Source organism: Agrobacterium sp. 10MFCol1.1, from assembly GCF_000381165.1.
Lineage (GTDB): Bacteria > Pseudomonadota > Alphaproteobacteria > Rhizobiales > Rhizobiaceae > Agrobacterium > Agrobacterium tumefaciens.
The window spans coordinates 1-112,147 of the sequence record NZ_KB906072.1; the positions used below are offsets into that span (position 1 = coordinate 1).

Consider the following 112,147-nt stretch of genomic DNA (forward strand, 5'->3'; position numbering starts at 1 on the left):
TAAATAATGAAATCAGTAGTTTGAAAATGGTTACGGAGGTAAATCATACTCCCTTAGCAGGGGAGCGCCTTCGACCACTCGGCCACCTCTCCGGTGCGGCCTGATTATTGCTTTAAAAAAATGAATGCAAGGGTTTTTCGCCAAGAAGCCGAAAAACCTGTTGGCCGAACACCCGCCAGCGAAACTTTGCGGGCCATTGGGGAACTTCTTCTCTTCCGGCACGTTCTGGCTTCGGTAACAAAAAGAGGTGTTCTAATGGCTCAGACCAAACTGAATGTTGTCGAAGATACGATCGAAAACCAGATTGCGGAGTTGCGTTCGCAGATTTCGTCTCTCTCCAAGTCCGTTTCCGCTCGTGCGGAAGGCGTTGGTGAAGATGCATCCGAATTTCTGGATGAGGCTCGTGGCCGCGTTCGCAAGGCGGCAAGCAATGTGCGCGCCCAGGGCCAGAACGTTGTGGAAGCAGTCAAGGAAAACCCCGGCACTGCAACCTCGCTGCTGACGATCGTCGGCGCACTCGGCTTTGCGATCGGTTATGCGGTCGGCGCTGGTACTCAGCAGAGTTCTTCGAACAGCAGCCTTTATCGCTGGCGCTGATTGCCGCACTACAGGCTAGAATTCAGGCAAGGCGGGATACGTTCCGCCTTGCCTGTTCGCATTTATTTCAGAGAATTGACGAACGGGGGGCGGAAATGGTGTTCAGCAGCGATCTTGAAGAAGCATTGTCGGATTTCGCGAGAGATCACGGCATTGACAGGGATGAGGCTATCCAGCGCATCGTCCGCGCGGCACTCATCAATAACGGTTATCTCGCTTCCGGCGAAGAAGGCATTCCGCCGGAAAAGCTGAACGCCAGCAACGATGACTAAGACTCAATATCCGGATTTGGATGGCGCAGGCGCTGAGCCGCCCTTGTAGCGGCTGGAGAGCGCACGCAGTGTATTGGAAAACTCCGTGACATCGGCGCCAACAGCCACGAAAGATGCGCCGAGTTCCAGATAACGGCGATTGAAGGTCTCGTTGAAGGTGAGAATGCCGGCAGCTTTGCCGGCCGCGACGATCTTGACGATCGCTGCCTCTATTACAGCCTGCACTTCCGGCTCGTCCAGCCTGCCGAGATAGCCCATATCCGCAGCAAGATCGGCCGGGCCGATGAAGATGCCGTCCACACCTTCCACCGCAAGAATATTGTCGAGATCATTGATCGCGGCGCGCGTTTCGGCCTGCACCAGCAGGCACACGCTGTCGGACGCGCTGTCGGCATAATCGGTTATGGTGTTGAAGGCTGAGGCGCGGGCAACCGCCGCCCCCATGCCGCGAATGCCGCGCGGCGGATAGTGCATCGCACTGACCAAATCTTCAGCCTGCGCCGCCGAATCGACCATGGGCACCAGAAGCGTGCGGGCGCCTGCGTCCAGCAGCTGCTTGATCATCCAGCTTTCGCCAACGGGCACACGCACCACCGGTTCGGCGGGCGATGTGGCGAGAGCGCGCAATTGGTCGATGATGCTGCGAAGATCGTTCGGGCCGTGCTCACCATCGATGACCAGCCAGTCGAAACCCGCTGTTCCGGCAATTTCCGCCGTGATGGCCTCACCCATATCGAGCCAGAGGCCGATTTGCGGCCTGCCAGCGTGGATGGCTGTTTTGAAACGATTTTCGGGAGCGGGCATGATGTCCTCAGGAAAGCAGTAATTTCAGATCGGCGGACGGGTCCGCCAGGATGGCGCGATCCGGCTCAGCGCCGGTATCGAGCAGTTTTTTGCCGGAAACATAGGCCTTGGCATCGTTGACGGCGTCGACCGCCACGAATCGCCCGTCGCGGAAATACCAGACCGACCAGCTGCCTTCGCGCGCGCCGGGCCGCAGCACCGTCTCGTCATAACCGAGGTTGAAGCCGGCGATCTGCAGCTTCACCTCGTATTGATCAGACCAGAACCAGGGTTTGGCATCATAGGCGACTTCAGCGCCTGCCAGTACATGAGCGGCGGCCTCGGCCTGATCAACCGCGTTCTGGACTGACTCGAGACGCACAAGCTGGCCCCGCCACGGCAGCAACGCGCAATCGCCCACCGCGTGGATATCCTTGTCCGAGCTGCGGGTGTGTTCATCCACCACGATGCCATTGCCGACATCGAGGCCCGATTCGCGGGCAAGGCGATCGTTCGGGGTTACGCCAATGCCGACGATGACGAAATCCACGTCAAGCACCGAACCATCGGAAAGCTCGGCAGCGGCCACCCGGCCATCCATGCCGACAAGCCGCACGAGGCCGGTCTTTTCGCGGATGGAGACGCCGTGCTCCTGATGGATGCCGCGCATGATATCGGCGGTTTCCTTTGCCGCCACGCGCTGGAGAATGCGGTCGGCCATTTCGATCAGCGTGACCTCGAGACCGAGCTTGCGGGCGACGGCTGCCGCTTCCAGACCGATATAACCACCGCCAATAACCAGCAGCCTGCGGCCGGGTTTCATTTCCTCAAACAGCCGGTCAGCATCGCGCTTGTCGCGAACGGTCAGAACACCTTCGAGATCGCCACCGATGCTGGCGGGCAGCTCGCGGGGTGCAGCACCGGTCGCCAGTACCAGCTTGTCGTAGGAAAGCGTGCTGCCATCCTGCATGCGAACGGATTTGGCAGCGCGGTCTATCTCCTCCACGAAGGTGGAGAGCCGGATATCGACATTGTTTTCCGCGTACCACTCCTCAGGCCGAAACATCAGCCGGTCGAAGCTCATCTCGCCTAAAAGGTATTTTTTCGAAAGTGGCGGCCGTTGATAAGGATAGGCATCCTCCGAGCCGATGATGGTGATGGGGCGCTCATCCTTCAGCGCCCTGAGCTTTGCCGCCAGCGCGAAAGCGGCCTGCCCCGCCCCGACGATTACCAGCCTTCCCGCCACATTCCACTCCCAGAACAATCGCCAATGGGCAGATTTGCCGCACCCTGCGAAGCCATATTGCGGGATCAGGCGTAACGCCAAGTACGGCCCGCGTCAACCGTACAGCGCCACCAGCCCGGTGCAAGCATGACACATTATCACCCCAGACTGCGACACCCTTGCAACCGGAAGGAGCCGGATGCATTTCCTCAAGGGAAACATCGGCTTCCGACAGGCGGTCTGGCCCATGTCGAGACGCAGAACAGACAATTGCGCGGATTTCCTTCACGCACTGGCAAGGAAGCCGCGTTAAAATCGGCATCAGGAAAAGGCAATCCGGGAGGTTGTCATGGCTTTACATATTGATCACCGTCAAAGCGTCCCGCAGGACGAGCAATACGAGAAGTTTCAGATCGACCGGCCCGGAAAGATCACCTTCATCGGGCATCACCTCAGCGCCAAGGATACCATGCGCTGCTTGGTGCGCAGCATCTCGCTTTATGGCGCAGAGATCGAGGTCAGCCCGCATCTGGAGATGCCCACCAACTTCTATCTGGAAATTCTCGGCATTCGCGATGAGATCGGCTGCAACCTGATCCGCAGGGAAGAGGAAAAGGTCACCATCGGATTCAACATGTTGATTGACGCAGAATTCCTGCACCATGTGCGCAGGCTGAGTTTCGAGACCAGCGTCTGAGCCGCATCGACCGATTAGCGGCCGAGTTTTTCTCTCACGGCACGACGGTGGAAAAAACTGTTCCAAAACAGCCATCCGGCAACCGGGCGCGACTTGCGTCCGGTTTTTTTGCACCTATTGTGTGCAGGGTTTTCAAACAGGTACTGGAAATCTCAGCCAATGTCCGCTTTCTCACGTCTTACGCCGCTAGCCGTCTCTCTTCCTTCAACCGTTCCCTTCGTCGGCCCGGAAGCCATCGAGCGGGGCCGCGGCCTGAAGGTGGAAGCGCGGATAGGCGCCAATGAAAGCGGGTTCGGTCCTGCCCCATCCGTGCTTATGGCCATGCGGGATGCTGCGGCCGAGACCTGGATGTATAGCGATCCGGAAAATTTCGAACTGAAGGAAGCACTCGCCATCCACCACGGCGTTTCGCGTGGCAATATCGCCATTGGCGGCGGTGTCGATGGTTTGCTGGGTGAGATCGCCAGGCTGATCGTTGAGCCGGGAACGCCGGTGGTCACCTCGCTCGGCGGTTATCCTACCTTCAATTACCATGTGAACGGCTTTGGCGGAAAACTCGTGACCACGCCATACGTCGACGATCACGAGAACCTCGACGGGCTTCTCGATCTCGTCATCCGGGAAAATGCACCGCTGGTCTATTTCGCCAATCCCGACAATCCGATGGGAAGCTGGTGGGAGGCAAGCGAGGTCGTGGCCTTTGCCCGTGCGCTGCCGGAAACCTGCCTGCTCATTCTGGACGAGGCCTATTGCGAGACCGCACCTGCCAGCGCCGTGCCAAGCATCGACGCCCTTATCGGCCAGCCGAACATCCTGCGCATGCGGACTTTCTCGAAAGCCTATGGGCTTGCCGGCGCCCGCGTGGGTTATGCCATCGGCACGCTCGGCAATGTCGAAGCCTTCGACAAGATCCGCAATCATTTCGGCATGGCACGCGTTTCGGTCGCCGGCGCATTGGCGGCGCTGAAGGATCAGGCCTATCTGCATGACGTCGTTGGAAAAATTGCGGTGGCTCGAGATCGCATTTCCGCGATTGCCCGCAGTAACGGCCTCTCGCCACTGCCGTCGGCAACCAATTTCGTCACCATCGATTGCCAGCGCGACGGCACTTACGCCCGCGCCATCGTCGACGGCTTGATGGAACATGGCGTGTTCATCCGCATGCCGGGCGTGGCGCCGCTCAACCGCTGCATTCGTGTGAGTGTGGGACCTGATGACAAGCTTGATCTTTTTGAACGGGCATTGCCGAAGGTCATCAAGGCGCTGGGTTGAGGTTTCGCTTGCCTTCTCCTCATTCCTGTTCTTGTCACGAGGAATCGAGCCGGCCCAAGTCCTTGGGCTGAAAGGGATCTCTCGCCACACGGACGTGTGCCGGCTGGATCCCCGTGGCAGGCAAAGGGATGAGGGTGGCGAGCCAGGCGGCATATGGTGCGATCGACCATTGCGTGCATCGATTCAACATCCTCTGACAAACCCCTGTTCGCGAATCGTTTTCCATCAACCGACATCGCCAGACATAAGAAAACCGCGCCGGCCTTGTTCCTGCCGGTCGCGGTTTGATGTGTCAGCGCAAAAGCTCCTTTTCAAAGCCCTCGCCGCATTCCCCTTCGGGTTTACTTTCGTTTGTACCGGTCATCGGGACTGGAGGGAACCGGACCGGAAATTCTGTCGCGGATAAGGTGCGTCAGTGCATCGTCATCCAGTCGCGTGCGGCACGCAACGCTTCGGCCAGTTCCGCCTTGGTCATGTTGCGAGCAAGATCTGCTCGGAGCGAAGCGGCTCTTTCCGATCCGCGGATCGCGGCGATGTTGAGCCATTTGTGGGCCGCGACCAGATCCACCTTGCATCCCCGGCCGGTCGCATAGACCAGGCCGAGATTGCAAAGGGTGTCGGCGCGGGTTTCGCCACCGGCAACTGCCATTTCGATATCGCGAATTTCAAAGCGTGCCATCGTTTTAATCCCTGTCTTCTCGCCTGTTTCATCAAGTGCCTTCTTGTCGAGGCTAACCTTTGGAACTGCCGTCTTTTGCGGCTTTTTTGTTCTTCCGGCCGGCAGGTTTTCCCTGCGCTTTTGATGACCCCAATATGTCATGAGGCTTTCAACGGGCGCTTAAAAGGCATGATTAATGGGCCGCAAACAAACTGCAAACGATTGGTAAAATTGGGTTTTTGTTAAATATCACGAGGTGCGGAAATTAAGGACTTTCGAGCGAATTTTACGAAAACTTTAGAATTGGATTTCAACCCTTCATTCACCACGATCCAAACAACGGTTTTTCGAATTGCCCCTCTCCCGCTCTCCTGACCGACGCAAATGCCGTCTCGCAGCTGGAATTTTCTGTTTCCTTTTACGTGAACGTCAAATACTATCCGCATGCCCGTGCGGAGGACGAAACGGGCAAAGAAAGCGCGACATGGACGGAGGAGTTTTTATGAAGCGTGTAATGATGATTGCCGCAGGCCTACTGATCGGCAGCAACCTTGCTTTTGCTGCTGAGCCCATTGAAGGCAACTGGAAGACGGCGAGCGGCGAGACAGCCGTAATCGGCCCCTGCGGCGCAGCTTTCTGCGTGACGCTGAAGACAGGCAAACATGCGGGAAAACAGATCGGCAAGCTTTCCGGCAAGGGAAACAGCTATTCGGGCGATATTACCGATCCCGCCAATGACAAGACCTATAGCGGCTCCGGCACCGTTTCCGGCAATTCGCTGAGTATGAAGGGCTGCGTGCTGAAAATCCTGTGCAAATCCCAGACCTGGACGCGGTTGTGAGATAAGATGCGGCGGACAGGCTTGTAACAGCCTGTCCGTCGTCGCAGACGGACGTCGTGTGTAACGCATATATCCGTTGATGTATTGTCGCGGCCCGAACGAACACTCTTAAGAGCGACGCATGCCTGCCACCCTTTCCATAATCCTGATTTCGGGTACGTCCCATGTCGGCAAAAGCACCCTAGCCGGCCTGTTAAGCGAAAAGCTCCACTGCGAGGCAATTTCAACCGACAGCCTGGCACGCCACCCCGGGAGGCCATGGCCGGGCATACCCGCGCCTGTGGAGGAATATTACAGGCAGCTGTCGGCAGAAACGATCCATTGGTTTCTGAAGGTGCATCACCAGAATATCTGGCCGCTTGTGCGCGGGCTGATCGACAGCAAGACAGGCACCGGCAATATCGTCGTCTTCGAGGGCGCAGCCTTGCGGCCGGAATTTATAGCGCCCCTGCTGGGCAGAACGGTTGCCGGGGTCTTTCTTCACGCACAGAATGACTTTCTCTCCGACAGAATGCGCGCGCATGCGGGATATAAAGATGCGACGGCGGGCCAGCGCCGGATCGTGGACGCCTTCATTGAGCGGTCCTTGCGCGAAAATACCGAAATGCTGGCATCCGCGCGACACCATCACGTCCCGATCGTCGACATCGCCAATCCCCAAGCATTCGATGGCCTCGTCAACGAACTTACAGCCCGTGCGGTAGCCTCTCCGGCGTGATGCAAAAGCAGGCAATTTGAGGCCGCTGAAGCCAGCCACCGCCCTAATTCACACTGGAAGTATCCCGTTAATCTCCCTGAACACCATATGAACCGGGGTCTCAGGGTGCGTTCAGTCCGAGTGTGGCAAAACTCTGTCCATGAACTCCAATAAAGGGGAATGGACATGACAAAGTTGATCAGCCGGCTGGCAATCTTCGCGTTTCTCATGGCGATCTTCGCCATGTCCTTCGCCTCGCTCGTCGTTAATCCCAACCGCAGCTTTCAGCGGGTGAATGCGGGTGCGGCGCTTGCCTGCCAGCACAGCCCGGCACCGGCCGCCAATTGCCCCGTCGTGCTGTGAGGACCGGCCGATGACGACGAGCTTTTCCAACGGCCTGTTTTCCGCACTGAGACTGGTGCTGATGGCATCGATCTTTCTAGGCCCGGTGGCGGGGCTTGCAGTTTACAAGGCAGATCCCCGCCCGGCATCAAAGGGCGCCGGTTTCGTGCTGCTGATGAGCCTGCAACGCGGCGCGCTCGGCTGAGATTTCACCGCCCGCCCTTTGCCGCAGCCATTTTTCCGTTTCTTTTCAGTTTCTTCGTATTTCTGTCGCTTGCCTGTCGAAATAGGCCTCCTATAATGGGCCATGACAATAGCAAAACGAACGATTCCGCCCTTCTCCTTCATCAGCCCCGAGCCTTTCGCGCCGCAGACGTTCACGGACCCGAAAGAAGCTGTCGAGGCTTTGACCGCGCTTTACGAACGCAATACGGCGTTCCTCATCAACTCCTTCACCGAACTTGCCAAGGGTGCGCCGATTACCGGCCGCTACCGCGCCTGTTATCCGCAGGTCAGCCTCGAGACATCCACTTTCGGTCATGTCGATTCGCGCCTTTCCTATGGCCATGTCACCTCCCCCGGCGTATACACGACGACGATCACCAGGCCGGAGCTTTTCCGCCACTACCTGAAAGAGCAGCTGGGGCTTCTGATCAAGAACCACGGCGTTCCGGTGACGGTTGCCGAATCGGCCACGCCCATTCCGCTGCATTTCGCCTTTGGCGAAGGCGCTTATGTCGAGGCGGCGGCGGCATCCTCGCTGTCCGACGTGCCGTTGCGCGATCTTTTCGACACCCCCGATCTCAACAACACCGACGATCTCATCGCCAATGGCGAATATGATCAGGTGCCCGGCGAACCCGCGCCGCTTGCGCCGTTCACCGCACAGCGTATCGATTATTCGCTGGCCCGCCTCAGCCATTATACGGCAACGAGCGCCAGCCATTTCCAGAACTTCGTGCTGTTCACCAACTACCAGTTCTATATCGACGAATTCGCCGCATGGGCGCGGCAGTTGATGAAGAATGGTGGCGAAGGCTACACGGCCTTCGTGGAGCCGGGCAACATCATCACCCCCGCCGGTTCCGACAGGCCGGATACGGATGCGGTGCTTGGCCGCCTGCCGCAGATGCCAGCCTATCACTTGAAGAAAAAGGGCCATGCCGGCATTACGCTGGTCAATATCGGTGTCGGCCCTTCCAACGCCAAGACGATCACCGACCATATCGCCGTGCTGCGCCCGCATGCCTGGCTGATGGTTGGCCATTGCGCCGGCCTGCGCAACAGCCAGCGCCTTGGCGATTATGTGCTGGCACACGCCTATGTGCGTGAGGACCACGTTCTGGACGACGACCTGCCGGTCTGGGTGCCGATCCCGGCTCTGGCGGAAGTGCAGCTGGCGCTGGAAGGTGCGGTTGCGGAAGTCACCGGTTACGAGGGCTTCGAGCTGAAGCGCATCATGCGCACCGGCACCGTCGCCACGATCGACAACCGCAACTGGGAGCTTCGCGACCAAGCGGGCCCGGTCAAGCGCCTGTCGCAATCGCGCGCCATCGCACTCGACATGGAATCGGCCACCATCGCGGCCAACGGCTTCCGGTTCCGCGTGCCCTACGGCACCCTCCTCTGCGTCTCCGACAAGCCGCTGCACGGCGAATTGAAGCTGCCGGGCATGGCGACGGAGTTCTACCGCACGCAGGTTGCCCAGCATCTGCAGATCGGCATCCGCGCCGTGCAGAAACTCGCCGCCATGCCAACGGAAACGCTGCATTCGCGCAAGCTCAGAAGCTTCTACGAGACGGCGTTCCAGTAAATTTGCGCATCCATGTCCTCAAGGTGGTGATGTTGCTCAGACACCTTGAGGCGCTGCAAAGGCTGGAAACCTCTCCGTCGTCACCCTCGGGCTTGACCCGAGGATCCACCAGCGATCGACTATGGATCCTCGGGTCAAGCCCGAGGGTGACGTTGAATTTGGGCCGAGCAAAATAATCCGCTACGCGCGCTGGGGACGCACCTACATCCGTCTCAAACCACCTTCACCGTCCCCTCCACACGCACGGGAAAATTCACCGACCGGGCGATGAAGCATTTGTCGTGGGCATCGTGGTGCAGCTCATCAGCCCGCGCAAGATCACCCTTCGAGATGGTGATGACCGGTTTCAACACCACCTCGCTGAATTGCCCCGCTCCATCCTTTTCCATAACCAGCGTGCCGTCGGCATTGTCGACATAGTCTTCAACGATGATGCCGTTGACGGAGCAGAAATGCAGGTACCATAGCTTGTGGCAGGCCGAGAGCGAGGCAACCAGCAGGTCTTCCGGGTTCCAGCGGGAGGCATCGCCGCGAAAGGCGGGATCTGAAGAGCCGGCGATATCCGCTTTTCCGGACGTGGAAATCGTGTAGTCGCGTTCATAGTCACGGTAGCCCGAGGTACCCTTGCCGCGATTGCCGGTCCACTTCACCTGAACGGCATAGTGATGTTCCTGTCCTGCCATTTCATTTCTCCCTTAGAGTTTTTTGTCGCATTTCCCGCACGTAAAACAACTACGCGCTTTTATTGGAAATGCTCTGGTGTATCGCGCAGGTGATCGAGCCCCTTGCGCAGAGTTTCGATGATCTGGTCCACCTCCGAGCGGCTGATCGTCAGCGCCGGTGAGGCCAGCATGCGGTCGCCGGTGGCACGCATGACGAGGCCGTTTGCCAGGCAATGGTTGCGCACGGCGGTGCCGATGTCATCCGGCTTGGCAAAACGCCTGCGGGTCGCCTTGTCGGCCGCAAGCTGCAGGCCACCCATGAGGCCGACATTCACTGCCTCACCCACCAACTCGTGGTCGGTGAGGCTTTTCCAGCCTTGCGAAAAATAAGGGCCGATATCATCCCGCACCCGTTCCACCAGCCCCTCATCCTCGATGATACGAATATTTTCCAGAGCAGCAGCGGCGCAGACGGGGTGGCCGGAATAGGTGAAGCCATGGTTGAAATCACCGACCTCGGACAACATCACCTCCGCCACCCGGTCAGACACAATGACCCCGCCAATCGGCAGATAACCGGATGACAGGCCCTTGGCGACGGGCGCGAGGTCCGGCTCCACGCCGAAATGCTGGTAGCCGAACCAGGAACCGAGGCGGCCGAAACCGCAGATCACCTCGTCGGACACCAGCAGAATGTTGCGCGCCTTGCAGATGCGGGCGATTTCCGGCCAGTAGGTTTCCGGTGGCACAATGACCCCACCGGCGCCCTGAATGGGTTCCGCCACGAAAGCCGCGACATTCTCTTCACCGAGCTCGTCTATCTTCGCTTCCAGTTCGCGGGCCACCTTCAGGCCGAATTCCGCGGGTGAGAGATCGCCGCCTTCCGCATACCAATAGGGTTGGCCGATATGGGCGATACCCTCGATCGGCAGATTGCCCTGCTCGTGCATCCACTTCATGCCGCCGAGCGAAGCGCCGGCGACCGTAGAGCCGTGATAGCCGTTGCGGCGAGCGATCACCTTGGTCTTCGTTGGATGGCCGAGCGCCTTCCAGTAGACCCGTGCCATGCGAAACCAGGTGTCGGTGGCTTCCGAACCGGAATTGGTGAAGAACACATGGTTCATCTTCGGCCCGGCACGGGAAGCGATCTTCTGAGCCAGAAGTGTGGCTGATGGTGTCGTAGTGCCGAAAAAGGCGTTGTAATAGGGCAGTTCGTTCATCTGGCGCTGCACGACATCGGCGATCTCGCGGCGTCCGTAACCGATATTGACGCACCATAGTCCGGCAAAGGCGTCGAGATACTTCTTGCCGGTGCTGTCATAGATGAAGACGCCTTCCGCACGCTCGATGATGCGGGTGCCGCTCGCGTTCAGCTTACCCATATCGGAAAAGGGGTGCAGGTGATGGGCGGCATCGATAGCGGCAAGGTTGGACACCGGCTTGGAGACTTCATTCATGACAGATCGCACTCCCGCAAAGACGACGGCGCCTTCCGGAGCCGCACCCAACCGAACATGGCCGGGCGGCTTCGATTTGGCAAGACTGGCGTTTTTTGGGGGATCGAGACGATGACTCGGCCTTGCCGCTTGTTTCTACTCCCCGCCGGGGAGAAGAAATGCGCCGCTGCCTTTAAGCAGGTTCGATTCCAGCGTTATGGAGGTGGTGCGCTACGCCAAGACCCCTCGCCCCACCAGCACCTTCAATTCGCCGGCATGGACTTCAAGTGCCACGTCGCGCTCCATCGGCAGCAATTCGCCATCGATGACGCAGCGCACGTCATGGCGCTTCTTGGGGAAATGAAGTTCCACACCCGTGACGGTGGTGGCCGTTACCGCAGCGTTTTCCTTCAGCTTGCCGCGCAGGATGTCGAAAGCGAGCCTTGCCACGCCCGAGGGGCGCAGGGGATCGGTGAGATAGAAGCCGAGATGGCCGCCCGAGACATTATCCGCGACCAGAAGCGAGTTCTGCCCGAATTCATTGTTGGAGACGGAAATTGCTGACACCTTGCGGCGCTGCGTTTTGCCATTAACCGTATATTCCACCTCGAAGACCGGCGGATTGAGAATGACGCTGATGGCGGCGCGGACGCTTGCCTTGATCTTGCCAAGGCGGGAGGCGAAGGCGAGATTGTTGCGATAGCGCACCATGCGCGAATGCAGGCCTGCGGAAAACTGGTGGACGAAAAGACGGCCGTTGGCGCTGGCGATATCGACATTGGCGATCTCGCCATTCGCCAGTGTCTCCAGGACGTGGCGGATATCGAGCGGCAGCTTCAGCGAGCGGGCGAACAGGTTCATGGTGCCGGCCGGTACGATACCGAGCGCGATGCCGTGTTTCCAGGCGATACCGGCAGCGGCCGAAATCGTTCCATCACCACCGCCGGCAATGATGCCTTCGATATCAGGCTCATCGGCGGCGCGTTCCATCTCCTCGACGACTTCCTTGCCGGAGACCACGCGGCAGTCGATTGTGTGGCCGGCGCGGGAAAAGACCTCGCGGGCGTGGTCGCAGTAGGCATCCATATCCGTGGTGCGGAAGGTGCCGCCGTCACGATTGAAAATTGCAATGAGCTTCATATTTCCAACCTGATCCTGTGAGGCAGCCGCGCGTAAATGCTTGGGGTTATATAGGGTTCCAAACACCATCGCGTGAAGATGCTCTTTTGCCGAGAATCGCTCTACCGCAATGCATCATTTCATGTTAGATATCACTTAAGGTCATTTTCATGACCGCGCATCTCCAGTCAGGGCAGGCCGTTCCCATACGGTCTTGCCCTTTTTTCTGTGGGGTCCTCCCCCTTTTCAGGTCGCAATGAGCCATTCGAATTTGTCGGAAGCCCGCCTGGAGGCGGAGAGTGAAACCGTTGTTGCGGCAAGGCCTGCCGTGGCACTGACGCCGTTTGCCGTCGCACTCATCGAACTGGCGCTTGCCGCCGGCGGTTTCGGCATCGGCACCGGCGAATTCGCCATCATGGGCCTGCTGCCTGACGTCGCAACGACCTATGGCGTCACGGTGCCCCAGGCAGGTTACGTCATCACGGCCTATGCGCTGGGTGTCGTCATCGGCGCGCCCATCATCGCGGTGCTGGCTGCGCGCATGACGCGGCGCACCCTGCTTCTCGGCCTCATGGGACTTTTCGCACTAGGCAATATCTTAAGCGCAGTCGCACCTGATTTCCTGAGCTTCACCGTGCTGCGCTTCATCACCGGCCTGCCGCACGGCGCCTATTTCGGCGTTGCAGCGCTGGTGGCCGCCTCCATGGCGCCAATCCACAAACGTGCCCGCGCCGTTGGCCGCGTCATGCTTGGCCTCACCATCGCCACGCTGCTTGGAACGCCGCTTGCCACTTTCTTCGGGCAGATGCTTTCCTGGCGCGCGGCCTTCATGCTGGTCGGCGGCATCGGGCTGTTGACAGTCGCGCTGCTGTGGCTGTTCCAGCCGCGCGACCGGGTAGAGGAAGGTGCCAGCGTTTGGCGTGAACTCGGGGCTTTCCGCCGCGTGCAGGTGTGGCTGACGCTCGCCATCGCGTCGGTCGGTTTCGGCGGCATGTTCTCGGTTTTCAGCTATATCGCCAAGACCAGCACCGATGTCGCGATGATGCCGGTTTCCACCGTCTCCATGGTGCTCGCCCTCTTCGGCATCGGCATGAATGTCGGCAATGTGGTCGGCTCGCGGCTGGCCGATATCTCGCTCAACGGCACGATCGGCGGCATGCTCGCCTTTAACGTGGTGGTCATGGCCGTGTTCGGCATGACGGCGCATGACCCGTTCATGATGTGTCTCTGCGTCTTCCTGATCGGCTGCGGTTTTGCCGCCTGCCCCGCCGTGCAGACGCGGCTGATGGATGTGGCAGCGGATGCGCAGACGCTTGCGGCTGCCTCCAACCACTCCGCCTTCAACATCGCCAACGCGCTCGGCGCATGGCTTGGCGGCATGGTCATCGCCATGGGCTATGGATATGCCTCCACCGGTTATGTGGGCGCTGTTCTTTCGCTTCTCGGGCTTGGCGTTTTCCTTGTGTCCGTCACCGTCGAACGGCGCGCAAAAGCCGGCTGAAAGCCGGTTTTTCAGCGGCCGGAACACCCGTTCAGGCACCTGCAATAAACCTTACGGAAATTTCACGATCGGCTCGCTTGACTCTTTTTGGTTTCGGGCGCAACACGGCGTTACGCGCAGGCCGTGACCCGGCACAGCGCGGATTTTAACGGAGCATCATTTGATGTCTAGCGACAGTAGTAGTCGATTGCCTTTGCCGAAAGCGGCGAACGGGAACTGATCCGGCACCTGTCGGCTCACCACCGCGTTCGTCGTAATCGGCGAATCGACGGAAAGGTGAGCAATCATGAACTTCCACACCCTCTCCCAGAGAGCCAGCAAGGCCGCACGTCTTCTCCGCAGCGGAAATGCCGGTTCCACCACCATTGCAGAACGCGTCGAGCACCTCAACACACTCGATACGCATGAGGCAGTCGCCGCCCTGCTCGCCATGCCGCAGGCAAAGGCCGTCGCCATTCTCGACCGGCCGGAACTGCATGACGCAGCCGCCATCATTGCCGGTATTCCGCTTGACCAGGCCGCCCGCTTCGTCAACCTGATGTCTGACGACCGCGTTGCCGACGTCATGGCGGAAATGGACGAAGAGCCGCGCGCAAAGCTGTTTTCCCGGCTGGATCGCACGACCGCGCTCTCCATCAAACATCTGATGGGTTATCCGCCGCGCACCGCCGGCTCGATCATGACCACGGAATTCGTCAGCGTGCCGGATAACTGGACGGTGGAACAGACCCTTTCGCACATCCGCGTCGTCGAGCGGTCGCGTGAAACGGTCTATGCCATCTATGTGCTGGCGCAGGACGGAACGCTGTCCACCGTCGTGACGCTGCGTCGCCTTCTGACCGGCGAGGCCGGCGCCTCCATTCTCTCCGTCGCATCGAAGGAAGGCATCGTCTGTGCCAGCCCCTTGATGTCGCAGGAGGATGTTGCCCGGCTCATCCGCAAACACGACCTTCTGGCGCTTCCCGTCGTTGACGATCATTCGCACATTCTCGGCATCGTCACGGTCGACGACGTGATCGACACCATGATCGCCGACACCACGGAAGACGCCCACAAGTTCGGTGGTATGGAAGCACTCGGCAAGCCCTATATGGCAATGGGTTTTCCGGACATGATCCGCAAGCGCGCAGGCTGGCTGGCTGCCCTGTTCCTGGGTGAAATGCTGACGGCAAGCGCCATGCAGCATTTTGAAGGCGAGCTGGAAAAAGCCGTCGTGCTGACGCTGTTCATTCCGCTTATCATGTCATCAGGCGGCAACTCCGGTTCGCAGGCCACCTCGCTCATCATCCGGGCGCTGGCGCTCGGCGAACTGAAGCTTTCGGACTGGTGGCGGGTGCTGCTGCGGGAAATCCCGACGGGCCTGACGCTCGGCTGCATTCTCGGCGCCATCGGCTTCCTGCGTCTGACCATCTGGCAGCAGGCAGGCTTTTATGATTATGGCGACCACTGGCTGCTGGTGGGCGCCACCGTCTTTGCCGCACTCGTCGGCATCGTCACCTTCGGCTCGCTGGCCGGCTCCATGCTGCCATTCCTGCTGCAGCGTCTGCGGCTGGATCCAGCCAGCGCATCTGCGCCGTTCGTCGCCACGCTGGTGGATGTCAGCGGCCTCGTCATCTACTTCTCGGTGGCGCTGGTGATCCTCAGCGGCACGCTGCTCTGAAACACAAAAGGCCCGCTCGAAAGAGCGGGCCTTTTCATTTGCAGAGTTTTTGACAGGGCAAGCACCCCTCAACCGCCGGCGCTGATAACGCCCGTTCCGAGAAGTCCCAAAAGAATGACGCCGATGACCACCCGGTACCAGACGAAGGGCATGTAGCTCTTGGTGGAGACCAGCTTGAGGAAGACAACGATCACGGCGTAACCGACGACGAAGGCGATCAGGGTTGCAAGCCCCGTCTGGCCCCAGCCTACAGGGTTCTCCTCGCCGATGCTTTTGAACAGCTGGTAGAAACCGGAACCGAACACGGCGGGAACGGCGAGCAGGAAGGAATATCGTGCGGCCGCCTCGCGCGTGTAGCCTAAGAGCAGGCCGGCGCTGATGGTGCCGCCCGAGCGCGAGACGCCGGGGATGAGCGCCATGGCCTGCGCGAAACCGAACAGGATGCCATCACGCCAGATTAGCTGGTTCAGCTTGTAGCGCTTCTTGCCGATCCTGTCGGCGACGCCGAGAATGATGCCGAAGACAATCAGCATTACGGCGGTGATATAGAGATTGCGCAGCGAATGCTCGATGGCATCCTTGAAGAACAGGCCGAGCAGCACGATCGGCACCGAGCCGACGATGATCAGCCAGCCAAGCCGCGCATCGGACTTGTCATAGGGTCCGAGGCGAAGGTTCTGCCGGAGCCAGGCGGCGGCGATCCGCATGATATCGGACCAGAAATAGACCAGCACCGCCGCTTCCGTGCCGATCTGCGTAATCGCCGTGAAGGCGGCGCCCGGATCCGCACCGGAGGGCAGAAACTCCCCGGCTATCCTCAGATGCGCGCTTGAAGAAACCGGAAGAAATTCCGTAAGTCCTTGCAAAAGGCCGAGAAATCCGGCCTCCAACCAACCGATGCTCATGTGATTTGATGTCCCTGCTGCGAATCGAATTCGCAGCATTATGCATCAAACCGGGCAAATCCGTGTTGCATCGCACCATGAAAAAGAAGTGCGGGAGGGCTTGGTTTTACCCGTTATTTTTCAGGCTGCTTTCTCCGCAGGCTCAGGATGAAGGGTGTATTTCGCGCCGTTCTTGCACACAACATGGGCGTCGCCCCAGCTTTTCAGCGCCGAGATCACAGGCTTCATGGTTTCGCCAAGTGGCGTCAGCGCATAGTCCACGCGCGGCGGCACCACCGGGAAGACGGTGCGCGAAATCAGGCCCGCCTCTTCCAGTTCCCGCAACTGCTTGGTGAGCATGCGCTGGGTGACGCTTGGGATGTGGCGGCGCAACTCGTTGAAGCGCAGGGTGCCCTCGTTGATGAGGTGATAGAGGATCACGCCTTTCCATTTGCCGTCGAGAAAACTCAAGGCAGACTCCACCGGGCAGCCCGGAAAATTGCCGGTAAGCTTGGCGCGCGGTCGCGACATCACAGTATCCTTTTTGTATGTATCATCACAAAATGTGCATTCTTGCGATCGATGTTCATATGTATCAAGTAAGAGGCACGCAGACAAGCAAAGGAGACTGTTCATGCGCGCCATCGGTTACAAGACGAGCCAGCCCATCACCGCAACGGATGCCCTTATCGACCTCGACCTGCCGCAGCCCGAGGCGACGGGGCATGATATTCTGGTGGAGGTGAAGGCCGTTTCGGTCAATCCTGTTGACACCAAGGTTCGCCGCAACCAGGCGCCGGAAAACGGTGCTGCCCGCGTGCTGGGCTTCGATGCGGCGGGCGTGGTGAAAGCCGTCGGCGACAAGGTATCGCTGTTCAAGCCCGGCGACGAAGTGTTTTACGCTGGTGTCATCAACCGCCCCGGCTCCAACAGCGAATTCCATCTGGTCGATGAGCGCATCGTTGGCGCCAAACCGAAGTCGCTGAATTTCGAGGAAGCAGCTGCACTGCCGCTGACCGCGATCACGGCCTACGAGACGCTGTTCGACCGGCTGCGGGTGACAGAGCCCGTTCCGGGTGCGGCAAATGCCGTTCTGGTGATCGGTGGCGCCGGCGGCGTCGGCTCGATTGCCATCCAGCTTCTGCGCGCACTGACCGATCTCACCGTCATTGCCACGGCTTCGCGGCCGGAAACGATGCAATGGGCCAAAGACCTCGGCGCGCATCATGTCGTCGATCACAGCAAGCCGATTGCCCCGCAGGTGGAAGCGCTTGGCCTTGGTGCACCGGGCTTCGTATTCTCGACCACCCATAGCGACATTCACGCCCCAGACAGCGTGGCGACCATTGCGCCGCAGGGCCGTTTTGCGCTGATCGACGATCCGGCCGGCGGTTTCGACGCCATGGCGTTCAAGCGCAAATGCGTTTCAATCCATTGGGAAATGATGTTTGCACGCGCGGTTTTCCAGACGCCTGACATGATCGAACAGCACAAGCTGCTCAATCACGTTGCGGAACTGGTCGATGCCGGCAAGATCAAGACGACGTTGACCGAGGTTTTCGGCACCATCAACGCCGCAAACCTCATCAAGGCCCACGCCTTGATTGAAAGCAACACGGCCAAGGGCAAGATCGTGCTTTCGGGCTTTTGATCTTCACGTCACACGAAGTGGGAGGTGCGCGCCTGATAAAGCGCGCCCTTCCCGGTCAATCGTCTTCCGGATCTTCCGGGCATGGCCATGCGGCAGGCGTCGTCAGGCCGCTCGGCAGTTTTGTCTTGGCGTCGCCACAGGCGATGTCGATCTGTTTCTGCTCAAGGCCGGTGGCGGCGGAAAGATCGACCCCCTCTATGCGGGTCAACAGCAGGAAGGCGTTGGCAAAATCCACCGCGCCGCCGAGCTTTGCGCCCTGGAAGCTGGCACGCGACAGATTGGTCAGCGAAAACTTCGAGCCGGACAGGCTGGCATCTTCAAACTCGGCACGCCCGAGTTCAGCCTTGGTAAAATCCGCGCCGTCCAGTTTGGCCTTGTTGAAATTGGTCCGCTGCATTTCCGCATTGATGAATTTTGCGCTGGTGGCGTCGGCGGCGGAAAAGTCGCTGCGGTAGGCTTCCACCTTCGTCAGGTTGGCGCCCTGCAGGTTCGCCTCTCCAAGAGCCGTCCGGATGAGTTTCGCCTTTTCAAGATTGGCGCCCTTCAGCGAGGAGCCGCGCAAATCCGTATAAGTGAAATCCGTGCCGTAAAGCATCGCCGAATCGAGGTTGCTGCCGCCCAGCATCAGGAGGCGCTTGTTGCATTCGCGCCAGTCGATGCCGGCCATGGCGTCGGCGCGGCAGCTGGCGGCCATCAGCGGGCTGCCACTGAGCGAAACGGCAACTACCATACCTGCCGCCAGACCGGCGACGATCCTTGTATTCCGCACGATATTCAGCCTCTGAAAGCCGGACATTCCATCACTCCTGCCGCCGGGCGACGGCCCAAACGCAACATATGCACATTCAAGGCGTTACCGCATTCCTGACCCACAATCCATGGACCATGCAAAGCTACAACACCCCAACATCCTATATGTAAGAAATCGAAGGGCAATCCACAAATACTAGGGGGGACGAGACTTTCGACGCCTCGCGCACGCGACGTCATCCTTTCGCTTGTCGCGAGGATCCAACCACGTATCGTGAAATCAATCGGTTGCAGATGCCCGGGGCAAGCCGGGGGAAGACGAAGGTTGCCGGCAGACCAGCACCGCGATCACATATTGGCGTAAACCGGCCCTTCGCCACCCTGCGGCGGCACCCAGTTGATGTTCTGGTTCGGATCCTTGATATCGCAGGTCTTACAGTGCACGCAGTTCTGCGCGTTGATCACGTAGACCTCCTCGCCGTCCTTCTTCACCCACTCATAAACGCCGGCAGGACAATAACGTGTCGAGGGACCGGCATAGACGTCGTGTTCGGAACGCTTCTGCAAGTCCATATCCTTCACCTGAAGATGCACCGGCTGGTCTTCCTCATGGTTGGTGGAGGACAGGAACACCGATGACAGCCGGTCGAAGGTCAAAACGCCGTCCGGTTTCGGATAGGCGATCGGCTTGTGTTTGGAGGCCGGCTCAAGGCTCTGCGCATCCGTCTTGCCGTGTTTCAGCGTGCCGAAAACGGAGAAACCGAACAGCTGGTTGGTCCACATGTCGAGACCGCCAAGGCCGACGCCAACAAGCGTGCCGAACTTCGACCACAGCGGCTTGACGTTGCGCACACGCTTCAGGTCCTTGCCGATATCGCCGTCACGCCATTCCGCCTCGATCTCGGCCACTTCATCATGGGCGCGACCGGCGGAAATAGCCGCGGCGATCTTTTCCGCCGCCAGCATGCCCGACAACACCGCATTGTGGCTGCCCTTGATGCGGGGCACATTGACGAAACCGGCCGAACAGCCGATCAGCGCGCCGCCGGGGAAAGTCAACTTCGGCACCGACTGGTAACCGCCCTCGGTAATCGCGCGCGCGCCATAGGAAATGCGCTTGCCGCCCTCGAAAGTGTCGCGGATGGCCGGATGCGTCTTGAAGCGCTGGAATTCCTCGAAAGGATAAAGATAGGGGTTCTTGTAATTGAGATGCACCACGAAGCCGACGGCAACGAGATTGTCCTCCAGATGATAGAGGAACGAGCCGCCGCCGGTCTTGAAACCGAGCGGCCAGCCGAAGGAGTGCTGCACGAGGCCCTGTTTGTGGTGTTGCGGCTTGACCTGCCAGAGTTCCTTGATGCCGATGCCGAATTTCTGCGGTTCGCGATCTTTCGAAAGGTCAAACCTGGAAATCAGCTGCTTGGCGAGCGAACCGCGCACGCCTTCGCCGATCAGCACATATTTGCCATGCAGCTCCATGCCGCGCGTGAAGGCGGGACCGGGTTCACCGTTCTTCTCGATGCCCATATCGCCGGTGGCGACACCGATCACCGCGCCTTCTTCATTATAAAGCACTTCGGTGGCGGCAAAGCCCGGATAGATCTCGACGCCGAGCGCTTCCGCCTTTTCCGCCAGCCAGCGACAGACCAGCCCAAGCGAGACGATGTAATTGCCGTGATTGTTCATGAGCGGCGGCATCATGAAGTTTGGCAGACGGATGGAGCCCGCAGGGCCTAAGAACATGAACTGGTCGTCCTTGACCTCGGTCTTGAAGGGATGCCCCTCTTCCTCACGCCAGCCGGGCAGAAGCCGGTCGATGCCGATGGGATCAACCACGGCACCTGAGAGAATATGCGCGCCGACTTCAGCACCCTTTTCCAGAACGACGACCGAAAGCTCCGGCTCGACCTGCTTCAGACGGATCGCGGCGGCAAGGCCCGCAGGACCCGCACCGACGATCACAACGTCGAATTCCATCGCTTCGCGTTCCGGCAGTTCCATCGGTTCCGTCATCTTGTCCTCTCACCTCGCCGGTCCCATCCGGCTGTTGTTATATACGCTTCCGGCATTCGCACCGTGTTGCCTGCACTGGCCGAAAAGCCAGTCTGCGACAACACATTCGCCCTAGCCTGTCTTCGCAAAGCACGACGCCTTTGTCGAGCTTCCATAGCGGCAAAACATGTCGCACGCCACTCAATTGTCAGACAACCTGATGAGTATTTTATTACTTTTACGTTCAGGTAAATTTGAGAATAAAACAACACGTATCGGCGTCAAGCGCAACTAGCAGACAGCGATAGCCTCTGGATTGCATGTCCCAGTCTCTTCTTCTCGTTTTACATCCCTACGCTGCAAGAGGAACCGAGGCGCAGAGAGCATAAGTCTCTACCTCAGTCGCACCTTCAAGGCATCGCAAACTGCTTGATCATAAGCAATTATTCCTGATGCAATTGACTCCAAATCCGTCTGGACTGCGGTCAATGTGTCCGTTCGCTGTACTTTGAACTTGTGAGCGACATCACCTCTCTTCGCGCCGAATGAATGCATGGCATTCATGAGAACAATGTCCACCGACGCAGGATCAACGCCGACAGGAACAAATACCCTGCCCTGGTCTTTATCGATGATGCCATTATTGGACGTGATTACCGCACGGTATCTAGAAAATGCCTCCTTAGAAAACTCCTCAATATTAGAAACCAATTCCGTTGACAGCTTAGACTTACTTTTCACCGACACCTCATCGACGAGTTTTGACGAAATCAGCGCCACCAATGTCTTAGTTATGATACCCTCGCTGGCGAATGTTGTTCTTGCACTTAGCGCTGCAGCCAACCCCAAATCTTCAATATACTGCTCCAGCGCAGCATGGCACAACAATATATACGATTGCAACTTAAGGTGCTGCAGCTCTGTTTCGCAGCCGAGCTTATTGATCCCGCCCGTTATTTTCCGAGCTGCTCGCAGGGACTTCTTTAAGTTAGAATAATACTGTGTCGGTGACTTCATTTTATATCCGGCACCGCTATAGAAATCCCAGTGGTGTCAAGCACCGCCTGATACCAAGCTGCAAATCTATTTCTGGTTGATTCGGGCGACTTGGTCGTTGTTTCTACAGCCTTGATAAAAGCCGGCGTAGAGGTAGATATCAGTTCATAAGCAGCTTTCAGTTGGCCCGGATTGTCGGCAACCCAATTTCGCAAAGCAGCGTTAGACAAAGACCCGACTAGGACATCGAATACCGCACGATTAAACCTAGTTTCGTAAACCCCGCCTGCATACTTCCGGCAGAAGTGGCGTTCGCCGAATTCCGTGAATCCTGCAACAATCGCGTCATTCATCCCTTGAAGCAAGCGCTCTGCTTCGAGAGCGGCGTTATCGTTGTCTGCAAATTCGACATTCTTAATTTTACAGAATTCATCAAGAAAGGCCTTGAGGTCCCCAGAGTACTGAACCTGCTGGTCGCTGAAGGACAAGTATCTTATCGCCAGCTCAACATCTGACATTCGCGCGTCGGGCTGGCGCTTATGCAAGAGATGATGAAGTGGCCCAATATTTTCCGTCCAAGCTATGATGAATTTTAGGAAGTCTCCTGGGAGTAAAGACATCCTCAACTCCATTGGAGACAACTTGACGCTTCCAGAGTTCAACCTGTAAAATATTTCATATAGAACAGACTCATTCTCCCAACCTCTTAACACGGTAGTGCGTAGAGGTTCGTTTCTAAGACGGTCGCCCCAATCATCGAGAGACTCTAGATCACTCCAACTCTTTCCGTTCAAAACGGTTAGGATACGCAATCCCCTTAGCTTAAATGTACGACCATCAGCAAACTGACCGTCAATAAACTCCTTGATGGTCGTCAATCGCTGCTTACCGTCGAGCACAAGGAAAGAGTTCTTCTGGCCGGCCTTAGAGGCTAGCAAAATTTGCGGAATTGGAATTCCTAGCAGGAGCGACTCGATGAACTGCGATTTCGATTTGCCCTGCCAAACATTTCGCCGTTGGTACGCCGGGTCTAGTTGAAGCTGCTTGCCTATCAACTCGTAGATGGTACTGACGGTCCAATCACTCGGAGCAATTAGAAGCCTTTCAAAATCCTGCGGAGAGACCTTGATATCGTCTTCGTTTTCTAGAGCATCATCAATTTCAAACTGGTCGCGGTCCTCCCAGTCTATGTTTACGCTGTTCGCTGGCACTGTTTGTCCCCATATAAATCAGTTCGCAATTCAAACCACTCGGTAAAACGCTATAGATTCTGAATGGCAGGATCAAGCGCGAGCGGCGATGACTATTTTCACTATTGGTGCACAACAATGAATGTAATGGAAGCTTCGCCGGCCGATTAAAGATCACGTAGATCAAAGTCCAAGCTGGGCCAACGCCGCCTACCTGCACCCCCGTTCAAACCGCCCATTCCTCATCCGTCGTAAACACAATCGTCAGCCATCGATCCGTCCCCTCGCCGCCGAGTGCATCGCCGATCTCGTCGCGGATCGCGTCCCATTCTTCGAGACGCCGGGGTGGCCAGTTTTTCGGGACGATGAAGAAGAGTTCGATCTGGCGGCCTCGCCCCACGCGGGCGACATAGGAATAGTGCGAGGCGAAGCCGAATTTTTCGACGGCTTCGGCCGCTACCCTGTCCACATGCTGCTTGAATTCAAACGGCGTCACCAAAAGGATGTCGGCGAGCGCCTGCTTCACATTGCCGAGCGGCATGGGAATAATGATGAGGCAGACCAGCGCCAGAACGGCGGGGTCGATATAGGGCGCGATCCACTGATGCGCCGTTCCCGTCAGCCCGTAGCCGATGGCGAAGGCGAGGAACAGGGCCGCGCTCAGGAGCGCGCTCATCAGCCAGCTTTTGGCGTCCAGCGCCACGAAGGCCGATTTCAGTCTGCGGTTCTGGCGTTTGACGAACCATGCCATGACGAGCGAAACGGCAAAGCTGACGAAGGTGACGATGATGGCGTAATCGAACTCGATCGATCTGCCGCCGTCCATCAGGCTGTCGATGGCGTTGATCAGGGCATAGATCGCAGCGCCCATCAAAAGCGTGCCGTTGAGGCCGAGGACCATCGGCTCCAGATGCCAGAAGCCCATGGTGAAACGCTCTGCCAGCCGGCTACCGGGCCGTGGGGCGGCGGAAGCCGCGATCAGCCGCGCCACCAGCAGCGCCAGCACCGTCATAAAGGCATCCGTCAGGGCATAAACGCCATCGAACACCACCGCGAAAGAGCCGGAAAACAGGCCTGCGCCAATGCCGAACGCGGCCAGAAGAACCGTGATGGCAATTGAGAATTTCAGCAGAGATTGTTCGGTCATGACGCGTATTTAACCTTCAAAAGCGGGCGCCGCCTTCCTATAAACAGCACAGATGGAGCGGGATAGCGAAAACTGTGGACGGTTTTCGCCTGTAGTTACGCTTCGATTCTTTGATCCGCTGCAAACAAGACAGGACAAAACCCATGGATTTCGGCATTTCCGGCAAACGCGCCCTCGTTCTCGCCTCCTCTCGCGGCCTTGGGCTGGGCATCGCCACGGCGCTGGCAAACGAAGGCGTGAATGTTCTTCTCGTTGGCAGAAGCAGCGAAAAGCTGGACGCGAACTGCAAGACGATCAATGCACTCGGCAAGGGCAAGGCCGACTGGGTGCGGGGCGATCTTGGCGATGACAATTTCGTCGAGGCCATGGTTCAGGCCGTGAACGACAAGCTCGGCGGCATTGACATTCTCGTCAACAACACCGGTGGCCCGACGCCGGGTCTTGCGCAGGAGATCACGACCGAGAAGCTGGAGAGCTTCTTCCAGTCGATGGTGCTGCGCGTCATCACGCTCACCAATGAGCTGCTGCCGCAGATGAAGGAACAGGGCTTTGGCCGCATCCTGACCGTTGCCTCCTCCGGCGTGTTCGAACCCATCCCCAATCTGGCGCTCTCCAACACGCTGCGTGGGGCGCTGGTGGGCTGGAGCAAGACATTGTCGAGCGAAGTGGCCGGTTTCGGCATCACCTCCAACCTTCTTCTGCCCGGCCGCATCCATACCGACCGCATCGACGAGCTGGATGGCGCCAATGCCAAGCGCCTGGGTAAAAGCATGGAGGAAATCCGCGAGGCTTCGGTCAAGAGCATTCCGGCAGGCAGGCTTGGCACGGTGGAAGAATTCGCCGCCGCCGGGGCTTTCCTCTGCTCGGTTCCGGCAAGCTACATCACCGGCACAATGCTGCGGGTGGATGGCGGCGCGGCGAAATCGAACTGACGCCGGTGCGACGCCGGAGCGGTCAAGAGGCCGCTCCGTAGACTACGAAGCGGTTTCTGCCGGTATTCTTGGCTTCGTAGAGTGCCGTGTCGGCGCGGCGCAGCACATCGCTCGCGCTCTCGCCGGGATCGGCAAAGGCAATGCCGGCCGAACAGCTGTAACGGAAATCCGGCACATCGCTCAGCGGCGATGCCTTGGTCAACGTCGCCAGCAGCTTCTGCATGGTGCTTTCCGCGCTCAGCATTCGCGACCCGCTGAGAACGAGCAAAAACTCCTCACCGCCGATCCGCCCCACCAGATCGTCCCGGCCGATCGCGGCGGAAAGCCGGGTGGCGAAATCCTTGAGGACGAGATCGCCGCAGGCATGCCCGAAACGGTCGTTCACCGCCTTGAAATGGTCGATATCCATGATGATCACCGCAAGCGCCTGCGCCTTGTTGGGGCCAAGCATCTGGTTGAGGATATCCATGGCATAGCGGCGGTTGCCGAGGCCCGTGAGTTCGTCGCTCAGCGCCGATTTCAGCGCCCTGTCGCGCTCCTGCCGCAGATCGCGCAACTGGATGCCAAGCTCGGAAACATCGGTCACGACACACAACATCCAGCCGCCCGGCAGCGTCGTTTCCGTCGTCAGCATCCAGCGTCCATCATTCAGGCTGGTTTCGATGGTGCGGTAAGGCAACTTGCCGCGCCTTGTCCGCGCCGAGCGCAACCACAGTTCGAAATCGGTGGTTTCGACCGCCGTTCCTGTCGAGCTGCGATACCCGCCGCGCATCAGCTCCATCCAGCTCGGAAAACCGTCCGGAGCCATGCCCAGCGCCTCGCGGAAGGCCGCATTGGCAAAGCGCAACTCATCGCTGCCATCGAAAAGGGCATAACCCTGCTGCGATGACGCCATGAGGTTCATAAGCTGGGAATGGAAAATTTCCACGTCGCCGCGAATGAGGACCTCCGGCCCGGGCGGCACATCTTGGAGGGCGGAACATGCCTGCTTGCGGGACATCTGGACTTCCGGGTTACAACGCGACAGCTACAATTAAGAAAGCTCCCTGAGGATATAGCCTTTATCTATACTTTGCGATTGCGAAAAAATATTTAATTTGCATCGCAAAACTGTATTTATAACGGAAAATTACTTTATTCTAATGTTTTAATAAACTGAGAACTGGCGCTTGCCATTCTGCCGGGCCTGTGCAATCAACCGCCCTCCTCTGACATCGGGATGCCAAATGCGTCCCTTATTCTCACGCCGGGCCGCCTTTGGGCCGGGCGAGCATTTCTATCGGCGACAAGGATATGGCGATGACGCAAAAGCGGGCACTGGGCCTCGATTTCGGCACGACCAACACGGTCATGGCTCTTTCCGACGGCGGCGGCGAAAGCCGCTCCATGCAGTTTACCAGCAGCGCGGGCACGGATGACAGTATGCGCACCGCGCTCTCCTTCATGAAGGATTCGGGCCTTGGTGCGGCTGCCCTGCACGTGGAAGCGGGCCACGCTGCCATCAGGCAATTCATCGACAATGCGGGCGATTGCCGCTTCCTGCAGTCGATCAAGACATTTGCGGCCTCGCCGCTCTTTCAGGGCACGTTGATCTTCGCCAAGCGCCAGAGCTTCGAGGATTTGATGGACGTGTTCCTGCGCAAGCTGAAAACCTATGCGGGCGCAGAGTGGCCAAGCGACGTCTCGACCGTCATCGCCGGTCGCCCCGTGCGTTTCGCCGGCAGCAATCCGGATGAGACGCTGGCGCTCTCCCGGTACAACGAAGCGCTGACGCGTGCCGGTTTTCCGGAAATCCACTATGTCTACGAGCCGGTGGCGGCCGCCTATTATTTCGCCCAGAGCCTGAAGAAGGACGCCAATGTGCTGGTGGCGGATTTCGGCGGTGGCACCACCGACTATTCGCTGATCCGCTTCGAGAGCCATGCCGGCAAGCTCTCCGCCACCCCCATCGGCCATTCCGGCGTCGGTGTCGCCGGTGACCATTTCGACTTCCGCATGATCGACAATCTGGTTTCGCCGGAAATCGGCAAGGGCAGCAAGTTCAAGAGCTTTGACAAGGTGCTGGACGTGCCTTCCGGCTACTACGTGAATTTCGGTCGCTGGAACCAGCTGTCGATCTTCAAGACCTCGAAGGAATTCACCGATCTGAAATCGCTGGTGCGCTCGGCGCTGGAGCCGGAGAAGCTCGAACTCTTCATCGATCTCGTGGAGCATGACGAGGGTTATCCGCTTTATCAGTCGATTTCCGCCACCAAGATGGCGCTGTCCTCGGCCGAAGAAGCGGAATTCAACTTCGCGCCGCTCGGCAAAGCCGGCCGCAAAATGGTCAAGCGCAGCGACTTCAACAACTGGATCGCCGACGACCTCGCCAAGATCGAGGGCGCGCTGGACGAGGTTCTGGAGAAGACGCAAGTCGCGCCTGAGGCAATCGACAAGGTGTTCCTCACCGGCGGCACCTCCTTCGTGCCGGCGGTGCGCGAGCTTTTCACCCGTCGTTTCGACGCGGACCGGATCGAAACCGGCGGCGAGTTGCTCTCGATTGCCCATGGTTTGGCCATGATCGGCGAAAGCGGTGACATTCAGCGCTGGACAGCGTGATTTACGGGTTCCCCGGGCGGGGAACATGGGATAATTTCACCCCATGATCGCCGCTCACGACCTCTCCCCGGCCGAACTCGCCGCGCTTCTGCATTTCCATGCGGATGCGGGCGTGGACTGGTTGCTGGAAGACGGACCTGTTGACCGTTTCGCCGAATTTGCCGCCTCCCGCCCTGCCCGACCGGCAGCGCGTCAGGAAAGTTCTGCGCCCGCACACCAGATGGACAGCGGCACGGAGCGTCGTGCCGATGCTCCGCAGCGGCAGACGGCAGGTCGCAGCGCGCCGACGAGAGGCGCGCCGCCTGCTCCGGCACTTCAGCAGAATGTTGCCATGCCGGACGAACAGGCCGTGGCTGCTGCCCGTTTTGCGGCTGAAAGCGCAAGGTCGCTTTCCGAACTGAAAATCGCGCTTGAGGGTTTCAGCGGCTGCAACCTCAAGAACAGCGCCCGCAACACGGTATTCACCGAAGGCGACCCTGCTTGCGCCGTCATGGTCATCGGCCCGATGCCGGATGCGGATGACGACCGCGAGGGCCAGCTTTTTGCCGGCAAGACCGGGCTGCTGCTCGACCGTATGCTGGCCGCTATCGGCCTTGACCGCGCACGCATCATGCTCGGCAATGTCGTGCCCTGGCGTCCACCGGGCAACCGCCCGCCGACTCAGGCCGAAATGGATATCTGCCGCCCCTTCATCGAGCGCCAGATCGCACTTGCGGAGCCGAAACACCTGTTGCTTCTTGGCAACTTGACCGCACGTTTCTTTTTCGGCGGCACCGGAACGATCCATACGCTGCGCGGACAGTGGCGTGATGTCGCAGCCGGGCACCTGGTTTTACCGGCGCTGGCGAGCCTGCATCCGCAGGAACTTCTAAACGCACCTGCCAGCAAGTCATTGGCATGGCAGGATTTATTGGCGTTTCAGGCAAAAATCTCCGAAGGCTGATTGCCTGATTCTTACTCAGAGTAAACGAAGTATGAAAAAAGCCATGCGTATTACGCATAACAGCGGCGCGCTGACCCGGCTTGCCGAATCCATGCTGCACTGCGATAAGCCAGCCTGTGTCTTGGGAGGAATTCGGTTTAAGGAACCAAGGCAATGACCACTCGCTTCCGTCCGGTACATTCCGGCTTTGAAACGCTCCGACTGGCGGGCCTCGGCCCTCGCTCCAGTCAGGGTTACCATCGTTTCGGCGCTGCCGCTAACGAACAGATGACCGCACGTGCTGCCATGCAGCAGGTTCGCGTCACACGTCCTGCAGCTGTCTTTGCGGATTTCCGCGAGCGCTGAGAGCACTCAGGCCGGTGTAAAACCGGTCCATGTCTTTGATTGCGCGCTGGCGTCTTTCTTCGGGAAGGCGCCTTTTGCATTTGCGGGACTAGGCGCCGAAACGACAACGGCTCTGGCGCCGACGATGCCGCATGTTTGCGACCTCCGCCAAATTTGGTGCGTTACCCCTGCGGCGTGGAGGCCTTGCGTGCCGCGCGTCTCGCCAGGCCCAGCTGGTGCTCGCGGAAAATGATGAAGATGCCGGCGAAAATCACGATTGCCGTGCCGATCAGCATGGTGAGCGTTGGAATGTCTCCGAACAGGATATAGGAGACCGCTATCCCGAAAACGATGGAGCTGTATTCGAAGGGCGCGATAGTGGAGACCTCCGCGTGGCGATAGCTCTCCGTCAGGAAGATCTGTGCGACGCCGCCACAAATGCCGCTGGTGATCAACAGCACGGCCTGCTTGGTATCCAGAGCGCTCCAGCCGAAGGGCACGCTGACGAGCGAAAGCAAGGTGGCCGTGAGCGAGAAATAGAGAACGATGGTCGGCGTCTTTTCCGTTTCCACCAGTTGCCGCACCTGGATCATTGCGAGACCGCCAAGCGCTGCCCCGCAGAGCACGGCAATCGCGCCCAGCCCCTCGCCCGCGGCAAAACCGCCTTCACGCAACAGGGTCATCTTCGGCCACAGGATAACCAGCACGCCCATCATGCCAACGAAAACCGCGCTCCAGCGGTAGATGCGCACCTTCTCGCGCAGGATGAAGGCGGCGAACACGACGGCCAGCAGCGGTGAGGCATAACCGATGGCGATGAATTCCGGCAACGGCAGCAGCGTCAGCCCGTAAAACCCGCAGGCCATGGAGAGAATGCCGAGAAACCCGCGCTTGAAATGGCCGATGAGATTGTTGGTGTGCAGCGCGCTCGTCAGCGCATGCAGCCAGGCAAGATAAACGACGATGGGGATGATGGCGAAAGCGGAGCGGAAGAAAGTGATCTGACCGGCCGGCACATCGGGACCGGAGGCCTTGATACAAGTCTGCATCACCAGAAAAAAGCCAACCGAAATCAGCTTCAGGCTTATCCCCCGAAAGGGATTTGTCGGTTCGGCGTTCATCGGCAGTTACTCATATCGGCTGCGCAAACACGCCATCGGGAGATTGTTCATGCGGGGGAGGACGACGCGGGGGAATTGGATTTGCCCAAGGCTAGAGCATTCCCGAAGCGCTTTACAACAAAAAATGTTATTTACCCATGAATTCCGTTGATCTGGTGAGGCGCAGGATTGCTTTCCCCGGCTTGTGGCCTCCTCACCCCCATTGTTCAGGCCTTCAGCCCTGATGGCGACGTGAGAATCAGGCCAAAAGCGACACGCGCTAAAATTTGAAGAAAATAAAATACAATTTCAGCAATCGTTCAACATTTGCTGGCATGGTCCGCAGGTCCGGCAGCGGCAGGATCGTCTGCAGGGCCGGCAAAGCCTTCCATGGCAGGACAGAACGTCCTCACGATGCGCACATGATTGTGACGAATACTCTACCTATTTTACATCCGGGCCTTATGACGACATGATGCCCGGAGGACAACGACAAAGTTATTCAGGAACAGTCATGCGAACAGACACGGGCCAGATCGTTCACCTGGCAGATTACCGCCCCACCGATTTCGTTCTGGAGCGGGTGGATCTCACCTTCGAACTCGACCCCAAGAATACCAAGGTCGAAGCCCGTCTGATCTTTCATCGCCGAGAGGGCGTCGATGTGTCAGCGCCGCTCGTTCTCGATGGCGACGAGTTGACGCTTTCGGGCCTGCTGCTTGATCAGGTGGACATTCCCGCAAGCCAATATGACGCGACGCCCGATAGCCTGACGATCCGCGATCTGCCTGCGGCGACGCCCTTCGAGATCTGTGTCACCAATTACATCAACCCGCAGGTCAATACGCAGCTGATGGGGCTTTACCGCACCAACGGCGTTTATTGCACCCAGTGCGAGGCTGAAGGTTTCCGCCGCATCACCTATTTCCCAGACCGGCCCGATGTTCTGGCACCTTATACGGTGACGATCATCGCCGCGAAGGAGGGCAATCCGCTGCTGTTGTCGAACGGCAACTTCCTCGGCGGCGGCAATTACGATGAAGGCCGCCACTTTGCAGCCTGGTTCGATCCGCACCCGAAACCCAGCTATCTCTTTGCGCTTGTCGCCGGCGATCTCGGCGTGGTGGAAGACACGTTCACCACCCTTTCCGGCCGCGAAGTGGCGCTGAAGATCTATGTCGAGCATGGCAAGGAGCCGCGCGCGGCCTATGCCATGGATGCGCTGAAGCGCTCGATGAAGTGGGATGAGGAACGCTTCGGCCGTGAATACGACCTCGATATTTTCATGATCGTCGCCGTGTCCGATTTCAACATGGGCGCGATGGAGAACAAGGGTCTCAACGTCTTCAACGACAAATTCGTGCTGGCCGACCCGGAAACTGCGTCCGATGCGGACTACGCCAATATCGAGCGCATCATCGCGCATGAATATTTCCACAACTGGACCGGCAACCGCATTACCTGCCGCGACTGGTTTCAGCTGTGCCTGAAAGAAGGCCTGACGGTCTATCGTGACCAGGAATTTTCCGCCGACATGCGCTCGCGCCCGGTCAAGCGCATCGCCGATGTGCGTCACCTGAAATCGGAGCAGTTTCCAGAGGATTCCGGTCCGCTGGCCCATCCACCACGCCCCGATACCTATCGCGAAATCAACAACTTCTACACGACGACCGTTTATGAAAAGGGCGCCGAAGTCACCCGCATGATCGCCACGATCCTTGGGGAAGACGACTTCAAGAAAGGCATGGACCTTTATTTCGAACGTCATGACGGCGAAGCGGCGACTGTTGAGGATTTCGTCAAGAGTTTTGCCGATGCCAGCGGCCGCGACCTGTCGCAGTTTTCGCTGTGGTACACCGAGGCCGGCACGCCGCTCGTCTCCGTTTCCTCCGCCTACGATGCCGCCAAGGCGACCTTCAGGCTGACGCTGGAACAGACCGTCGCACCAACGCCCGGCCAACCGGTGAAGCAACCGCGTCATATTCCGCTTTCGCTGGCGCTGATTCTCGACAATGGCCAGATCGCCGAGCCGCAGGCTGTCACGGGCGGAGAATACCGCGACGGCGTGCTGCATCTGACCGAACGCAACCAGACATTCTCCTTCTCCGGCATTTCATCGCGCCCAGTGCTGTCGCTCAACCGCAGCTTCTCGGCGCCGATCAACCTGCATTTCGAACAGAGTGCTGCCGATCTGGTGCAGGTCGCCCGGCACGAGACGGATATGTTTGCCCGTTTCCAGGCGCTTACCGATCTCGCTTTGCCGGCGCTGATTGCCGCCACCAGGGCCGTGCAGAACGGCAAAGAAGTACGCTCGGACGCCGACCTTATCGCAACGTTGATCGAAATCGTCGGCGACGCTTCGCTTGAACCCGCTTTCCGGGCACAGGCGCTGGCGCTGCCGAGCGAAACGGACATCGCTCGCGAACTGGGCGGCAATACCGACCCGGACGCCATCCACAAGGCCCGCAACGCGACGATCAAGGCCATTGCCACTGCCGGTATCGAGACGCTCCGCGGGCTCGCCGACAGCGACGGCAATGGTGAAGCCTACAGCCCCGATGCTGACAGCGCTGGACGGCGTTCGCTTCGCAACGGCGCGTTGAGCTTCCTTGCTTTTGCCGAGGGAACGCCTGACAGGGCGGCAAAGGCCTATGCCAGCGCCACCAACATGACCGATCTTGCGCATGCGCTTGGTGTGCTGACCCAACGTTTCCCCGACAGCGCGGAGACAAAGGAGGCGCTTGCCGCCTTCGAAGCCCGCTTTGCCGACAATGCGCTGGTTCTCGACAAATGGTTCTCGCTGCAGGCCGCCATTCCCGGCGACGGCGCGCTGGAACGTATCAAGGCGCTGATGACGTCGAAACACTTCATCGCCTCCAATCCCAACCGGGTGCGGTCGCTGGTGGGCACGCTCGCCTTCTCCAACCCGACCGGTTTCCACCGCGCCGATGGTGCCGCCTATCGGTTCCTCGCCGAGCAGATCATAGCCATCGACAAGCGTAACCCGCAGCTTGCCGCGCGCATTCTCACCTCCATGCGCTCCTGGCGATCGCTGGAAGCAAGCCGCGCCGAACACGCCAAGGCAGCACTTTCGACGATCGCCGAAGCAAAAGGTCTTTCGACGGATGTCAGCGATATCGTCGGGCGTATTCTGAAAGGATAATACCCGGCGAACATTCGCCAACTCCCCTATTCCGGACAATGCCTGTGCGCCGTCTTGATTTCCGTCAAGGCGGCGCAACGCATTGCGCGACACAATCGTCAGCGACAGGCCGGAACGCGGCCGCAAGCGGAAAGGGACTTCAAATGACGGATATTTCCAACACCAGCAATTCGTTCCAGCGTTTCATCACCGAAGCCCCGGCCCATCAGGCTGTATGGCTTCAGGCCGTTCAGGGGCTGGGTGCGGCGTCCACGCTGGATGCCAAGACGCAATGCCTGGTCTATATCGGCATTCTCGCCGCACTGCGGCTGGAAGGCGGCGTGGCATTTCATGTGCTGGAAGCCAAAGCGCATGGCGCAAGCCGTGACGACATCATCAGCGCGGTGCTGACCGGGCTTCCCGCCGCCGGAAACGGCGTTCTCGGCGCACTTGGACCTGCTCTTGAGGCTTTCGACAAGGCTTGAGAACCACCGGACGTAACACACCGGAACGTCCCAGACCGACTATCGGGGTGTCGGTTTTTCCAATGCCTGGCGCCGCTGTGAAGACCGTAACGCGCTGTCCCGAAAAAATACGGAGTCGGTTCAAGGGGTTAAAATTCTTTTAACTTTTGCCTCTGGACACGGCGAATCGCATTTGATTCACTATGCATATTCGAGCGGCGGCGCTTCGAATCAGTGGGGATATCTTGAAGGCGGGACAATGACGAACGTGCGGCGGGCGACTGCGGGCGATGAGCGGCCGTATGCCAAATTTTCTGATCTTGCGGCCTGGGGCGAAAGGCTTTCCAGCGACCTGATGGGTTTGATGAACGGCTCCGACCGCCCGATGCCGCAGGTCGAGACCCTGCTGAAGCGCCTCATTCCCATTCTCATTCTTGCATTTCTCGTCGTCATCGCGGCGTCACGCATGCTGGGCATCGTTGCCGAATATAGCCGCATGGAAGAGGCAGCCCGCCACTCTACCGCACTGACAGCGCTGACGGCCAAAGCAGCCCTTATCAACAACGGTATTGTCTTTGCCTCGCAAGAGCGCACCCGCGCAGAGGCGAGCCTTGCCGCAGCGCTGCCTTCGGGCAGCCTTGCTGATGGCACCATGGTGCTTCTGTCGGGCAGCAACGGCCGGATTTTCGCCGGCGCCGGCAAGGGCGCCACGCTTTACATCGGCACCTCCCTGCCGGCTTTGCTTCCCGAAATCGCCATTGTTCAGCGTTTTCCCGGCGCGCCCGGCACCATCGAAACCAATATCGACAACCAGCCGCATTATGCGACGATGATCCCCTTCGGCGACGATGGCGGCATGGTCATCGCGGCGCGCTCGCTTGAGCCGATCCGTTCTTTCTGGCGCAGCGAAATCGCCATGAACGTGACGCTGTTTGCCGGAATCTCCTCGATCCTTCTCGTCGTGCTCTACGCCTATTACATGCAGGTCAAACGCGCCCGCGATGCCGACGACATCTTCGCCGAATCGAACCTGCGGGTGGAGACGGCGCTGTCACGTGGCCGCTGCGGCCTGTGGGACTTCGATCTTTCCACGCGGCGCATGTTCTGGTCGGGCTCGCTCTACGAAATCCTCGGCAGACCGCCGAAGGCCGCACCGCTGTCCTTTTCGGATGCGGCGCGCATGATGCATTCCGAAGATGGAAACCTCTACGAGCTTGCTCGTGCTGTCGGCTGCGGTGATCTGCGCCAGATCGACCAGATCTTCCGCATGCGCCACGCGAAAGGCCACTATGTCTGGCTGCGTGCCCGTGCCCAGGTCATCCGCACCAATAACGGCCCGCGCGTCATCGGCATCGCCATGGACGTGACCGAGCAGCACCGCCTTGCGCAACGTTATGCCGAGGCAGACCAGCGCCTTGCAGACGCCATCGAATCCACCTCGGAAGCCTTCGTGCTGTGGGACAAGAATGACCGTCTCGTCATGTGCAACACCCATTACCAGAAGGCTTACGGCCTGCCGGACAGCGTTCTGGTAGCGGGCACCGAAAAGAGCGCCGTGCAGGCGGCTGCGGCACGCCCGGTTGTGGAGCGGCGCGTTGCGGACCCCGATCAGTCTGGCCTTTCGCGCATGACGGAAGTGCAGCTTGCCGATGATCGCTGGCTACAGATCAATGAACGCCGCACCCGTGACGGCGGCCTCGTCTCCGTCGGCACCGACATTACGCTTCTGAAGCGCCATCAGGAGCGCCTGCGTGACTCCGAACGCCGGCTGATGGCCACCATCGGCGATCTTTCCGCCTCGCAGCATAAGCTGGAGCGGCAGAAGACGGAGCTTTCAGACGCCAACGCCAATTATCTCGCCGAAAAAGAGCGCGCCCAGGCGGCAAACCTCGCAAAGTCCGAATTCCTCGCCAATATGAGCCATGAACTGCGCACGCCGCTCAACGCCATTCTCGGCTTTTCCGACATCCTGCAAAACGAGATGTTCGGGCCGGTTGGCTCGCCGAAATATTCCGAATATGCCCGGGATATCCACGACAGCGGCAAGCACCTCCTAAATGTCATCAACGACATTCTGGATATGTCCAAGATCGAAGCGGGCCATATGCGGATCAACCGCGAGACAATCGATCTCGCGCCGCTTATCGAGGAAACCCTGCGGCTGACCGCCATCCAGGCGGAACAGAAGAACATCACCGTGCAGCAGAAGGTCTGCGCCGGGCTGACGATGCAGGGCGACCGCCGCGCCATGAAGCAGATCATGCTCAACCTTCTGTCCAATGCCGTGAAGTTCACCGGTAATGGCGGCCGCGTAGCGCTGCGCACCCATGTGCATCAGGCCGCCATGATCCTCACCATCGCCGATACCGGCATCGGCATTCCCGCCGAGGCGCTCGACAAGATTGGCCAGCCCTTCGAGCAGGTGCAGAGCCAATACGCCAAAAGCCAGGGCGGCTCGGGCCTCGGGCTCGCCATCTCGCGCTCGCTCGTCAGGCTGCATGGCGGCACGATGAAAATCCGCTCCTGCGAAGGCAGGGGCACGGTGGTAACGATTATCATCCCGCATGCGGCAGGGTGCTGTGGCACGGTGCATTGAGGAATATCGGGCTGTGCCCCTTGCGTTGCAGTAAGTGACGGCAGAACGCGCGATACCCACCATCACCCGCCATTTTTCACCGTTGCCACAAACGCCTTCCTGACAACCTTCGCCAGCCGCTTCACCTCGCCCTCCAGCGTGGAAATATCCGGGCAATCCCCGGCCCGGCAAACCAGATCGATAAGACCGGCAGGCGCTTCCTTCGGATTGAAAGCACCGTCGATGCACAGCCGCACGATCTGCGATATCTCGGTGTAAAGCGCCGTCGCCGCCATGCAGTCGTCGAAGAATTGCTGCTCCATCACCGGGGCGGCCAGCACCTGCAATGCCTCTGCCGTGTTGCGACCCGGTTCGTGCGGCTGGAGACCCCTGGCGGGACCGACCAAAGCCAGATATTGGGCGATGAATTCGAGGTCGATCAGCCCACCATTGATGAGCTTGAAATCCCAGATGTTTTCCGGCGGCTTTTCCTGTTCAATGAGACTTCGCATTTCCAGCACATCGGCTGAGACTTTCGCCACATCGCGCTTCTGGGACAGTACCGAGGCGATGATGCCGCGCGCATCTTCCATCAGCGAGGCTTCGCCACAGATCAGGCGAGCGCGGGAAAGCGCCATATGTTCCCAGGTCCAGGCTTCCTCGCGCTGGTATTTCTCAAAGGCGGAAATGCGCGTCGCCACCGGTCCCTTGTTGCCGGAGGGGCGAAGCCGCATGTCCACCTCGTAAAGCACGCCTTCGGCCGTGGGCGCCGATAGTGCGGCAATCAGCCTTTGGGTGACGCGAGTGAAGTAACGCACCACATCGAGCGGTTTTGCGCCGGTCGATTCATGGGCGGCATCGTCGTAATCGTAGAGGAGAATGAGGTCGACATCCGAACCCGCGGTCAGCTCGAAGGAGCCGAGCTTGCCCATGCCCATCACGGCCACGCGCCCGCCCGGATATGGCCCATGTGCCGTCTCCATCTCCGAGAGAACGGCGTTCAGGGCCGCTTCAATTACCAGATCGGCAAGATGGGTAAAGGCGCGGGCGGCGATCTCGCCACGGATCGCGCCTGTCAACAGCCGCACGCCGATGAGAAAGCGCTGCTCGGCGGCGAAAATACGGAGCCGGTCGAGAATATCCTCGTAGTGGCGGGCATTAGAGAGGAAATTGCCCATGCGCTGGGCAAGATATTCGCGCGTCGGCACGTCGCTCATCAGCGCCGGGTCCAGCATGCCGTCAAAAACATGCGGCCGGGCGGCGATGATTTCGGCAAGGCGCGGGGCCGACGACATGATCGTCACCAGCAGCGACAGCAGCGCCTGATTGTTGCCGAGCAGCGAGAAGAGCTGGATGCCCGCCGGTAGCCCGGAGAGGAAATTATCAAAGCGCAGCAGCGCCTCATCCGCCCGCTTGCTTTCGCCAAAGGCGCGCAGCAGATCCGGCGTCAGCTCCGTCAGCCGCTCGCGTGCCTCGACGGATTGAGTCGCCCGGTACCGGCCATTGTGCCAGGTGCGGATGACGCGGGAAATATCCTCCGGCCGCTGAAAACCAAGTGCTGAGAGGGTTTTCAGCGTATCTGGATCGTCCTTCTGCCCAGTGAAGACCAGATTGCCTGCCTCACCGGAGAGTTTGGTCTCCTGTTCGAACAGCGCCGAATAACGGCGCTCCACCAGCCGCAGCACCTTTTCCAGCTTCTCGGAAAACGCCTTGGTATCTTCAAAACCGAGCATGAAGGCAATGCGCTTCAGTTCGGTTTCGGTGTCGGGCAGCACGTGGGTCTGCTCGTCGCGCACCATCTGAATGCGGTGTTCCACTTCGCGCAGGAACCAGTAGGCTTCAGTCAGGCTGTCGCGCGTTTCGGCATCGATCCATTTCGCTTCGGTGAGCGCCGCCAGCGCCTCCTGCGTCGCGCGGACCCTGAGCGCCGGCATACGGCCGCCGGCGATCAGCTGCTGCGTCTGCGCGAAGAACTCGATCTCGCGGATGCCGCCGCGTCCGAGCTTGACGTTATGGCCCTTAACCGCAATCGCGCCATGGCCCTTATGCGCATGAATCTGCCGCTTGATGGAGTGAATATCGGCAATCGCCGCGTAATCGAGATATTTGCGGAAGATGAAAGGTGTCAGTTCGCGCAGGAAATTGTCGCCGGCCTTCAGATCGCCCGCCACCGGCCGCGCCTTGATATAGGCGGCGCGTTCCCAGTTCTGGCCCCTGCCCTCGTAATAAAGCAGCGCCGCTTCCACGGGAATGGCGAGCGGTGTCGAGCCGGGGTCTGGCCGGAGCCTCAAATCGGTGCGGAAGACGTAACCGTCTGCCGTGCGTTCCTGCATGATACGCACGAGGCGGCGCATCATGCGGCCGAAATTCTCTGTCGCAGCATAGGGATCATCGATAATGCCAGCAGAGGGTTCAAAGAACACCACTGCGTCGATGTCCGAGGAATAGTTCAGTTCGCGCGCGCCGAGCTTGCCCATGCCAAGCACGATCAGGCCGGAACCTTCGCTTGGCGCGGCCACGTTCTTTAGTTTGAGCTTGCCGGTCTCATGGCCGACAAGCAGCAGGTGGTCGATGGCGGCCGACAGCGAAGCATCCGCCATGTCGCTCAGCCAGCGCGTGGTATCGCGGGCGGTGAAGATGCGCGCCAGATCGGCAAGCGCTGCGACGAAGGAAAGCCGACGCTTGGCGATCCTCAAGCGCGACATCACCTCGTTTTCGACGGGCACGCCGCCCTCTTGCCCCGGCTTCCAGCAATCGCGCGCTTCACGGACGAGAGCGGCCAGCAGTGGCTCCAGTGGCTTTGAAATCGCGAGCGTCAGCAGCCCCTCATCCGCCGCCGCCATGTCGCGCAGATAGGGCGACAGCGTGAAAGCCGCAGCGATGAAGTCCTTCAGCGGGCTTTCGGCGGCAAGAAGCGCGGCCACAGCTGGCTCGCCCTTGGCGATATCCTTCAGCGTGGAGAGAACGGATTTCAGTTCCGTCTGCGTATAGGGGCGGATAACTCCCGGCAGAACCTCGCTCAGCCGCCTTTCAGCGGTTTCCCGTTTCGTCACTGTCTCTCTCCCTCTCCCAAGCGACCCATCCTTGCGCTTCGACCGTGCCTGATTCTCAGGAAGGATCGCTCCCCGCAAAATCGTCCTGCCGCCACGCATTGTCGAAGCTTCCGGGCGCATACACTCCGCGTTGTAACAAATGCGTGGCGCTTTGCGATCAGGAAAACCGCTTTTGCCGATCTTTTCCGAGGTCTGGCCTGAGGAAGCGCCATTTCAGTCGTGGCCGGCAATCTCACGTAATGTCTCCGCAATTATGCCCACGTAGCGTCCTGCTCAACGAAACCCGACTCCCAGGTTTTGCAACGCTTGATGCTGCAACGGATATGATCATGAAACAGATTTTTACAGTGAAATGGCAAAAGAACCTGCGTGCAATGGCGTTGTGCCTGACCGCGCTGCCCCTGGCGCAGGGCATCTGCACGCCCGTCCTCGCTGCCGATCTCGGCAAATCGGACAGGTTCGCCGAACCGCAGGGCAATTTCGACGATGCCCGCTACAGCAGTTCCAGTGAGTGGAAAATCACACTTGGCGTGGGTGCTGCCTACGCTCCCAAATATGAGGGCTCGGACAAGCTGGAAGCAGGCGCGGTTCCCCTGGTTTCCGTTGAGTATGGAGATACGCTGAGCATCGATTTCAGTGGCATCACCGTCAACCTGCTGAACAGCAACGGCTTCAGACTGGGCGTCAAGGGCGGCTGGGAAGCCGGGCGCAAGGAAAAGGACGACAAGAAAAATCTTCGCGGGATGGGTGACATCAAGGCGGGCGGCGTGGTCGGCGGTGTTATCGCTTATGGCATCGATCCCTTCGAGGTCTATGCGAAGGTGGACAAGACCATCAGCGGCAGCGAAGGGTTGACCGCAACCGTCGGCGCCAGCGTTTCGCACAAAGTCGACCAGTTCATCCTTGGCGCGGACCTCTCCGCCACCTGGGCGGACGACAAGCACATGAAATCCTATTTCGGCGTCACCTCGGCCCAATCCGCCCGTTCCGGCCTGCGCCGCTATGACGCCAAGGCAGGCTTCAAGCGCATCGACGCCAGCGCCTCCCTCACTTACCTTATGACCGAGAACTGGTCGATCACCGGCGCCGGCGGTGTTGGCTTCCTGCTGGGCGATGCCAAGGACAGCCCGCTCTCCAAGAAGGACATCCAGCCCTTCGCGATGATTGGCGTGGCTTATACGTTCTGAGCCGATGGCGACGTGGCGTTGCGGGGATGCGTAACCATCTCCGCAACGCCGTCACGTGTCTGTCCCACCGCCTGAAATTGTCGCCTGCCCTGGGCGGAGGATCGTCGCTAAGTTCAGAGAATCCTGTCCCTGTATTCCGGCGGCGCCACCCAGCATTGCGCACGTTTTCCGAACCAACGGTAGCGATTGCGGGCGACAAAACGATAGACGGGATCGCGCAGAAATGCGGGAATTATGCGCAACATGCCAAGCAGCCGCCAGGGTATGCCAAGCGCCTCATAGATAGCAAGAACGCCGTCGCTATCCTGTCGCACCCTGTCGCCATCGACGACGAGCAGGCTGACCGGATTTTTGGGGTCCATTCCGTGCCGACGGTAGATTTCCGTGCCGACGGCTCCCTGCATGGAGGCTAGCCGGAAATATCCGGCCTTGTCATGCCGCAGCACAAATTGCGCATTCACGGAACACAACACACATTCGGCATCGAACAGAATGATCGGTCCATGGTGGTCGCCGACCAAGGGGGCCATGTTTGCCATCGATCATAAGTCCTTTTGCCGATCGCGATGCGATCCCCTAATAAAGTGCAGCTGTAGAACCTTATAAGATATTCTTCCGATCATCTTTCAATTCAATCTCGAGAGACGATTATTTCTCGGAGGTGAACGAATTTCCGCACAAATAGCGGTGACCAGCCGGTGCTGGTGTCGGCGGCGTTGGACAGCGCGGCTTACTGGGTCGAAACGGGAAAGATCATCGAGACGGTCAGGCCCGGGCAGACGGAATTTGTAGTGTCGGTGTCCGACAGCGCGAGCGATCCGCCGTGCAATTCCATCACGGCCTCCACCAGCGACAGGCCGAGCCCCGTACCGGGTTTGGAGCGGCTTTCGTCCAGCCGCACGAAACGTTTCAGCACCTCGCCGCGCTTGTCGGCGGGGATGCCGGGCCCGTTATCGGAGACGGACAGCACGATGGCGTCCGGTTCGCTCACCAGACGCACGATGAGTTTTTTGTCGCCCTCGCATTCGCAGGCATATTTCATGGCGTTGTCGATGAGGTTTGAAAGCGCCTGGCCGATCAGTTCACGGTTGCCCTGCACCGAAAGACCGGGTTCGATCTCGGCCTCAAGCGTAAGTCCCGCGTCCTCGGCTACCGGTTCGTAAAGTTCGGCGCTGTCGGCGGCGATTGCCGACATGTCCACATCGGTCATTTCGGCGGCGATGGAGCCGGCCTCGACGCGGGAAATCATCAACAATGCATTGAAGGTGCGGATCAACTGGTCGGATTCGGCGATGATGCCTTCGAGTGCCGCGCGCCGTTTCGTCTCATCGTCGTCATCCAAGGCGGCGGCTGCCTTGTTGCGCAGCCGCGTCAGCGGTGTCTTGAGGTCGTGGGCGATATTGTCGGACACCTGCCGCAAGCCCTCGTTCAGCTTTTCGATACGGCCGAGCATGGCGTTGAGCGAGCCGGACAGCCGGTCGAACTCGTCGCCGGAACGGCCCTGCGGCAGGCGCTGCGAAAGATCGCCGGCCATGATCTTCTTGGTCGCTGCCGACATGCGGTCGATGCGTTTCAAGGCATTGCGGCCGATGCCGAACCAGATGAGCAGCGCACCGGCGCTCATGATGGCAAGCGCCACCATCAGCGCATTGCGCACCAGCGCCCGGAATTTGGTGGGCTCGCCGAGATCGCGGCCGATCAGGATGCGCAGGCCGTTGTCCAGCATGAAGACATTGGCGGTCGCCATATGCTGCACGCTGTCGCCGCTTTCGGAATAACGTTCGTAACGGAAGGGGAAACCCGTCCAGCCCTCCTTGTCAAACACGCCGGGCTGCACGGAAGCGACATTGCCTGCAAGGATTTCGCCATTGGGGCCGGCGATGATGTAAAGGCTCGCCCCCGGCTGGCGGGCACGGCGCTCCATCATCCGCAACAGCGGGTTGATGCCGCCGCGATTGTAGATGCGCTGCACATCCGACACTTCCTGCAGCACCGCGTCACGCGTCTGCTGGTTCAGCAGCCGTTCGGAAAGGGCGGTGACATAAAAGACCAGAAAGGCGGCGCAGAGCGCAAACAGCAGGATATAAAGCGCAGAAAGGCGCACCGCTGTTGACCGGAACAATATTCTGAGGCGGACCATTTTCGCCAATCAGCCCTCGTCCTTCATCATGTAACCCGCGCCGCGAATGGTCTTCAGCAGCGGCTTTTCGAAGTCCTTTTCGATCTTCGAACGAAGGCGGGACACATGCACGTCGATGACATTGGTCTGCGGGTCAAAATGATAATCCCAGACGTTTTCCAGAAGCATGGTGCGGGTCACCACCTGGCCGGCATTCTTCATGAGATATTCCAGCAGGCGGAACTCACGCGGCTGCAACAGGATTTCCTTGCCACCGCGACGGACATCGTGGGACAGCCGGTCAAGTTCGAGATCGCCAACACGGTAGACCATGTCCTGTTCGGGTTTGCCCTTGCGGCGGCCCAGCACTTCGATGCGTGCGAGAAGTTCGGAAAAGGCATAGGGTTTGGGCAGATAATCATCGCCGCCAGCACGCAGGCCGGTCACGCGGTCGTCCACCTGCCCAAGAGCCGAAAGAATGAGAACCGGCGTCTCGATGCCGCGCCGGCGCAGCTCGCTGATGACGGAAAGTCCGTCGCGGCGCGGCAGCATGCGGTCGATCACCATCACGTCATAGGAATTCTCGCAGCCCATGAACAGGCCGCTTTCACCATCGCTCGCGTGATCGGCAACGATACCGACTTCCCGGAACGCCTTGGTCATATAGGCCGCAGCCTCGAGATCGTCTTCAATAACAAGAATCTTCATGTGCGGGACAATAGCGCCCTCGCCCTTTTCCGCACAACCGGAAACAGATGCGACAGACATTTCCTGAACCTTGTTTTCCATGAGATTTCCTCCTCGGTGCTGACTGGACCGGCTTTGTGGGTCCTTGTCTTCTCCCCCGCCGGGGGGAAGGTGGCCCGAAGGGTCGGATGAGGTAGCAAGGGCGCGGTCTATCGCTGGCCTTGCCCTTGATCCCGCTGCCGCGACCTTCTCCTCCCTAGCGGAGAAGAAACAAGCGGCACGCGCGTTCCACATACTCTGTCCCGCCCTCAAGGTGAGAGACAGTCCCGAGCGACGCCGGCTCGAAGACGAACCGGCGTCGCATCTCAGATTATCAACCCTGGTCGATATCCAGTGCGATGAAGCGGCTGCCGCTGTCCGTCTGGATCTGGAACAGCGCCTTGGAGCGTCCGTCCTTCTTCGCCTGCTCGAGAACCTTCTCGATATCGGCGGCAGAAGCCACCTGCTGGTTGTTGACGGAGGTGATCTTCTCACCCGTCTTCAGGCCACGGGCAGCGGCGTCGCTGTCCGGATCGACATCAGTGATGGCAAGGCCGTTGCCGTCGTCAGCGGGCGCAACCGTCAGGCCGAGGCTCGACAGCACCTTTGCGCTGGAAGGTTTGCTGCCACTGTCGTTTTCCTGGCCCGGCGTTGCTTTGGAGGCATCGTCGCTTGCGAGATCGCCAAGCGTCACGGTGACCGACTGCGACTTGCCGCCGCGCCAGAGCGAGATTTCAACCTTGCTGTTTGGCGTCATGCTGCCGATGCGGCGCGACAGATCGCGGGCATCCTTGACCGGGTCGCCATTGACGGCAGTGATGATGTCACCCTGCTTGATGCCAGCCTTGTCGCCCGGCGAACCGGACTGCGGCGAGACGACGAGCGCGCCCTTCGCTTCGGCAAGACCAAGCGACTCGGCAATGTCCTTGCTGACGGGCTGGATCTGCACGCCGAGCCAGCCGCGTTCGACCTTGCCGTCCTTTTGCAGGTCGGCGATCACGTCCTTGGCAACGGACGACGGGATGGCGAAAGCAATACCGACATTGCCGCCGGAGGGCGAGAAGATCGCGGTGTTGATGCCAACGACTTCACCGTTGAGATTGAACGCGGGACCACCGGAGTTGCCGCGGTTCACGGCGGCGTCGATCTGCAGGTAATCGTCATAGGGGCCGGAGCCGATATCGCGGCCACGGGCAGAAACGATGCCCGAGGTTACCGTGCCGCCGAGGCCGAAGGGGTTACCGACGGCTACGACCCAGTCACCTACGCGAATCTTGCTATCGTCGGCAAACTGCACATAGGTGAACTTGCGGTTCACATCGACCTTCAGCAGCGCCAGATCGGTACGCGGATCACGGCCAACGAGCTTGGCTTCGAGTTCGGTACCGTCATTCATCACCACCGTGTAGGCGGAGCCGTCATCGACAACGTGGTTGTTGGTGACGACATAACCGTCTTCGGAGATGAAGAAGCCGGATCCTTGAGCGACGGGGCGCAGCGGACCCTTGCCGTCACGGTGACGGTTCGGACCACGGTCGGGACGGTCCTGGTTGGGGCCGCCGAATTCCTTGAAGAAGCGCTTCAGGGGATGGTCGTCCGGCAGCTGGTCGAGACCACGGCCGCCGAAATTGAAGGAAAAGTTGCTGGAATCATCGGAAGCGGGCTGCACGTTCGACTGGACGCGAACGGAGACGACGGCGGGCGAAACCGCCTCGACCACATTGGCGAAGCTCGGAACCTGCGGCGCAGTCACCTCGACCGGAGCGGCAAAGGAATGAACGATCGGTGCGGCGATGCCTGTGGAAAGCATCAGCGCGGCAAGACCGCCAACGGTCGTTGCCTTCAGAACCGTCTTCAGCGAGGAGCGTCCGTTTTGCGAGTGAGACATGGTGTACCTTCTTTCTTCATTCAGACTGGAACCCGTTTGACCGGGGGAGAAGCGGTGGATGATGAAGATATAGGAGGCGACACCTTACAGCGAAGTGTCTGACGAATGAAAAAACCGTAATGTTGAAAAAGAACCGAGGACGGATATGAAAATCAGTTATTTTTCAATGAGATTACGAATTCTCTCTTCTTCGTCCGCGCTCAGTTTTTCCGGCCGCTCCTGGGTGGCGCGCCGACGCGAAAAAACGAGGATGGCGAATATTCCCGCAAGCGCCAGAACGATGGGCGCGCCCCACAAAAGTGCGGTGCGCATGCTGAAACGCGGTTTCAGCAGCACGAATTCGCCGTAACGAGACACGACGTAGTCGACTACAGCCTGATCGCTATCGCCTGCCACCAGCCTGTCCCGCACCAGAACGCGCAGGTCCCGTGCCAGTTCGGCATTGCTGTCATCGATCGACTGGTTCTGACAGACCATGCAGCGCAGTTGCGACGTGAGATTGCGGGCGCGCTGTTCCAGTGCGGGGTCTTTCAGCACCTCGTCCGGGTTGAAGGCGAAGGCCGGCCATGACGTAAACATGAGAACGAGAAGGAGCGTGAGCCCCGACACAACCTCCCTCATTCCGCCGCCTCCGGCATCGCGGCCGTTTTTGCCGGCTTCGCCTTGCGGCTCGGTGCGCCCACCCTCAACCGTCTGTCGGAGAGCGATATCAAACCGCCGGCCATCATGAACAGCGTGCCGCCCCAGATGCACAGGATGAAGGGTTTCCACCAGATGCGCACTACCATGCCGCCATCCGCCATCGGGTCACCGAGCGAGACGTAGAGCTGGCTGAGGCCGAACGTCAAAATGCCCGCTTCCGTGGTCGGCATTCGCCGTGCGGTGTAGAGCCGTTTGGAGGACCAGACGTCGGCTACTTCCACACCCGCCTTGCGTATGGTGAAATGGCCGCGATCCTCGGTGAAATTAGGGCCGACGGCATGGCGGATGCCATCGAAGGTGAGACTGTAGCCGCCCGCCTTCGCCTCCATGCCCTGCTTCATTTCCAGAACGGTTTCGGTCTCGAAGGTGGTGACGGTGACGATGCCGAGCACGGTGATGCCAAGCCCCATATGGGCAAGTGCGGCGCCGAAGGCCGAACGCGGCAGGCCCTTGAGGCGTCGAAAAGCGATGCCGAAAGCCAGTTTGCCGAAATTGGCCCGATACCAGAGATCGGCAAGCGCCCCGAAGATCAGCCAGAAACCGGCTGCGATGCCAAGTGCGGCGAGTACCGGGCCGCCGTTCTCCACGTACCAGAGCGTCAGCCCGGCAAGGGCTGCAATGGCGGCCGCCACATAAAGCCGCTGGAAAGCGCCGAGAAGATCGCCGCGCTTCCAGGCGAGCATCGGCCCGAATGGCGTGACGATCAGGACCGGGATCATCAGGAGGCCAAAGGTGAGGTTGAAGAACGGCGCCCCGACCGAGATTTTTTCGCCTGTCAGCGTTTCGAGAATGAGCGGATAGAGCGTGCCGATCAGTACCGTTGCGGTCGAGACCGTCAGGATCAGATTGTTGAGGACCAGCGCCCCTTCGCGTGAGATCGGCGCGAACAATCCACCCACCTTCAGCGAGGGCGCCCGCCATGCGAACAACGCGAAAGCTCCGCCGATGAAAACGGTAAGGATGCCGAGAATGAAGATGCCGCGGCTCGGATCGGTGGCGAAGGCGTGCACGGAGGTCAAGACGCCGGAGCGCACGAGGAAGGTGCCGAGCAGCGACAGCGAGAAGGTCATGATCGCCAGAAGCACGGTCCAGATTTTCAGCGCTTCGCGCTTTTCCATGACGAGTGCCGAATGCAGCAGTGCGGTGCCCGCAAGCCATGGCATGAAGGAGGCGTTTTCAACCGGATCCCAGAACCACCAGCCGCCCCAGCCGAGTTCGTAATAGGCCCAGTAAGATCCCATGGAGATACCTGCCGTCAGGAAGGTCCATGCGGCGAGCGTCCACGGCCTTACCCAGCGCGCCCAGGCCGCATCGATCCGGCCCTCCAGAAGTGCAGCGACGGCGAAGGAGAAACAGACGGAAAAGCCGACATAACCGAGATAAAGCAGAGGCGGATGTATGGCGAGGCCGAAGTCCTGAAGGATGGGGTTCAGGTCCTGCCCTTCGGCCGGCACCCGCTCCAGACGCATGAACGGATTGGAGGTGAGCAGGATGAACAGCAGGAACGCGACGGAAATCCAGGCCTGTACAGACAGCACATTGGCTTTCAGCGTTTCCGGCAGGTTGCGACCGAAGACGGCAACGAGCGCACTGAAAAACACCAGGATCAGCAGCCATAACAGCATGGAGCCCTCATGGTTACCCCAGACGCCAGTCAACTTGTAGAGCATCGGCATCAGCGAATGGGAGTTTTCCCAGACGTTGCGCACGGAGAAATCCGAAACCGCATAGGCCCGCGTCAGCGCTGCAAAGGACAAGGCCACGAGCAGGAACATCACGACGGAGCCGAGCGAGGCGATATCCATCAGCGCCCGGTCGTTACGGCGCGCGCCGATCACCGGCAGCGTCGAGACGATCAGCCCCACGGCGAGTGCCAGAACCAGAACGTAGTGGCCGATCTCATTGATCATTTTATCGCTCCGGTCTTGTCGGCTGAAGCCCCCGCAGGAGAAGGCGCTGCGCCGGAAGGTTGCCCGCCCTCTCCGGTGTTCTGCCACAGGCCCTTGTCTTTCAGCCGGTCGGCCACTTCCTTCGGCATGTAGTTTTCGTCATGCTTGGCCAGAACGCTGTCGGCAACAAAGCCATGGGTCGCGGCATCGAAAACGCCTTCAGTCACCACGCCCTGCCCCTCGCGGAAAAGATCGGGCAGAATGCCAGTATAGCTGACGGGCACGTTTGCTTCACCGTCAGTCACTGTGAAGCTCACCGTGCGGCCCTCCCCGCGCTTGACGGAGCCTTCCGCCACCAGCCCACCAAGGCGGATGCGGGTGCCGGGATTGACCGGCGTCTTCTCCAGATCGGCCGGCATGTAGAAATAGGCTATGGACTGGCCGAAGGCGAACATGACGAGCAGCACGGCCGCGACGATGAAGCTCATGCCGCCGCCGATGATTGCGAGCCGTTTCTGTTTGCGGGTCATTGCGTCACTCCCTGCGGCATCGCGCGCCCTTGCCCGTCCATGCGAACGGGTCCGGCGGAAACTCCCAATTCCTTCGCCAGCGCCAGAAGCTGCTTACCCTCTTCGCCCTCAGGCGGGAAAACCTGCAAACCGGCTCTCAGTGCCTCGCCCGCCTTCGCTGCATTGTTCAAGACGGAATAGGCGCGCACGAGGCGCATCCAGCCTTCGAAATCACCGGGATTTTCCTTGAGCTTGGCGTCGAGGCTCGCCACCATGCCCTCGATCATCGCCTGCCGGTCGGCGGGCGTCATGTCTTTCGCCGCCGCCACGTCGCCTGCGGTCGGGCCGGGCGCTGCCTCGCCGCCGGTTCTGGCGATATGTTCCCGCACCAGCGGCAACCATGGCGCACCGGCTGGTGCATCCGCCGCCAGTGCTGCAAAGGCCGCACGTGCCTCCTGCGCCTTGCCCGCCTGCTCCAGCGACAGCGCCAGATAAAAGCGGGCGCGTGGATTGCCGGGTTTCAGCCGCTCGGCTTCGGCAAAGGCCTCACGCGCAGCCTCGATGACGATGCCGTCATTGCTCGCCACCAGTGTTTCGCCAAGTCCCGTCAGCCGTTCTGTGCTCGGCCCTTGCAAACGAAGCGCGTTGCGATAGGCAAGCTCGGCATCGCCAAGCCGCATCGTCTTGAAATAGATCGGCGCCAGGATATCCCAGCCTGCACCGTCGTCGGGGTTTTCGGCCAGGTGCCGCTCGGCACGGGCGACCAGAAGGTTCATGTCGTTGCCGGGTTGCTCCAGACGCGCCTCGAGCGGCATGTCCGGCACTTCCGGACTTCCCTTCCAGATGTAAAGACAGAGGCCAAGTGCGGGCAGCAAAACGGTAATCAGGGTTACGGCGAGATTGTGCCGCAGCGGCCGGGCGCTGCTTTCAGCGTCTTGACGGGTATCGGCTGCGGCAAGCAGCCGGCGGCCGATTTCGGCGCGGGCATATTCCGCCTCCGTCTCGCCGATCAGGCCAGCGGCACGCTCGCGGTCCAGTTCGGCAAGCTGGTCGCGATAGACTGCAACCTCGCCGTCGCGGCGCGTCTGCGACACCTCGGTCTTCCGCATCAGCGGGTACATCAGGACGATGGCGACAGCCGCCGTCAATATCGCAACGACAATCCAGAACATAAGGCTCAATTACTCGAATGCACGGCACATGGAAACATGAAGCGCGGAGAGGACGCGAATTTGAGACATCACGCCGCACCGCCCGGCGTCCAGGTGCATCGCTATAGCCCTTCCTGTCACTCGGAAAGGTCCATGACCTTGATTTACGTCAAAGGAGACCAGCTGCCATCGGCATTGCGGCAGGCCGCACCGCGAACCCGGGTTTCCTTTTCATCGACAGTCAGCGTGTGGGAATATTGCCGGCAATTCTGGTTGCCCACCTGATAGGGCGCATTGGCAACCACCTGGCCGCTGGCATCGTCGCCGGTCCATGTCACCGGCGTACCGACCGGGGCGGTTTCCAGTGCGCGATATTCGGCCTCCAGCGCTTTGGTGCGGTCGCCCTTTTCGAGCTGCAGACCGCTTCGTCCGACAATGCCGCCCTGCATGTTGGCAAGGAACGGCGTTGAAGGTTGTGCCGAACCGCCGAACAGGCTGCCACCGGCCGAGCGGGTGCCCGTGGTGGTGCAGGCGCTCAGCATCGATACGCACAGGATCGAGAGAAGTGCCGGGCGTGACACCAGCGAACGCATCGTCACGGAGCGGCAGCCATCATACACGTCAACCAAACCCTGTCCTCTTTTCCTTACCGCACCGCGCGTTATATATCGGCATTGAATTTCTTGCCTTTTTTCTTGCCTCACGCAAGCTCTTTCGAGAGGCCAGGCAAAATCAAATCGGCTTTCAGGCCACCTATCCCGCTGCGCGAGAGGGAAAAGTGGCCATGGTACTCAGACACCACTTCGGAAACGATCGACAATCCGAGGCCGGTGCCCGGACGGCTTTCGTCCAGCCGCCTGCCGCGCTTCATCGCTTCGCTTATCTGCCCGGGCTCCAGCCCCGGCCCGTCATCCTCCACGATCAACTCCACCCATGAGCGCCGGCCCATTTCGGGGTCGGAGGACGGGTGAGTGCCGGTCGCAAGCGTGACGACGACTTTGGTCTGCGCAAAACGCGCGGCATTCTCGAGAAGATTGCCGACGATCTCCTCCAGATCCTGCTGTTCCATGCCCAGCACCGCCCCCGGATGCTCGAAATTCAGCTCGAACTGCTTGTCGGGGTTGAGGCGGCGCATGACGCGCACCAGCCGTTCCAGCGCCGGCTCCGCTTCCACGCGCGCAAGAATCGAGCCGCGCTGGGCGGCAATGCGGGCGCGCGAAAGATAAGACTGCACCTGCGCCTGCATGGCGTCAGCCTGCGCGCGCACCAGATCGCCGTGCTGCGGCTCCAGCGTGCGGGCCTCGTTCAGAAGCACGGCAATCGGCGTTTTCAGCGAATGTGCGAGATTGCCGACCTGCATGCGGGCGCGCTCGACGATGCGCCGGTTGCTGTCGATCAGCGCATTGACTTCGTTCGCCAATGGCTGGATTTCGCGCGGGAATTCGCCTTCGAGGCTTTCCGCCTCCCCGCCCCTGATCTTTCCGAGCGCCAGACGGGCCTGATCGAGCGGCCGCAGACTGTAGAGAATCGCAAGGCCATTGACGACCAGACTGCCGACGCCGAAGACGGCGAGCGCCAGATAAAGGCTGTTGGAGAAATTGCGCACATCGTCTTCAACGACATTCAGGTTGCCGGAAACGCGGAAACGCGCCGCACGGCCCTCACCATCCAGCACGACTTCCGTTTCCGCCACCCGCACCTTGTTGCCCGCCTCGTCGGTCACGGCATAAAACCGCTCGTATCTGTTATCGAAGGGAGCATCGATAATGCTCGGCACCGGCAAGGACGCGACGCCGAGCGAAGAGGAGACCAGCGGTGCGGTCTGGAAATTGCCGAGCGGCTCCACCACCCAGTACCAGCCGGTATCGGGCTGCGAGAACCGGAGATCGCCGAGCTGCGGGCTGCCGGCCAGCGTATTCTCGTTCGAAATCGTCACGGAATTAATGACGTTATAAAGCTGCGCCCGCAGAAGATCGGTGAAGCTGCGCTCCACGCCCTGCCGGTAGAGCGTCGAGATCACGACGGCAATGACCACCAGCGCCAGCGCCGACCAGGCGGAGGCGAGAAGAAGAACGCGGGCGGTAAGAGAGCTACTTCGCATCTGCCGGCGCTTGCATCCGGTAACCGAGGCCACGGATGGTCTCGATCAGATCAACCCCGAGCTTCTTGCGCAAACGTCCGACAAACACCTCGATCGTGTTGGAATCCCTGTCGAAATCCTGATCGTACATATGTTCGACCAGCTCCGTGCGCGAGACGACCTCGCCCATGTGATGCATGAGATAGGAAAGCAGGCGGAACTCATGCGAGGTGAGCTTCAGCGTCACGCCGTTGACCGTTGCCTTGGAGGATTTGGTATCGAGCTTGACCGGTCCGCAGACGAGCTCGGAGGAAGCGTGGCCAGCGGCGCGGCGGATGAGCGCACGCACGCGGGCAAGAACTTCTTCCACATGGAAGGGCTTGGTCACGTAATCGTCGGCACCGGCATCGATACCCGCCACCTTGTCGCTCCAGCGGTCACGGGCGGTGAGAATGAGGACCGGCATGGCCTTGCCCGCCGCGCGCCATTTCTCGACGACGGTGATGCCGTCCATCTGCGGCAGGCCGATATCGAGAACGATCGCGTCATAGGGTTCGGTATCGCCTAGATAATGGCCTTCCTCGCCGTCAAATGCCTGATCGACAACATAACCGGCTTCTTTCAGCGCGTCGGTCAGCTGACGATTGAGATTGGCATCGTCCTCAACCACGAGAATACGCATTATCCGCCCTTTCCTTACGTCCCGGCCCGCGCGCGCGTCGCCGGTCATGCTAACTGTGTCGGATTGTTTTCCGATATTTCGGCGATGCGGGCAAGGCTACATCGGCACGCGCATCGTTACCTTGCGCGGGCGCTCGCCATTACCCTGGACGAGAACGGTAACTACACAGGACTGACCGTCACCGGAGGGATAGACCGAAAGAAGCTGACCACCGGTTTCGCGCACCACGCGGGCAACGGCCGCGCCGCAATCGCTTGCAGCCAGAATGTAATGGCCCTGCAAATCAGCCTCGGGCGCCGTGAAACCGGAAAGCCCGGCTGCAAGCGTCGCGATGATGAGAGGTGATGCCATTGCACAAATCTTCCAAAAAAATCGGCTGCGTCTCGAACCGTATTGTGACCGAATATGTAGCGCAAAGCGTCTGAATGGCAAATGAATGCCGCCCCCGACGCCACGACGCACGGCGGGGACGGTATGGGCGCTAGTGGCGTCAGCGGATGGCACGGGTTGCCGAAAGGCGGCCGTAAAGTGCGACGAGGCCGCCAATTCCGCCCGCAACGGTCACCAGTCCCTCCGCCAGCTCGCCGTGCAGCCCGGCGGGAAGATCAAGACCAGCGACGCTGAAAAGCGGTGCGAAAACCGCAACCAGGGCGCCCCAGATCGTGCGCGATTGATACCATGCCTTGGTACTATCCATAATCTCGTCCTTTGCGTTGTTTTTCAGGTGGTTGTCAGAGTGGGAGAACGGCGTGCGCCGCCACTCCCAGAGGCACCGCACGGCCGAGCTGACGGACACGCACGGAAATGTGATCCCGCAAGGTCGGGAAATCTGTGAGTTCGCCCGCTTTGGGGTACAGCCAGAAGGGTTCGGAGACCTCTGCCGTGCGTCGAACGGCCTCGCGATCCAGCACCTCCACGCGGTAACGCTCGAACGGCTCTTCCAGCGGTATCTCGCTCGCGTCCCAGCCATCGGCCTCCATCCGGCCTCGGCGCACCCAGCGCAGCAAAATGCCGTCCCTGCGCCGCTCGGCCGCAAGATGCACCGGCGCGAGCGGCGTTTCAGCCCGCAAGCCACCCTCGAAGACAAAAGGACCGGCGGGGGCGCCCGCCATTCCCACCGTCTCGGCGATCCAGTTCAGCCGCCGTCCGCGTTCGGTCGCGGCAAGACCGAGCGGCTGCACCGCCGCGTCCAGCACCACGACAGGGGCGCCCACCGGCGCGCCAATGGCCAACGCATCTTCCGTGCCGCCAAGCCCACGCAACAAAGCGGAAAGCCGCCAGCGCGCGGGCGCAATTTCCTCTGCGCGCGCGAAAGCGATGATCTCCCAAACACCGTTTGCGGCCCTCACCGCCATGCGGTTCTCGCCGTTCAGCACCGAAAGCTCCGTGGCCGAGGAAAGCTCACCGGATGGCAGATCGATCAGGATGGTGTTTTGCCGGTCGAAACGGCCGGAGGGGCCTGATGTCAGCGGCATGGCCAACGTGCCGATCATCGCGGGCCGGTCAAGCACGGCGCGCTGCCGGTAGCCTTCCGTGCCTGCGGAGGACGAAACGACGATTGGCCGCCATGGCCGTGCAAAAACGGCAATCTGCGCCGAATTTTCAGACGCTGTGCCGTCATGGCGCGGCAGGTCGAGAAACAGCACCTCCGGGGCAAAGCCTTCCGCGCCGTTTGCCCCGCCAACACGACGCTCATCCACAGCGCCCGAAAAAGCAGCGGATGCGGCGGAAAAGGCGCGCGCCTCCACCTGCCGTACAGTACCGTCCTCAATCCGGCTAACCAGGAACCTCCCTGCCGGAGCCTCCGAAAACACATTCTGCGGGAGACGGATGCAATCGCCGGGTTCCAGAGCGATATCTGCGGGCGGCAACGCAAAACGCAGCGTGCGCCGCGCCTGCCTGTTGTCACGCAACAGGGCCTCAGCTGCGACTTCCGCTGTTTCCGCCGGGAGTACTGCGCTAAGGTCGAGCCGCATGACGCGGCTGCCGGCATTGTCGATACGGCGCGAACGCACGCTCGCCTGCTCGTAGTCCAGCGCCGGATTGAACGAGGTCAGCACGGCCTCTGCGGCGAAATCGCTGTCATGGCCGCGATTTTCCGACCACAGCGGTTCGTCGTCCAGATCGGCCAGCACGGCAGCGTCACGCACTGGCAGAACCGCCGTATTGCGAGAGCGGAAGCGCAGGGTTCCGCCGTCCTCGGCCACATCCACCTGAAACGCCGACATCAACGGCTCCAGGAGGTTGCGGGCCGAGGTCACGTCGCCCTGCACATATCCCGTCAGATCGCCACTGACGGCGGAGACGTCGAAGCCGGAAAAGCCATGGTCCGTCAGGATCGCGGCGATGGTATCGGCAAGTGTGGCAGTCCCAAGCCGGCCGTTCAGCCAATGGCCGGTACGCCAGTTGGCCCCATCGCTCCAGGCCGCGCCGTTCTGCGGAAAGGCGGGGAACGGCCGCGCATCCCAGGTCCACATATAGACGCGGTTATGATCCACCATCGCCGCATCCCCCTTCCCCCTCCAATGGTCGAGATGCGCCTCCAGAAACCGTCGCTGCTGGCTGTCGGCGCGGCTTCTGCGGGAAAAATAGGGATAAGCGTTTTCCGCCGATTTCGGATCGGGAAAGACATTCGGGCGCGTCGCACTCTTGTCCACCGCCGGGCAGCCGAGTTCGGTGAACCAGATCGGTTTCGACCCCGGCACCCATGCGGTTGGCGTCAATTTCTCTGCACCGCGCACCCGGTCAAAATGGGCATTCTGCCACCAGCTTCGCAGGTCCTTGTAGCGGAATACCCACGGCTTGCCCTTGAGACCATCAGTGATGGGGGTGCGCCGCCGCGCCGCGCGGTCGGCATGGCTGGCGTAATACCAGTCGAAACCCTCGCCCGCCGTGATGGCACGACGGAAGGCGTTAGCATCGTCCGGGCCGCTCATACCATCAGGATTGCCGTTTGCGGCATCCTCGTCGCGCCAGTCGGAAAGCGGCATATAGTTGTCGATGCCGATGGCATCGATATCAGGGCTTGCCCAAAGCGGATCTAGATTGAAGAACACGTCGCCGGAACCGTCCGCCGGCTGATAACCGAAATATTCGCTCCAGTCCGCGCCATAGGTCAGTTTCGTTGCCGACCCGACAACGGCGCGCACATCCGCCGCCAGCCGCACCAGTTCCTCCACGAAAGGAAAGGCGTCGTTATGGTCGCGCAGGCTTGTCAGCCCGCGCAGCTCCGAGCCGATCAGGAAGGCATCCACCCCACCCGCCTGCGCCACCAGCGCCGCATAATGCAGCACCATGCGTCGATACCCCTCAGTGCGGTTGCAGAAGGTGGAAATCTCCGTGCGCGTGCCTGCACTGCGGTCGGGCGAACCTGCCAGGCCAGGTGCCGGAAAACAGGTGATGCGTCCGCGCCAGCCATAGGCGTCCTGCTCGCCTTTGCCGCATGGGTCCGGCAGGCCGTTGCCGGCTGGCACATCCATCATCACGAATGGATAAAGGCAGACCTTCAGACCACGCGCCTTGAGGTCGGCTATCGCCTGCACAACGCTTTGATCATCCGGCGTGCCACCATAGGCCGGGCCGCCGCCGTGATGGCTGACGAGATGCGCTTGCCCGCGCGAAACACCGGCGACGGACCATGCTGCACTTTCCCTGTCGCGACCCGCCACTTCCACACCCGGCAGAATGCGGCATTCGCCCGCGCGCATGTCGGTGCCGAACCAGCCCACCACCAGCGCCACGCTTTGCAGATTGGGGCACAGCGCCTGCAATTCGTCGATCGCGGCCTGCCAGTCGGTCAAGGCCGTCAGGCAATTGCGGTTCATGATGTGACTTTCGCCCATGCCGGTGCGTTCCGAAACCTGCGCCGTGGCGTAACCGTGTTCCGTCGCACCGGGAATGACGGTGATGGCACGGATGGCTTTTTCCAGCCGGCCGACCGGTCGCACCACCTCGAACTGCATCAGCGGAATGCGGTTGCCATAGCTGTCAAGCGGCAGGCGTTCGAATACCACATAGGCCAACCCGCGAAAGGCGGGTGCATTGCCTGCGCCCTGTTTTGCCTCGATCAGCGGATCCGGTAATTGCGTCTCGCTGCCGGGATAAAAGCGCATCTCGATGGCGCTCAGGTCCAGTTCCCGCCCATCGGCCCAGACGCGCCGCACCATGGCCGCCTCGCCCTCGCACAGCCCGACGGCGAGATTGGCGAAATAGCGAAAGGTCTCAACCTTCGGGCCGCGATTGCCCTTGCCGCCACGACGCGTCACCTCGACGCTTTCCTCAAAGCGCGTCGCCCAGATCAGCGTACCGCCGATTCTCGCCGTGCCGTAAAGCCGGTTGATGGCCGCGCCTTCGTCCGCACCCGGAATACGCGCTGTGGAAAGCCGGGCGCCGGACACCGTCCGCCCGTTCGAAAGGAGCGCGCGGTCGACGGCATTGCCCGCCAGCGCGCCAGCCGCGCGGCCGATGATGGCACCCACGGGGCCGAAAACGCCGCCGAGTGCTGCACCCGCCGCCTGAAAGAGAATGGTCGCCATGGTCGCCTCGAAAAATGTCAGGGTTCGGGAAATCGGAAGACGCCAGCAATACGTCGCTTCCAGCCGGGCACCAGCGCCGAGCGCACAACTGCCGCCTGTTCATAGGCATGGATGAAATGCTGTGGCCCGGCGAGAATGCCGAGATGTTTCGCCGCTGCATCGGCCCGCCAGCGGAAGAGCAGCAGGTCGCCCGGCATAGCCTCTTCCATATCAGGCACCGCCGAAAAATAACGTTTCGCGGCCTTCAGCAACCGGTCCTCGCCGCCCCGCTCGGCCCAATCTGGTGTGTAGGGCGGCGGCAGTTCCGGTTCCTCGCCGTAAAGCGAGCGCCAGATGCCCCTGACAAGGCCGAGGCAATCGCAGCCAACGCCTTGCAACGACGCCTGATGCCGGTAGGGCGTGCCGATCCAGCCTTGCGCGAGCGCCAGCACTTTTTCTGAGGTACTGCTCATGGAAACAGCGCCCCGCCGTCATGGGTCTGGCCGCCGCTGGCGTAGGAATAGGCGAAATCCGCCCCCGGCAGATGCGGAAAGCCACGAAAGTTCAGGTGATTGGCGAATTTGGCCTTGCAGGTCGCAAAACTCTTGTCGCAACCGGCGATGACGGAAAAAACATCACCCGGCTGCGGCGGTTGCTCCGGAGCGAGCCAAAAGGACAGAAGCGTGCCGCCATCGCGTTTCTCGTGGCTGTCGAGATCGAAACCCTTGCCGACAAGTTGGCCGCTCAGAAACTGCAATTTCCCACGGCTGAAGAAACTATCGGCGAAAGCGTCCAGCCCTGTCACCAGCAGGTTGCCCGCCGCGTCCATGCCCGCAACGCTGCCAGTGCCGGTAAATCGCTTGAGATCGACGCCGCATCGCCGATCACCAAGGGCGGCATCGCAGCGCCGCCCATAGACCCTGCCCTGCGGCTGGGAAAGACGATGGGCGATGCTGCGCAGCTCGGCACGAAACGCTCCGCCCGCCCGTGTCACCTCGCCGATTTCGCGCATGTTCAGCAGCACATGCTGTTCCGGCACCTGCCAATTGACGAGGTAGAGCGCCACCTGCGCACCATCGAAACGTCCGGCGGCCAGATCGCTTTCGGAAATCGCCTCACTGGAAAAGCCGCCCGTCACTTCGCCCGCACTCGCGCCAAGTCCGGCCTCGCTGTCGCTGTCACTCGCACCAAAGCCGGTTGCGGCCAGGTAGGCGGTACCGGCGAAGGAAAGGGTCCCGTCATGGTCGGTAAAACCGATGACCTCGCCGTCCTTCAGCGTCACTTTCCAGCAATGGCAGGTGGTCGTGGCCTCGCCCGCCAGATGTTCGGCCAAAGCGGCAGGAATGGTCTTCATGGCAGGATTTCCATCAATGGAATGGAGGGAATGCGGCCCGCCTCGAAGGCGGTAAGGTTCACGTCGATGCGGTCGATTGCAAATCGCACCGGCACGTCGAATTCGAAACCGGCCCGGATTGCGGCACCGGCAGGCGGCGCCTTACCGGCGCGAAACGTCACCGTACCGGTCACACGGTCGACCGAAAAATCCGACAAAACGGCTTTCACCCCATCGACTGAGATGATGACCGAAGCCTCGACCGGCTTCTCCACCCGCCGGGTGAAAGAACCGCCCGCATCGGCATAGGTCTTCACCAGCTGAAAAGCCGTCGTCGTGCCGTCACCGGTGCCAATCTTCTGGTCGCTTGCAGCAGGTGTCTGGCCCGGCGGACATGATTTGAAATCCACCGGGTCGCGAAACCGAAAACCATGGAGTTCACCGCGCCGCGCCTCGAAAAAGGACAGCACCTCGTAAAGATCGGCAACGGAGCGAATGCCCGATCCTGCGTCATAGGCGCGTCTGGCATTCTTCCAACGCTGGTTGCGGTTCTCCCGCCCATTGGAAAGGTTGACGATATCGGTTCTCCTTACCGGCCCGCCGCTCACGCCAAGCGCCAGCCTCAGCGGAAACCGCACTTCATGAAATGCCGCCATGTCGTTGTTCCTGGATTCGTTTTGATAGTCTGGGAAAGATGGAAGGATCACGCTCGACACAGAGGTCTTGCAGGGAGGAGGTCCAATCCGTCACAGGCCGCGCTGGCCACGCCCGACGCTGCGCGCCAGCATGGCGGCGATCTGGCCTTCACTTTTTCTGAAGCTCGCCGCGTCCGTCGCCGTCACATTGAAAACGATCTGCGCGCCGCCGCCACCCGCCGGTGCGGCAACACCGAGCGCCCCATCCGAACCACGCTTCAGCGGCAGGATCGCCTCGGCACCCGCTTCGCCCATCAGGCCAAGCCCGCCGCCCATCGGGAAGAAGGCCGGGCTTGCGACCACACCGCCATCGGCAAAGGGCGTGATACTGCGTCCCGGCACCCCGCCATCGGCAAAGGCAAACAGCGAACCGCCGCCATTCAAAAGCCCGCCCACGGCATTGCCGATCCTGTTCTCAAGCGGCTTCAGCCCGGCGGAAAGCGCAATGCCGGAGAGCCGTTCGCCAAGCCCGCGCAACACGTCATCCAACCCCTTGCCGCCCGTCACCGCGGCCTGCATGGCAGAAGTCAACGCCGCCCCGAACCGCTCGGAACGCCGTTCGAGATCACCCATCACCTCCGAGAGCGCTTCCGCTTCCTCGCGACTGTCCGCAATCGATACTTCGCCTGCCATCACGCTTGCCTTTCTGATTCAAAACGGAGCCGTAGATGTTTGAATTGCCTGGTCGTTTTCACGAAAGATGCACGTCCCCCAAAATAGCAAACCACACTCACCCATCCGGAAACCGCCGCATCATCGCATCCATCGCCGGGCGGTCGAGGGTGTGGAAAGCGGGGCGGATGCCGCCGGTCATGGCAAAGAATTCCCTTGGCGTCAGCCGCCAGAAGGTTTCGGAGGAAAGCCGCAGCAGGTGGAAACCGGTGTGTATTACCGCCTCCCAGGGAAAAGGACGCGGCGTCAGATCGCCCACCTCACCTGCTGCGGCACTCAAGGGTCCGGCGGTGTGCCCCTCGAACCGGCAAAGGTGGCTGTCAGGAGATCGGCGACGATGGCGGCGTGGCCGGCAACGCCGCCTTCTACCGTGGCTGCGGCCACGTCCTGATCGGAAAACACGTTGCCCGCGCCGCGCAGACCTGCGCCGATCACCCGTATCATATCGGTCGCCTTCATACGTCCGGCTGCGAAACGTTCGGCGAGCGCGGTGAGATCATCGGCCTGAAAGGCGGTTTCGAGTTCGGCGAGAGCGCCGAGCGTCAGGCAAAGAACGCGCCTTTCGCCATCGATCAGCGCCTCGATCTCGCCGCGATGGCGGTTCGCCCGCCCGTAACGTAACCCTTGCGGCATCACAGTGCTCCGAAATTAAGGAAACCGGCCGATTCCAGCGCGGTCTCGAATTGCACTTCGCCATCGTGGCGACCGGAATATTCGAGCGCGACGATCTGGAACGGCCCGGTGATCGTGCCGAAGTCAGGAATGACGATCTGCCAGCCCGGAATGGAGCCGGCGAAAAATGCGCCACGCACCAGCGCATCGCTTGCCTGATCCTTGAAGATGCCCGACGCCGTCAGCGATGCCCGCTGCACGCCGGCGCCGGCCAGAAGCTCGCGCCAGCGCCCGGCGCTTTCGCCGTCGGTAATATCGACCGCCTGCGCGTTGAAGGCCAGACGCTTGGTTCTGAGCCCCGCCACGGTTACATAGGAGCCGGCGTTGTTGAACTTCAGCAGCAGGTCCTTGCCCTTCTGCGCCACCATGGTGGTCTCCCTCTCGTTTCGATTGATGTCGTCTCGTTTGATGTTGCCGGGTCGCAACTGGCCTGCTACCAAAAGCATTCCCGCATCTCGCACCCGCGATTTTCATCATGTCTGATGCCACCCCCTTCACGTCTCGCGCGCGCCTTTTCGGCGTGCTTGCGGTTGGGCAGGTCGTCAGCTGGGGCACCGGTTTCGACATGCTGGCCATACTGGGGCCACGCATCGGACAGGAACTGGCCATCGCCAACGAGGTCGTTTTTGCCGGTCTCACCGTCATGATGACGATCAGCGCCCTCTGCGGCCCGCTTCTGGGAAGAACGCTGGTGCGCCGTGGTGCCGCCCCTGTTCTTGTGGCGGGTTCGTTGCTCTTCACGGCGGGTTTTGTCGTGCTCGCCTTTGCGGGCGGCGTGATCAGCTATGTCCTCGGCTGGGTCGTGATGGGTCTGGCCGCGACCTGCGGCCTGACGACGGCGGCCCATACGGCTGTGGTGGAACGTGTCGGCGCGGAAAGTGGCCGGTCGCTGACGCTTCTGATGGTGTTTACCGGGCTTTCGGCAGCGGTTTTCCTGCCCGTCACCACCGTCGCAGATCAGCACCTGGGCTGGCGCGGCACCCTTTTGGTATATGCCTGTCTGCAGATATTCGTGCTTCTGCCACTCTATGTTTTTGTCCTTCCCGGACGAAGGACGAGCAATACTCCAGGCACTTCGAAAGGCGCGGCGGTCTCGACATCGCCTGTCGATACGCGGCGCGCCTTTCTGCTTCTGGCGGCAATGACGACGCTTAGCGCCTTCACAGCCTTTGGCTTTTCGCCGCTCCTGCCTCTGCTGCTGGTCCATGCCGGCGCATCGCAATCGCTCGCCGTGCAACTGGCAGCCGTGCGCAGCGTGCTTGCGATCATGGCGCGCGGGCTGGATTTTCTGCTTGGAAAACACGGCAATCCCTTCGTCACCTGCATGATCGGCTTAGGTATGCTGCTCGCATCCTTCGTGCTGTTGCTCGTATTTGCCCCGGCCATGCCCGCTTTCATCGGTTTCATCATTTTCTTCGGCTTTGGCGCGGGCGTGCTCACCGTCAGTCGCGCGGTGTTGCCGCTCGCAGTATTTTCACCGGAACAATATGGCCTTCAGGCTGCGCGTATCTCCCTGCCGCAGAACCTTGCCATTGCCGTGGCGCCCGTCATTTTCACGCTGGCGCTGGATCGCGGAGGGGTGGCGGCCATGCTCACCATCGCCGCCGTGCTGATCAGCATTTCGTTTCTGCTGCTGATCGTGCTTTGGCGCACCGTGCGCAAACAGAATTCCTGAACCGACCCTATTCCGTTACCGCCCTGAAACGCATTTCTGCGAGGAAGTTCCGTGTCTTCGGCTCGCGCCGCGAATGGCTCGAGAGAAGCTGCAGATTGACGAGCGAGATACCGACAAGCGGAAGGGCGGCATCGTCGAGCAGGGTTTTCACCCGCCCGGCAATCTCACCCGCGCACCTGCGGCCATTGGCATCGCTCCAGATGTCCAGCGACAGAAAATGTTCTTCGGCCTTTTCCGTCGCCGTCGAGTAATCGCGGCTTTCAAGTTCGCCGATAACGATCAGGGGCAGGATGGCGCGCGGCAAAAGCCGGTCGACGATACCGCCGGGGATAAGCGCCATCAGAGCAGCGTCGCCGGAAAGTTTTGCGAAAATCGTCTGTAGAAGCACATTTGCGGCACTCACGGGCTTTCCTCCTCACAGCGGCAGACGATGAAACGGCGGGTCTCGTCCGGATCCATCACGGCCCGGATCGCCAGAATGCGCCGTCCCTTGCGAAAGCGCATGCCGGCAACAATGTCGCTGCGCCAGACCAGCCAGACGCGGTGGGTGATTGTTACGCCCTCAGCCGAGGCCCGCTCATGCGAGGCATTCGAAACAGGTTCGATAGCCGCCCAGAGCGAACGCAGGAAACTCCAGCTTTCCGCGGCCCCACCCTGCCCGTCCGTTACCTCGCTGCGCACCTCCAGCTCCAACCGCGCCGTAAGCTTGCCGGGGTCGAGAAAAACGAGGTTCATGGCTCAGAGCCCCACACGGCAGAACGGCGACACCAGCCGCTCGTAACCGGCCGGAACCGCTGCGGGTTGATTTTCCAGAGCAACGGCACCGCGGAAGGCGAACATCTGGGCCACATGCATCAGCATGGCGCGTTTCAGCGTATCGGGCACATCGGTTCCCGCCTCACCGTAACCGGCAATGAAGTCGATCTCGATGCCGTTCATCACCCGTCCGGGTGCTGGCAGGTCGCGCAGCCACAGCCGCGCCGGGCGCGCCTCGCCGTCAAGCAATCTGTCGGCGGCTGTGATGTCGGCCGCGCGCCCTTGACCGTCAAAAACCAGAATCGTTTCGATGGTTTGCACCGGTCCCTTACCAATCAGAATCATGCCACTCGGCGGCCACCGGTCGAGATAGAGCCGCCAGGTCTGGCGTATCAGGCAAAGTCCCGTCGTACGTTCCAGATGCTCGCGGGCGGTAAGGATCAGCGCAGCGAGCAGCGCATCCTCGTCGCCGCCGTCGAGACGCAAATGCGCCTTCACCTCGGCAAGCGTCAGCGGCTCCGCCTGCGGCGGATGAATGAGGGCATAGGTCATGGGGTCTCCGGGTATGGGACAGAAAGAATTTCGGCCGAAAGCGTTTGGCGAAAATGTAGCATCCGCACGCCGTCACCCCCGACTTGGTCCGGGGTGACGGGGAAGATTGTGGTCAATTCACCCCGAACTTCACCAGCTTGATCGCCTCGAAGTTCTGAACGCCGCCGCCCACGCGCTTGGTGGTGTAGAACAGCACATAGGGTTTTGCCGAATAGGGATCGCGCAGGATGCGCACGCCGGTGCGGTCCACCACGAGGTAACCGGCGCGGAAATCACCGAAAGCGATGGCGAAGCTGTTTGCCGCGACATTCGGCATGTCTTCGGCCTCCATCACGGGAAAGCCCATCAGCGAGGCGGGCTGCCCGGCGGCAGCGGGCGGATGCCAGAGATAGGCGCCGCTGGTATCCTTGAAGCGGCGCAGCGCCCCTTGCGTCTTGCGGTTCATCACGAAGTTGCCGTTCTGGCGGTGGCCTGCCTTCAGTCCATAGACGGCATCCAGCAGCACATCCATTGGCCCCGCGGAGGCGAAGCCACCCGCAACACCGGTGGCGACATAACCGATATTGCCCCAGCTCCAGCTGTCATTGGCGACGGCCGTATAAGAGAGGAAACCCTTCGGTTTGTTGGTGCCGTCGCCGGCGATGAACGCCGCTGCCTCCTGTTCTGCAAAGGCAATGTCCACTTCCGAGGCGATCCAGGCCTCGATATCCACGGCCGCATCATCCAGCAACCCCTGGGTTGCGGCAGGCATGGCGTAGAGTTCCATGGTCGGGAAGGAAAGTTCGGAGAGCTTCGGTGTCGTCGTCTCGGGGCGAGCCGCCGTTTCAGAGACCCAGCCGGTGGCAAATCCGCCCGGCGAAAACGGCTTCTTCAGCACGGCAGTGGAAACCTGCCGCACGGTCGCCAGCGACCGGATCGGTGAAATCGCCGTCATGCGGCGGCCGATCTCGCCATCCGTTTCGGTGGGCAGCAGATAACCACCATCGACGCCTGTCGATCCGGCAAAGGCCTTGGCCTCCAGATCGCGCAGCGCGCCCTCCTCACCCCGGCGGATATAGGCCTCGAAGGCGGCCTTGTGCTCATCCGTATCGAGGGAATGCGCCTGCTTGCGGCCGAGCGCCGGGCGCGCTTTCTTGAGCGCCAGATCGTCCATGATCTTGCGGTTGTCATCGAGCGCCTTGTCGATGCGGTCGAGCTTGTCGCGGGTCACGACGTCGGCCCCCATCTTGCGTTCGATATCGGAAAGCCGCTGGTCGTTGGTGTCGCGGAAGGTCTCGAAGGCCTCCATGAACTCGTCGAAGGCCGCCGTCATCGTATCGGGCACGGCCTTCACCTGCGGCGCAACCGTCATTGCGGCCGGTTTTGTCATCTGGTCTGTCATGTCGCCATCCTTGTTTTCGGAAGTGTTTGGGAGGAAGTCAGCGTTTGAAGGCTGTGTCGAAAAGCGAACGCGCCGCGCGGCGCATGGTGCGCATCAGCTCGGTTTCGCGGTCGCGGAAGAAGCGGGCGTGTTTGACATCCGATACCCGCGCGGACGGCAGCATCGGAAAGGTCACCACAGAGATTTCCCAGAGATCGGCCTCAAGAATGCGCCTGACGCCAGAGCGTGCCGCCTTGCCGGAGCGCCCCTCCTTGCTGGAACGTACCGTGCGAAAACCGATCGACAGCCCGTCCAGCGCGCCTGTCTTCATCAGCGAATGGACCTCTCGCGAGCGGGCGACGCCGGGCGCGAGAACACCTTCCACGTAAAGCCCGCGCTCATCCTCGCGGATGGTGCGCCATGCGCCGATCGGCTCGGCCGGATCGTGCTGGTAGAGCATCCGGATACCGCCCGCACCGCGTTCCTCGATGGAGCGGCGGAAAGCGCCGCGCTCGATCACGTCGCGGCCGAGATCGACCTCGCCGAAGACGCTGGCATAACCGGAAAACGTGCCGTCGCCAGCTATGCCGCGCAGTTCCAGATTGGCGAATTTGCGCGTGGCGGGGCGCGGCCCGCGATAGACGTGCATGGGAAACTCCTGCGATGTGAAAAGGGGTGCCGCGTCGAGGCTAAGCGCGCGGACGGGCGTTGTAGCGGTCGGCGACGCGCACCAGCAGGCCAAGCCCCCACCAGGCCACCATGCTGGCAGCGGCAGAGCCCGCCACCATGATTTCCCGGCCTGAAAGCGCGCCGGCAATCTCGAGTTGCTGCACGATCCACAGGCCCACGGGGCCGCCGAAGATCATGCCGCAGGAGACGCCGGTCACGAAACGGCTCGCCGCCTCGCGTTTGCTTTTCGGCAGGAGGTAGACGAGCGACACACCCGCGCCTGCGACGGCACCGGTGATTCGGGCGGCCCAGATGCCGCCTTCATTGGCGAATTCAGACATGGGTAATCATTCCGGTTTAGGATGTGAAAAATCGGACAGACGCGTCGCGTCGCCCGCAGGTCGGGTGTGCAGTTTCAAAACGCCATTTCGCGAGTCTTCAGAATCGCTTGAACGGCGAACCTCACAAAACGATTCCGCTGGTTCAGAAATTGGTCGAAGACGCAGCCCGGTGGCTCAAGCACGGTGGCTAATACCCCACCGCCTCCCGCTTTTCCTCGTCGGTCAGAAACGATGCTGCGCCGATCCTTGTCCACAGGGCGTCCCGCTCACCGGCAAGACCGGCGATCCTGTCAAGATCCGGTTCCAGCCGCAGCCCGGAGCCGAAAATCGGCGACAGCCAGCCGCAGAGCCGTGCCGCCGTGCGGTTGACGAGCGGCAGCACGGTGAGACGATAAAAAGCGCGGTTTGCCTCCTGGTAATTGGCATAGGTATTGTCGCCGGGAATGCCGATCAGCATCGGCGGTACGCCGAGTGCAAGCGCGATGTCGCGTGCGGCACCGTTGCGTGCTTCCAGAAAATCCATATCGCGCGGCGAAAGCCCCATGGCCTTCCAGTCGAGACCGCCTTCCAGAAGAAGCGGCCGGCCTGCATTCATCGCGCCCTGATAACCTTCCTCCAGCTCGCGCTTCAGCCGCTCATATTGCTCGGTGGAGAGATTGCCACCCTCTTTCGGCTGATAGACCAGTGCACCGGAAGGGCGAGCGGAATTGTCGAGCAGACGTTTGTTCCACTGGCTTGCGGCATTGTGGAGATCGAGAGCCGCGCCCGCCGAAGCAAGTGGCGCGAACCCGACCCGATCGTCCAGCGGATGAAAAAGCTTCAGGTGCAGCAGCCCCAGCCCGTCACGTTCAGAGGCAATGCGCCTGATGGCGCGGCCCTCGGCACGATAATCGTAACCCACGGGCCAGCCATCCGCGCCTTCGATGATGCTCACCCGGTCCGGCCGCAGAAGATGCAGCTCGCGCAGTCGTTCGCCGACCACTAGCGGCTCGATATAGGCGTTGCCAGCCAACATCAGATGGCCATACAGCGTCTCGAAAAAGTCCGGCCCGCCCATATGAGCGCTCGGCTTACCTAGAAGTGCGAGCAGCGAATGATCGCCGATCTCCTCATCGCCATCGTAAAGCAGCCAGCTCACCGATGCGGAGGCTTCTGCCACCATGCGGGCGGCGCGGTGCGCTACCGGGTTTTTCATGAAGCCCTCGCGGGCGAGTGCGGCATAGGAGCGGCCGGACCAGAATGCCTGCCCACCCTGCGCCGCAACCGCCATGAAGCCGCCCGTCGCTGTCTTGCGTTCAGGCACGGCTCTGCCATCCGCCGGGCGCCGCCACGGCAGGGAAAACGGAAATCGCATGGAATTGTCCTTGTTTTAATGCGGGCTCAGTTTCCCGCCAGGCCCTCATCCCTGTGCTCGTCACAGGGATTCAGCCAGCCCAAGTTTTTGGACTGAAAGCACTCTTTTCGCCGCGCAGACGCGCGTCGGCTGGCTTCGTGTGACAAGCACAGGAATGAGGATCGAGAGCCCGAGTCTTGACGAAACTTACCGGATTGGCGCTTTCACTGCCGTATCGCTGTTGAAATCAGCGGCAACCCGCGTCTCGCGCAGCGGCTTCACCGTACGCGTCGAAAGATCATAAGCGGGGTCGGCCTTGTAGGCCGCGAGCGCCGCCTCGTTTTCGAACTCGCCATAGACGATGAAATCGACCGAATTGCCCCATTGGTCCTTCTTCACATTCTCGCCGATTTCCAGCTTCAGCGAATGCGGTATGGCGGTGAGGCCGGAGAGCCCCTTGCGCACGGCGTCGCGGTTTTCCTCGGGAACGGTGAAAAAAACGATATGGCGGATCACGGTGTCACCTGTCATGCAAAATTCGAATATGGCCCTTGCGGCGCTTGCTAACGGGTTATCATCTGGCCCGCGCCGGTTCAATCCGCGCCGCCAAAAGGGCGCGATGAAATGCCCGGCCGTAGTCCCCGACAAGCCGCGCCCGGTCGCGGCCATTGATGATTGCGCGCGCACCCTCCCAATCCTCACGCTTACCCTCGAAGACATCGGCAAGCTTCCGGCCGGTAAAGCTGCCGGCTACCATGCCGTGGATCAGGATCGCGGTTGCCACATCCGGTTCCATGGCGCGCTCGGGACGCTCCAGAAGGTCCACACCGGTCAGCTGCGACATGGCCTCGTAATTGCGGCGATGCGTCAGTTGCACGAAACCGCGCCCGAGCCAGCTTTTGCCCTCGGCGTCTGGCCGCCAATAGGGTTTGCGCACCATGGGAAGCCTGCCTGCCGCAAAGGCCCGGTCCAGCCTTGCGATCGCCTCGGCATCGTTTACCGCCAATGTCTCGCGCACCGGCTGCATGGTCGCAGCCGTCTCGTGAAAAGTGGTGGCCAGCATGTAGGCGAGCCAGCGGGGATCACCGCCCGGCAGGGCCTTGCCGAAGCCGGCCAAGATCGTCTTCGTCCCGTCAAGCTGTGCAGCTCGCAGGCGACCACCGTAGATGGAAATTCGCACCGACGCGAAGAATCGCGCCTCGTCATAGGCCACAGCCGGCTCCTGAAAATCGGGGGCGATATCACCCTTTGTTTTTTCCACATGACAGCCGTCAGAACTAAATCGATTTGAAAAAATCCTAATCGATTTTAATCCGCTGACCGGGGTTTTGAGGTAAAAAATTCCTTGAGTTGCGGAACCTTAGCGCGCTAACTCCATTCACCGCGCACTTCCGCAGCGTTGACCATTCAAGGAGGAATGCCACCATGACAGCGACAATCCCCCAGACCGTTTATGACCGGCTCGAAAACGAGTGGCGCCAGATGCGCGAAACCGGTTCTCAGCCGAAACCCGCGCAGTCTCCGAAGAAGTAGGATCTGCCAGACGTCCGATTTTGGGCGTTGACGGCGACCCGGATTTCTTCTCCCCGCCGGGGAGAAGAACCAATATGCATCGGCTAGATAGGCAATTGGCTCTCATTCATGGGGCCAATAATCGCCGATATCACATTCCGCGCACCCTCGGCTCACTCGCAACACTCGTCGTCAACGCCGTTATTGCCCAGACCAGCGCATCCAGCCGGTCGGGCGAGCGTCCGGATGAAAGACCGTCGGGTCCGAAATCCGCCATCTGGTCGGTTAGTTTTTCAAACCGTGCGGCGTGGTGCACCCTGCCCTGTTCGTAGAGTGCCGCCACCGGCTCGGCGCGGGTGAACTTTCCCCGGCTTGCTCGCACAAGGGTCAGCGGCAGATTGGCGTCTATGCTCTGCAACATTGCCCGCACCATCTCGCCGCCCTGATTGACTTCCGCCACCACCCGGTCCGCCTCATGACGGCGAACGGCAGCGACAACGGCCCGCGCCCAGCCGGCCGGTGTTTCACCTTCCACCGAACAATCCGCAAGCACGACCAACTTGCCTGCAATGCCAAGCCCGGCCGCCACGATGCCGCAGCAGGAATTTTCACCGATACCGGCGGGCGGGTCTACCGCGACCACGATCCGCGCCAGCGGCTCATGGTCGGTTTCCACAATTGCTTCCAGATCGGCACGTTTCCACAGCGCGCCTTCGCGCTCATCGATCAGTTCGCCGCCGATTTCCTGACGCCCCAGCCGCGTGCCGCCGTAACGGTCGTGCATGGCTTTCAGGAAACCGGGTGAGAGATTTTGCGCATTCATCGCCGTCGGCATTTTGGCCACCCGGCTCGAAGGGTCGGTGAGAAGCGCCTTCAGGAGCGGAATGGGCCGTGGCGTCGTCGTCACCAATTGCCGTGGGGCCTCACCCAGACGCAGACCAAATTGCAGCATGTCCCATGTTTCCTGCGGATATTTCCATTTTCCAAGTTCATCGGCCCAAGCCATGTGAAATTGCGGGCCGCGCAGGCTTTCTGGGTCTTCAGAGGAAAACACCTGCGCCATGGCCCCGTTTGGCCAGATGAGCCGGCGGCGCGATACCTCGAAGGCGGGGCGGCAACGGCGGGCGATACGGCAGATGCCGGAAATGCCGTCGATCATCACCTCACGGGCATCCCCCAGGGTTTCCGCAACAAGCGCGATGCGCAGATCAGATTGCTTGCCGGCGGACGCAATCCTGTGCACCCATTCGGCCCCGGCGCGGGTCTTGCCGGATCCGCGCCCGCCGATCAGTAGCCACGTCCGCCAGTCACCCTCAGGCGGCTGTTGCGGCAGGTTGCCGATGAAACGCCAGTCGCGCAGAAGGGTGAAGACCTGCTTTTGCAGTTGGGGTTCGCTCGAAACATCCGTCATGTGTCTGCTTCTGTAGATGCACTACGGGCCAGATCTGCCTCCAGCCTCGCGCGGCATTTCTGTTCCGCCAGTTCGTCGATGCGTTTGAGGAAATGCGCCACCGCCATTTCGTAATCTTCGGTATCGGCTTCGTCCTCGCCGGCAAGAGCCTGCCTCTCTTCTGCCAGCACACGTTGCAGGGCATCGATCCGTTCCAGTGTGCGCACAATCAGCGAAAGCTGATCCGTTGCGGCCTTCACGTCGGCGCGCGCCTGTTTGCCCGAAGCATCCTCCACCATTGATAAAAATGCCGCTTCGCTTGTCTGCCGCAGGTTGCGGTACATGCAGAACTGTTCGCGCATCTCCACCGTCAGCTCGTTCAGCAATTGCCGCAGATTGCCATTGCGCGCCGCATCTTCGGCAGCCAGCTTGTCGGCCCGCGATTTTATCTCAGGTGCGGCCTCCAGCCTGCCCTCGCCGCCATAGGCGCAGCTTTCCTGCCAGACGCCGTGGAGCGCCAGATCGCAATTAAGGATATTTGCCATGAGGTGGACCTGCGAGAGAAATGACGTGTCGCGGAAAAAGCATCGGTTAAACCGACCTTTGCCGCTCAGCCGCAAATCTCCGACTGTGACCTAAACCTATCAAACCACCGTCACGCTGTAAAGGATTATTTTCCTATAATTGTGATTTTTATCCTGCTAACAGGGTTTGCACCCTCGCCCGCCGCATACTACACTCGTGCCAGACGGCGGGAAAAAGGGGCAAGTCAAGTTGTTGGAACAATGGGTTGGGCGGTTGTTTGCGGGTCTTTCGGCAACCGGCATCGTCTTTGGCACTATTCTGTTCTGCGCTTCGCTCACGCCGTCTCTTCTGCCGCGCACATGGCTGATGCAGGGTGTGCTGTGCGGATTTTCCTTTGCCATCGGTTATCTGATCGGCGTGGCGCTCACCGCCATCTGGACCTATCTGGAATTGCCCCACCCCTCGCGCCATAATCGGCGCAGCATCCGCTTTCTCATCGCCCTTGCCAGCGCGATAACGGCGATCGCGTTTCTTTGGCAGGCGAAAGACTGGCAGAATTCCATCCGTATCCTGATGGAGCTAGATCCGTTGCCCAGCGCGCACCCCACCAAGACCGGCGGCGTTGCGGTGCTGGTCTCCGCCCTCCTCATCGGCGCTGGACGGCTTTTCCAGCTCATCCGGCGATTCTTCTCGGTGCGCAGCCGTCACTTCCTGCCGCGCCGGCTCGCCAATGTGCTCGGTATAGCCGCCGCCATCGTGCTGTCATGGATGCTGCTGAACGGTCTGATCTTCGATATCGGCCTGAAGTTTGCCGATTCCTCGCTGAAACAGGTGGATGCGCTGATCGAGCCGGATGTACCGCGCCCCTCCGATGCGCTCAAAACCGGCAGCAGCGCTTCCCTGATGACATGGGAATCGCTTGGCCGCAGAGGCCGCGAATTCGTGGCCGGCGGGCCGGAGGCACAGGAGATTTCCGCCTTCACCCACCGCCCGGCCAGGGAACCGCTCAGGGTCTATGCAGGCCTGAATTCTGCGGCAACGCCCGAGGAAAGGGCAGCACTTGCGCTGGAGGAGCTGAAGCGGGTTGGCGGGTTCGAGCGCAAGGTGTTGCTGGTCGTCATTCCCACCGGCACCGGCTGGATCGATCCGGAAGCGCTCGATACGGTCGAATATCTGCACGACGGGGATATCGCCAGCGTTGCCGTGCAATATTCCTATCTTTCCAGCTGGATCGCGCTTCTGACCGAACCGGATTACGGTGTGGAAACGGCGCGCGCGCTGTTTCAGGCCGTCTACGGTTACTGGACCACCCTGCCGAAGGAAACGCGCCCGAAACTCTATCTGCACGGGCTGAGCCTCGGTTCGCTGAACTCGCAGAAATCATCCGATCTTTACGATGTGCTCTCGGACCCGTTCCAGGGTGCGCTGTGGAGCGGTCCGCCCTTTTCCAGCCCCACATGGCGCATGGCCACCAATGGGCGGGTGGCGGGTACGCCGGAATGGCTGCCGCGTTTCCGCGATTCCTCGGTCATCCGCTTCGCCAACCAATATACCACCGCGCATATGCCTGATGCGAAGTGGGGGCCGATGCGCATCGTCTATCTGCAATATGCCAGCGACCCGATCACCTTCTTCGAGGCCGCATCGCTTTACCGGCGACCGCAATGGATGGTTCATCACGGCCCTGACGTCTCCACGTCCTTCCGCTGGTTCCCCGTCGTGACCCTGCTGCAGCTCGGTCTTGATGTTGCCGCCGCCACCACGGCGCCGATCGGTTACGGCCATGTCTACGCGCCGGAGCATTATATCGATGCTTGGATGGAGGTAACCGCACCGCAGGGCTGGAATGCGGATGATATCCAGCGGCTCAAGATGTTGTTCAAGGCCCGCCGCGGCTCCACCGATCCGGCGTGACGCGACGGGCGTGTCGTTTCTGAGCGTCAGTCCTTCAGCGCGGCCACATGGTCGGCCACATAGGTTTCCAGCGAGCGCGGTGCGTGGCCGGTCAAAGTCTCGACATCACCGGTGACCGCCGACGTCCAGCCTTCGCGCACCGGATAGAAGATCGACGCGAGGAAGGCGGCGTAATCCTTCGGAACGCCAGCGCCGGTCAGAATGCCGATGAAAACATCGTCCGAAACCGCGCTATAGCCGACCGGCTTGCCGATGGCCTGCGAGATGATCGCGGCCGCCTCGCCGTAACTCAGAGCCTTCGGCCCGGTCAGGTTGAACGCCTTATTGTCGAAAGCCGTCGAGGTCAGCGCTGCCGCTGCACTGTCGGCGATATCGCGCACGTCGATGAAGCTCGACTTGCCTTCGCCTGCCGGAACGGCGATCTGGCCGTGTTCGATGCCGGCCTTCCAGTAGGTGTGGAAATTATCGGCAAACCAGTTGGGGCGCAGAATGACGTAAGGCGCGCCGGAAGCGATGATCTTCAGTTCCACCTGGCGATAGGGAATGGAATCGTCGGCATCGACGCCGAAGACGCTGAGAAACACGATCTTCACCTTGCGGCGGGCAGCTTCCTCGACAACCGGCGTCAGCGCGTCGATTGCATCCAGACGCCCGCCAGCCAGGATCAGAAACAGACGATCAACGCCATCGAAGGCATCCGTGTAGGTCGAGGCGTCGGTATAATCGAAGCGCACCCCTTCCGCGCCTTCGGCTGCCTTGCCGGTGCGCGAGGCTGCTTTCACGCTTTCGCCCTTGGCCAGAAGCGCCTTTACCAGCGGCGTGCCGATGGTGCCGGTGGAGCCGATTACGAGTATCTTGCCAGTCATCTCAAATCTCCGTAGTATCTAGTGGAAACCATGTTTCGAAAACATACGTACTGCGTATTCGAAATCAGGAAAAGAGAGCACTTTCCGGTTATCTGGTATCCTCAAGGAAACCGACCCGGGCTTTTCAGAGCTGGATGAGACCCATGGAACATGTCTATGACGTTTACGAGGATCGCTGCCCCACACGCATGGTGCTGGACAGGATCGCTGACAAATGGGCGCTGCTGATCCTCGACAAGCTGCGGGTGGACGCGGTGCGCTTCAATCTGCTGCGGCGGGAAATCAAGGGCATTTCGCAGAAGGTTCTGTCTCAGACGCTGAAAAAGCTCGAGCGCGACGGCCTGATTTCGCGGCAGGCCTTTCCGACGGTGCCGGTCACGGTCGAATATTCCCTGACGCCGCTCGGGCGCACGCTGACCGACACGGTTGCGGCACTGGCCCACTGGGCGGAGGGCAACATGGACGCGGTGCTGGCGGCGCAGAAGGCTTATGACGAGAGGGGTGGGTTAGGGTAAGGCAAGCCCCCACCTTCCTGATTTCTGTGCTTGTCAAAGGGATGAGGGAGACGAGAGCATTGCGCGCACTCGTCCGCCTTTCGCCTGCCAAACCCTCCAACGCCTACCGCGAAATCCGCGTGGAAAGAATGATCGACGATAGCGTGCGTTCCACGCCATCCAGCGCGCCGATCCTGTCGATCAACCGGTCAAGGTCGAGAATGGAAGGTGCTGCCAGAATGGCGATCAGGTCAAAAGTGCCGCTGACCGAATGCAGCGTTGTCACCTCCTTGATGGCGGTGAGCGCCGCCGTCACGCCAGGCAGTGCCTTTGGCCCGATGGTGATCAGCACATGGGCGCGCACCAGCCCGGAAAGATAGCTTTCCGAAAGTCTCAGGCCATAACCGGCGATCACCCCTTCGGCCTCGAGCCGCTCGATGCGAGCCTGCACGGTGGTACGCGAAAGGCCGAGTTTGCGGGCCAGTTCCGCCACCGGTATGCGGGCGTTTTCGGAAAGCAGGGCGAGCAGCGCCCGGTCCTTGTCGGCAATCGTCATAATGACCAATCCTGTCGTCTAATTGTCTAATATTAACCCGCTATCCGCACATATTGAAGCTGCGAATCGTCCAAAAAAGCTGGCATTCTGTCTATGAAGCGCATCCGGTGCGCAGAGGCATATAAATTTACTGCGGGGAACAAAAACATGAAAAACATCGTCGTCATCGGCGCGGGCAATATCGGTTCAGCCATCGCCTGGATGCTTGCTGTCACCGGCGATTATCGCATCACGGTTGCCGATCGCTCGGCAGACCAGCTGACGAATGTGCCGGCGCATGAGCGTGTCGACACTGAAATCGTCGACATTGGCGACCGTCCGGCGCTGGAAGCGCTGTTGAAAGGCAAGTTTGCCGTGCTTTCCGCTGCCCCCTTCCACCTGACGGCAGGCATTGCGGAAGCTGCGGTTACAGTCGGCACGCATTATCTCGATCTGACTGAAGACGTCGAATCCACCCGCAAGGTCAAGGCACTGGCGGAAACGGCTGAGACCGCGCTCATTCCCCAATGCGGCCTTGCCCCCGGGTTCATTTCCATCGTCGCCGCAGATCTTGCCGCCCGGTTCGACAAGCTGGACAGCGTGCGCATGCGTGTCGGCGCGCTGCCGCAATATCCGTCCAATGCGCTCAACTACAACCTTACCTGGAGCACGGACGGGCTGATCAACGAGTATATCGAGCCCTGCGAAGCCATCGTCGAAGGCCGCCTCACCGCCGTTCCGGCGCTGGAAGAGCGCGAAGAGTTCTCGCTCGACGGCGTGACTTATGAGGCCTTCAATACCTCGGGCGGCCTCGGCACGCTATGTGCGACGCTGGAAGGCAAGGTGCGGACGATGAATTACCGCACCATCCGTTATCCCGGCCATGTCGCAATCATGAAGGCGCTTTTGAACGACCTCAACCTGCGCAACCGCCGCGATGTGCTGAAGGACCTGTTCGAAAACGCCCTGCCCGGCACCATGCAGGACGTGGTCATTGTCTTCGTCACCGTCTGCGGCACCCGCAACGGCCGTTTCCTGCAGGAAACCTATGCCAACAAGGTCTATGCCGGCCCCGTTTCCGGCCGGATGATGAGCGCAATCCAGATCACCACCGCAGCCGGTATCTGCACCGTTCTCGACCTGCTTGCGGAAGGCGCCCTGCCGCAGAAGGGGTTTGTCCGGCAGGAAGAAGTGGCCCTGCCGAAATTCCTGGAAAACCGGTTTGGAAGATATTACGGCGCGCATGAGCCGCTGGCCCGGGTTGGGTGAGTTAAGGGGAGCAATCGGCCCCGACACTGTCATCCTCGGGCTTGTCCCGAGGATCTAACGTCTCACGAAATCGATAGGTCGCAGATGCTCGGGACAGGCCCGAGCATGACGACGAGCGGCGGAATGCCTCTCCCAAATCACGTCCCGCAAAAGGTCCGAAACACCTTCTCATCGCTCATCGGCGGCTGCATGTAGACGAAATTGTCCGGCCGTTCCTCAAATGGCGTGGCAATCGCCGCCAGCATGGCGTGGAACGGTTCGAAATCGCCGTCTTCCACCGCCGCCTCGATCAGTTCCTCGATGCGGTGGTTGCGGGGAATGATGGCCGGGTTGACGGCGAGCATCGCCCGCGACATCTCGGAGGCAGAAACTTCTTCCCGCCCGGCCCGCTCCTGCCAGCGCGCCAGCCATGCATCCGCCGCCGCGATATCGATGAACATGCCGCGAAACGGCTCGGAATCGCCCTCTACCGCGTGAGAAAGACGCCGGAAGGTCAGCGTATAATCGGCTTCCGATGCCTGCATCAGCGAAAGAAGCGCCTGCACCAGCTCGATATCGCCCTCCTCTTCGCCCGTCAGCCCAAGCTTTTCGCGCATGCCGGCAAGCCAGCGCTTGGGAAACGCGGCGGCGAAATCAGCGAGCACGGCGTTTGCGAGTTCGGCTGCTTTCTCCACTTGAGGGTCAAGCAGCGGCAACAGGCATTCCGCCAGCCTTGCAATGTTCCATTGGGCGATGCCCGGCTGATTGTTGAAGGCGTAGCGCCCCTGTGCGTCGATGGAGGAGAACACCTTGTTCGAATTGTATTCGTCAAGGAAGGCGCATGGACCGAAGTCTATCGTCTCGCCGGAGATCGCCATATTGTCGGTATTCATCACGCCGTGGATGAAGCCAACCATCATCCAGCGGGCGATGAGTTCGCACTGCCTCAGAGCGATGCCCTGCAACAGGGCGAGATAGGGATTGTCCGCGTTTTTCACTTCGGGATAGTGGCGGTCAATCACATAATCCGCGAGATTTCTGATCCCCTCATCATCCTCGCGCGCGGCGAAGAACTGGAAGGTGCCGACCCTGATATGGCTTGCCGCAACACGGGTGAAAACCCCGCCCGGCAGACCCACCTCGCGCTGCACCCTGTCACCGGACAGGACGGCGGCGAGCGCCCTTGTCGCGGGAATGCCAAGCGCGAACATTGCCTCGGAGACGATATATTCGCGTAGCACCGGGCCGAGCGCCGCGCGCCCGTCGCCCCTTCGCGAAAACGGCGTCGGGCCGGAACCCTTCAGCTGGATATCCCGACGTTTGCCGTGTTTGTCGATGACTTCACCGAGAAGAATGGCACGACCATCGCCGAGCTGCGGCACGAAACCGCCGAACTGGTGGCCGGCATAGGCCATCGCCAGCGGCTCGGCCCCTTGCGGTACCACATTGCCGGAAAAGATCGCCGCCAGCCTGTCGTCGTCGAGGCCTGAGACGTCGAGAAGAAGCTCGTCTGCCAGCGCGCGATTGAAGGCGATGAGGCGTGGCGCCTTCACCGGCGTTGGCAAGACGGCGGCGCTGAACCTTTCCGGCAGGCGGGCATAGGAATTGTCGAATGTGATCACGGGTAAACTCCCTGCTTTTACCTGATATGGCCCTTTTTCCGCCCGGTTGCGAGGGGTGAATAGCCACAATTACGGGAAGCCGCAGCGGAGTTCGGAAAAATCAATTTGAACTTCAGGTATATTTGAACATACAAACATCCAATGAATGAGCCGCAATGCAAGCAGGATAAATTCGTGCCAGAGTTCCCCTATGACGACAGTGAAATGGGCGAGGCCATCCGCCGCTTCGACTGGGCGTCGACAAGCACGGGGCCGATAGAGACATGGCCGGTATCACTCAAAACCACCGTGCAGATGATCCTCAAGCAAGGCCATGCAATCTGTCTGTTCTGGGGGCCTGACCTCAACATCGTCTACAACGACGCCTACCGCCCGTTTCTCGGGCTGAAGGAAGAGGGTGCGCTCGGCAAGCCGTTTCACATCATCTGGTCCGATGTCTGGAACGATGTGAAACCCTTCGTTGATCAGGCACTCTCCGGCAAGGGTACGTTCGCCGAGGACATGCATCTCGTCATGGACCGCAACGGCTACCCCGAAGACACCTACTGGACCTTTTCCTACAGCCCGCTTTACGACGACCAGGGCAAGATCGCAGGGCTGATAGACATAGCCGTCGACACGACCGGAGCGGTGCAGAGCCGCAGCCGGGAGGATCTTCTGCGGCGCGAACTCGTCCACCGGGTCAAGAATACGATGGCGATCACCACGGCGGTCGTCAGCGCCACCCTGCGCCATTCGCAGACGCTTGAGGATGCGCGCGACACCATCAAAAGACGTATCGCAGCACTCGGCAACGCCCAGAACCTCATTCATGCTTCGGGAAAGGGTGCCAGCATCTCCGCGCTTGTCCGCGAGTCCGTTTATCCGCATCTCGACGACAAGGCGCGCGTAACGATTTCCGGACCGGACATGGAAATCGCGCCGCAACAGGCCCTGGGCCTGTCTCTGGCCATTTATGAACTGGCCACCAACGCGATGAAATATGGCGCGCTTTCCAACGAGAGCGGCAAAATCGAAATCTTTTGGACGCTGGACGAGGATGACCGCTTCGCACTGCGCTGGCGCGAGACGGACGGACCTGCGGTCAGGACGCCGACGCGTACGGGTTTCGGCTCGCGGCTGACCAACCAGATCGTTGCGGCTTACTTCTCCGGCGAAGGCCGCACCTTCTATCATCCAGACGGGCTGCTGTTCGAGCTGGATGGCAAATACGAGGCTGGCGACGGCGAAACCTCTGGCGGTTGAACTTTCTTTCGTCCCATTCGTTGCGTTTCCTGAACCAAAGTAGCCGCAACGAAAGGAACGGGAATGACCGTCGTTGAAGCCGTAGCCGCCGAGCCGGAAAGCGCAATCCGCATCCTGCACACCGATCTGCCTGTTAACGCCACTTTCCATGTATGGCTGAAGGCGAAAAAACCGGCGGAACCCGGTGCCGTCTCCTTTTCCAATGCGAATGGAAAATTCGCTGAGGTTTCAAGCCTCAACACGGAAGAGTTCGGATTTAGAATCTATCAGGTCTTCGGCGGCGGCCATGTGGAACTGAGCTACGATACTGTCACGACCGCCGTTTCCGTCATCTACTGGTTCACCGCCGCCGACGTGCTGGAAACCGGCATAACCGTCGTCCATACCAAGCCGGACAATGCCGCACCGGAACTGCCTGACAGCTACCACTTCCGCCCGCCCTTCGGCTGGATGAACGATCCGAACGGCTTTGGCCGGTTCGAAGGACGGCCGCATCTGTTCTATCAGCATTATTCACACGGGCTGCGCTGGAACACCATGCATTGGGGCCACGCGGTTTCCTCCGATTACCTGCGCTGGAGGCATCTGCCGATCTTCCTCTTCCCTTCCGAGGACCTGACGACGCGGCCGGACAAGCGCGGCGGCGCTTATTCCGGCTCGACAATTCCTTTGGTCGAAGGTTCGGGCATCCGCGTGTTCTTCACCGAGCAGGTGCAGGATCGCATTCCCGAACAGCAGATCCAGCTCACCGCCACTTCTTCCGATCTCATCATGGCCGGACAGGCCGAAGTCATTCTCGGCCATCGCCCGGACGGACAGGGGCTGACGCCGGATTTCCGCGATCCTTACGTCTTTCGCGGCCCGGATGGACTTTGGAAAATGCTGCTCGGAAGTCAGAGCGACGGTGGCGGCGTCATCCTGCTTTACGAGACGCTGGACCCGACGGCGGCGTCAGGCTGGACCTATGTGGGCAAGCTTTGGGTGGAAACGCGCTACAAGACCACTGCCATTGAATGCCCCTGCCTTCTGCCGCTCGACGGCCCGGCCAATGCCCGATCCACGCGCTGGGTTCTGGTCTATGGGTTGATGCATTCCGAAGACCCTGAAACCGGCCGCAAGAACCTGACTATGGCCGATGTCGGCTGGTTCGACGGCAAGATTTTCACCAAGGAATTCGGGCAGGAGCTGGATTTCGGCACCGACAATTACGCCTTCCAGGCGTTTCTGGATGGCGACAGCATCATCGGCATCGGCTGGCTCGCCAATTGGGCGGATGCCAATCCGGAGATCGATTTCCCGACATCCATGACGCTGCCTCGCCGAATCCACTATTCGAACGGCGAGCTACTGACCCCGCCCATCGGTGCGACGGAAAGCCTGCGAAGCCATATTGTCGATCGCACGCGGCTGGCGGCCGGGGAGCGCGTCACCTTCATCAACGGTGCAGTGGAGATGCTAATCGAGCTTGCCTCGCCCGGCACACCGTTCGAGTTGGTGCTCGATCATCCCGTGGTCACACTGGGCCTCATCGCCGATGAAACGGGCCTGTGGATCCGCCATGATGACGGGCGCGATGGCCCCTCGCCGCACTATATCGCCAGAGGGGCAAGGGCCTCGCACATCCGCGTCTTTCTGGACTACGGATCCATCGAAGTGTTCGCCAACCGGGGCCGGTATGTGGGCACAAAACGCATAGAGGGTTTCGAGCCCGTGCGTTCAGCGCTCCTCAAGGCAGCGCCGGGGGCTGTAGTGCACGCCACCAGCTGGGCGCTGCGTCCGTGAGGAACCTTTTGGCGGATCTGCTGTTGATAAGCAGCAACCGCTCAAAGGAGAAACGGCATGACAAAAATCAGCGATTCCCGCGATCCCATCCTGTTTCCGACAGAGGCCAACGAAAACAAGACCGAGAAAAAACGCGCGGGCAAGGGTGTCGTCATCATTATTGGCGCAGTCGCGATCATGGCTTTCGTGGTGTATCTGGCGGCGATCACCATCGCCACCACGCAGTCTTAACGGCACACACGCCGCAGAGGCGTCAGCGCTGTCCGCTTCGCAAGCCGCGGGTTGTCAGGATCGCCAGAAGCGAGACGATGACACCCAGCCCATAGAGATAGAGCATCGGCATCGTCACATCCGCACGATCGATCTGCAGAACGAGATCGCTCGCGGCAGCGACGGTACCGCTTGCGCCCGCACCGGCCGCGGCACCCAGCGTCGCGACCGTAGGCAGCAGCGCGCCCGTCATCTTGCGCTCCTCTTCCGGCGCGGCTTCCATGGCCGCCTGGCTGATGCCTGCCCAGGACATGCCGAAAGCTGAACCGATCAATATCTGCCCGATCAGCATTTCCGGCCAGTTCCCCGTCGCCAGCCCAAGCCCGAGCAGCGCACAGCCCGGCACCATCTGGTAGGGTCCGTAATGCAGGCAAAGCTGCCGCAGGCGGCCCGAACGCAGGCTGCCGATCAGCATTGCCACGAAGCTCCAGGCAAGCGGCATCGTCACGACGATAAAACCGGCGAAGGTCGGCTCATGGTGCCAGAGATTGATGGCGACATAAGCGAGATAGACGCTGCCGAGTGCATGGGCATAGGACATCAGGAACAGCACCCAGAAACCGCTGCCAAGTACCGTTTTCAACCGGAAGGAATCCCTGGGGAACAGGCCGGTGGAAGGCCGGATGCCCGCCTTCAGCGACGCCCACAACAGTGCCGCACCAACCAGCAGCGACATGATGCGCAGACCGGCATCCTCAAAGGCGGAGGGTGCGGAGAAAGCCAATGCGCCAACGAGGCAAAGCAGCAGCGGCACCATCGGCTTGCGCGAGGTCGCGACCGACCGTTCCGCCGAGACCGCAATCGCCGTATAGGCCAGCAGCAGCACGATCAGCGGCGCAGACAACAGGAATGTGGCGCGCCAGGAGATGTGCTCCGTGGCAAACCCGCCGGTGAGCGGCCCGACGAAGGACGCCACCGCCCAGATGGCCGCCTCGATGGCAAAGACCTTCGGCAGTAGAGCCGAGCGAAAGCCGGCAGGTATGAGGCTGTAACACACCGCCACGATCAGGCCATCGGCAAGTCCCTGCAACGCCCGGCCGATGACGACCCATAAAAAGCTGTCGGCGAGTGCCGACATGACGGAGCCGAAGGAAAAGATAAGGCAGCACAGGAATAGAACGCTGCGTGCGCCAAAACGCTCGCGAAACAGAACGGCGGTGACACCGCCTGCCACGGAACCGACGAAATAGAGGCTGTAGGCCCAGCTATAGAAGGCCGCGCCGCCAATCTCGCGCACCGCGACCGGCAGGGCCGTGACTACTGCAAACTGGTTGAAGGCATGCAGGCCGATACCGGAGGAAATGACGGTCAGAAGCGAGAGGTTCGCCCCACCAAGCAATTCCGACCAGCTATTTTTCTCCGTCATTTCCATACTCGTCAAAGCCGTATCCTTTCCATTCTTGCGATACGGCGGGCAAACTAGAACCTCAAGCACCATTGAGGTCAAGGCGCCTTTTCACCTATTCCGCTCGAGCGAACTTGCAGGCATCAGGAACCCTCTGCCTCCCCGGTCGTTTGCGCAATTACCAGACAGAAAGGATACCACCATGGACCGCAAGAAAATCACACCTCTCAACGAAGACGCCATGGACGAGGAACTGCTCGATCTCGATATCGACGCCCTTCCGGCAAAGGGAGAAATTCCGCAGTCCATCGAACATGAAATCGAGGAAGAAGAGGCCGAGAGCGAGGACGACCCTTATCAGGAAAGCGACGAGGCCCTTCCCGATGACGCGGAAGAGCGCGTGATCGACCGCAATCCCTCGCGCGAAGGCGGTGCGTTCGACGAGGTTTAGGGACTGGCGGCGGGGCGGGATGCGGCCGTCAGTGGGCCTTCGCAGGCTTGTGGGCGGCCTTTTCGACGCCTGCCGCTAGATCATCGAGGATCGGGCAATCCGGCCGGTGGTCGCCGCCGCAGCAATGGGCAAGGTGGGACAGCGTCTTCACCATGCCCTTCATCTCGGCAATCTTCTGCTCGAGATCGGCGATATGGCCGAGCGCAATGTCCTTCACCGCCGAACTCTCGCGGCTCTTGTCCTGCCAGAGTTTCAGGAGCGTTTCGGTCTCCTCCAGCGAGAAGCCAAGCGTGCGCGCCCGCTTGATAAAGCGGAGATTATGCACGTCCTGCTCGCCATAGACCCGGTAGTTGTTGCCGGTGCGGGCGGCGGGGGTGATGAGGCCGATCTGTTCGTAATAACGGATCATCTTGGCGGAAACGCCGGATGCATCCGAAGCCTGTCCGATATTCATAATGCCACTTCCCTCGGGGCGACTTTCGCCAGTTTATGGCTACTATGTAAGGATTCCCATCATGGGAAGGTCAAGGGATAAGGACATTTTTTATCGCACGCACAATCGTGAGTGCCTGGCAGGGCTCTGAATTCGATGGTTACGCCGCCACACGTCTGGCGAGATAAATCGTCGCCCCACCGCAATCGGGATCGTTGACGATGTGGTCGAGAAGTCGAAACCCGTGCGCGGCAAGCAGGCTTTCATATTCTTCGCGAGCGAGGCTGGCATGGTAAAGCGGCTTTCCCTGAAGGGTCCCCGTCGCTTCCCCGTGTCCCGGCCCGGCCGTGAACATCAGTGCGGCGCCGTCATTGGCGTGCTGCCGGAAAATACCGAACATGCGGCGCTGATCGTCGGCCTTCAGATGGAAAAAACTATGCCAGGCAATCAACCCGTCGAAGCGGCAACTCAACACGAGTTCACGCATATCGGCGACCACCCAGCGCTTTTCCGGAAATCTGGTGCGGCAAATTTCTATCAGGGGATATGACGTATCGATGCCGGTCACGTCATATCCGTTGCCGATGAAGTAGCCGGCGATCGGCTCGCCTGAACCGCAGCCGATATCGAGGATGGATCCGCCCTGCGGCAAAAGCGACGTGAACCGATCCAGCCAGGGTTTTTCGGCAAGGGAGCGACCGCGCAGCCTGTCGAAATCGGCCCCATGGTCGGTGTAGAGCTTGATCACATCGTTGGAGGCGTCCGCCATGTCCGCTTTTCCTTGGGGCTGGCCAGCCGTGTAATCATCTGTGCACCGCCAGCCGGGCAATATCGCGCAGGAAGGCGTCGCGAACTGCGGGGCCGAGCGGTTCACTCGACGGCTTGTCGGCAACGCGAAGCCTTGCGAAGACGATGTGCTGGCCTTCGCGCTCCGCCCAGCCAACGAACCAGCCGAAGGGGCGGCTTCGGTCGGGGTTGCCTTTTTCGTCGCGCATGAAGCCCGTGCCGGTCTTGCCGTGCACGCTCCAGCTCTCCGGCGCATCGAACACCGGCACGATCGCCCGCGTCTTTGCCTGCGCGTCGCGCGAAACCGGCAGATTTCCGGCCAGAAGGCGGCGGATGAAGCCCACCTGCTCGACCGGGGAAACGGTCAGGGAAGCGCCGAGCCAGGAATGGGTGAGACCGTTATTCTTGCCGGGCTCACCCGAGACATCGGCATTGCCGTAACCCAGACGTTTGACATAGGCGGCGAATTTTTCCGGGCCGAGGCGGCGGGTGAGTTCGCGCGAATACCACAGCACCGAATCCTGCTCCCATATGGTCGGATCAACCGTCTTGCGGTCTTGCGCGCGGGCTTCCGTGCCGGGTTTCCAGTCCCATGCGGGGGTCTTGTTATCCAGCAGGATGCCGGCGTCATAACCGATCAGAGCCAACGGCACCTTGAAGGTGGAGGCCGGCGCCACGCGCTGATCGCAGGCGCCCTGCTGGTTGATGACAGCGCCGGTCTCGATGGAGGTGACCAGCGTGCATTCAAAAGCCTGCGATTGCTGGGCGGAGGCGGAAAGCGGCAGAATACCCTGAAGGGCAATGCACGAAAGAACGATGGCGGGCAGCCGATAGCGCATGCGTTTTGATGTCCCTCGTCCGCATTCTGCGGATCATATGCCGGAATGGATGAACGGCGGCCCTTGTTTCAGGCATGCCGTTATTCCGAAACATGCCTTAAGAAAACGATGGGGCAGGAATAGGACCAACACGAAAATTGGCGACTTCCGTCAGCTATTCTCTTTTTCGCCCGCCGTCTCACCCACTGTGAGCGGCCAGTCCACCACATAATCCTCGAAATCGTCAACCTCCACATCCAGCTCGTTGACGGTGCGGCCGCGCGCGGAAATGCCGGCCTGATGCACCGTGTTCACGTCGCCGGAGACGAGATAGTGCCACCAGTACAGATCCTTGCCATCGCGCACCAGCGCGTAGGCACAGGTGGGCGGCAGCCAGCCGATTTCGTGCACCTTTTTCAAATCCAGCTGGATACAGTCCGGCACGGTTGCGCGGCGGTTCTCATAGTCGGAGCACCGACAGCTTTCACCGTCAAGCAGCTGACAGCGGACCGACGTGAACACCACTTCGCCGGTGTCCCAATCTTCCAGCTTGTTCAGACAGCACAGGCCGCAGCCGTCGCACAGGCTTTCCCATTCCTGGCCACTCATCTCTTCCAGTGATTTGGTTTTCCAGAACGGCGCGTCATTCATCGTTAACATTTCCGTTCCATTTTGATCTCTTGGAGGGCAAGGTTTAACCGATCCCTAATCCTTAATATCGTATCGCCAAGGGCTGGTTTGTACGATATTTTAGCATTTTGGCGAGTGGCAAAGGGTCATTGACCCGCGAGAGGCCGCCGCGTCAAGCAATTCCAGCAGAACCATGTCATGGTTTTGCGTCCGGAATTGGATGAAGCGCAGAAACATCGACAATCCGCGTTGCGTTGAACAGGAAAACATCGCCAGGTGCAGGAAGAAAAAGACGATAAAAACGGTCGCAAAAAGCGGCACATCCTGCTGAGAATCGATAGCTTTATCGACTCCGGCCTGTGGACGGCTGCGGCAAGGCTGGTGGATTTCTGGGAAGACGTCACCATTGCCTCGCGCAAACTGCATGTGCGCGGCTGGAAGAAGCTTCTCGTCAACCTGACATGCGACGCGCTGACTTTCGGAACGGCCGGCTGTGTCGTTCTTCTGGCGCTTGCCATGCCCGCCTTCGAGGAGACCAAGAAGGACTGGCGTTATCGCGGTGATTTTGCCGTGACCTTCCTTGACCGTTACGGCAACACCATCGGCCATCGCGGCATCATCCATGAGGATTCCGTCCCGATCGACCAGATGCCGGATCATTTCATCAAGGCGGTTCTGGCCACCGAAGACAGGCGCTTCTTCGACCATTTCGGCATCGATTTCATTGGCCTTGCACGCGCCATGAGCGAGAATGCCCGCGCCGGCGGCGTGGTGCAGGGCGGCTCGACGCTGACGCAGCAGCTTGCCAAGAACCTGTTCCTTACCAATGAGCGCTCGCTGGAGCGCAAGATCAAGGAAGCCTTCCTCGCCCTGTGGCTCGAGGCCAACATGTCGAAGAAGGAAATCCTCAGCCTTTATCTCGACCGCGCCTATATGGGCGGCGGCACGTTCGGGGCGGCAGCGGCGGCGCAATTTTACTTCGGCAAGAACCTGACCGATGTCACGCTTGCCGAATCCGCCATCCTCGCCGGCCTGTTCAAGGCGCCGGCCAAATACGCACCGCATGTCAACCTGCCCGCCGCACGTGCGCGCGCCAACACCGTGCTTTCCAACCTGGTGCAGAGCGGGCTGATGACCGAGGGTCAGGTGATCGGCGCGCGGCGCAATCCGGCCACCGTCATTGACCGCGCCGATGTGAAGGCCCCGGATTATTTCCTCGACTGGGCGTTTGACGAGGTACAGCGGCTGGCGGCGCAGGGCAGGTTCAAGGACCATACCGTCGTCGTGCGCACCACCATCGATACCGGGCTGCAACAGGCAGCCGAGCAGGCGATGGAAATGGAGCTGCGCGAGTATGGCGAGGGCTACCGCGTCAAGCAGGGCGCGATGGTGATGATCGAAAACGGCGGCGCGTTGCGCGCCATGGTCGGCGGGCGTGACTACGGCGAAAGCCAGTTCAACCGCGCAACGGCGGCGCTGCGCCAGCCGGGATCCTCCTTCAAGGTCTATACCTACTCGGCCGCCATGGAAAAGGGCATGAAGCCGGAGACGCTGATTTCCGACGCGCCCGTGACCTGGCGCGGCTGGTCGCCGCAGAATTATGGCCGCTCCTACGCCGGCAAGGTGACGTTGCAGGTGGCGCTTGCCAAATCCTACAACACCGTGCCGGTGCGTCTCGCCAAAGACGTGCTCGGCACGCAGGTGATCGTCGACACCGCCAAGGCGATGGGCGTCGCCACGCCGCTGCGCAGCGACAAGACCATTCCGCTCGGCACATCGGAACTGACGGTTCTCGATCAGGCGACGGCCTATGCCGTGTTCCCGGCCGATGGCATGCAATCGCGCCGCCACGGCATCGAGCAGGTGCTGGATTACGAGGGCAAGGTTCTCTACGATTTCGGCCGTGACGAGGAACCCGCCAAGCGGGTGCTTTCCGAAGAGGCCAATTCGAAGATGAACCAGATGCTTGTCACCATTCCCGTGATGGGAACGGCCCGGCGCGGCGCGCTTGAAAACGGCATCGTTTCCGGCGGCAAGACCGGCACGTCGCAGGCTTACCGCGACGCCTGGTATGTGGGCTTCACCGGCAATTACACCACGGCGGTCTGGTTCGGAAACGACGATTTCACGCCGATGAACAACATGACCGGCGGCGCGCTTCCCGCCATGACCTTCAAGCGGCTTATGGACTACGCCCATCAAGGCATGGAGCTGCGCCCCATTCCCGGCATCCAGAACCCGCTGCCGACAGGCGCGCGCCCGCAGCCTTCGGCCCAGGTCGCTGCCGCATCCGCCACCGCTGCACCTGCCATGCCGGCACTCACCCGCCCACGCTCGCTCTCAGCCGAAGCAACCCGCGTCATCCGTTCCATCGCCAAGAAGATGAAGGAAGCCGCGCCTTTGACCGTCACGACGCAAAAGGTTGCGGATGCGTCGTTGCGGGATGGCCCGGGGGATGCGGCCCGGCGGTGACGGCTTGGCAACCTTGGCTCATAATGCTGAAGGCGTTTTTCCCTCCAGATTGCTGCCTGCACTCGGCTTTAGAAAAATCCATATTTGGTGCTTGACCTCAATCATGGTTGAGGTTGCACAGTCCGATTGCAAGAAAGCGAATGCCCGAAAGGCGCAGCGCTAGGCAATTGAGGACAGGAAATGGTGAAAGTAAAAGCATTGTTCGAGACGCATTTGACGGTTTCGAACCTGGAACGCTCGGTTGAGTTTTATCGTAATGTTGTCGGTCTGGAGCTGGCACAACGATTCCCTGAACGGAATGTGGCGTTCTTCTGGACCGGCGAACGTGGGCATTCGATGCTTGGCCTATGGTCCATCCAGTCCGCACCCATCAATATGAGACTGCACATCGCCTTCAGCGTCGATTTTGATCAGCTTCTCGCCGCACCGGACTATCTCCGCCGGAACGGCGTAACGCCGCTCGGTTTTGACGGCGAAAAGGAGATCGACGAGCCCGTCGTCTTTCCATGGATGCCGGCAGCCAGCGTCTATTTCAAAGATCCCGACGGCCACTCGCTGGAATATATCGCGTTTCTTGGCGGCGAAGCAAAACCGCAGATTCCGCGCGTGTTGAACTGGAGCGAATGGCAGACTATTTGATCTGCCTCAGGAAAGAAGCGCCGCCCGTGCTGTTTCCACCACATGGGCGGTGAGCGTGCCGAGGCGTTCAGCGGCGAGCCGATTGACCTGCCAGTAAAGCGGGATATCGAGCGGCGTGCCGGGAACGATTTCCACAAGCCGCCCCGCCTCAAGGTGCTCTCCCACCAGCTGCACCGGGTTGAGGCCCCAGCCCATGCCGGCAAGACTTGCCTTCACGAAACCGTCGGTCGAGGGCAGCCAGTGGGTGGGATAGGATATATCCTCACCCAGCGCTTTTTTGATCCAGCTGGCCTGCAGCCTGTCCTTCTGGTTGAAGGTAAGCCCCGGCGCGCGGGCAAGCGTGGCAGGCGTGACGCCATCGGAGAAATGGCGCGCCATGAAAGCCGGGCTGGCGGTGGCGTGATATCTGAGCACACCGAGAGCCAAGACCCGGCAGCCCTGCACAGGCTTGGCATGGGCGGTGACGGCGGCGAGCACCCTGCCCCCGCGCAGCCATTCCACCGTATGGTCCTGATCGTCCACCGCAATATTGACGAGATAGTCGCTGCCACCGGTGAATTTCGAAACCGCGTCGAGGAACCATGTGCCGAGACTATCGGCATTGGTGGCAATGTTGAGTGTGACACGATCCGCCGCCGCGCCCGCTTCCGAAAGAACCGGAAGTTGCCGGAACAGTTCGGTTTCCAGCATGCCGACATGGTCCATGTGCCGGCAAAGCCATTCGCCCTTTTCCGTCGCCACGCAAGGATTACCGCGCACGATCAGCACCACGCCGAGGCGCTCCTCCAGCTGCTTGATACGCTGGGAAACGGCCGAGGGCGTGACACACAGCACCTGTGCCGCCTTCTCAAAGCTGCCGGTCTGGGCCACGAGCGCTACGGCGCGCATGGAAGGATAGTCCAGCATCAAAGGCCTCCTTGTAAAGGTTGATATGGGCGTGTTGGGCGGGAAGCGTCCGGGCAGTAGCAGTAGCACTCTCCTCTTCCCTCATTCCTGTCCTTGTCACAGGAAAAAGGGTCAGGCGAGGTGCCCGCACATGAAATCGCCCTGTCGCATAGTTTTTGCCCGTCATTAGTTTTACTTACTTGAACTGAGTTTGTTTAATTTGATTAAACCATGGGAGGGAAATATCAAAGCACTCGGTCTGGAAGCGGTGGCATCATCCATCTGCACAGGCAGAGAAAAAAGGCAGCAGCCAGCATGGACATTCAGATCTTCTTCACCGGCCTGACGATGGGTCTCAGCCTCATCGTTGCCATCGGCGCGCAGAATGCTTTCGTTCTGAAGCAGGGGCTGGCGCGCTCCCATGTCTTTGCCGTCTGTGCCACCTGCGCGATTTCCGATGCGCTGCTGATCACCGTCGGCGTCTTCGGTTTTCAGCGGATAAGCGCCGTCATGCCGGCGCTCGATCCCATCATGCGGTATGCCGGTGCGGCGTTTCTCATCTGGTATGGCGCGAAAAGCCTACATTCGGCCCTGCGTTCGTCGGAGGTGCTTTCGGTGGCGGAAAGGCGGGAGGCGAGCCTGTGGCAGACGCTTGCCATTTGCCTGGCGCTGACCTTTCTCAACCCGCATGTCTATCTCGATACCGTCGTGTTGCTCGGCACCATCTCCACGCAATTTCCCGGCTTTGAAAAAACCTTCGCGGCGGGTGCCGCCACCGGCTCCCTGCTGTTCTTCTTTTCGCTGGGTTACGGCGCGCGCTGGCTGCGCCCGATCTTCGAAAAGCCGTCCGCCTGGCGCATCCTCGAAGGGGTTATCGCCTTCACCATGTGGGCCATCGCCTTCAAGCTGGTCATGGGCGCTTAAAGCGGAGGGGTTTCTCCCTCTCCGAGGTCCCAGTAAAGCCCGGCCATGATGGCAAGCGCCTCGCGGGCAATCTCTTTCGGCAGATGTTCGTTCGGCGCATGCTGCGAGCAGCCGGGATAAGAATGCGGCACCCAGATGGTGCGCAGTTTCAGTATATCGGCAAAGATATCGTTGGGCAGCGAGCCACCCAGATTGGGAAGAAGTGCCGGTTTCTTGCCCGTCGTGCGGGCCATGGAACTCAGAGTGAAGCCGACCCATGGATCCTGCGGATCAAGCCGCGTGGCGCGAAAAATCTCGTCGCCGGCGGGTACGATCCGCACCATGCTGAATCCCTGCCGGTCGAGATGGCGGCGGATGGCGGGCAGCACCGCTTCCGGATCGATGCCGACAACGAAGCGCAATTGCAGCCGCGCCCATGCCCGTGGCGGAATGGCATTGACCGGCGCGCGCGGATTGCCGGTCTCGAAGGCCAGCACCTCCAGCGCACACCAGCCGAACACACGCTCGGCGGTGGAAAGGCCGGGCTCGCCCCAGTCAGGATCGATTTTCGGACCATCCGGGCCGCCATCGATCTCGCAATCGGCAAGCGCGTCACGCACGGCCTGCGGCAGTTCTTCGGGCACCAGTTCGGGCACGCGGATCTGCCCGGATGGGCCAACGAGGCTTGCCATGGCGTGCGCCAGCTGCACGCCGGGATTGGACAGCGCCCCGCCCCAATTGCCGGAATGATGGCCGCCTTCCCGCGCCTCGATCACCAGATCGAAGGTAATGCCGCCGCGCGCACCGAGAAAAACGGTCGGCCGCTCCGCATTCAGGCGCGGGCCGTCGGAGGCGATCAGAAGATCGGCTTTCAGCCGCTCGCTATAGTCCCGGCAAACTTCCCTCAAGCCGGGAGAGCCCCTCTCCTCGCCCATCTCGATCAGATATTTGGCGTTGAACCCAAGTCTTCCACGCGTCTCCAGCACCGCTTTCAGCGCCGCCATGTTGACCGAATGCTGCCCCTTGTTGTCGGCGGTGCCGCGCCCGTACCACCTTCCATTGCGCTCGGACATCACGAAAGGCGAAAGGCCTTCTGCCCAGCCGTCATCAAGACCACGCACCACATCGCCGTGGCCATAACCCAGCACGGTCGGCAGATTTTCACCCTCGAAACGTTCGGCGATCAGAAACGGCAAATCCGCCGCCGGGTCGCGCAGGATCGTGCAGGAAAACCCCATGGCGGTGAAAGCGGGCTGCATTTCGCGCTCCAGATAGAGCGCCAGCTCGGCACCGCGCGCCTCATCCTGGCTTTCGGTGCGCAGCGAAACGCGCCGCGCCAAGTCCTGCTCGAACCTGCCATCGTCGAAAAAGCGGGTGGCGTGGTCGATGGCGGCTTGTCGCGACATGGTGGAATCCCTCTTCTGGTCATTTCCATCAAGACTAAACAAGGCGTACCATTTTCCAAACAGGGAATCAGTGATAGTCCTCGACCTGTTCAAAAACGGGAAAACAGCGTGTTTCGAGTTCCATTCCTTGTCGGCATCGCCCTATTGATCGCCTTTGGCGGCGGCATTGCCGCGACGCTGGCAGCACTTGAGGCGACATCCGGCTTCGGCTCGATCCGCATCGGCTCATGGGATGCCTTTCCGGAAGCGCAGACGATCGAGGCCGATCCCTACGCCAAGTCGCACCGCGCCGATGCCGGCAAGCTGCTTTATGGAACGGCCGAGGGGCTGGCCTTCACCGCCTCCGTCGACAGCGACGGCCAGCGCCTGACCGGCGAATGCCGTTACCAGCTGGCGGGCGCCGTGCCGCCCTCGCGGTTCTGGACGCTCTATACCGCCGACCAGCAGGGCAATGTTCTGGCGGAAGATGCCGGACGACCGTTTGCGCTCAATTCGCGCACGCTGCTGCGCAGCGCCGATGGCGGCATCGACATCACCATTGCACCCGATGCCCAGACCTATAACTGGCTGGCCGTGCCGCAGGGGCAGACATTCAAGCTGGTCATGACGCTGCTCGACACGCCGGTTGCCGGCAGTTCCGGCCTTATAGACATCGCCATGCCGCAAATCCGCAAGCTGGGGTGTGGCAATGCTTAGGACCCTGCTCGCCATCCTCACCGGCCTTGTCGCCGCCGCCGTGCTGCATGTCGTCATTCTTCTGGCGATACCGCATTTCAGCAATCGCGACGCCTATACCCGCGCCTTGGCGGAAGGTAAGCCGCATCAGTTTCATCTTCTCGAAGAAACGACGGAGAAAAAGACACTGGGAAGCGGCGATCCCTTCATGCGGGTTGCCGTCTGCACCTTCAATATCGAGGAAAAGCCCGTCAGGCTGACGGCCATCGGCGCGGTGCCCTTCTGGTCGGTCGCGGTTTACGACAAGGCGTCGAACGAGGTGTTCAGCATGAACGACCGCACGTCCGCAGGCGGGGTGATGGATATTCTGGTGGCGGATTCGGTGCAGATCGCGGCCATTCGCAAGGCGCAGCCGCCATCCCTCTCACAGGCCATTCTGGCGGAATCGGATCAGACGGAAGGGTATGTGGTGTTGCGGACCATGGTGCCGCAGCCGAGCTTCGGGGAAGAAGCGCAACGGTTCCTGAACGAGGCGAAATGCCAGCCGACACCGTGGAAATAGCGCCGGTCAACCAAGCGTAATCAGGATTTGAAGACGGTTTCCGGTGCGGGCTTGCGCTTGCGCGCGTCCTTGCCAGCCGGTTCCGTATCGCGTTTTTCATAACGCACGCCGGTAAACAGCACGACCTTTGCCGGGCCCATAACCTTGCCGGGCATTCCGGCCGGGCGCAGGCTTCGTCGGGCTTCGGCGATTGGAATAATAACTGCCATGCTCGTCTCCTCTTCGGGAGTCAATGTTGCCCATGGGAACCGCGCAAGCCTCGTCTTGCGTCGGGAATTTCATCACCATCACATTGCGCATAATCCAGCCCACAGACTGGTTTTGGCACGACCCAAAAATCGATGGCGATTTTGCAAGGTGTCGTGCGCATATCAAGGCTTCGGCATGCCATTTTCGAAATTATTCTATCAATCAGAATAACATGGAATCCTAATACTGCCCATGAAATTAGAAACAGACAGAGGTTAATGATCCGTTAACCCTAATCGCCGGGCGCCAACTTATCCTTCATAAAGCTGCACCCGTTGAAAACAAAGGCGAGACGGCAAGGTTCCATGACGTTTTGTCCGTCACGAAGGTTTTAAAATTTCCTTGTTGATAAACGCACAATAACGCTTGCCACCCCCCATAGTTAACAGGGTGTCAACGGATTTGCTCTAATTTGAACCGATATTGTGTTTGCGTTTTTGTTGGGTAGTGCGTTGACCGACCGGTTTCGAGAACTTGAGAGGCCAAGAGCCGTGAGGAAGAAAGATGTGGTGCTAATGGCCACTGTCACGAATTTTGAGACTGTTCCCCATCCGTCAAAAACGGACCTTCGGCAGTTTGCCGAGCTTTTCATGCCGCTTTTCAACGCTTCCACCGAAGAGGCCAAGCGGGAAGCCATTGCAGCGCTTTCTCAGCACCCAAACGTGCCTTCGGCGGTTGCCTTCTTCATCGCCTGCCAGCCGATTTCCATTGCCGCCCCCTTCCTGATTTCGTCGAAGTGCCTTGATGACGACACGCTGATCACCATTGCCCGCACGCAAGGGGCCGCCCATGCGCGCGCCATCGTGCGGCGCGAGGACCTGTCGCCGACCGTCATCGACGCGCTTGTCGGCCTGCGGCACATGGAAGACCTGAAGCGACCCGATGACGCGACGCCTCCCGCCATGCCGGAGCCCGCCATTGCGCAGCCGGCAGACGCCCAGATCAAATCCACCGCCGTGGAAGAGGAAATGCGCCAGCGCATCAAACGGATGGCGCATCAGCTCAGCCGCCCGGAAAGCGACGTTCTTGGCCTGCGCCGCCTGAGTGACGTGCAGGAAGCGCTGCTCGTGCGGTTCGCGCGCGAGCGTGATGCGCGGCAGTTTGCGGTGACGCTGGCGGATTCGCTGTCGTCCAGCTACTGGCTGTCGGAGCGCATCATGCTCGACATATCAGGCACGCAGCTCGCCACCACCCTGATCGGGCTCGGCATGGAATTTTCCGAAGCCGCCTTCATATTGCAATGCTTCTATCCGCATCTTGCCGCCGCCGAAGGCGACATGAGCCGCGCCGAGGCCATGCTCGACCGCCTCGAAATCATTGAATGCGAAGAGCGGGTGGAAAGCTGGCGGCGCGCCGACAGCTACACCCACGGCCGCGAACGACCGAACCACAGCGCACCTGTCATTCACAGAACGGGGACGTGAGGGTTAAGGCGGCCACCCCTCGCCCGGAGCAATTCCGGGCGCAAAGCTGCTGCACGCTTTAAATCTTCGGTTGGTCCACCAGCGTCAGGAGAGTGCCGATCTCGTCCGTTTCGATCTCGACGACCCACAGATCGCTGTCGAAGCGCCGCTCCCTTTCGAGAAGAGCAGCACTTTCCTCCCCCTCCACACCTGCAAGACGCGTCTCGAAACGGCGTTCGGCCCGGACTTCCTCGTCCTCGGCAAAACTCTGCGGCGCGGGTCCATAGAGGTTTTCGCGGCCATCACGAAGGCGCTGGCGGATGAAGATCGCACCGGCCTCTTCGGCACCCTTCTTTTCGACAGCGGCAAAGCCACCAGCGGAAAACACGCGGCGGATAAGAGCTGATACGAAGATTTCGGATTTGAGGCGCATTGGGGTGCTTTCGATGGAGGCGGCAGGCCGCTGCCTGTCCGTGTTGTTACGCTCTCTTCTTTCCTCGTTCCTGCGCTTGTCACAGGAATGGGGAGAGTTGAGACCCAGTCCCCTAAAGCGCCCCGATCGATTTCAGCTTCTTCAGCACGGCTTCGCTCGGTTCACCGGTCTCCGGCAGGCGGTAGTGTTTTTCGAAATGGCGGATGGCGTTGCGGGTCTGCTCGCCGGCCACACCGTCCACCTTCACATCGGCATAGGCGATATTGATCAGTCCCTGCTGGATCTTTGCAATCAGATCGCGGCTCACCGGCTTTGAAGCGGCGGCAGCGCTGTTCAAGGAGACCGGTTCGGCCTTGGGACGAGGCGCTTCAGCCTTGCGGATTGCGGCCGCGACCGGGTCGATCTCAACGCCGCCGCCGGTGTTGGCGTCGGAAGGCCGATCCTTCGGGATTGCGGCGACGGTTGCGCCGTCGATCCTGAGCGCCGCCAGCACCCGTGTCGTCGGTTCGCCGGTCTGTTCCATGCCAAGCGTTTCTTCGAAGAACATGATGGCGGCAGCCGTGCGCGGTCCCATCTTGCCGTCCGCCTCGCCTTCGTAAAGCCCGCGTTTTTTAAGTTCGGCCTGAATATCGGCAACGATCTGCTGCGGCTTCTGGTTTTCCGCCGCAACCGATGTCGCGGGCGTCGCCGTTGCGGCCGCCGGTTGCTGTGCCGTTTCGGTTTCGCTCGGGCGTTCTATGCGGAAGGTCGTGACATGGCCCTGCGTGCCGAGCGGCTCCGCCGCGCGATAGCCGGCAATGCCGTTCGGGTTTGCCGCATCGCGGGTACGCAGGAAAGGAGACGGGTGAACGCCCGGCTGGTACCAGAGCGCGTTGGCGGCGACAAAACCGAAGACGACCACGAAGGCGCCTGAGCCGCCCACCAGTTTCGGACGGCGCAGGAGTTCGCGCCCGATGGCCGAAACCACCAAGGAAACAATCCCGGCGCCAATCTGGGCCGTTGTTTTCTTAGGCGATTTTCGCTTTCGCGGGGCCATCGTCACCATCCTTCCTCATAATCGCGGCCATTTCGCCGAGCCGTTTGATGCGCGGCGGAAACTCCACCATGCATTCGGTTTCAGCGTTTTCGCCACCTGCCATGCCGGAACCGTCAGCAGGCAACATGATCGTTACGACCGTCCCCGCGCCGGGCTGGCTGGTGATGGCGAAAGTGCCGCCATGCAGTGCTACCAGACCCTTGACCAGGGACAATCCCAGACCCGTGCCCTCATAGCGACGGGTATATTCATTCTGGACCTGCATGAAAGGCTGGCCCAGGAGTTCAATCTTGTCGGATGCGATGCCGATGCCGGTATCGCTGACCGTCAGTTTCAGCATCCTGCCTTCACGCGCAGCATCGATCGACACTACACCGCCGGCATCGGTGAACTTGATGGCGTTACCGGCCAGATTAATGAGAACCTGGCGGATGGCGCGCTGGTCGGCGGAGATTTCGCCGATACCGCGCTGGATGCGGCTGGTCAATGTCAGACCTTTTTCCTTCGCCTGCAAGCCGAGCATGGCCTCGCAGGACGAGATGGTTTCGCCGATCGGGAAGCTTTCCATCATCAGCTCGTAACGGCCCGCTTCCAGCTTGCTCATATCCAGCATGGTGTTGACCACCGACAGGAGATGCGCGCCGGACTGGCGGATCAAGCCGACATATTCCCGCTGGCGGTCGTTTTCCAGCCGGCCGAAATATTCGCCCGCCAGAATGTCGGAAAAGCCGAGGACGGCGTTGAGCGGGGTGCGCAGCTCGTGGCTGACGGCAGCGAGGAACCGCGACTTGGCGTCGTTGGCCGATTCCGCCTCTGCCGCCTTGCGGGCGACATCGCGGCGCAGAAGCTCCATCTCGGTGACGTCGGAGAGCTGGGCGACGACGCGGCGCAGCCTGCCGGCCGCATTGCGGATCGCCGTCATTTCCATACGCGCGTGGATGAACTGCGCCTGGCGCGATTTCGCGCCGGTTTCGAACCGCAGTTCCACGCTGGACTTTTCCTCGCCCTGCCGCAGAAGGTCGAAAGCCTGCATCAGCTCGATGCGATCAGAAACATAGACATATTCGGCAAAGACATGGCCCTTGCAGGCCTGAAGATCGGCTGGAAACGTTTCAAGGTCGCGGCCGGAGACGCGCTCGACGAGGCCGTTTTCATTGATGGTGAGTACGAGGCCGGGCAACTGCGATGCCGCAACGAGGTCATCGTCGCCGGCTTGAGCGGACAGGGACGCTGCACCACGGGCAGGACGCGAAAAGGCGATCAACAGGGCGGCTGCGGCCAGATAGAGCGCCAGCACCAGAGCGGCGCCGATGGGCAGCGCGATGGCGGGGCTGAAGACGAGGCTGAACAGGGCGGGAACGACCAGAAAGCCGACGGCGCTGAAGGCAAACAGGCGGCGCAGGCGCGCAACGGTGCCGGCGCGCCTTTCGGCGTCCTCCTCCATACGCGCAAGCCATCTGCCTGCGGCATGGTCGACCAATGCGACCGCTTTTTTTCTCATATTACGCAATACCAAACCTGAATCCCTGAGACGGATCTAACGGCTCCGACAATAGAAGCCCGCGGCTTAAGGAATGGATAAAAAGAACGGCACCAAACAGCCGCGAAATGCGCCGCAGTCCCATTACGGAGCATTTCAACCAAGCTTTGCCAATCATGGTTAATGACGGGTAAGCGACGGATTTCGCTTTATTTTTGCCATCGCGTTAACCTTTGTGGCGGCACGGGTGAGCACTTTTGCCCGGAACAGACGGCATCTGTCGCAATTATGCTTAACATGGACTGTTAAAATGCGACGGAATTGCTGGAGCCGGTCCCGATACGAGGAGAATAGATACAATTTGAATTAAATTGCGCGGCTTTTTGCAATTGGCTGTTCGCCGGTCGCCTGTAGCTTCTCTCCAAGCCCGAAAAACGGGACAAAGGCCGATGACCCAAAACGGGCGGGGCTTCAAAACAAAGATCATCTGGCAGGGTAGTCTGACAATGTGGTTTCTGATCAAAGGAACATTCTGGTTTTCGCTGGTGCTGGTCGCGCTGTCCTATTTCGGTAGCAGCAACGATCCGACCAAGGAACCTTCGGCATTCGATATTCCCAGCGCCGTTTCGGCAGCCGGTGAGGCCTATCGTTATGTCAGCGCCATCTGCATCGAAAAACCCGACGTCTGCGTCAAGGGCGCCGAAACCTTCCACGCGCTCGGTGAACGGGCAAAGGAAGGCGCCAAGGTCGCCTATGAATTGCTCGACGCGCAGCTTGCATCCGGTGATAAAACGGCACCCGCAGCCGAACTCGCCAGCGAGAGCGAAAAACTGGCCTCAGCACCGGCGATCAGCGTCGAATTCCCTGGGAATGCCGACATGCTGAAGACCGGCACCATCATTCCCCTGCCGCAGAAGCGCCCTACCCCCTGATATTTTGCGCCGCCGCCTAACGCCGCGCCGCCCCTTCTCTGCAGCCGGATATGTCCGCCTGCGTGACTGCCTGCCAAACTTGCCCACGGAAACCTGTTTTCCGTGGGCTTTTTCATGGTCCGCATGGTTCAAAACCGTCCGCACTTGCCCTATATCGTAGCAAAGCATGGCAATAACGAACGATACGGCGCGCAACATGGCCTCTCTCGATACGATCCTTGACGATTTCGCCTTCCTCGACGACTGGGAGGATCGCTATCGTTACGTCATCGAACTCGGCAAGGCGCTTCCCGACCTTGCGGAAGACAAGCGCACGCCTGAGAACAAGGTGCAGGGCTGCGCAAGCCAGGTCTGGCTCGTCAGCCACAGCGATGGTGCGGAAGATCCTCTCATGACCTTCGAGGGCGATTCCGATGCGCATATCGTGCGCGGCCTCGTCGCCATCGTTCTTGCCGTCTATTCCGGTAAAAAAGCTTCCGAAATCGCCGGTCTGGACGCCATTGAGGTGTTCGACAAGATCGGGCTGGTGGAACATTTGTCCTCGCAGCGCGCCAATGGCCTGCGTTCCATGGTCAAACGTATCCGCGAGGAAGCGAGACTTCTGACCGCCTGAGCCTTCATTCTGATGCCATCGTTGGCGCCATCGGCGGGCGATAATCTTCGTCGCCCCAATGGTGGCTTGTCCTTCTGCTGCGTTGCGCTTGCGGCGCATAATGCCGGGCAAGCGATAGCAGAGCGGCCCGCAGCAGCAGTTTTGCCGAACGCGCCGGCCATTGCCGCTCGCGCTCCACGGCCTCCAGCCCCTTTTCAAAGCAGCAGATATCGATGGCGACACCTGAAAGTTCAGGCCCCATAGCATCGGCTGCACGGGAAAACCGCGTCCGGGCGGAAATCGCCGCATCGGTAAGATCGAGCTTGCCACCCGCCTCCCCCTTCGTGCGGCTTGCAATTTTCGGCTCCCATGTTGCCGTTACCTTTGGGTTCAATTGCGCGCGGTGAAAATCGGCGGCGAGGCGTTCGCCCGCCTGCAAGGCGTCGCTGGGGAAGAATGCCGTGCCATCCTTTTCCTTCAGCCGTGAAAGCCCTGTCAGTGGCGAGCTGTTGAGGTTGCGCCGGGCCGGTTGCCTGTCCTTGCCGACATCCAGAACCACCGTCTGCAAATCCCAGTGCTGTTCCTGAAAAATCTCGTCGCGATCCCTGGCTATAGCGCGCTTCAAATAGGAGGCGAGCGGCGGCGCGGCGGAGAGTGTGTTTTCGCGTCTTTCGATCAGCCCCGAAGAGAGGGCGAGCTGCACCGTGGTGGCCGGAAACCGCAACGCCGGACGCCCTGTCCCGCCGTTCCCGGCCTCCGGTCGCTGCAATACCATATCGCCGCGATCCTCCGATATCTCAGCCGTGCCCGCAGCAATGCAGCGCAGGAGCCGCAACAGGACAGGATCGGGAAGTATCGATGGAGCGCTTTTTGTCTCACTCATCCCGAACACCTTTCATCACGTTGAAAATGCTGCCGGAAAGCCGCTCCAGTGTGGCGACGAACTCGTCAAAGGCGGGTTCGTCGCGACGATCCTCAACCACCTGGCATGCATGGCCGACTGTCGTTCTGTCCCTGCCGAAACAGGGGCCGATATCCGACATGGGAATACCGAGCTGCACATGGCACACATACATGGCGATCTGGCGGATATGGCATTCGGTGCGCCGCCTGTCCCGGCGCGCAGCCACACGATCGCCGGTCAATTGCACCATTTCCCCGGCCAGTTGCCGGACCAGCCGGCAAATCCGGGAAATCTCATCTCGCCCGGCAGCAGGCGGAAAACGGCGGAAATTGCTATCGGCAACCTGCACACAGGGCCGAAAGGGGGCAGGCAAAGACGATATGTCCGAAGGCATATGCAACTCCTTTACGAATAGGAATTAATTCATACACCTGAGGATGGACGCGGGGAAGTGCAAATTTGGCGTCGAAAAACATGCGATTGATTTCGCTTTGTTTTTGAATAAAGGTGACGCCTCGACAAGGATTTTTTTCCTCTGTCGAAATTGCGCGCGGCAATAAAAAAGCCGGTCTAAGGACCAGCTGGACATAACACTAGGTGCAAGATGTGTATGGAGCGGGCATGTGCGCCCTGCCGCCATCTCCTGCTAAGGGAAAAGGTCACGGCGGCGAGTTAAGGGGCAAGGCCAGCAATATGCTGCCAAGGTCCCCTTTATCCGGCGCTTCGGGCCATCTTTCCCCGGACGGGGAGAAAATACAGCCGCGACACAATCCGTCTTAGAAAATCAACGGTTCGCCTTGCGGCGCTGACCGAGACCCATTTCCTTGGCGAGCCGCGAACGGGCTTCGGCATAGGCGGGAGCAACCATCGGATAATCGACCGGCAGATCCCATTTTTCGCGATATTCTTCCGGCGTCATGCTGTGATGCGTCGTCAGGTGGCGTTTGAGCGACTTGAACGAGCCACCACATTCCAAACAGACGATATGATCGTCCTGAACCGACTTGCGAACGGACACAGCAGGCTTCTGCTTTTCAACATTGACCGCCACCGATGCCGGTGCCGATGTTCCGCTGAGTGCCGTATGAACATCCGAAATAAGGCCGGGAAGCTCAGTTACCGGAACGACGTGGTTGCTAACATAGGCAGCCACAATATCCGCCGTCAGTTCGACCAGCAGATCCTGGGCGTTACCGTATGCAGTTTCCGTCATTTAAGTATCTCCTGTTATTTATCTCCAGACACGGATGAACGCCGCATCGAGCGATGTGAAGTTACCCGGTGCCCCTCCTTCGCCCTGTTGAAACCAACGTGAAATCTACCCCTAGATTTCAAGCGAAACCGGAAACGAATTGATCCGAGATTCAACTTGTAGCCCGCGACATGGCCAACAAAGGTCTGATCAACCATAGATTAGACATTAATAAAATGCCTATGCCGACCATGAAGAGGCTAGATGCAAATCGCAATAAGCAATTTTACACTTAATTTGGATAGCATCAAAACAGCAAAAGTCAAATTCCTATTATGATTTTTTCAGTTCAAAACAGTCTAATTGGAATACAAAAAATCACGGGTAATAAAATACTATGCCAAGTAGTAATGCAAAACGAAGACCCCCCATTATTAGGGGGTAATTCAACTTCAAATTTTCTTTAGGTCATCAACTACCGATTTATCAGCAAGTGGATAACCTGCCTTGTGTGCAGCCATTGCAAGAAGATGTGCGGAGACCGGTGCTGTCAGAACAAAGAAAAAGAAACCGGCAAGTGCCCGTGCCAGCGTCGATATTTCCGTGGAATGAATGCCAACGGCCAGCAGCAACAGGCCTGAGCCCACCGTTCCCGCCTTGGAAGCCGCATGCATGCGGGTGTAGACATCCGGCAGGCGATTAAGCCCGATTGCCGCAATCAGCGAGAAGGCGGCACCTGAGACCGTCAGTGCCGCAACCAGAATAGCCACGATCCAGCCCATCATCGACCGCCCCTTCTTTTTCCACGCCTGGATACTTGTTTTTCAGGCTTTTCAACAACTTCCGATGCCCGCTCGCCGTCCAGAACAGCCTTTGTCCTGCGCCTGCCATCTGCACCGCGCGACAGGACGAAGCGGGCAAAAGCCACCGTTGCGAGAAAACCCACCAGTCCGAGCGCAATGGCGATATCGACATAAAGATCGACGCCGGTGCGGATGGCGATAACCGCAATGAAGCCGATGGCAATACCGACCAGCATGTCGAGCGCGACGATTCGGTCCGGCAAGGTCGGACCGACGACGACGCGATATACTGTCAGCAAAAAGGCAGCGGACAGTACAACCGTGGCAAGTACAGTTGCAAATGAAACTATGAGTTCCGGCGTCATCCCTGAAACGCCTCCATGATCTTTTTTTCGAAGCCGTTTCTGATGTCATTCTTGGCGGCTTCGATATTGCTGCAATCGATCGCGTGGACGTAGAGCGTTGTTTTATCCTCGGAAACATCGACCGAAAGTGTGCCGGGGGTCAGCGTGATGAGATTGGCAAGCAGCGTGATCTCGAAATCCGTCGTCAGCCTGAGCGGATAGGCGAAGATACCGGGCTGCACATCGAGCTTCGGCCGCGTCACCATCACCGCCACCTTCCAGGCCGACAGCGCCAGCTCCTTGAAGAACAGCAGCAGCAGCGACAGCACGCGGACGGGACGCAGCCGATGACGGCCGCCCTTGGGGATCTGGTGACGGATAAGGCCCAGAGCCAGCGCCGAGACGATGAGGCCGAAGAGAATGTTCGCCGGCGTGACGCTGCCGCTCACAGCGAGCCATACGCCAACGAAGAGCAGTAACAGGATGTAGCGGCTCATGGTCTGCTCCCTTCGGGAAACACCGACTGGATATAGGCTTCGGGGTTGCCAAGCCCCGCAGCCGCCTGCTGGCTGAGATTGAGCAGGCTTTCCGGAAACAGGCCGAAGAACACCACCAGCAATGTCAGCCCGACCAGCGGGACGAAAGAAGGGGCCGCCAGATGCGACGCAGGCAGCGACGGCGCCTGGCCGGTTGAGGCCACTGCCGGGCGCCAGAAACATAAGAGGAAGACCCGCCCGAAGGCGATGGTGGCGATGAAGCCGGACAGGAGAAGGGCTGCGGCAAGCCACCAGGCGCCGATATCGATCGCCGATTTGACGAGAACCACCTTCGGCCAGAAGCCGGAAAACGGCGGCAGTCCGGAACCGGCGAAAAACAAGGCGAGCGCGAGGCCCGAAAACCACGGCGCCTGCCGATAAAGGCCACCGAGCGAAGTCAGGGCGAAACTGCCGCCAAGGCGGGCGGCGTGGCCGGCGGCGAGATAAAGCGCCGTCATCAGCACCATGGAGTGCAGCGCGTAAAAGATCGCGCCAGCAACGCCGGAGGGCGTGCCGATGGCGATGCCCGCCATCATGTAACCGATGCCCGATATGACGATGTAACCGAGCATGCGGCGGATATCGTTCTGTGCCAGCGCACCCATGGCGCCGAGCACCATTGTCAGCGCCGCAGAGATGGCGATGACGATACTCAGCTCCTCCCGCTCGACCGGAAACAGCATGACCATGACGCGCAGCAGCGCGTAGATGCCGACCTTGGTAAGCAGGCCGCCGAACAGGGCGGAAACGACGATGCGCGGCGTGTGATAGGAGGCGGGCAGCCAGAAATTCACCGGAAAGGCCGCCGCCTTCATGGCGAAGGCGAGAGCAAACAGGCTGGCAAGCGTCATCAGCGGAGCCGTGCCGCGCAGCTGCGTCGCCTTCAGCGCGATATCGGCCATATTGAGTGTGCCGAAGATGGCATAGAGATAACCGACCGTGATCAGGAACAGCGTCGTGCCGATGAGGTTGAGGATGGCGTATTTCAGCGCGCCATCGATCTGCTCGCGCGTGGAGCCCAGCACGATGAGGCCGAAGGACGAGATCAGCAGCACCTCGAACCAGACATAGAGGTTGAAGAGGTCGCCGGTCAGGAACGCACCGGTGACACCCGCCATCAACAGCATCAGGAACGGATAAAAACCGTATCGCCTGCCGCTGGCATCGATATCGGCGCTGGCATGGATGGCACCGGCGAGCGCTACGATGGCGGCGGCGAGCGACAGCAGCGTGCCGGTAAGATCAGCCGTAAAGGCAATGCCGAAGGGTGGCAGCCAGCGGCCCATGACCATGGTGAACGGCCCTTGGGTCACGACCTTCCACAGAAGCGCAGCATCGAGCAGTACCAGCAGAACAAGTGCCGTGATTGCAATGGGCGCATGCAGACGCATGGTGTGGCGCAGCATCATCAGCACCGCACCTGCGCCTATTGAGAGCGCGACGGGAAGGATGATCAGCCAGTCGGATAGCGGCACGGGTGCCGTGACAAGCGCTGCGGAAAGATCTGATATTGCGGAAGTGGTGGATGAAGCCATGTGTCTGTGCCCCGCCCCGCTCAATAACCGAGCGGCGGCAAAGGCTCGCCTGCCGGTTCTGCGGTGCGCATTTCGTCGGTGTCGTCGGTCTGCAATTCCTGGAACGCGCGCCAAGTCAGCACCAACAGGAAACAGAAGAAGGAAAAGGAAATGACGATTGCCGTGAGGATAAGCGCCTGCGGCAGCGGATTGGCGGCACCCGCCGGCAGCGTGTCCATGCCGGGCGGAATGATCGGCGGCACTTCGCGCGTCAGCCTTCCCGCCGTGAACAGCAGGAGGTTGACTGCGTTGCCGAGAATGGCGATGCCGAGCAGCATGCGGATGCTGTGACGCGAGAGCATGAGATAGATCGCCACCGAAAAGAAGATGCCGACGAGAATGGAGAAAACAGCTTCCATCAGTCGCTATCCCTTTCTTCCAGAGCCAGCGCAATGGAGGTGATGGCACCGACCACGACGAGATAAACGCCGATATCGAAGGACATGACGGTGGAGAGTGGCACTTCCACACCGAGCAGGCTCGGATAGACCCACAGCCCGGTCATGAAGGGCACGCCGGCTGCAATCGAGACGAGACCAGACAACATCGCCAACAGCAGCCCCGCGCCGGCAATGGACAGCGGATGGTACACGATGGCGCGCCGGACTGCGGCCACACCATAAGCGATGCCGTAGATCGCCAGCGCCGAGACCGCGATCAACCCGCCGATGAAACCGCCGCCCGGCTCGTTATGGCCGCGCAGCAATACAAAGATGGAAAACAGCACCATGAGGCTGGTGACCACGGGGGCGACGGTGCGCAGGATAAGCGTGTTCAAGCCCGCGCTCCCTTCTTCTTCGCTATTTTTGCTGGTCCCTTGATGGCAGCAGCCGGGCGGATGCGGATGAGCGCGAGAATGGCCAGGCCTGTTATCATCACCACCGCAATCTCGCCCAGCGTATCCGTGCCGCGGAAATCGACGATGATGACATTCACCACATTCGCCCCGTGGGCGATGACCTTGGAATAGGTGTTGTAGAAATCGGTGAGGCGATTATCGAACGACGCTTCCGTCGCCCGCATCAGGAACAGGGCAAAGCCGGTTCCGCAGGCAATGGCGATGGTGCTGTCCAGAAGCTTCTGGCCAGGGCCGCGATGGTCTGACGGCGACAGGCGAAGCCTTGTCATGACCAGCGTCAGAATGACCACGGAAAGGGTTTCGACCATGAATTGCGTAAACGACAGATCGGGCGCACCGAACAGCAGGAAGATGACCGCCACCGCAAACCCCTGAATGCCGAGCGCGATGATGGCCGTAAGCCGACTGGACGCCGTGAGCACAGCGACAAGGCCCGCAACCGCGATGGCAATGAAGGTCAGCTCATGGATTTTCATGTCGTGCGGCCACGCCGGCATGGACGGCAGTTCGCCATAGAGAAACAGCGGCGCAAGCAGCACGACGGCAATGACGGCGAAAGTGGCGGTGACGTAAAATTCCAGCCTGCCGGGCTGGATAAGCCTGACAACATGGAACGAGATTTTGACCAGCGTTTCGATGAAAACATCGAAGCCCCTGTCCGGCCCTGCACCCAGCGCCTTGAAGGTGCGCACCATCAGGCCGCGAACGGCGGAAAGCTGCATATAGAGGAGGATGCCGAGCGCGATCGTCAGCAGCGACAGGCCGAGCGGCACGCCGATATGGGGAATGAGCGAGATTTCCACCGGGCGCGCCTCACCCGCGATCGCGCTTGCCATCGGCGTCGAAATGTAAAAATGCGAAAGGCCAGCGAAGAGAGCGATGGTCAGCCCCTTTATCGCCAGCAGCGCCGGGCCGAGCCACAGCAGCAGTGGTCCCTCATGCGCGTGTTTCGGGGTTTTCACGGGCTTGCCGAGGAAAGGTTTCAGCGCCACGGCAAAAGCGACGGCAAACATCAGCGCATTGCCGAGAATGGCGATGCCGGTGAACAGCACGGCACGCGGATTGCCATGCGCCAGCGCATAATAAATCTCTTCCTTGGCGAGAAAGCCGAAGAAGGGCGGCAGGCCGGCCATGGAGATGGCCGCTGCCAGCGCTGCCGCAAAGGTGATCGGCATGGCCTTTCGCAAGCCGCCGAGCTTCGTCACATCGCGGGTTCCGGTCTCGTGGTCGATGATGCCGGCAACCATGAACAGTGCGCCCTTGAAAAGCGAATGCGCCACCAGATAAAGCACAGCCGCCTCGATCGCGTGGTCCGAGCCGAAGCCGGTCAGCATCACCAGCAGACCGAGCGAGGACATGGTGGTATAGGCCAGCATCAGCTTCAGGTCGGTCTGGCGCACGGCCAGCAGCGCGCCGGTCAGCATGGTCAACCCGCCGAAGAACGGCAGCAGGATCTGCCAGGCAGCGGTATCGCCGAGAACGGGGTTGAGGCGCATCAGAAGATAGACGCCGGCCTTCACCATGGTTGCCGAGTGCAGATAGGCCGAAACCGGTGTCGGTGCCTCCATCGCGTTGGGAAGCCAGAAATGGAACGGGAACTGCGCCGATTTGGTGAACGCGCCGCCGAGAACCAGCAGCAGCGCAGCCAGATAGAACGGGCTGTCGCGTAATATATCGCCGCCACGCACCAGCATGGACAATTGCGTCATGCCGCTCATGTCCCAGATGAAGATCAACCCGGCGAGCAGCAGCAGACCGCCGCCGCCCGTTACCACCAGCGCCTGCAAGGCGGCACGGCGTGCGGCCGGGCGCGCATGGTCGAATCCGATCAGCAGGAACGAGGTTATCGAGGTCAGTTCCCAATAAACGAATAGCATCAACAGGCTGTCCGAAACCACGACGCCCAGCATCGCGCCCATGAACAGAAGCAGGAAAGACAGGAAGCGGCCCTGCTGCGGATGCCCCTTCATGTAACCGCCGGCATAAAGCACGATCAGCAGACCGATACCGGTGATCAGAAGTGCAAAGGTCAGCGACAGGCCGTCGATGAACCACGAAAAGCTGAGGTTGAAACTTGGAACCCAGACGTAACCGCCCGTGACCACGCCGCCAGCCGCCACCTGCGGCAGCATCAGTGCGAAGTGGACAAAAGCCAGCGCGGGCGCGATCGCCAATATCCAGACGGCATTGTGACCTAATCTTTTCACCAGCATCGGTGCGGCAAGCGCTGCCAGAAACGGCAAAAACAGCGACAGGAATGTCAGCTGCGTGACATCTGATGTCATTCACATCTCCCAGGGCTTCCCCTACCCCTGTACGCCCATGAATGGCGTTCTTTTCAAATCGTATTTTTCAGTTAAGGCATAGACACCGCCATCTCAACCCAAATCGACTCTCATACCTGCCCATAACGTACTCGTTATGACAGCTGCCCTCTTTCAATCTGCAGCGCTGATGCCTATTTCTGGCAGGAACAGAAAGGATCATTCCATGAGCGATCTGACATCCCCGAAAGTGAACAAGAGCGATGCCGACTGGCGCGAGCAGCTGACGCCGGAGCAATATCGCATCCTGCGTGAACACGGCACCGAGCGCCCATTTACCGGTCCCTACTGGGACACGTTCCAGAAAGGCCTCTATCGCTGCGCCGCCTGCGACGAGCCGCTGTTCCTGTCCGATACCAAATTCGATGCAGGTTGCGGCTGGCCGAGCTATTTCGAACCGGTGAAACCGGGTGCGGTGACGGAACATCGCGATGCGACGCTTGGCATGGTGCGCACTGAAATCCGCTGCGCCAATTGCGGCGGCCACCTCGGCCACGTCTTCCCGGACGGCCCACCGCCCACCGGCCTGCGTTATTGCATCAACGGCCATTCGATGGTGTTCGAACCGATCTGATGAGAGACGGGTAACGGCCGGCTGCCTGCCGGCCGTTTTTGCGAAGAAAATGACCGTCTCGACAGCCGGACCGGAGAGTGAGATTATCGCGATCTCACTTCTTCCGGATCACCGTCATGGCGCTCGAAACCATCCTCATATTCATTCCCGCCTGCTTTGCCCTGAACATGGCGTTCGGGCCCAACAATCTCCTGTCGATGACGGTTGGTGCGCGATACGGCATGGCAACGGCAGTGATGGCCGCGAGCGGCCGGCTGGTTGCGTTTGCGGGCATGATCGCGATCGCTGCTTTGGGCCTCGGCGCACTTTTGATGGCTTCCGAAATGATGTTTTCGCTGATCAAATGGATCGGCGTTCTCTACCTGCTATGGATCGGCTTCAAGCTCATCCGCTCAAGGGCGGATGTCACCGCTCCCGATATCTCCTCGGGCAACGGAAATATTCTCAAGACCTATCTGCGGCAGGAGTTTTTTGTCGCCTCCGGCAATCCGAAGGCCATCCTGATCTTTACGGCCTTTTTCCCGCAATTCATCCAGCAGGATGCCTATTGGCAGAGCTTCGCCACGCTCGGCGCAATTTTCCTGCTGCTCGAGGTGGTGGCGATCACCGTTTATGCCTTTGTCGGTTCGCGACTGTCCGGTCTTATGCGCAATGCGCGCGCCCTGAAGCGCGTCAACCGGATCAGCGGCTCGATGATGATGGCTTTCGGCGTCATGCTGGCCTTCGCCCGGCGCCCCGCCTGAGAGAAATCCCGGCCCGCGTACTAGTTCAGTTTAAGCTCCATGCAAGTCAGGTCCAGCCAGCGGCCGAACTTTGTGCCCACTTCCGAAAACCGGCCGGCAACGGTGAAACCGAGGCTTTCGTGCAGGCGGATGGAGGCGGCGTTTTCCGATTCGATCGCGGCGATCAGCACATGCACATCGTTGCCGGAGGCGTGGTCGATGAGCGCCTGCATCAGCCGCTTGCCGATGCCGTGGCCGCGCGCGTCCTTGTGGACATAAACCGAATGTTCGCGGGTGTGGCGATAGCCGTCGAAGGCGCGCCAGTCGCCATAGGAAGCGTAGCCGGCAACCTTACCGTCAAGAATCGCGACGATCACAGGAAAGCCACGTGACTTGCGGGCGGAAAACCATTCCTTGCGGTTTTCCAGATCGACCAGCACTTCGTTCCAGATCGCCGTCGTGTTCAGGACCGCGTCGTTGTAAATCTCCATGATGCCGGAAAGATCGTCCACGGTGGCATCGCGCAGTTCCAAACTCATTATCGTTCGCCCTCATTCTTGTCTGCATCGCGCGCCCAAAGTTTCGGGACACGACCTTCAGGCGAGCATTAGGCGATGACGCGGATGGCTGTCCAGTGCTCTCTAGCTCAGGAAGACATGGGAACGAGGCTGAAGGAAGTGACCACGGCAAAATAGTGGACAACGGCGGCGGCAACGACGAAACCGTGCCAGATGGCGTTCTGGAATCGCAGCTTTTCCCAGACATGGAAGACCACGCCGAGCGAATAGATGACACCGCCAGCGACAATCAGCCAGAGCGTGACGGGGGCCAGATGCGTCGAGAGTGGCTGCACCACCATGATGCCGCTCCAGCCCATTGCGAGATAAAGGCCTATGGCGACCCGGTCGTAACGGCCGGGAAACAGGCATTTGAGCAATATGCCGCAGATGGCGGCAAGCCAGATCAGCCCCAGCATGGTGGCAATCAGCGGCTCGTGGACACCGCGCATCAGGAACGGCGTGTAGGTGGCGGCGATCAGGATGAAAATCGCCGAGTGATCCAGCCGGCGCAGGAACCATTTTACGTTGGAATGCGGCCAGATATTATAGGTGAAGGACACGGAAAGGCAGGCGACAAGGCCGAGTCCGTAAATCCAGGCGGCCGCGATGGCGCTGAGGCTGCCCCAGACGGTCGCGTAAAAAATCAGCGCCGTGGCGCCGACCAGCGCAAAAACGATACCCACGCCGTGGACGATACCATCGGCGACAATCTCGTGAAAATCATACTGGCGACCAAACCGCCATACGTTACTCATAGTCCATTCCCGTTTGCCTGCTTGTGGCCAAGCATGAAGGCAATATTAGACAGGAACAAGACAGCAGCCGGTTAACGGCGATCAAATTGCGTTCCGGGCTGTTGCGAAAGGAGAGGTTGAGTGGCGGCCTCGCCGTTTCCCTCATTCCTGCGCTTGTCACCAGGAATGAGGAGGGAAAACGGAGCGCCCTCACAAGGCCGCAGCGCATTCCTGGCAGAACGGCGTATAGGGCACGGCTTTCAGGCGGTCTTCCGAAATTTTCTTGCCGCATTTGACGCAGGTGCCGTAGGTACCGTTCGCGATGCGGTCCAGTGCGGCGTCGATGGCGCGCAGCTCGTCCTGGCCCACCTGCCCTATTTCATCCAGCACCTCGTCATTGCTGCGTTCAGCGGCGCGATCGTCGTCATCGGGGTTGCGCGGTTCTTCGAAATCCGCCTCGATTTTGTGCAGGCGGCTGTAAAGCTCGCGCTGGCGGTCGCGCAGGATTTTCTCGTAACTTTCGACATTCATGGTCTTCTCCTCCAGCCGGTGCGGGCGAAAATCGCCCGCAACCCCAAGATTTCAGCTCACTTTACCTGTCAATCAGCACCGAGCACTTGGCATGGCGCACCACGCGGTCGGCGGTGGCTCCGATGAAATAATTGGTAAAGTCAGGCATATGCGATGCGATGATGATGAGATCGGCCTTGTGCTCTTCGGCAGCGGCTATGATTTCACGTGCCGGCGCGCCGCTTCTGATTTCGTGCTTGCCCTTGAAGCCGGCCTTCACCTGAATATCCGCAAGTTTCGTCTTGGCATCCTTGATGGCATTTTCGATGAGGTCTACCGGCAGGTCGATCGCCATATAGCCGGGCAGTTCCTCAACCACATTGATGAGGACGATCTCGCCATCGACATCCAGCAGCGCCTTGGCCTTGGCGAGAATCTTCTCTCCCTTGTCGATGGCGCTGAGGTCTACCGGTACGATGATTTTCTTGTACATGGCTATCTCCTTTGGCGTAATCTGCCGTTCACGTGTCGGGCTCATATTTCCCTGCCGATGCGCCCTTCGCCTTGATTGAAGTCAAAGCTGCGTCGGAGCAGCAACAGGGGCATTGTCAACGAATAGTGGACGGTCAATCGCCAGATGGCGATCTTTGCTGAACGACAAAACCCGCCCATATTCACCACAAATGAACGCCGCAAAGCGGCGTCGGCTGATGCAGACGCGCAAATCCGCGTCGTCAGCACGCCGGATTCAATATGGAGATTATGATGAGTGAAATCAAACAATTCGCCCTGACGCGGCCGGCTTATGTCGGTCAGGCTCATCTTGTCGTTCACGATCTGCCGCGCATTTCGGAATTCTACCAGAAAATCATCGGCCTCTCCGTCATCGAGAAAAGCCCGAGCGGCGAGGTTCTTGGTGTCAACGGCCAGCCGCTGCTGACACTTTCCACCTCCGGCACGGTTGAACGCGCGCCGCGCAATGCAGCAGGCCTGTTCCACACCGCCTTCCTGATGCCACGCCGCGAGGATCTGGCCCATTGGCTGGCCCATGCCGCGCACAACAATATCCAGCTTCAGGGCGCATCCGACCATCTGGTGAGTGAAGCGATCTATCTGGCCGACCCCGAAGGCAACGGCATCGAGGTCTATCGCGACCGGTCGCCGTCGGAATGGACCTACCAGGAGGACGGCACGGTGGAGATGGCCACGCTCCGCCTCGACCTACAGGCGCTGTATGACAGTGCGCCGAAAACGGCGTTCGAGGGCGCCGCCGATGGAACGGCCATCGGCCACATGCATCTGCAGGTCGGCAATATTCCGCAGGCGGATGAGTTTTATCAGGATGTGCTGGGGTTGAAGATCATGGCGCGTTATCCGGGTGCCAGCTTCTTCGGCTCGGGCGCTTATCATCACCATGTGGCCGCCAATATCTGGAACAGCCGCGGCGCCACGGCCCGCACGGACAATATGACCGGCCTCTCGGGCTACTCGCTGAAGTTCAACGATAGTGCGGCGCTCGATACTGCAATCGCCGCTCTCGACCGGCTGGAAATAGCTACGGAACGGCAGAGCGACGGTATTGTTCTCAAAGATCCGTGGGGCATAGGCCTGAAGCTTTCCGCGTAAAGACTACGGGGCGGCAGAAATTTTTGCCGCTCCGGAACCGCCTCATTTTTCGAACGTTTGATGTCTTATTGGGGGACAGTTCGATGAATGAGAATGCCAGGCCGGAAAAAACCGGCATATTGGGCAATATCGGGCGGCGCGCCGCAAACGCTCCGTCGACGAAGGCCGACCCTTTCGAGGGTCTGGCGTCCGGCTCGCACCGTGACGACGCGCGCAGCCAGCAGCCGCTTGGCCGAGAAGCGCTCGATGTGGCCGTTGCATGGTCGGTTATCGGCATTTTTCTCGTCGTCATGATGGCGGTCATTCATGAATTGTCTCTGATCCTCATACCGGTGGTGCTGGCGATTGTCGTGGGCATGATCCTCGGCATCGCGGCGGAGAAGCTTAGTTCCTATGGCATTCCCGGAGCCGGTGTGGCGGTCATTCTCTCCGGCCTTGTCGCGGCCGTGATGTTTTTCGTGATCAATTCGCTGATCGACCCGTTGTCACAGCTCGCCTCCGAAGGACCAGCGCTGATCGAACGCAGTATGG

General features: G+C 60.2%; 116 protein-coding genes (1 of these 116 cut by a window edge). 40 read left to right on the forward strand and 76 right to left on the reverse strand.

Annotated features, from left to right (window positions below; translation table 11 throughout):
• Positions 1–255 precede the first annotated feature (255 nt).
• The gene (locus F617_RS0100005; RefSeq protein ID WP_003512218.1) at positions 256–597 is read left to right on the forward strand and encodes a hypothetical protein; all 342 of its coding nucleotides are present in this window, start codon (positions 256–258) and stop codon (positions 595–597) included.
• A 95-nt stretch (positions 598–692) separates the two neighbouring features.
• Entirely contained in the window at positions 693–869 is a 177-nt protein-coding gene (locus F617_RS28590) for a hypothetical protein (protein WP_013635788.1), read from the forward strand.
• Positions 870–872: 3 nt separating this feature from the next.
• Here the strand turns inward: F617_RS28590 and F617_RS0100015 are convergent, their stop codons facing one another.
• Positions 873–1,673 (reverse strand): aldolase/citrate lyase family protein, encoded by an 801-nt coding sequence (locus tag F617_RS0100015; protein WP_019564044.1) that lies wholly within the window; start codon positions 1,671–1,673, stop codon positions 873–875.
• A gap of 7 nt (positions 1,674–1,680) precedes the next feature.
• Entirely contained in the window at positions 1,681–2,898 is a 1,218-nt protein-coding gene (locus F617_RS0100020; protein ID WP_026330594.1) for an NAD(P)/FAD-dependent oxidoreductase, read from the reverse strand.
• Between the two features lie 328 nt (positions 2,899–3,226).
• Between F617_RS0100020 and F617_RS0100025 the strand changes: the two genes are divergently transcribed.
• Together F617_RS0100025 and F617_RS0100030 are read left to right on the forward strand one after the other, a co-directional pair.
• A complete protein-coding gene (locus F617_RS0100025; protein ID WP_013635784.1) occupies positions 3,227–3,574 on the forward strand; it encodes a hypothetical protein in 348 nt (115 codons plus the stop codon).
• A 159-nt stretch (positions 3,575–3,733) separates the two neighbouring features.
• On the forward strand, positions 3,734–4,846 hold the full coding sequence (locus tag F617_RS0100030) for a pyridoxal phosphate-dependent aminotransferase (protein WP_019564046.1): 1,113 nt from the start codon (positions 3,734–3,736) through the stop codon (positions 4,844–4,846).
• 412 nt (positions 4,847–5,258) lie between these two features.
• Here F617_RS0100030 and F617_RS0100040 read toward each other — a convergent pair whose 3' ends face one another.
• Entirely contained in the window at positions 5,259–5,525 is a 267-nt protein-coding gene (locus F617_RS0100040) for a sel1 repeat family protein (RefSeq protein WP_003496982.1), read from the reverse strand.
• Positions 5,526–6,006: 481 nt separating this feature from the next.
• Between F617_RS0100040 and F617_RS0100045 the strand changes: the two genes are divergently transcribed.
• From F617_RS0100045 to amn, 5 genes are all read left to right on the forward strand, one after another.
• Positions 6,007–6,345 carry a DUF2147 domain-containing protein gene (locus tag F617_RS0100045; protein ID WP_013635782.1) on the forward strand — a complete coding sequence of 113 codons (339 nt, stop codon included), beginning with the start codon at positions 6,007–6,009 and terminating at the stop codon, positions 6,343–6,345.
• A gap of 121 nt (positions 6,346–6,466) precedes the next feature.
• The gene (locus tag F617_RS0100050) at positions 6,467–7,063 is read left to right on the forward strand and encodes a hypothetical protein (protein ID WP_019564048.1); all 597 of its coding nucleotides are present in this window, start codon (positions 6,467–6,469) and stop codon (positions 7,061–7,063) included.
• A gap of 159 nt (positions 7,064–7,222) precedes the next feature.
• Positions 7,223–7,405 (forward strand): hypothetical protein, encoded by a 183-nt coding sequence (locus F617_RS28595; protein WP_013635780.1) that lies wholly within the window; start codon positions 7,223–7,225, stop codon positions 7,403–7,405.
• Between the two features lie 10 nt (positions 7,406–7,415).
• Complete coding sequence (locus F617_RS28600) at positions 7,416–7,589, forward strand: hypothetical protein (RefSeq protein ID WP_003509979.1); 174 nt, start codon at positions 7,416–7,418, stop codon at positions 7,587–7,589.
• 102 nt (positions 7,590–7,691) lie between these two features.
• Positions 7,692–9,197, forward strand: a complete 1,506-nt coding sequence (gene amn / locus F617_RS0100065; protein ID WP_003512205.1) for an AMP nucleosidase — start codon at positions 7,692–7,694, stop codon at positions 9,195–9,197.
• A 212-nt stretch (positions 9,198–9,409) separates the two neighbouring features.
• Here the strand turns inward: amn and F617_RS0100070 are convergent, their stop codons facing one another.
• The 3 genes from F617_RS0100070 to F617_RS0100080 form a co-directional block, all read right to left on the reverse strand.
• Positions 9,410–9,880, reverse strand: a complete 471-nt coding sequence (locus F617_RS0100070; RefSeq protein WP_019564049.1) for an OsmC family protein — start codon at positions 9,878–9,880, stop codon at positions 9,410–9,412.
• A 59-nt stretch (positions 9,881–9,939) separates the two neighbouring features.
• The gene (locus F617_RS0100075) at positions 9,940–11,316 is read right to left on the reverse strand and encodes an aspartate aminotransferase family protein (RefSeq protein ID WP_019564050.1); all 1,377 of its coding nucleotides are present in this window, start codon (positions 11,314–11,316) and stop codon (positions 9,940–9,942) included.
• Positions 11,317–11,526: 210 nt separating this feature from the next.
• Complete coding sequence (locus F617_RS0100080) at positions 11,527–12,435, reverse strand: diacylglycerol kinase family protein (RefSeq protein WP_013635775.1); 909 nt, start codon at positions 12,433–12,435, stop codon at positions 11,527–11,529.
• 235 nt (positions 12,436–12,670) lie between these two features.
• On the opposite strand from F617_RS0100080, the gene F617_RS0100085 reads away from it, so the two are divergent.
• Positions 12,671–13,915, forward strand: a complete 1,245-nt coding sequence (locus F617_RS0100085) for an MFS transporter (protein WP_019564051.1) — start codon at positions 12,671–12,673, stop codon at positions 13,913–13,915.
• A gap of 286 nt (positions 13,916–14,201) precedes the next feature.
• Positions 14,202–15,575, forward strand: coding sequence for a magnesium transporter (mgtE, locus tag F617_RS0100095; RefSeq protein WP_013635773.1), 1,374 nt, complete (start codon positions 14,202–14,204; stop codon positions 15,573–15,575).
• Between the two features lie 68 nt (positions 15,576–15,643).
• On the opposite strand, the gene F617_RS0100100 is transcribed toward mgtE, so the two are convergent.
• Entirely contained in the window at positions 15,644–16,480 is an 837-nt protein-coding gene (locus F617_RS0100100; protein ID WP_003512187.1) for an undecaprenyl-diphosphate phosphatase, read from the reverse strand.
• Positions 16,481–16,600: 120 nt separating this feature from the next.
• Positions 16,601–16,990 (reverse strand): helix-turn-helix domain-containing protein, encoded by a 390-nt coding sequence (locus F617_RS0100105; protein ID WP_013635769.1) that lies wholly within the window; start codon positions 16,988–16,990, stop codon positions 16,601–16,603.
• A gap of 103 nt (positions 16,991–17,093) precedes the next feature.
• On the opposite strand from F617_RS0100105, the gene F617_RS0100110 reads away from it, so the two are divergent.
• A complete protein-coding gene (locus F617_RS0100110) occupies positions 17,094–18,110 on the forward strand; it encodes a zinc-binding alcohol dehydrogenase family protein (protein WP_019564052.1) in 1,017 nt (338 codons plus the stop codon).
• Positions 18,111–18,165: 55 nt separating this feature from the next.
• Here F617_RS0100110 and F617_RS0100115 read toward each other — a convergent pair whose 3' ends face one another.
• The 5 genes from F617_RS0100115 to F617_RS0100135 form a co-directional block, all read right to left on the reverse strand.
• The gene (locus tag F617_RS0100115; protein WP_003512182.1) at positions 18,166–18,906 is read right to left on the reverse strand and encodes a pentapeptide repeat-containing protein; all 741 of its coding nucleotides are present in this window, start codon (positions 18,904–18,906) and stop codon (positions 18,166–18,168) included.
• A 302-nt stretch (positions 18,907–19,208) separates the two neighbouring features.
• Positions 19,209–20,873, reverse strand: coding sequence for an electron transfer flavoprotein-ubiquinone oxidoreductase (locus tag F617_RS0100120; protein WP_019564053.1), 1,665 nt, complete (start codon positions 20,871–20,873; stop codon positions 19,209–19,211).
• A 372-nt stretch (positions 20,874–21,245) separates the two neighbouring features.
• Positions 21,246–21,869: a HEPN domain-containing protein gene (locus F617_RS0100125; RefSeq protein ID WP_019564054.1), complete on the reverse strand. Its 624-nt coding sequence runs from the start codon at positions 21,867–21,869 to the stop codon at positions 21,246–21,248.
• On the reverse strand, positions 21,866–23,059 hold the full coding sequence (locus F617_RS0100130; protein WP_019564055.1) for a DUF262 domain-containing protein: 1,194 nt from the start codon (positions 23,057–23,059) through the stop codon (positions 21,866–21,868). The genes F617_RS0100125 and F617_RS0100130 overlap by 4 nt, the downstream gene beginning before the upstream one ends.
• Positions 23,060–23,264: 205 nt before the next feature.
• Complete coding sequence (locus tag F617_RS0100135) at positions 23,265–24,185, reverse strand: cation diffusion facilitator family transporter (RefSeq protein WP_019564056.1); 921 nt, start codon at positions 24,183–24,185, stop codon at positions 23,265–23,267.
• A gap of 143 nt (positions 24,186–24,328) precedes the next feature.
• Between F617_RS0100135 and F617_RS0100140 the strand changes: the two genes are divergently transcribed.
• The gene (locus F617_RS0100140) at positions 24,329–25,117 is read left to right on the forward strand and encodes an SDR family oxidoreductase (protein WP_019564057.1); all 789 of its coding nucleotides are present in this window, start codon (positions 24,329–24,331) and stop codon (positions 25,115–25,117) included.
• 22 nt (positions 25,118–25,139) lie between these two features.
• Here the strand turns inward: F617_RS0100140 and F617_RS0100145 are convergent, their stop codons facing one another.
• Positions 25,140–26,117, reverse strand: a complete 978-nt coding sequence (locus F617_RS0100145; protein ID WP_019564058.1) for a sensor domain-containing diguanylate cyclase — start codon at positions 26,115–26,117, stop codon at positions 25,140–25,142.
• 299 nt (positions 26,118–26,416) lie between these two features.
• Between F617_RS0100145 and F617_RS0100150 the strand changes: the two genes are divergently transcribed.
• The 3 genes from F617_RS0100150 to F617_RS0100160 all read left to right on the forward strand — a co-directional run bounded on the left by F617_RS0100150 (position 26,417) and on the right by F617_RS0100160 (position 29,003).
• Positions 26,417–27,715 (forward strand): Hsp70 family protein, encoded by a 1,299-nt coding sequence (locus tag F617_RS0100150; RefSeq protein WP_026330597.1) that lies wholly within the window; start codon positions 26,417–26,419, stop codon positions 27,713–27,715.
• Positions 27,716–27,758: 43 nt separating this feature from the next.
• Entirely contained in the window at positions 27,759–28,658 is a 900-nt protein-coding gene (locus F617_RS0100155; RefSeq protein ID WP_003512166.1) for a uracil-DNA glycosylase, read from the forward strand.
• 153 nt (positions 28,659–28,811) lie between these two features.
• Positions 28,812–29,003 (forward strand): hypothetical protein, encoded by a 192-nt coding sequence (locus tag F617_RS0100160; protein ID WP_003497027.1) that lies wholly within the window; start codon positions 28,812–28,814, stop codon positions 29,001–29,003.
• 161 nt (positions 29,004–29,164) lie between these two features.
• Here F617_RS0100160 and F617_RS0100165 read toward each other — a convergent pair whose 3' ends face one another.
• On the reverse strand, positions 29,165–30,103 hold the full coding sequence (locus tag F617_RS0100165; protein WP_003512165.1) for a DMT family transporter: 939 nt from the start codon (positions 30,101–30,103) through the stop codon (positions 29,165–29,167).
• Positions 30,104–30,596: 493 nt separating this feature from the next.
• Between F617_RS0100165 and pepN the strand changes: the two genes are divergently transcribed.
• The 3 genes from pepN (at position 30,597) to F617_RS0100185 (ending at position 36,284) form a co-directional block, all read left to right on the forward strand.
• Positions 30,597–33,245: an aminopeptidase N gene (pepN, locus tag F617_RS0100175; RefSeq protein ID WP_019564061.1), complete on the forward strand. Its 2,649-nt coding sequence runs from the start codon at positions 30,597–30,599 to the stop codon at positions 33,243–33,245.
• 143 nt (positions 33,246–33,388) lie between these two features.
• Entirely contained in the window at positions 33,389–33,709 is a 321-nt protein-coding gene (locus F617_RS0100180; RefSeq protein WP_003512161.1) for a carboxymuconolactone decarboxylase family protein, read from the forward strand.
• Between the two features lie 238 nt (positions 33,710–33,947).
• On the forward strand, positions 33,948–36,284 hold the full coding sequence (locus tag F617_RS0100185) for a PAS domain-containing sensor histidine kinase (RefSeq protein WP_019564062.1): 2,337 nt from the start codon (positions 33,948–33,950) through the stop codon (positions 36,282–36,284).
• A 62-nt stretch (positions 36,285–36,346) separates the two neighbouring features.
• Here the strand turns inward: F617_RS0100185 and F617_RS0100190 are convergent, their stop codons facing one another.
• On the reverse strand, positions 36,347–39,316 hold the full coding sequence (locus F617_RS0100190) for a bifunctional [glutamine synthetase] adenylyltransferase/[glutamine synthetase]-adenylyl-L-tyrosine phosphorylase (RefSeq protein ID WP_019564063.1): 2,970 nt from the start codon (positions 39,314–39,316) through the stop codon (positions 36,347–36,349).
• Positions 39,317–39,639: 323 nt separating this feature from the next.
• Between F617_RS0100190 and F617_RS0100195 the strand changes: the two genes are divergently transcribed.
• Positions 39,640–40,503, forward strand: a complete 864-nt coding sequence (locus tag F617_RS0100195; protein WP_019564064.1) for a MipA/OmpV family protein — start codon at positions 39,640–39,642, stop codon at positions 40,501–40,503.
• Positions 40,504–40,616: 113 nt separating this feature from the next.
• Here the strand turns inward: F617_RS0100195 and F617_RS0100200 are convergent, their stop codons facing one another.
• The 21 genes from F617_RS0100200 to F617_RS0100300 form a co-directional block, all read right to left on the reverse strand.
• The gene (locus tag F617_RS0100200) at positions 40,617–41,042 is read right to left on the reverse strand and encodes a thiol-disulfide oxidoreductase DCC family protein (protein ID WP_013635756.1); all 426 of its coding nucleotides are present in this window, start codon (positions 41,040–41,042) and stop codon (positions 40,617–40,619) included.
• Positions 41,043–41,233: 191 nt separating this feature from the next.
• Positions 41,234–42,643 carry a HAMP domain-containing sensor histidine kinase gene (locus tag F617_RS0100205; RefSeq protein WP_034501730.1) on the reverse strand — a complete coding sequence of 470 codons (1,410 nt, stop codon included), beginning with the start codon at positions 42,641–42,643 and terminating at the stop codon, positions 41,234–41,236.
• Positions 42,644–42,652: 9 nt separating this feature from the next.
• Entirely contained in the window at positions 42,653–43,411 is a 759-nt protein-coding gene (locus F617_RS0100210; RefSeq protein WP_013635754.1) for a response regulator transcription factor, read from the reverse strand.
• Between the two features lie 271 nt (positions 43,412–43,682).
• The gene (locus tag F617_RS0100215) at positions 43,683–45,236 is read right to left on the reverse strand and encodes a Do family serine endopeptidase (protein ID WP_003512147.1); all 1,554 of its coding nucleotides are present in this window, start codon (positions 45,234–45,236) and stop codon (positions 43,683–43,685) included.
• Positions 45,237–45,392: 156 nt separating this feature from the next.
• Positions 45,393–45,857 (reverse strand): cytochrome c-type biogenesis protein, encoded by a 465-nt coding sequence (locus F617_RS0100220; RefSeq protein WP_019564066.1) that lies wholly within the window; start codon positions 45,855–45,857, stop codon positions 45,393–45,395.
• The gene (locus tag F617_RS0100225; RefSeq protein ID WP_003512142.1) at positions 45,854–47,848 is read right to left on the reverse strand and encodes a heme lyase CcmF/NrfE family subunit; all 1,995 of its coding nucleotides are present in this window, start codon (positions 47,846–47,848) and stop codon (positions 45,854–45,856) included. Before F617_RS0100225 ends, F617_RS0100220 begins: the two co-directional genes overlap by 4 nt.
• Complete coding sequence (ccmE, locus tag F617_RS0100230) at positions 47,845–48,357, reverse strand: cytochrome c maturation protein CcmE (protein ID WP_003512141.1); 513 nt, start codon at positions 48,355–48,357, stop codon at positions 47,845–47,847. The genes F617_RS0100225 and ccmE overlap by 4 nt, the downstream gene beginning before the upstream one ends.
• Positions 48,354–49,508 carry a c-type cytochrome biogenesis protein CcmI gene (ccmI, locus tag F617_RS0100235; RefSeq protein WP_019564067.1) on the reverse strand — a complete coding sequence of 385 codons (1,155 nt, stop codon included), beginning with the start codon at positions 49,506–49,508 and terminating at the stop codon, positions 48,354–48,356. The genes ccmE and ccmI overlap by 4 nt, the downstream gene beginning before the upstream one ends.
• A 143-nt stretch (positions 49,509–49,651) precedes the next feature.
• Positions 49,652–50,080: a membrane protein gene (locus F617_RS0100240; protein WP_025592860.1), complete on the reverse strand. Its 429-nt coding sequence runs from the start codon at positions 50,078–50,080 to the stop codon at positions 49,652–49,654.
• 107 nt (positions 50,081–50,187) lie between these two features.
• Positions 50,188–51,588 carry a HAMP domain-containing sensor histidine kinase gene (locus F617_RS0100245; protein WP_003512137.1) on the reverse strand — a complete coding sequence of 467 codons (1,401 nt, stop codon included), beginning with the start codon at positions 51,586–51,588 and terminating at the stop codon, positions 50,188–50,190.
• Positions 51,578–52,249, reverse strand: coding sequence for a response regulator transcription factor (locus F617_RS0100250; protein WP_003512135.1), 672 nt, complete (start codon positions 52,247–52,249; stop codon positions 51,578–51,580). Before F617_RS0100250 ends, F617_RS0100245 begins: the two co-directional genes overlap by 11 nt.
• Positions 52,250–52,345: 96 nt before the next feature.
• Positions 52,346–52,600, reverse strand: a complete 255-nt coding sequence (locus F617_RS0100255; protein WP_003497070.1) for a hypothetical protein — start codon at positions 52,598–52,600, stop codon at positions 52,346–52,348.
• A gap of 139 nt (positions 52,601–52,739) precedes the next feature.
• Entirely contained in the window at positions 52,740–52,946 is a 207-nt protein-coding gene (locus F617_RS0100260; protein WP_019564069.1) for a hypothetical protein, read from the reverse strand.
• A gap of 34 nt (positions 52,947–52,980) precedes the next feature.
• Positions 52,981–56,784: a glycoside hydrolase/phage tail family protein gene (locus F617_RS0100265; protein WP_019564070.1), complete on the reverse strand. Its 3,804-nt coding sequence runs from the start codon at positions 56,782–56,784 to the stop codon at positions 52,981–52,983.
• A 17-nt stretch (positions 56,785–56,801) separates the two neighbouring features.
• Complete coding sequence (locus F617_RS0100270; RefSeq protein ID WP_019564071.1) at positions 56,802–57,236, reverse strand: NlpC/P60 family protein; 435 nt, start codon at positions 57,234–57,236, stop codon at positions 56,802–56,804.
• On the reverse strand, positions 57,233–58,117 hold the full coding sequence (locus F617_RS0100275) for a DUF2163 domain-containing protein (RefSeq protein WP_019564072.1): 885 nt from the start codon (positions 58,115–58,117) through the stop codon (positions 57,233–57,235). The genes F617_RS0100270 and F617_RS0100275 overlap by 4 nt, the downstream gene beginning before the upstream one ends.
• The gene (locus tag F617_RS0100280; protein WP_019564073.1) at positions 58,114–58,752 is read right to left on the reverse strand and encodes a TIGR02217 family protein; all 639 of its coding nucleotides are present in this window, start codon (positions 58,750–58,752) and stop codon (positions 58,114–58,116) included. Before F617_RS0100280 ends, F617_RS0100275 begins: the two co-directional genes overlap by 4 nt.
• A 90-nt stretch (positions 58,753–58,842) precedes the next feature.
• Entirely contained in the window at positions 58,843–59,424 is a 582-nt protein-coding gene (locus F617_RS0100285) for a phage tail tape measure protein (protein ID WP_019564074.1), read from the reverse strand.
• 97 nt (positions 59,425–59,521) lie between these two features.
• Positions 59,522–59,743: a rcc01693 family protein gene (locus F617_RS0100290; protein WP_013635743.1), complete on the reverse strand. Its 222-nt coding sequence runs from the start codon at positions 59,741–59,743 to the stop codon at positions 59,522–59,524.
• Positions 59,740–60,096: a gene transfer agent family protein gene (locus F617_RS0100295; protein WP_019564076.1), complete on the reverse strand. Its 357-nt coding sequence runs from the start codon at positions 60,094–60,096 to the stop codon at positions 59,740–59,742. Before F617_RS0100295 ends, F617_RS0100290 begins: the two co-directional genes overlap by 4 nt.
• Complete coding sequence (locus F617_RS0100300) at positions 60,096–60,503, reverse strand: phage major tail protein, TP901-1 family (protein ID WP_003512111.1); 408 nt, start codon at positions 60,501–60,503, stop codon at positions 60,096–60,098. Before F617_RS0100300 ends, F617_RS0100295 begins: the two co-directional genes overlap by 1 nt.
• A gap of 107 nt (positions 60,504–60,610) precedes the next feature.
• On the opposite strand from F617_RS0100300, the gene F617_RS0100305 reads away from it, so the two are divergent.
• Positions 60,611–61,810: an MFS transporter gene (locus F617_RS0100305; protein WP_019564077.1), complete on the forward strand. Its 1,200-nt coding sequence runs from the start codon at positions 60,611–60,613 to the stop codon at positions 61,808–61,810.
• Between the two features lie 7 nt (positions 61,811–61,817).
• Here F617_RS0100305 and F617_RS0100310 read toward each other — a convergent pair whose 3' ends face one another.
• The 11 genes from F617_RS0100310 to F617_RS0100370 form a co-directional block, all read right to left on the reverse strand.
• Complete coding sequence (locus tag F617_RS0100310; protein ID WP_019564078.1) at positions 61,818–62,213, reverse strand: DUF3168 domain-containing protein; 396 nt, start codon at positions 62,211–62,213, stop codon at positions 61,818–61,820.
• Positions 62,210–62,545: a phage head closure protein gene (locus F617_RS0100315; RefSeq protein ID WP_013635738.1), complete on the reverse strand. Its 336-nt coding sequence runs from the start codon at positions 62,543–62,545 to the stop codon at positions 62,210–62,212. Before F617_RS0100315 ends, F617_RS0100310 begins: the two co-directional genes overlap by 4 nt.
• A gap of 3 nt (positions 62,546–62,548) precedes the next feature.
• On the reverse strand, positions 62,549–63,118 hold the full coding sequence (locus F617_RS0100320; RefSeq protein ID WP_019564079.1) for a head-tail connector protein: 570 nt from the start codon (positions 63,116–63,118) through the stop codon (positions 62,549–62,551).
• 112 nt (positions 63,119–63,230) lie between these two features.
• Complete coding sequence (locus tag F617_RS0100325) at positions 63,231–64,499, reverse strand: phage major capsid protein (RefSeq protein WP_019564080.1); 1,269 nt, start codon at positions 64,497–64,499, stop codon at positions 63,231–63,233.
• A gap of 37 nt (positions 64,500–64,536) precedes the next feature.
• The gene (locus F617_RS0100330; RefSeq protein WP_019564081.1) at positions 64,537–65,127 is read right to left on the reverse strand and encodes an HK97 family phage prohead protease; all 591 of its coding nucleotides are present in this window, start codon (positions 65,125–65,127) and stop codon (positions 64,537–64,539) included.
• A gap of 40 nt (positions 65,128–65,167) precedes the next feature.
• Positions 65,168–65,488, reverse strand: coding sequence for a DUF6107 family protein (locus F617_RS0100335; protein WP_003512100.1), 321 nt, complete (start codon positions 65,486–65,488; stop codon positions 65,168–65,170).
• A gap of 187 nt (positions 65,489–65,675) precedes the next feature.
• On the reverse strand, positions 65,676–66,842 hold the full coding sequence (locus F617_RS0100345) for a phage portal protein (RefSeq protein WP_019564082.1): 1,167 nt from the start codon (positions 66,840–66,842) through the stop codon (positions 65,676–65,678).
• A 186-nt stretch (positions 66,843–67,028) separates the two neighbouring features.
• Complete coding sequence (locus F617_RS0100350; RefSeq protein ID WP_003512096.1) at positions 67,029–67,352, reverse strand: Dabb family protein; 324 nt, start codon at positions 67,350–67,352, stop codon at positions 67,029–67,031.
• Between the two features lie 43 nt (positions 67,353–67,395).
• On the reverse strand, positions 67,396–68,034 hold the full coding sequence (locus F617_RS0100355) for a chitinase (RefSeq protein WP_026330600.1): 639 nt from the start codon (positions 68,032–68,034) through the stop codon (positions 67,396–67,398).
• Between the two features lie 450 nt (positions 68,035–68,484).
• The gene (locus F617_RS0100365; RefSeq protein WP_019564084.1) at positions 68,485–69,744 is read right to left on the reverse strand and encodes a DNA-packaging protein; all 1,260 of its coding nucleotides are present in this window, start codon (positions 69,742–69,744) and stop codon (positions 68,485–68,487) included.
• Positions 69,741–70,268, reverse strand: coding sequence for a hypothetical protein (locus F617_RS0100370; protein WP_019564085.1), 528 nt, complete (start codon positions 70,266–70,268; stop codon positions 69,741–69,743). Before F617_RS0100370 ends, F617_RS0100365 begins: the two co-directional genes overlap by 4 nt.
• Positions 70,269–70,521: 253 nt before the next feature.
• Here F617_RS0100370 and F617_RS0100375 point away from each other — a divergent pair, with 253 nt between their 5' ends.
• Positions 70,522–72,162: an alpha/beta-hydrolase family protein gene (locus tag F617_RS0100375; RefSeq protein WP_013635730.1), complete on the forward strand. Its 1,641-nt coding sequence runs from the start codon at positions 70,522–70,524 to the stop codon at positions 72,160–72,162.
• 26 nt (positions 72,163–72,188) lie between these two features.
• On the opposite strand, the gene F617_RS0100380 is transcribed toward F617_RS0100375, so the two are convergent.
• Positions 72,189–73,028 carry an SDR family oxidoreductase gene (locus F617_RS0100380; RefSeq protein WP_019564086.1) on the reverse strand — a complete coding sequence of 280 codons (840 nt, stop codon included), beginning with the start codon at positions 73,026–73,028 and terminating at the stop codon, positions 72,189–72,191.
• Between the two features lie 143 nt (positions 73,029–73,171).
• Here F617_RS0100380 and F617_RS0100385 point away from each other — a divergent pair, with 143 nt between their 5' ends.
• A complete protein-coding gene (locus tag F617_RS0100385; protein WP_019564087.1) occupies positions 73,172–73,543 on the forward strand; it encodes a helix-turn-helix domain-containing protein in 372 nt (123 codons plus the stop codon).
• Positions 73,544–73,646: 103 nt separating this feature from the next.
• Here the strand turns inward: F617_RS0100385 and F617_RS0100390 are convergent, their stop codons facing one another.
• The gene (locus F617_RS0100390) at positions 73,647–74,078 is read right to left on the reverse strand and encodes an Lrp/AsnC family transcriptional regulator (protein ID WP_019564088.1); all 432 of its coding nucleotides are present in this window, start codon (positions 74,076–74,078) and stop codon (positions 73,647–73,649) included.
• Positions 74,079–74,225: 147 nt separating this feature from the next.
• Between F617_RS0100390 and F617_RS0100395 the strand changes: the two genes are divergently transcribed.
• Positions 74,226–75,326 (forward strand): saccharopine dehydrogenase family protein, encoded by a 1,101-nt coding sequence (locus F617_RS0100395; protein WP_003512083.1) that lies wholly within the window; start codon positions 74,226–74,228, stop codon positions 75,324–75,326.
• A gap of 137 nt (positions 75,327–75,463) precedes the next feature.
• On the opposite strand, the gene F617_RS0100400 is transcribed toward F617_RS0100395, so the two are convergent.
• Entirely contained in the window at positions 75,464–76,924 is a 1,461-nt protein-coding gene (locus F617_RS0100400; RefSeq protein WP_026330601.1) for a YdiU family protein, read from the reverse strand.
• A 177-nt stretch (positions 76,925–77,101) separates the two neighbouring features.
• On the opposite strand from F617_RS0100400, the gene F617_RS0100405 reads away from it, so the two are divergent.
• From F617_RS0100405 to F617_RS26790, 3 genes are all read left to right on the forward strand, one after another.
• The gene (locus F617_RS0100405) at positions 77,102–78,172 is read left to right on the forward strand and encodes a sensor histidine kinase (RefSeq protein WP_245260746.1); all 1,071 of its coding nucleotides are present in this window, start codon (positions 77,102–77,104) and stop codon (positions 78,170–78,172) included.
• A 63-nt stretch (positions 78,173–78,235) separates the two neighbouring features.
• Positions 78,236–79,954 carry a glycoside hydrolase family 32 protein gene (locus F617_RS0100410; RefSeq protein ID WP_019564091.1) on the forward strand — a complete coding sequence of 573 codons (1,719 nt, stop codon included), beginning with the start codon at positions 78,236–78,238 and terminating at the stop codon, positions 79,952–79,954.
• Between the two features lie 57 nt (positions 79,955–80,011).
• Complete coding sequence (locus F617_RS26790) at positions 80,012–80,185, forward strand: hypothetical protein (protein WP_003512077.1); 174 nt, start codon at positions 80,012–80,014, stop codon at positions 80,183–80,185.
• 22 nt (positions 80,186–80,207) lie between these two features.
• Here the strand turns inward: F617_RS26790 and F617_RS0100420 are convergent, their stop codons facing one another.
• Positions 80,208–81,596 (reverse strand): MFS transporter, encoded by a 1,389-nt coding sequence (locus tag F617_RS0100420; RefSeq protein ID WP_019564092.1) that lies wholly within the window; start codon positions 81,594–81,596, stop codon positions 80,208–80,210.
• Between the two features lie 175 nt (positions 81,597–81,771).
• On the opposite strand from F617_RS0100420, the gene F617_RS0100425 reads away from it, so the two are divergent.
• Positions 81,772–82,020 (forward strand): hypothetical protein, encoded by a 249-nt coding sequence (locus tag F617_RS0100425; protein ID WP_003512073.1) that lies wholly within the window; start codon positions 81,772–81,774, stop codon positions 82,018–82,020.
• Between the two features lie 28 nt (positions 82,021–82,048).
• Here F617_RS0100425 and cueR read toward each other — a convergent pair whose 3' ends face one another.
• The 4 genes from cueR to F617_RS0100445 form a co-directional block, all read right to left on the reverse strand.
• Positions 82,049–82,474, reverse strand: a complete 426-nt coding sequence (cueR, locus tag F617_RS0100430) for a Cu(I)-responsive transcriptional regulator (RefSeq protein WP_003512071.1) — start codon at positions 82,472–82,474, stop codon at positions 82,049–82,051.
• A gap of 139 nt (positions 82,475–82,613) precedes the next feature.
• Positions 82,614–83,222, reverse strand: coding sequence for a class I SAM-dependent methyltransferase (locus F617_RS0100435; RefSeq protein WP_019564093.1), 609 nt, complete (start codon positions 83,220–83,222; stop codon positions 82,614–82,616).
• A gap of 34 nt (positions 83,223–83,256) precedes the next feature.
• Positions 83,257–84,078: a class D beta-lactamase gene (gene blaOXA, locus F617_RS0100440; protein WP_019564094.1), complete on the reverse strand. Its 822-nt coding sequence runs from the start codon at positions 84,076–84,078 to the stop codon at positions 83,257–83,259.
• Positions 84,079–84,228: 150 nt separating this feature from the next.
• Positions 84,229–84,708: a YcgN family cysteine cluster protein gene (locus F617_RS0100445; protein ID WP_019564095.1), complete on the reverse strand. Its 480-nt coding sequence runs from the start codon at positions 84,706–84,708 to the stop codon at positions 84,229–84,231.
• Positions 84,709–84,963: 255 nt separating this feature from the next.
• On the opposite strand from F617_RS0100445, the gene F617_RS0100450 reads away from it, so the two are divergent.
• Entirely contained in the window at positions 84,964–87,159 is a 2,196-nt protein-coding gene (locus tag F617_RS0100450; RefSeq protein WP_013635720.1) for a transglycosylase domain-containing protein, read from the forward strand.
• A 180-nt stretch (positions 87,160–87,339) separates the two neighbouring features.
• Positions 87,340–87,798 (forward strand): VOC family protein, encoded by a 459-nt coding sequence (locus F617_RS0100455; protein ID WP_019564096.1) that lies wholly within the window; start codon positions 87,340–87,342, stop codon positions 87,796–87,798.
• A 6-nt stretch (positions 87,799–87,804) separates the two neighbouring features.
• Here F617_RS0100455 and F617_RS0100460 read toward each other — a convergent pair whose 3' ends face one another.
• Entirely contained in the window at positions 87,805–88,704 is a 900-nt protein-coding gene (locus F617_RS0100460; protein WP_019564097.1) for a LysR family transcriptional regulator ArgP, read from the reverse strand.
• A 294-nt stretch (positions 88,705–88,998) separates the two neighbouring features.
• Between F617_RS0100460 and F617_RS0100465 the strand changes: the two genes are divergently transcribed.
• A complete protein-coding gene (locus tag F617_RS0100465; RefSeq protein WP_003512058.1) occupies positions 88,999–89,607 on the forward strand; it encodes a LysE/ArgO family amino acid transporter in 609 nt (202 codons plus the stop codon).
• Here F617_RS0100465 and F617_RS0100470 read toward each other — a convergent pair.
• Positions 89,604–90,992, reverse strand: coding sequence for a M20 family metallopeptidase (locus F617_RS0100470; RefSeq protein ID WP_019564098.1), 1,389 nt, complete (start codon positions 90,990–90,992; stop codon positions 89,604–89,606). The two genes, F617_RS0100465 and F617_RS0100470, sit on opposite strands and share 4 nt — an antisense overlap.
• 108 nt (positions 90,993–91,100) lie before the next feature.
• Here F617_RS0100470 and F617_RS0100475 point away from each other — a divergent pair, with 108 nt between their 5' ends.
• Together F617_RS0100475 and F617_RS0100480 are read left to right on the forward strand one after the other, a co-directional pair.
• The gene (locus tag F617_RS0100475; protein WP_003512054.1) at positions 91,101–91,688 is read left to right on the forward strand and encodes a DUF1214 domain-containing protein; all 588 of its coding nucleotides are present in this window, start codon (positions 91,101–91,103) and stop codon (positions 91,686–91,688) included.
• Positions 91,681–92,229, forward strand: a complete 549-nt coding sequence (locus F617_RS0100480; RefSeq protein WP_019564099.1) for a membrane protein — start codon at positions 91,681–91,683, stop codon at positions 92,227–92,229. The genes F617_RS0100475 and F617_RS0100480 overlap by 8 nt, the downstream gene beginning before the upstream one ends.
• A 20-nt stretch (positions 92,230–92,249) precedes the next feature.
• Here the strand turns inward: F617_RS0100480 and F617_RS0100485 are convergent, their stop codons facing one another.
• Positions 92,250–92,438: a hypothetical protein gene (locus F617_RS0100485; protein ID WP_003512051.1), complete on the reverse strand. Its 189-nt coding sequence runs from the start codon at positions 92,436–92,438 to the stop codon at positions 92,250–92,252.
• Positions 92,439–92,993: 555 nt separating this feature from the next.
• Here F617_RS0100485 and F617_RS0100490 point away from each other — a divergent pair.
• Positions 92,994–93,902: a DUF2336 domain-containing protein gene (locus F617_RS0100490; protein WP_003512047.1), complete on the forward strand. Its 909-nt coding sequence runs from the start codon at positions 92,994–92,996 to the stop codon at positions 93,900–93,902.
• 58 nt (positions 93,903–93,960) lie between these two features.
• On the opposite strand, the gene F617_RS0100495 is transcribed toward F617_RS0100490, so the two are convergent.
• The 3 genes from F617_RS0100495 to F617_RS0100505 form a co-directional block, all read right to left on the reverse strand.
• Positions 93,961–94,314 (reverse strand): DUF1491 family protein, encoded by a 354-nt coding sequence (locus F617_RS0100495; protein WP_003512046.1) that lies wholly within the window; start codon positions 94,312–94,314, stop codon positions 93,961–93,963.
• A 112-nt stretch (positions 94,315–94,426) separates the two neighbouring features.
• A complete protein-coding gene (locus tag F617_RS0100500; protein WP_013635711.1) occupies positions 94,427–95,350 on the reverse strand; it encodes a peptidoglycan-binding domain-containing protein in 924 nt (307 codons plus the stop codon).
• The gene (locus F617_RS0100505) at positions 95,322–96,851 is read right to left on the reverse strand and encodes a HAMP domain-containing sensor histidine kinase (protein ID WP_026330603.1); all 1,530 of its coding nucleotides are present in this window, start codon (positions 96,849–96,851) and stop codon (positions 95,322–95,324) included. The genes F617_RS0100500 and F617_RS0100505 overlap by 29 nt, the downstream gene beginning before the upstream one ends.
• Before the next feature lie 485 nt (positions 96,852–97,336).
• On the opposite strand from F617_RS0100505, the gene F617_RS0100510 reads away from it, so the two are divergent.
• On the forward strand, positions 97,337–97,762 hold the full coding sequence (locus tag F617_RS0100510; RefSeq protein ID WP_026330604.1) for a DUF5330 domain-containing protein: 426 nt from the start codon (positions 97,337–97,339) through the stop codon (positions 97,760–97,762).
• A gap of 196 nt (positions 97,763–97,958) precedes the next feature.
• On the forward strand, positions 97,959–98,375 hold the full coding sequence (locus F617_RS0100515) for a SufE family protein (RefSeq protein WP_025592801.1): 417 nt from the start codon (positions 97,959–97,961) through the stop codon (positions 98,373–98,375).
• Positions 98,376–98,379: 4 nt separating this feature from the next.
• On the opposite strand, the gene F617_RS0100520 is transcribed toward F617_RS0100515, so the two are convergent.
• The 10 genes from F617_RS0100520 to F617_RS0100565 all read right to left on the reverse strand — a co-directional run bounded on the left by F617_RS0100520 (position 98,380) and on the right by F617_RS0100565 (position 106,851).
• Positions 98,380–99,237, reverse strand: a complete 858-nt coding sequence (locus F617_RS0100520) for a DUF6456 domain-containing protein (RefSeq protein WP_019564103.1) — start codon at positions 99,235–99,237, stop codon at positions 98,380–98,382.
• Positions 99,230–99,652, reverse strand: a complete 423-nt coding sequence (locus tag F617_RS0100525; RefSeq protein ID WP_003512040.1) for a helix-turn-helix domain-containing protein — start codon at positions 99,650–99,652, stop codon at positions 99,230–99,232. Before F617_RS0100525 ends, F617_RS0100520 begins: the two co-directional genes overlap by 8 nt.
• A 390-nt stretch (positions 99,653–100,042) precedes the next feature.
• Entirely contained in the window at positions 100,043–100,471 is a 429-nt protein-coding gene (gene ros / locus F617_RS0100530; protein WP_003512037.1) for a MucR family transcriptional regulator Ros, read from the reverse strand.
• Positions 100,472–100,902: 431 nt separating this feature from the next.
• Positions 100,903–101,235 carry a monovalent cation/H(+) antiporter subunit G gene (mnhG, locus tag F617_RS0100535; RefSeq protein WP_003512029.1) on the reverse strand — a complete coding sequence of 111 codons (333 nt, stop codon included), beginning with the start codon at positions 101,233–101,235 and terminating at the stop codon, positions 100,903–100,905.
• Positions 101,232–101,618, reverse strand: coding sequence for a cation:proton antiporter (locus tag F617_RS0100540; RefSeq protein ID WP_003512027.1), 387 nt, complete (start codon positions 101,616–101,618; stop codon positions 101,232–101,234). Before F617_RS0100540 ends, mnhG begins: the two co-directional genes overlap by 4 nt.
• A complete protein-coding gene (locus tag F617_RS0100545; RefSeq protein WP_013635705.1) occupies positions 101,615–102,094 on the reverse strand; it encodes a Na+/H+ antiporter subunit E in 480 nt (159 codons plus the stop codon). Before F617_RS0100545 ends, F617_RS0100540 begins: the two co-directional genes overlap by 4 nt.
• A complete protein-coding gene (locus F617_RS0100550) occupies positions 102,091–103,668 on the reverse strand; it encodes a Na+/H+ antiporter subunit D (protein WP_019564105.1) in 1,578 nt (525 codons plus the stop codon). Before F617_RS0100550 ends, F617_RS0100545 begins: the two co-directional genes overlap by 4 nt.
• Positions 103,669–103,688: 20 nt before the next feature.
• On the reverse strand, positions 103,689–104,066 hold the full coding sequence (locus F617_RS0100555) for a Na+/H+ antiporter subunit C (RefSeq protein ID WP_003509263.1): 378 nt from the start codon (positions 104,064–104,066) through the stop codon (positions 103,689–103,691).
• The gene (locus F617_RS0100560; RefSeq protein WP_003512013.1) at positions 104,066–104,485 is read right to left on the reverse strand and encodes a Na(+)/H(+) antiporter subunit B; all 420 of its coding nucleotides are present in this window, start codon (positions 104,483–104,485) and stop codon (positions 104,066–104,068) included. The genes F617_RS0100555 and F617_RS0100560 overlap by 1 nt, the downstream gene beginning before the upstream one ends.
• Entirely contained in the window at positions 104,482–106,851 is a 2,370-nt protein-coding gene (locus F617_RS0100565; protein ID WP_019564106.1) for a putative monovalent cation/H+ antiporter subunit A, read from the reverse strand. The genes F617_RS0100560 and F617_RS0100565 overlap by 4 nt, the downstream gene beginning before the upstream one ends.
• A gap of 205 nt (positions 106,852–107,056) precedes the next feature.
• Here F617_RS0100565 and msrB point away from each other — a divergent pair, with 205 nt between their 5' ends.
• Positions 107,057–107,464, forward strand: a complete 408-nt coding sequence (gene msrB, locus F617_RS0100570) for a peptide-methionine (R)-S-oxide reductase MsrB (RefSeq protein ID WP_003512009.1) — start codon at positions 107,057–107,059, stop codon at positions 107,462–107,464.
• A gap of 116 nt (positions 107,465–107,580) precedes the next feature.
• Entirely contained in the window at positions 107,581–108,207 is a 627-nt protein-coding gene (locus F617_RS0100575) for a LysE family translocator (RefSeq protein WP_019564107.1), read from the forward strand.
• A gap of 20 nt (positions 108,208–108,227) precedes the next feature.
• Here the strand turns inward: F617_RS0100575 and F617_RS0100580 are convergent, their stop codons facing one another.
• The 4 genes from F617_RS0100580 to F617_RS0100595 all read right to left on the reverse strand — a co-directional run bounded on the left by F617_RS0100580 (position 108,228) and on the right by F617_RS0100595 (position 110,483).
• On the reverse strand, positions 108,228–108,725 hold the full coding sequence (locus tag F617_RS0100580; protein ID WP_003512007.1) for a GNAT family N-acetyltransferase: 498 nt from the start codon (positions 108,723–108,725) through the stop codon (positions 108,228–108,230).
• Positions 108,726–108,832: 107 nt separating this feature from the next.
• Complete coding sequence (locus tag F617_RS0100585) at positions 108,833–109,501, reverse strand: hemolysin III family protein (protein WP_019564108.1); 669 nt, start codon at positions 109,499–109,501, stop codon at positions 108,833–108,835.
• 189 nt (positions 109,502–109,690) lie between these two features.
• A complete protein-coding gene (locus tag F617_RS0100590; RefSeq protein WP_003512004.1) occupies positions 109,691–110,011 on the reverse strand; it encodes a TraR/DksA C4-type zinc finger protein in 321 nt (106 codons plus the stop codon).
• A 61-nt stretch (positions 110,012–110,072) separates the two neighbouring features.
• On the reverse strand, positions 110,073–110,483 hold the full coding sequence (locus tag F617_RS0100595; protein ID WP_019564109.1) for a universal stress protein: 411 nt from the start codon (positions 110,481–110,483) through the stop codon (positions 110,073–110,075).
• A 272-nt stretch (positions 110,484–110,755) separates the two neighbouring features.
• Here F617_RS0100595 and F617_RS0100600 point away from each other — a divergent pair, with 272 nt between their 5' ends.
• Positions 110,756–111,616 carry a VOC family protein gene (locus F617_RS0100600; RefSeq protein WP_019564110.1) on the forward strand — a complete coding sequence of 287 codons (861 nt, stop codon included), beginning with the start codon at positions 110,756–110,758 and terminating at the stop codon, positions 111,614–111,616.
• 83 nt (positions 111,617–111,699) lie between these two features.
• Positions 111,700–112,147, forward strand: the 5' end (the start) of a protein-coding gene (locus tag F617_RS0100605) for an AI-2E family transporter (protein ID WP_003512001.1). Its footprint extends 737 nt past the window's final position; 448 of the gene's 1,185 nt are visible here — the first part of the coding sequence; it begins with the start codon at positions 111,700–111,702; its stop codon lies off the right edge, out of view.

Excerpts from the sequence above, each read along its gene's own strand:
- F617_RS0100005 (WP_003512218.1), top strand. The coding sequence starts at position 256 with ATGGCTCAGACCAAACTGAATGTTGTCGAAGATACGATCGAAAACCAG.
- F617_RS28590 (WP_013635788.1), top strand. The coding sequence starts at position 693 with ATGGTGTTCAGCAGCGATCTTGAAGAAGCATTGTCGGATTTCGCGAGA.
- F617_RS0100015 (WP_019564044.1), bottom strand. The coding sequence starts at position 1,673 with ATGCCCGCTCCCGAAAATCGTTTCAAAACAGCCATCCACGCTGGCAGG.
- F617_RS0100025 (WP_013635784.1), top strand. The coding sequence starts at position 3,227 with ATGGCTTTACATATTGATCACCGTCAAAGCGTCCCGCAGGACGAGCAA.
- F617_RS0100030 (WP_019564046.1), top strand. The coding sequence starts at position 3,734 with ATGTCCGCTTTCTCACGTCTTACGCCGCTAGCCGTCTCTCTTCCTTCA.
- F617_RS0100040 (WP_003496982.1), bottom strand. The coding sequence starts at position 5,525 with ATGGCACGCTTTGAAATTCGCGATATCGAAATGGCAGTTGCCGGTGGC.
- F617_RS0100045 (WP_013635782.1), top strand. The coding sequence starts at position 6,007 with ATGAAGCGTGTAATGATGATTGCCGCAGGCCTACTGATCGGCAGCAAC.
- F617_RS0100050 (WP_019564048.1), top strand. The coding sequence starts at position 6,467 with ATGCCTGCCACCCTTTCCATAATCCTGATTTCGGGTACGTCCCATGTC.
- F617_RS28595 (WP_013635780.1), top strand. The coding sequence starts at position 7,223 with ATGGACATGACAAAGTTGATCAGCCGGCTGGCAATCTTCGCGTTTCTC.
- F617_RS28600 (WP_003509979.1), top strand. The coding sequence starts at position 7,416 with ATGACGACGAGCTTTTCCAACGGCCTGTTTTCCGCACTGAGACTGGTG.
- amn (WP_003512205.1), top strand. The coding sequence starts at position 7,692 with ATGACAATAGCAAAACGAACGATTCCGCCCTTCTCCTTCATCAGCCCC.
- F617_RS0100070 (WP_019564049.1), bottom strand. The coding sequence starts at position 9,880 with ATGGCAGGACAGGAACATCACTATGCCGTTCAGGTGAAGTGGACCGGC.
- F617_RS0100075 (WP_019564050.1), bottom strand. The coding sequence starts at position 11,316 with ATGAATGAAGTCTCCAAGCCGGTGTCCAACCTTGCCGCTATCGATGCC.
- F617_RS0100080 (WP_013635775.1), bottom strand. The coding sequence starts at position 12,435 with ATGAAGCTCATTGCAATTTTCAATCGTGACGGCGGCACCTTCCGCACC.
- F617_RS0100085 (WP_019564051.1), top strand. The coding sequence starts at position 12,671 with ATGAGCCATTCGAATTTGTCGGAAGCCCGCCTGGAGGCGGAGAGTGAA.
- mgtE (WP_013635773.1), top strand. The coding sequence starts at position 14,202 with ATGAACTTCCACACCCTCTCCCAGAGAGCCAGCAAGGCCGCACGTCTT.
- F617_RS0100100 (WP_003512187.1), bottom strand. The coding sequence starts at position 16,480 with ATGAGCATCGGTTGGTTGGAGGCCGGATTTCTCGGCCTTTTGCAAGGA.
- F617_RS0100105 (WP_013635769.1), bottom strand. The coding sequence starts at position 16,990 with ATGTCGCGACCGCGCGCCAAGCTTACCGGCAATTTTCCGGGCTGCCCG.
- F617_RS0100110 (WP_019564052.1), top strand. The coding sequence starts at position 17,094 with ATGCGCGCCATCGGTTACAAGACGAGCCAGCCCATCACCGCAACGGAT.
- F617_RS0100115 (WP_003512182.1), bottom strand. The coding sequence starts at position 18,906 with ATGTCCGGCTTTCAGAGGCTGAATATCGTGCGGAATACAAGGATCGTC.
- F617_RS0100120 (WP_019564053.1), bottom strand. The coding sequence starts at position 20,873 with ATGACGGAACCGATGGAACTGCCGGAACGCGAAGCGATGGAATTCGAC.
- F617_RS0100125 (WP_019564054.1), bottom strand. The coding sequence starts at position 21,869 with ATGAAGTCACCGACACAGTATTATTCTAACTTAAAGAAGTCCCTGCGA.
- F617_RS0100135 (WP_019564056.1), bottom strand. The coding sequence starts at position 24,185 with ATGACCGAACAATCTCTGCTGAAATTCTCAATTGCCATCACGGTTCTT.
- F617_RS0100140 (WP_019564057.1), top strand. The coding sequence starts at position 24,329 with ATGGATTTCGGCATTTCCGGCAAACGCGCCCTCGTTCTCGCCTCCTCT.
- F617_RS0100145 (WP_019564058.1), bottom strand. The coding sequence starts at position 26,117 with ATGTCCCGCAAGCAGGCATGTTCCGCCCTCCAAGATGTGCCGCCCGGG.
- F617_RS0100150 (WP_026330597.1), top strand. The coding sequence starts at position 26,417 with ATGACGCAAAAGCGGGCACTGGGCCTCGATTTCGGCACGACCAACACG.
- F617_RS0100155 (WP_003512166.1), top strand. The coding sequence starts at position 27,759 with ATGATCGCCGCTCACGACCTCTCCCCGGCCGAACTCGCCGCGCTTCTG.
- F617_RS0100160 (WP_003497027.1), top strand. The coding sequence starts at position 28,812 with ATGACCACTCGCTTCCGTCCGGTACATTCCGGCTTTGAAACGCTCCGA.
- F617_RS0100165 (WP_003512165.1), bottom strand. The coding sequence starts at position 30,103 with ATGAACGCCGAACCGACAAATCCCTTTCGGGGGATAAGCCTGAAGCTG.
- pepN (WP_019564061.1), top strand. The coding sequence starts at position 30,597 with ATGCGAACAGACACGGGCCAGATCGTTCACCTGGCAGATTACCGCCCC.
- F617_RS0100180 (WP_003512161.1), top strand. The coding sequence starts at position 33,389 with ATGACGGATATTTCCAACACCAGCAATTCGTTCCAGCGTTTCATCACC.
- F617_RS0100185 (WP_019564062.1), top strand. The coding sequence starts at position 33,948 with ATGACGAACGTGCGGCGGGCGACTGCGGGCGATGAGCGGCCGTATGCC.
- F617_RS0100195 (WP_019564064.1), top strand. The coding sequence starts at position 39,640 with ATGATCATGAAACAGATTTTTACAGTGAAATGGCAAAAGAACCTGCGT.
- F617_RS0100200 (WP_013635756.1), bottom strand. The coding sequence starts at position 41,042 with ATGGCAAACATGGCCCCCTTGGTCGGCGACCACCATGGACCGATCATT.
- F617_RS0100205 (WP_034501730.1), bottom strand. The coding sequence starts at position 42,643 with ATGGTCCGCCTCAGAATATTGTTCCGGTCAACAGCGGTGCGCCTTTCT.
- F617_RS0100210 (WP_013635754.1), bottom strand. The coding sequence starts at position 43,411 with ATGGAAAACAAGGTTCAGGAAATGTCTGTCGCATCTGTTTCCGGTTGT.
- F617_RS0100215 (WP_003512147.1), bottom strand. The coding sequence starts at position 45,236 with ATGTCTCACTCGCAAAACGGACGCTCCTCGCTGAAGACGGTTCTGAAG.
- F617_RS0100220 (WP_019564066.1), bottom strand. The coding sequence starts at position 45,857 with ATGAGGGAGGTTGTGTCGGGGCTCACGCTCCTTCTCGTTCTCATGTTT.
- F617_RS0100225 (WP_003512142.1), bottom strand. The coding sequence starts at position 47,848 with ATGATCAATGAGATCGGCCACTACGTTCTGGTTCTGGCACTCGCCGTG.
- ccmE (WP_003512141.1), bottom strand. The coding sequence starts at position 48,357 with ATGACCCGCAAACAGAAACGGCTCGCAATCATCGGCGGCGGCATGAGC.
- ccmI (WP_019564067.1), bottom strand. The coding sequence starts at position 49,508 with ATGTTCTGGATTGTCGTTGCGATATTGACGGCGGCTGTCGCCATCGTC.
- F617_RS0100240 (WP_025592860.1), bottom strand. The coding sequence starts at position 50,080 with ATGCGTTCGCTGGTGTCACGCCCGGCACTTCTCTCGATCCTGTGCGTA.
- F617_RS0100245 (WP_003512137.1), bottom strand. The coding sequence starts at position 51,588 with ATGCGAAGTAGCTCTCTTACCGCCCGCGTTCTTCTTCTCGCCTCCGCC.
- F617_RS0100250 (WP_003512135.1), bottom strand. The coding sequence starts at position 52,249 with ATGCGTATTCTCGTGGTTGAGGACGATGCCAATCTCAATCGTCAGCTG.
- F617_RS0100255 (WP_003497070.1), bottom strand. The coding sequence starts at position 52,600 with ATGGCATCACCTCTCATCATCGCGACGCTTGCAGCCGGGCTTTCCGGT.
- F617_RS0100260 (WP_019564069.1), bottom strand. The coding sequence starts at position 52,946 with ATGGATAGTACCAAGGCATGGTATCAATCGCGCACGATCTGGGGCGCC.
- F617_RS0100265 (WP_019564070.1), bottom strand. The coding sequence starts at position 56,784 with ATGGCGACCATTCTCTTTCAGGCGGCGGGTGCAGCACTCGGCGGCGTT.
- F617_RS0100270 (WP_019564071.1), bottom strand. The coding sequence starts at position 57,236 with ATGAGCAGTACCTCAGAAAAAGTGCTGGCGCTCGCGCAAGGCTGGATC.
- F617_RS0100275 (WP_019564072.1), bottom strand. The coding sequence starts at position 58,117 with ATGAAGACCATTCCTGCCGCTTTGGCCGAACATCTGGCGGGCGAGGCC.
- F617_RS0100280 (WP_019564073.1), bottom strand. The coding sequence starts at position 58,752 with ATGGCGGCATTTCATGAAGTGCGGTTTCCGCTGAGGCTGGCGCTTGGC.
- F617_RS0100285 (WP_019564074.1), bottom strand. The coding sequence starts at position 59,424 with ATGGCAGGCGAAGTATCGATTGCGGACAGTCGCGAGGAAGCGGAAGCG.
- F617_RS0100295 (WP_019564076.1), bottom strand. The coding sequence starts at position 60,096 with ATGCCGCAAGGGTTACGTTACGGGCGGGCGAACCGCCATCGCGGCGAG.
- F617_RS0100300 (WP_003512111.1), bottom strand. The coding sequence starts at position 60,503 with ATGGTGGCGCAGAAGGGCAAGGACCTGCTGCTGAAGTTCAACAACGCC.
- F617_RS0100305 (WP_019564077.1), top strand. The coding sequence starts at position 60,611 with ATGTCTGATGCCACCCCCTTCACGTCTCGCGCGCGCCTTTTCGGCGTG.
- F617_RS0100315 (WP_013635738.1), bottom strand. The coding sequence starts at position 62,545 with ATGAACCTCGTTTTTCTCGACCCCGGCAAGCTTACGGCGCGGTTGGAG.
- F617_RS0100320 (WP_019564079.1), bottom strand. The coding sequence starts at position 63,118 with ATGACCTATGCCCTCATTCATCCGCCGCAGGCGGAGCCGCTGACGCTT.
- F617_RS0100325 (WP_019564080.1), bottom strand. The coding sequence starts at position 64,499 with ATGACAGACCAGATGACAAAACCGGCCGCAATGACGGTTGCGCCGCAG.
- F617_RS0100330 (WP_019564081.1), bottom strand. The coding sequence starts at position 65,127 with ATGCACGTCTATCGCGGGCCGCGCCCCGCCACGCGCAAATTCGCCAAT.
- F617_RS0100335 (WP_003512100.1), bottom strand. The coding sequence starts at position 65,488 with ATGTCTGAATTCGCCAATGAAGGCGGCATCTGGGCCGCCCGAATCACC.
- F617_RS0100345 (WP_019564082.1), bottom strand. The coding sequence starts at position 66,842 with ATGCGATTTCCGTTTTCCCTGCCGTGGCGGCGCCCGGCGGATGGCAGA.
- F617_RS0100350 (WP_003512096.1), bottom strand. The coding sequence starts at position 67,352 with ATGACAGGTGACACCGTGATCCGCCATATCGTTTTTTTCACCGTTCCC.
- F617_RS0100365 (WP_019564084.1), bottom strand. The coding sequence starts at position 69,744 with ATGACGGATGTTTCGAGCGAACCCCAACTGCAAAAGCAGGTCTTCACC.
- F617_RS0100370 (WP_019564085.1), bottom strand. The coding sequence starts at position 70,268 with ATGGCAAATATCCTTAATTGCGATCTGGCGCTCCACGGCGTCTGGCAG.
- F617_RS0100380 (WP_019564086.1), bottom strand. The coding sequence starts at position 73,028 with ATGACTGGCAAGATACTCGTAATCGGCTCCACCGGCACCATCGGCACG.
- F617_RS0100385 (WP_019564087.1), top strand. The coding sequence starts at position 73,172 with ATGGAACATGTCTATGACGTTTACGAGGATCGCTGCCCCACACGCATG.
- F617_RS0100390 (WP_019564088.1), bottom strand. The coding sequence starts at position 74,078 with ATGACGATTGCCGACAAGGACCGGGCGCTGCTCGCCCTGCTTTCCGAA.
- F617_RS0100395 (WP_003512083.1), top strand. The coding sequence starts at position 74,226 with ATGAAAAACATCGTCGTCATCGGCGCGGGCAATATCGGTTCAGCCATC.
- F617_RS0100410 (WP_019564091.1), top strand. The coding sequence starts at position 78,236 with ATGACCGTCGTTGAAGCCGTAGCCGCCGAGCCGGAAAGCGCAATCCGC.
- F617_RS26790 (WP_003512077.1), top strand. The coding sequence starts at position 80,012 with ATGACAAAAATCAGCGATTCCCGCGATCCCATCCTGTTTCCGACAGAG.
- F617_RS0100420 (WP_019564092.1), bottom strand. The coding sequence starts at position 81,596 with ATGGAAATGACGGAGAAAAATAGCTGGTCGGAATTGCTTGGTGGGGCG.
- F617_RS0100425 (WP_003512073.1), top strand. The coding sequence starts at position 81,772 with ATGGACCGCAAGAAAATCACACCTCTCAACGAAGACGCCATGGACGAG.
- cueR (WP_003512071.1), bottom strand. The coding sequence starts at position 82,474 with ATGAATATCGGACAGGCTTCGGATGCATCCGGCGTTTCCGCCAAGATG.
- F617_RS0100435 (WP_019564093.1), bottom strand. The coding sequence starts at position 83,222 with ATGGCGGACGCCTCCAACGATGTGATCAAGCTCTACACCGACCATGGG.
- blaOXA (WP_019564094.1), bottom strand. The coding sequence starts at position 84,078 with ATGCGCTATCGGCTGCCCGCCATCGTTCTTTCGTGCATTGCCCTTCAG.
- F617_RS0100445 (WP_019564095.1), bottom strand. The coding sequence starts at position 84,708 with ATGAATGACGCGCCGTTCTGGAAAACCAAATCACTGGAAGAGATGAGT.
- F617_RS0100455 (WP_019564096.1), top strand. The coding sequence starts at position 87,340 with ATGGTGAAAGTAAAAGCATTGTTCGAGACGCATTTGACGGTTTCGAAC.
- F617_RS0100460 (WP_019564097.1), bottom strand. The coding sequence starts at position 88,704 with ATGCTGGACTATCCTTCCATGCGCGCCGTAGCGCTCGTGGCCCAGACC.
- F617_RS0100465 (WP_003512058.1), top strand. The coding sequence starts at position 88,999 with ATGGACATTCAGATCTTCTTCACCGGCCTGACGATGGGTCTCAGCCTC.
- F617_RS0100470 (WP_019564098.1), bottom strand. The coding sequence starts at position 90,992 with ATGTCGCGACAAGCCGCCATCGACCACGCCACCCGCTTTTTCGACGAT.
- F617_RS0100480 (WP_019564099.1), top strand. The coding sequence starts at position 91,681 with ATGCTTAGGACCCTGCTCGCCATCCTCACCGGCCTTGTCGCCGCCGCC.
- F617_RS0100485 (WP_003512051.1), bottom strand. The coding sequence starts at position 92,438 with ATGGCAGTTATTATTCCAATCGCCGAAGCCCGACGAAGCCTGCGCCCG.
- F617_RS0100490 (WP_003512047.1), top strand. The coding sequence starts at position 92,994 with ATGGCCACTGTCACGAATTTTGAGACTGTTCCCCATCCGTCAAAAACG.
- F617_RS0100495 (WP_003512046.1), bottom strand. The coding sequence starts at position 94,314 with ATGCGCCTCAAATCCGAAATCTTCGTATCAGCTCTTATCCGCCGCGTG.
- F617_RS0100500 (WP_013635711.1), bottom strand. The coding sequence starts at position 95,350 with ATGGCCCCGCGAAAGCGAAAATCGCCTAAGAAAACAACGGCCCAGATT.
- F617_RS0100505 (WP_026330603.1), bottom strand. The coding sequence starts at position 96,851 with ATGAGAAAAAAAGCGGTCGCATTGGTCGACCATGCCGCAGGCAGATGG.
- F617_RS0100510 (WP_026330604.1), top strand. The coding sequence starts at position 97,337 with ATGTGGTTTCTGATCAAAGGAACATTCTGGTTTTCGCTGGTGCTGGTC.
- F617_RS0100515 (WP_025592801.1), top strand. The coding sequence starts at position 97,959 with ATGGCCTCTCTCGATACGATCCTTGACGATTTCGCCTTCCTCGACGAC.
- F617_RS0100520 (WP_019564103.1), bottom strand. The coding sequence starts at position 99,237 with ATGAGTGAGACAAAAAGCGCTCCATCGATACTTCCCGATCCTGTCCTG.
- F617_RS0100525 (WP_003512040.1), bottom strand. The coding sequence starts at position 99,652 with ATGCCTTCGGACATATCGTCTTTGCCTGCCCCCTTTCGGCCCTGTGTG.
- ros (WP_003512037.1), bottom strand. The coding sequence starts at position 100,471 with ATGACGGAAACTGCATACGGTAACGCCCAGGATCTGCTGGTCGAACTG.
- mnhG (WP_003512029.1), bottom strand. The coding sequence starts at position 101,235 with ATGATGGGCTGGATCGTGGCTATTCTGGTTGCGGCACTGACGGTCTCA.
- F617_RS0100540 (WP_003512027.1), bottom strand. The coding sequence starts at position 101,618 with ATGACGCCGGAACTCATAGTTTCATTTGCAACTGTACTTGCCACGGTT.
- F617_RS0100545 (WP_013635705.1), bottom strand. The coding sequence starts at position 102,094 with ATGAGCCGCTACATCCTGTTACTGCTCTTCGTTGGCGTATGGCTCGCT.
- F617_RS0100550 (WP_019564105.1), bottom strand. The coding sequence starts at position 103,668 with ATGGCTTCATCCACCACTTCCGCAATATCAGATCTTTCCGCAGCGCTT.
- F617_RS0100555 (WP_003509263.1), bottom strand. The coding sequence starts at position 104,066 with ATGGAAGCTGTTTTCTCCATTCTCGTCGGCATCTTCTTTTCGGTGGCG.
- F617_RS0100565 (WP_019564106.1), bottom strand. The coding sequence starts at position 106,851 with ATGACATCAGATGTCACGCAGCTGACATTCCTGTCGCTGTTTTTGCCG.
- msrB (WP_003512009.1), top strand. The coding sequence starts at position 107,057 with ATGAGCGATCTGACATCCCCGAAAGTGAACAAGAGCGATGCCGACTGG.
- F617_RS0100575 (WP_019564107.1), top strand. The coding sequence starts at position 107,581 with ATGGCGCTCGAAACCATCCTCATATTCATTCCCGCCTGCTTTGCCCTG.
- F617_RS0100580 (WP_003512007.1), bottom strand. The coding sequence starts at position 108,725 with ATGAGTTTGGAACTGCGCGATGCCACCGTGGACGATCTTTCCGGCATC.
- F617_RS0100585 (WP_019564108.1), bottom strand. The coding sequence starts at position 109,501 with ATGAGTAACGTATGGCGGTTTGGTCGCCAGTATGATTTTCACGAGATT.
- F617_RS0100590 (WP_003512004.1), bottom strand. The coding sequence starts at position 110,011 with ATGAATGTCGAAAGTTACGAGAAAATCCTGCGCGACCGCCAGCGCGAG.
- F617_RS0100595 (WP_019564109.1), bottom strand. The coding sequence starts at position 110,483 with ATGTACAAGAAAATCATCGTACCGGTAGACCTCAGCGCCATCGACAAG.
- F617_RS0100600 (WP_019564110.1), top strand. The coding sequence starts at position 110,756 with ATGAGTGAAATCAAACAATTCGCCCTGACGCGGCCGGCTTATGTCGGT.